This is a genomic window from Calditrichota bacterium (genome assembly GCA_020637445.1).
Taxonomy (GTDB): domain Bacteria; phylum Electryoneota; class RPQS01; order RPQS01; family RPQS01; genus JABWCQ01.
Genome location: JACJVZ010000002.1, coordinates 57,672 through 173,014 on the forward strand (window position 1 = coordinate 57,672; position 115,343 = coordinate 173,014).

Annotated in this window: 97 protein-coding genes and 1 tRNA gene (2 of these 98 cut by a window edge); 42 read left to right on the forward strand and 56 right to left on the reverse strand. The window is 53.7% G+C overall.

The genetic code is table 11. The features are described 5' to 3' along the window. Positions 1–1,450, forward strand: the 3' portion of a protein-coding gene (locus H6507_08065) for a deoxyribodipyrimidine photolyase (protein MCB9369042.1). 20 nt of this gene lie to the left of the window's left edge; only the last 1,450 of its 1,470 coding nucleotides appear in the window; the start codon falls outside the window, past its left edge; the stop codon is at positions 1,448–1,450. Positions 1,451–1,519: 69 nt separating this feature from the next. Here the strand turns inward: H6507_08065 and H6507_08070 are convergent, their stop codons facing one another. Both H6507_08070 and H6507_08075 read right to left on the reverse strand, forming a co-directional pair. Then, the gene (locus tag H6507_08070) at positions 1,520–2,587 is read right to left on the reverse strand and encodes a T9SS type A sorting domain-containing protein (protein MCB9369043.1); all 1,068 of its coding nucleotides are present in this window, start codon (positions 2,585–2,587) and stop codon (positions 1,520–1,522) included. Positions 2,588–2,783: 196 nt separating this feature from the next. Then, on the reverse strand, positions 2,784–3,773 hold the full coding sequence (locus tag H6507_08075; protein ID MCB9369044.1) for a hypothetical protein: 990 nt from the start codon (positions 3,771–3,773) through the stop codon (positions 2,784–2,786). 231 nt (positions 3,774–4,004) lie between these two features. Here H6507_08075 and H6507_08080 point away from each other — a divergent pair, with 231 nt between their 5' ends. The 4 genes from H6507_08080 to H6507_08095 all read left to right on the forward strand — a co-directional run bounded on the left by H6507_08080 (position 4,005) and on the right by H6507_08095 (position 14,739). Further along, positions 4,005–9,815: a glycosyltransferase gene (locus tag H6507_08080; protein ID MCB9369045.1), complete on the forward strand. Its 5,811-nt coding sequence runs from the start codon at positions 4,005–4,007 to the stop codon at positions 9,813–9,815. A gap of 133 nt (positions 9,816–9,948) precedes the next feature. Beyond that, positions 9,949–10,344 (forward strand): methylglyoxal synthase, encoded by a 396-nt coding sequence (locus H6507_08085; GenBank protein MCB9369046.1) that lies wholly within the window; start codon positions 9,949–9,951, stop codon positions 10,342–10,344. A gap of 103 nt (positions 10,345–10,447) precedes the next feature. Then, positions 10,448–11,881 carry an OmpA family protein gene (locus tag H6507_08090; protein MCB9369047.1) on the forward strand — a complete coding sequence of 478 codons (1,434 nt, stop codon included), beginning with the start codon at positions 10,448–10,450 and terminating at the stop codon, positions 11,879–11,881. Positions 11,882–12,150: 269 nt separating this feature from the next. Continuing rightward, complete coding sequence (locus tag H6507_08095; GenBank protein MCB9369048.1) at positions 12,151–14,739, forward strand: hypothetical protein; 2,589 nt, start codon at positions 12,151–12,153, stop codon at positions 14,737–14,739. Between the two features lie 90 nt (positions 14,740–14,829). On the opposite strand, the gene H6507_08100 is transcribed toward H6507_08095, so the two are convergent. From H6507_08100 to H6507_08110, 3 genes are all read right to left on the reverse strand, one after another. Next, a complete protein-coding gene (locus H6507_08100) occupies positions 14,830–16,299 on the reverse strand; it encodes a DUF438 domain-containing protein (protein MCB9369049.1) in 1,470 nt (489 codons plus the stop codon). A 19-nt stretch (positions 16,300–16,318) separates the two neighbouring features. Then, the gene (locus H6507_08105) at positions 16,319–17,551 is read right to left on the reverse strand and encodes a cytochrome C (GenBank protein ID MCB9369050.1); all 1,233 of its coding nucleotides are present in this window, start codon (positions 17,549–17,551) and stop codon (positions 16,319–16,321) included. Positions 17,552–17,668: 117 nt separating this feature from the next. Then, complete coding sequence (locus H6507_08110; GenBank protein MCB9369051.1) at positions 17,669–18,250, reverse strand: helix-turn-helix transcriptional regulator; 582 nt, start codon at positions 18,248–18,250, stop codon at positions 17,669–17,671. A gap of 276 nt (positions 18,251–18,526) precedes the next feature. On the opposite strand from H6507_08110, the gene H6507_08115 reads away from it, so the two are divergent. From H6507_08115 to H6507_08135, 5 genes are all read left to right on the forward strand, one after another. Continuing rightward, positions 18,527–19,933, forward strand: a complete 1,407-nt coding sequence (locus H6507_08115; GenBank protein ID MCB9369052.1) for an MBL fold metallo-hydrolase — start codon at positions 18,527–18,529, stop codon at positions 19,931–19,933. An 82-nt stretch (positions 19,934–20,015) separates the two neighbouring features. Further along, positions 20,016–20,513, forward strand: coding sequence for a phosphohistidine phosphatase SixA (gene sixA, locus H6507_08120; protein MCB9369053.1), 498 nt, complete (start codon positions 20,016–20,018; stop codon positions 20,511–20,513). After that, a complete protein-coding gene (locus H6507_08125) occupies positions 20,510–21,226 on the forward strand; it encodes a thymidylate kinase (protein ID MCB9369054.1) in 717 nt (238 codons plus the stop codon). Before sixA ends, H6507_08125 begins: the two co-directional genes overlap by 4 nt. Beyond that, entirely contained in the window at positions 21,219–21,962 is a 744-nt protein-coding gene (locus tag H6507_08130) for a thymidylate kinase (GenBank protein ID MCB9369055.1), read from the forward strand. Before H6507_08125 ends, H6507_08130 begins: the two co-directional genes overlap by 8 nt. Then, complete coding sequence (locus tag H6507_08135; protein ID MCB9369056.1) at positions 21,943–23,517, forward strand: Ppx/GppA family phosphatase; 1,575 nt, start codon at positions 21,943–21,945, stop codon at positions 23,515–23,517. Before H6507_08130 ends, H6507_08135 begins: the two co-directional genes overlap by 20 nt. A 76-nt stretch (positions 23,518–23,593) precedes the next feature. On the opposite strand, the gene H6507_08140 is transcribed toward H6507_08135, so the two are convergent. The 7 genes from H6507_08140 to H6507_08170 form a co-directional block, all read right to left on the reverse strand. Next, positions 23,594–28,810: a carboxypeptidase regulatory-like domain-containing protein gene (locus tag H6507_08140; protein MCB9369057.1), complete on the reverse strand. Its 5,217-nt coding sequence runs from the start codon at positions 28,808–28,810 to the stop codon at positions 23,594–23,596. Between the two features lie 374 nt (positions 28,811–29,184). After that, entirely contained in the window at positions 29,185–30,537 is a 1,353-nt protein-coding gene (locus H6507_08145) for a vanadium-dependent haloperoxidase (protein MCB9369058.1), read from the reverse strand. A 74-nt stretch (positions 30,538–30,611) separates the two neighbouring features. Further along, on the reverse strand, positions 30,612–31,136 hold the full coding sequence (locus tag H6507_08150; protein MCB9369059.1) for a dCMP deaminase family protein: 525 nt from the start codon (positions 31,134–31,136) through the stop codon (positions 30,612–30,614). Positions 31,137–31,156: 20 nt separating this feature from the next. Beyond that, positions 31,157–32,320, reverse strand: coding sequence for a glycosyltransferase (locus H6507_08155; protein MCB9369060.1), 1,164 nt, complete (start codon positions 32,318–32,320; stop codon positions 31,157–31,159). A 58-nt stretch (positions 32,321–32,378) separates the two neighbouring features. Next, on the reverse strand, positions 32,379–32,963 hold the full coding sequence (locus H6507_08160) for a hypothetical protein (protein ID MCB9369061.1): 585 nt from the start codon (positions 32,961–32,963) through the stop codon (positions 32,379–32,381). An 11-nt stretch (positions 32,964–32,974) separates the two neighbouring features. After that, a complete protein-coding gene (locus H6507_08165; GenBank protein ID MCB9369062.1) occupies positions 32,975–33,580 on the reverse strand; it encodes a hypothetical protein in 606 nt (201 codons plus the stop codon). Beyond that, positions 33,577–34,002, reverse strand: coding sequence for a hypothetical protein (locus H6507_08170; protein ID MCB9369063.1), 426 nt, complete (start codon positions 34,000–34,002; stop codon positions 33,577–33,579). The genes H6507_08165 and H6507_08170 overlap by 4 nt, the downstream gene beginning before the upstream one ends. 175 nt (positions 34,003–34,177) lie before the next feature. On the opposite strand from H6507_08170, the gene H6507_08175 reads away from it, so the two are divergent. From H6507_08175 to H6507_08190, 4 genes are all read left to right on the forward strand, one after another. Continuing rightward, on the forward strand, positions 34,178–34,723 hold the full coding sequence (locus H6507_08175; GenBank protein ID MCB9369064.1) for a hypothetical protein: 546 nt from the start codon (positions 34,178–34,180) through the stop codon (positions 34,721–34,723). A gap of 52 nt (positions 34,724–34,775) precedes the next feature. Next, positions 34,776–35,858, forward strand: coding sequence for an A/G-specific adenine glycosylase (mutY, locus tag H6507_08180; GenBank protein MCB9369065.1), 1,083 nt, complete (start codon positions 34,776–34,778; stop codon positions 35,856–35,858). Between the two features lie 248 nt (positions 35,859–36,106). Then, a complete protein-coding gene (locus tag H6507_08185) occupies positions 36,107–36,763 on the forward strand; it encodes a GyrI-like domain-containing protein (GenBank protein ID MCB9369066.1) in 657 nt (218 codons plus the stop codon). 177 nt (positions 36,764–36,940) lie between these two features. Next, positions 36,941–37,840, forward strand: coding sequence for a hypothetical protein (locus tag H6507_08190; protein ID MCB9369067.1), 900 nt, complete (start codon positions 36,941–36,943; stop codon positions 37,838–37,840). 59 nt (positions 37,841–37,899) lie between these two features. Here the strand turns inward: H6507_08190 and H6507_08195 are convergent, their stop codons facing one another. Beyond that, positions 37,900–39,324: a fibronectin type III domain-containing protein gene (locus H6507_08195; GenBank protein MCB9369068.1), complete on the reverse strand. Its 1,425-nt coding sequence runs from the start codon at positions 39,322–39,324 to the stop codon at positions 37,900–37,902. A gap of 50 nt (positions 39,325–39,374) precedes the next feature. Then, positions 39,375–39,701: a DUF3467 domain-containing protein gene (locus tag H6507_08200; GenBank protein ID MCB9369069.1), complete on the reverse strand. Its 327-nt coding sequence runs from the start codon at positions 39,699–39,701 to the stop codon at positions 39,375–39,377. Between the two features lie 95 nt (positions 39,702–39,796). Between H6507_08200 and polA the strand changes: the two genes are divergently transcribed. From polA to H6507_08235, 7 genes are all read left to right on the forward strand, one after another. Beyond that, complete coding sequence (polA, locus tag H6507_08205) at positions 39,797–42,550, forward strand: DNA polymerase I (GenBank protein MCB9369070.1); 2,754 nt, start codon at positions 39,797–39,799, stop codon at positions 42,548–42,550. A gap of 72 nt (positions 42,551–42,622) precedes the next feature. Continuing rightward, complete coding sequence (locus H6507_08210) at positions 42,623–43,057, forward strand: hypothetical protein (protein ID MCB9369071.1); 435 nt, start codon at positions 42,623–42,625, stop codon at positions 43,055–43,057. Continuing rightward, positions 43,054–43,416: a hypothetical protein gene (locus tag H6507_08215; protein ID MCB9369072.1), complete on the forward strand. Its 363-nt coding sequence runs from the start codon at positions 43,054–43,056 to the stop codon at positions 43,414–43,416. Before H6507_08210 ends, H6507_08215 begins: the two co-directional genes overlap by 4 nt. 522 nt (positions 43,417–43,938) lie before the next feature. Beyond that, positions 43,939–44,292: a hypothetical protein gene (locus H6507_08220; protein ID MCB9369073.1), complete on the forward strand. Its 354-nt coding sequence runs from the start codon at positions 43,939–43,941 to the stop codon at positions 44,290–44,292. A gap of 121 nt (positions 44,293–44,413) precedes the next feature. Then, positions 44,414–46,066 (forward strand): hypothetical protein, encoded by a 1,653-nt coding sequence (locus tag H6507_08225; GenBank protein MCB9369074.1) that lies wholly within the window; start codon positions 44,414–44,416, stop codon positions 46,064–46,066. After that, on the forward strand, positions 46,063–47,277 hold the full coding sequence (locus H6507_08230; protein MCB9369075.1) for an MFS transporter: 1,215 nt from the start codon (positions 46,063–46,065) through the stop codon (positions 47,275–47,277). Before H6507_08225 ends, H6507_08230 begins: the two co-directional genes overlap by 4 nt. Then, a complete protein-coding gene (locus H6507_08235; protein MCB9369076.1) occupies positions 47,277–47,927 on the forward strand; it encodes a DUF4433 domain-containing protein in 651 nt (216 codons plus the stop codon). Before H6507_08230 ends, H6507_08235 begins: the two co-directional genes overlap by 1 nt. Positions 47,928–47,973: 46 nt before the next feature. Here H6507_08235 and H6507_08240 read toward each other — a convergent pair whose 3' ends face one another. The 6 genes from H6507_08240 to H6507_08265 form a co-directional block, all read right to left on the reverse strand. Then, on the reverse strand, positions 47,974–48,969 hold the full coding sequence (locus H6507_08240) for a T9SS type A sorting domain-containing protein (protein MCB9369077.1): 996 nt from the start codon (positions 48,967–48,969) through the stop codon (positions 47,974–47,976). Between the two features lie 713 nt (positions 48,970–49,682). After that, positions 49,683–50,099, reverse strand: a complete 417-nt coding sequence (locus tag H6507_08245) for a hypothetical protein (GenBank protein ID MCB9369078.1) — start codon at positions 50,097–50,099, stop codon at positions 49,683–49,685. A gap of 141 nt (positions 50,100–50,240) precedes the next feature. After that, on the reverse strand, positions 50,241–50,693 hold the full coding sequence (locus tag H6507_08250; GenBank protein MCB9369079.1) for a methylated-DNA--[protein]-cysteine S-methyltransferase: 453 nt from the start codon (positions 50,691–50,693) through the stop codon (positions 50,241–50,243). A gap of 32 nt (positions 50,694–50,725) precedes the next feature. Beyond that, a complete protein-coding gene (locus H6507_08255) occupies positions 50,726–51,616 on the reverse strand; it encodes a DNA-3-methyladenine glycosylase 2 family protein (GenBank protein MCB9369080.1) in 891 nt (296 codons plus the stop codon). Continuing rightward, positions 51,613–52,467, reverse strand: a complete 855-nt coding sequence (locus tag H6507_08260; GenBank protein MCB9369081.1) for an ion transporter — start codon at positions 52,465–52,467, stop codon at positions 51,613–51,615. Before H6507_08260 ends, H6507_08255 begins: the two co-directional genes overlap by 4 nt. 89 nt (positions 52,468–52,556) lie before the next feature. Continuing rightward, positions 52,557–54,056, reverse strand: coding sequence for a Do family serine endopeptidase (locus H6507_08265; GenBank protein MCB9369082.1), 1,500 nt, complete (start codon positions 54,054–54,056; stop codon positions 52,557–52,559). Positions 54,057–54,548: 492 nt separating this feature from the next. On the opposite strand from H6507_08265, the gene H6507_08270 reads away from it, so the two are divergent. The 3 genes from H6507_08270 (at position 54,549) to H6507_08280 (ending at position 60,344) form a co-directional block, all read left to right on the forward strand. Continuing rightward, a complete protein-coding gene (locus H6507_08270; protein ID MCB9369083.1) occupies positions 54,549–56,225 on the forward strand; it encodes a T9SS type A sorting domain-containing protein in 1,677 nt (558 codons plus the stop codon). 559 nt (positions 56,226–56,784) lie between these two features. Then, positions 56,785–57,963 carry an MFS transporter gene (locus H6507_08275; GenBank protein MCB9369084.1) on the forward strand — a complete coding sequence of 393 codons (1,179 nt, stop codon included), beginning with the start codon at positions 56,785–56,787 and terminating at the stop codon, positions 57,961–57,963. Between the two features lie 194 nt (positions 57,964–58,157). Then, positions 58,158–60,344, forward strand: a complete 2,187-nt coding sequence (locus H6507_08280) for a T9SS type A sorting domain-containing protein (protein ID MCB9369085.1) — start codon at positions 58,158–58,160, stop codon at positions 60,342–60,344. A 172-nt stretch (positions 60,345–60,516) separates the two neighbouring features. On the opposite strand, the gene H6507_08285 is transcribed toward H6507_08280, so the two are convergent. The 4 genes from H6507_08285 to H6507_08300 form a co-directional block, all read right to left on the reverse strand. Further along, a complete protein-coding gene (locus H6507_08285; protein MCB9369086.1) occupies positions 60,517–62,274 on the reverse strand; it encodes a T9SS type A sorting domain-containing protein in 1,758 nt (585 codons plus the stop codon). Between the two features lie 459 nt (positions 62,275–62,733). After that, a complete protein-coding gene (locus tag H6507_08290) occupies positions 62,734–63,237 on the reverse strand; it encodes a DUF1579 family protein (GenBank protein ID MCB9369087.1) in 504 nt (167 codons plus the stop codon). Positions 63,238–63,355: 118 nt separating this feature from the next. Next, entirely contained in the window at positions 63,356–63,943 is a 588-nt protein-coding gene (locus tag H6507_08295; protein ID MCB9369088.1) for a DUF1579 domain-containing protein, read from the reverse strand. 19 nt (positions 63,944–63,962) lie between these two features. After that, positions 63,963–64,553 (reverse strand): DUF1579 domain-containing protein, encoded by a 591-nt coding sequence (locus tag H6507_08300; protein ID MCB9369089.1) that lies wholly within the window; start codon positions 64,551–64,553, stop codon positions 63,963–63,965. Between the two features lie 236 nt (positions 64,554–64,789). Between H6507_08300 and H6507_08305 the strand changes: the two genes are divergently transcribed. Then, complete coding sequence (locus H6507_08305; GenBank protein MCB9369090.1) at positions 64,790–65,608, forward strand: hypothetical protein; 819 nt, start codon at positions 64,790–64,792, stop codon at positions 65,606–65,608. A 187-nt stretch (positions 65,609–65,795) separates the two neighbouring features. Here the strand turns inward: H6507_08305 and groL are convergent, their stop codons facing one another. Then, on the reverse strand, positions 65,796–67,439 hold the full coding sequence (gene groL, locus H6507_08310) for a chaperonin GroEL (GenBank protein MCB9369091.1): 1,644 nt from the start codon (positions 67,437–67,439) through the stop codon (positions 65,796–65,798). A 182-nt stretch (positions 67,440–67,621) separates the two neighbouring features. Then, on the reverse strand, positions 67,622–67,921 hold the full coding sequence (locus H6507_08315) for a co-chaperone GroES (protein MCB9369092.1): 300 nt from the start codon (positions 67,919–67,921) through the stop codon (positions 67,622–67,624). A gap of 341 nt (positions 67,922–68,262) precedes the next feature. Between H6507_08315 and H6507_08320 the strand changes: the two genes are divergently transcribed. Then, complete coding sequence (locus H6507_08320) at positions 68,263–69,771, forward strand: AIPR family protein (GenBank protein ID MCB9369093.1); 1,509 nt, start codon at positions 68,263–68,265, stop codon at positions 69,769–69,771. A 70-nt stretch (positions 69,772–69,841) separates the two neighbouring features. Here H6507_08320 and H6507_08325 read toward each other — a convergent pair whose 3' ends face one another. The 6 genes from H6507_08325 to H6507_08350 form a co-directional block, all read right to left on the reverse strand. Next, positions 69,842–72,064 (reverse strand): hypothetical protein, encoded by a 2,223-nt coding sequence (locus H6507_08325; GenBank protein MCB9369094.1) that lies wholly within the window; start codon positions 72,062–72,064, stop codon positions 69,842–69,844. Between the two features lie 171 nt (positions 72,065–72,235). Further along, positions 72,236–73,174 (reverse strand): threo-3-hydroxy-L-aspartate ammonia-lyase, encoded by a 939-nt coding sequence (locus H6507_08330; GenBank protein ID MCB9369095.1) that lies wholly within the window; start codon positions 73,172–73,174, stop codon positions 72,236–72,238. Between the two features lie 413 nt (positions 73,175–73,587). After that, positions 73,588–75,060, reverse strand: coding sequence for a T9SS type A sorting domain-containing protein (locus H6507_08335; GenBank protein ID MCB9369096.1), 1,473 nt, complete (start codon positions 75,058–75,060; stop codon positions 73,588–73,590). 23 nt (positions 75,061–75,083) lie between these two features. Further along, the gene (locus tag H6507_08340) at positions 75,084–76,088 is read right to left on the reverse strand and encodes a T9SS type A sorting domain-containing protein (protein MCB9369097.1); all 1,005 of its coding nucleotides are present in this window, start codon (positions 76,086–76,088) and stop codon (positions 75,084–75,086) included. Positions 76,089–76,115: 27 nt separating this feature from the next. Continuing rightward, positions 76,116–76,298, reverse strand: coding sequence for a redoxin domain-containing protein (locus H6507_08345; GenBank protein ID MCB9369098.1), 183 nt, complete (start codon positions 76,296–76,298; stop codon positions 76,116–76,118). 84 nt (positions 76,299–76,382) lie between these two features. Next, positions 76,383–77,531: a 2-isopropylmalate synthase gene (locus H6507_08350; GenBank protein ID MCB9369099.1), complete on the reverse strand. Its 1,149-nt coding sequence runs from the start codon at positions 77,529–77,531 to the stop codon at positions 76,383–76,385. Between the two features lie 115 nt (positions 77,532–77,646). Between H6507_08350 and H6507_08355 the strand changes: the two genes are divergently transcribed. The 7 genes from H6507_08355 to H6507_08385 are packed head-to-tail and all read left to right on the forward strand — an operon-like array spanning position 77,647 to position 85,271. Then, positions 77,647–78,783 carry a chorismate-binding protein gene (locus H6507_08355; protein ID MCB9369100.1) on the forward strand — a complete coding sequence of 379 codons (1,137 nt, stop codon included), beginning with the start codon at positions 77,647–77,649 and terminating at the stop codon, positions 78,781–78,783. Next, a complete protein-coding gene (menD, locus tag H6507_08360; protein ID MCB9369101.1) occupies positions 78,732–80,489 on the forward strand; it encodes a 2-succinyl-5-enolpyruvyl-6-hydroxy-3-cyclohexene-1-carboxylic-acid synthase in 1,758 nt (585 codons plus the stop codon). Before H6507_08355 ends, menD begins: the two co-directional genes overlap by 52 nt. Next, the gene (gene menH / locus H6507_08365; GenBank protein ID MCB9369102.1) at positions 80,489–81,325 is read left to right on the forward strand and encodes a 2-succinyl-6-hydroxy-2,4-cyclohexadiene-1-carboxylate synthase; all 837 of its coding nucleotides are present in this window, start codon (positions 80,489–80,491) and stop codon (positions 81,323–81,325) included. The genes menD and menH overlap by 1 nt, the downstream gene beginning before the upstream one ends. Further along, positions 81,318–82,139 carry a 1,4-dihydroxy-2-naphthoyl-CoA synthase gene (gene menB, locus H6507_08370; protein ID MCB9369103.1) on the forward strand — a complete coding sequence of 274 codons (822 nt, stop codon included), beginning with the start codon at positions 81,318–81,320 and terminating at the stop codon, positions 82,137–82,139. Before menH ends, menB begins: the two co-directional genes overlap by 8 nt. Before the next feature lie 5 nt (positions 82,140–82,144). Next, positions 82,145–83,014: a 1,4-dihydroxy-2-naphthoate polyprenyltransferase gene (locus tag H6507_08375; GenBank protein MCB9369104.1), complete on the forward strand. Its 870-nt coding sequence runs from the start codon at positions 82,145–82,147 to the stop codon at positions 83,012–83,014. After that, positions 83,011–84,000 carry an o-succinylbenzoate synthase gene (gene menC / locus H6507_08380; GenBank protein ID MCB9369105.1) on the forward strand — a complete coding sequence of 330 codons (990 nt, stop codon included), beginning with the start codon at positions 83,011–83,013 and terminating at the stop codon, positions 83,998–84,000. Before H6507_08375 ends, menC begins: the two co-directional genes overlap by 4 nt. Then, positions 83,997–85,271: a long-chain fatty acid--CoA ligase gene (locus tag H6507_08385; GenBank protein MCB9369106.1), complete on the forward strand. Its 1,275-nt coding sequence runs from the start codon at positions 83,997–83,999 to the stop codon at positions 85,269–85,271. Before menC ends, H6507_08385 begins: the two co-directional genes overlap by 4 nt. On the opposite strand, the gene H6507_08390 is transcribed toward H6507_08385, so the two are convergent. The 4 genes from H6507_08390 to H6507_08405 all read right to left on the reverse strand — a co-directional run bounded on the left by H6507_08390 (position 85,260) and on the right by H6507_08405 (position 90,461). Beyond that, complete coding sequence (locus tag H6507_08390; protein ID MCB9369107.1) at positions 85,260–85,682, reverse strand: acyl-CoA thioesterase; 423 nt, start codon at positions 85,680–85,682, stop codon at positions 85,260–85,262. The genes H6507_08385 and H6507_08390 overlap by 12 nt on opposite strands. Before the next feature lie 107 nt (positions 85,683–85,789). Continuing rightward, on the reverse strand, positions 85,790–88,147 hold the full coding sequence (locus H6507_08395; GenBank protein MCB9369108.1) for a carboxypeptidase regulatory-like domain-containing protein: 2,358 nt from the start codon (positions 88,145–88,147) through the stop codon (positions 85,790–85,792). A 194-nt stretch (positions 88,148–88,341) separates the two neighbouring features. Continuing rightward, a complete protein-coding gene (locus H6507_08400) occupies positions 88,342–89,517 on the reverse strand; it encodes a glycosyltransferase family 4 protein (GenBank protein ID MCB9369109.1) in 1,176 nt (391 codons plus the stop codon). Next, positions 89,514–90,461: a glycosyltransferase family 2 protein gene (locus H6507_08405; GenBank protein MCB9369110.1), complete on the reverse strand. Its 948-nt coding sequence runs from the start codon at positions 90,459–90,461 to the stop codon at positions 89,514–89,516. The genes H6507_08400 and H6507_08405 overlap by 4 nt, the downstream gene beginning before the upstream one ends. A gap of 280 nt (positions 90,462–90,741) precedes the next feature. Here H6507_08405 and H6507_08410 point away from each other — a divergent pair, with 280 nt between their 5' ends. From H6507_08410 to H6507_08450, 9 genes are all read left to right on the forward strand, one after another. After that, entirely contained in the window at positions 90,742–92,535 is a 1,794-nt protein-coding gene (locus H6507_08410) for a response regulator (protein MCB9369111.1), read from the forward strand. Between the two features lie 36 nt (positions 92,536–92,571). Continuing rightward, entirely contained in the window at positions 92,572–95,139 is a 2,568-nt protein-coding gene (locus tag H6507_08415; GenBank protein MCB9369112.1) for a chemotaxis protein CheA, read from the forward strand. Continuing rightward, on the forward strand, positions 95,136–95,987 hold the full coding sequence (locus H6507_08420; GenBank protein ID MCB9369113.1) for a protein-glutamate O-methyltransferase: 852 nt from the start codon (positions 95,136–95,138) through the stop codon (positions 95,985–95,987). The genes H6507_08415 and H6507_08420 overlap by 4 nt, the downstream gene beginning before the upstream one ends. A gap of 50 nt (positions 95,988–96,037) precedes the next feature. Then, entirely contained in the window at positions 96,038–96,487 is a 450-nt protein-coding gene (locus tag H6507_08425) for a chemotaxis protein CheD (protein ID MCB9369114.1), read from the forward strand. After that, complete coding sequence (locus H6507_08430) at positions 96,484–97,344, forward strand: HDOD domain-containing protein (GenBank protein ID MCB9369115.1); 861 nt, start codon at positions 96,484–96,486, stop codon at positions 97,342–97,344. The genes H6507_08425 and H6507_08430 overlap by 4 nt, the downstream gene beginning before the upstream one ends. Then, positions 97,334–97,723 carry a response regulator gene (locus H6507_08435; protein ID MCB9369116.1) on the forward strand — a complete coding sequence of 130 codons (390 nt, stop codon included), beginning with the start codon at positions 97,334–97,336 and terminating at the stop codon, positions 97,721–97,723. Before H6507_08430 ends, H6507_08435 begins: the two co-directional genes overlap by 11 nt. Further along, positions 97,713–98,177, forward strand: a complete 465-nt coding sequence (locus H6507_08440; GenBank protein ID MCB9369117.1) for a chemotaxis protein CheX — start codon at positions 97,713–97,715, stop codon at positions 98,175–98,177. The genes H6507_08435 and H6507_08440 overlap by 11 nt, the downstream gene beginning before the upstream one ends. A gap of 3 nt (positions 98,178–98,180) precedes the next feature. Next, the gene (locus H6507_08445) at positions 98,181–99,197 is read left to right on the forward strand and encodes a chemotaxis response regulator protein-glutamate methylesterase (GenBank protein MCB9369118.1); all 1,017 of its coding nucleotides are present in this window, start codon (positions 98,181–98,183) and stop codon (positions 99,195–99,197) included. A gap of 168 nt (positions 99,198–99,365) precedes the next feature. Further along, entirely contained in the window at positions 99,366–99,899 is a 534-nt protein-coding gene (locus tag H6507_08450) for a hypothetical protein (protein MCB9369119.1), read from the forward strand. Between the two features lie 132 nt (positions 99,900–100,031). Here the strand turns inward: H6507_08450 and H6507_08455 are convergent, their stop codons facing one another. The 20 genes from H6507_08455 to gap form a co-directional block, all read right to left on the reverse strand. Further along, positions 100,032–100,472: a CBS domain-containing protein gene (locus tag H6507_08455; protein MCB9369120.1), complete on the reverse strand. Its 441-nt coding sequence runs from the start codon at positions 100,470–100,472 to the stop codon at positions 100,032–100,034. Between the two features lie 395 nt (positions 100,473–100,867). Next, positions 100,868–103,249 (reverse strand): carboxypeptidase regulatory-like domain-containing protein, encoded by a 2,382-nt coding sequence (locus H6507_08460; GenBank protein ID MCB9369121.1) that lies wholly within the window; start codon positions 103,247–103,249, stop codon positions 100,868–100,870. Positions 103,250–103,319: 70 nt separating this feature from the next. Continuing rightward, positions 103,320–104,183, reverse strand: a complete 864-nt coding sequence (locus H6507_08465) for a DMT family transporter (protein ID MCB9369122.1) — start codon at positions 104,181–104,183, stop codon at positions 103,320–103,322. A 260-nt stretch (positions 104,184–104,443) separates the two neighbouring features. Continuing rightward, positions 104,444–104,806: a VOC family protein gene (locus H6507_08470; GenBank protein ID MCB9369123.1), complete on the reverse strand. Its 363-nt coding sequence runs from the start codon at positions 104,804–104,806 to the stop codon at positions 104,444–104,446. Positions 104,807–104,842: 36 nt separating this feature from the next. Continuing rightward, positions 104,843–105,199 (reverse strand): hypothetical protein, encoded by a 357-nt coding sequence (locus H6507_08475; GenBank protein ID MCB9369124.1) that lies wholly within the window; start codon positions 105,197–105,199, stop codon positions 104,843–104,845. A gap of 69 nt (positions 105,200–105,268) precedes the next feature. Next, on the reverse strand, positions 105,269–106,204 hold the full coding sequence (locus tag H6507_08480; protein MCB9369125.1) for a serine/threonine protein kinase: 936 nt from the start codon (positions 106,202–106,204) through the stop codon (positions 105,269–105,271). Beyond that, positions 106,201–106,929, reverse strand: a complete 729-nt coding sequence (locus H6507_08485; protein MCB9369126.1) for a sigma-70 family RNA polymerase sigma factor — start codon at positions 106,927–106,929, stop codon at positions 106,201–106,203. Before H6507_08485 ends, H6507_08480 begins: the two co-directional genes overlap by 4 nt. Positions 106,930–106,933: 4 nt before the next feature. After that, positions 106,934–108,166, reverse strand: a complete 1,233-nt coding sequence (locus H6507_08490) for an amidohydrolase (GenBank protein ID MCB9369127.1) — start codon at positions 108,164–108,166, stop codon at positions 106,934–106,936. Positions 108,167–108,326: 160 nt separating this feature from the next. Further along, positions 108,327–109,217 (reverse strand): DUF1801 domain-containing protein, encoded by an 891-nt coding sequence (locus H6507_08495; protein ID MCB9369128.1) that lies wholly within the window; start codon positions 109,215–109,217, stop codon positions 108,327–108,329. Between the two features lie 35 nt (positions 109,218–109,252). After that, positions 109,253–109,337 (reverse strand) — tRNA-Leu (locus H6507_08500). Between the two features lie 88 nt (positions 109,338–109,425). Next, complete coding sequence (secG, locus tag H6507_08505) at positions 109,426–109,839, reverse strand: preprotein translocase subunit SecG (protein ID MCB9369129.1); 414 nt, start codon at positions 109,837–109,839, stop codon at positions 109,426–109,428. A gap of 36 nt (positions 109,840–109,875) precedes the next feature. Continuing rightward, positions 109,876–110,655, reverse strand: coding sequence for a triose-phosphate isomerase (locus H6507_08510; GenBank protein ID MCB9369130.1), 780 nt, complete (start codon positions 110,653–110,655; stop codon positions 109,876–109,878). A gap of 6 nt (positions 110,656–110,661) precedes the next feature. Further along, a complete protein-coding gene (locus H6507_08515) occupies positions 110,662–111,855 on the reverse strand; it encodes a phosphoglycerate kinase (GenBank protein ID MCB9369131.1) in 1,194 nt (397 codons plus the stop codon). 62 nt (positions 111,856–111,917) lie between these two features. Next, positions 111,918–112,451, reverse strand: a complete 534-nt coding sequence (locus tag H6507_08520; GenBank protein ID MCB9369132.1) for an energy transducer TonB — start codon at positions 112,449–112,451, stop codon at positions 111,918–111,920. Positions 112,452–112,606: 155 nt separating this feature from the next. Then, positions 112,607–112,822 (reverse strand): type II toxin-antitoxin system HicA family toxin, encoded by a 216-nt coding sequence (locus H6507_08525; protein MCB9369133.1) that lies wholly within the window; start codon positions 112,820–112,822, stop codon positions 112,607–112,609. Positions 112,823–112,836: 14 nt separating this feature from the next. Further along, the gene (locus tag H6507_08530) at positions 112,837–113,070 is read right to left on the reverse strand and encodes a type II toxin-antitoxin system HicB family antitoxin (GenBank protein MCB9369134.1); all 234 of its coding nucleotides are present in this window, start codon (positions 113,068–113,070) and stop codon (positions 112,837–112,839) included. A 195-nt stretch (positions 113,071–113,265) separates the two neighbouring features. Beyond that, a complete protein-coding gene (locus tag H6507_08535; GenBank protein MCB9369135.1) occupies positions 113,266–113,766 on the reverse strand; it encodes a hypothetical protein in 501 nt (166 codons plus the stop codon). A 184-nt stretch (positions 113,767–113,950) separates the two neighbouring features. Continuing rightward, positions 113,951–114,394, reverse strand: coding sequence for a DUF4920 domain-containing protein (locus H6507_08540; protein MCB9369136.1), 444 nt, complete (start codon positions 114,392–114,394; stop codon positions 113,951–113,953). A gap of 39 nt (positions 114,395–114,433) precedes the next feature. Beyond that, positions 114,434–114,787, reverse strand: a complete 354-nt coding sequence (locus H6507_08545; protein ID MCB9369137.1) for a DUF1232 domain-containing protein — start codon at positions 114,785–114,787, stop codon at positions 114,434–114,436. A gap of 41 nt (positions 114,788–114,828) precedes the next feature. Beyond that, positions 114,829–115,343, reverse strand: partial view of a type I glyceraldehyde-3-phosphate dehydrogenase gene (gene gap / locus H6507_08550; protein ID MCB9369138.1) — the 3' portion only. Its footprint extends 490 nt past the window's final position; 515 of the gene's 1,005 nt are visible here — the last part of the coding sequence; its start codon lies beyond the right edge, outside the window; its stop codon occupies positions 114,829–114,831.

Here is a 115,343-nt window from a genome sequence, read left to right on the forward strand (position 1 = left end):
AAAAGCACTTAGACTTAGGTCACTGAATACTCTGCAAATTCAAGCAGGATCATTCGTGTTGTATTGGATGCTGGCTCAACGGCGCGTTTCACACAACTTCGCGCTTGAGCGGGCCGTACAGTGGGCGGAACATCTTGGCTTGCCGCTGGTCATTTTGGAATCTCTCACGCTTGTCTATGAGTATGCGAGCCCAAGGCAGCACGTTTTCCTGCTGGAGGGGATGTTCGAGAACAAGAAGCGGTTATCTAAGAAGAACGTTCTTTACTATCCGTTTGTGGAGAGAATACCCGGTGAGCGCGGAGATCTGTTGCGCGCTCTGGCATCGCAGGCGGCCGTGGTCGTGGTCGATGAATTTCCGATGGCAATGCATCAAGACTTGGTCAACGAAGCCGCGAGCGAATTCACCTGCAAATTTGAAGCGGTGGATTCGTGCGGGCTGCTTCCATTGCGCGCGACGGAGGTGACCTATCCGACGGCGTTTGCGTTTCGCAGATATATGCAGCGCACGTTGCGTGAACATATTGACATATTTCCCAAAGCTGATCCGCTCGCAAGAGTGTCTTTGCCTGTTGCGACGATCGATGAGCGCATCACAGCACAGTGGCCGGTTGCCGATCCTGAAAAGTTGCTTGCCAATCAGAGTTGGATGAACGAACTTCCGCTGTTGCACGAGGTCACCCCTGTTGAAACAATTGGTGGAACATCGGCTGCGGAAAAACTGCTGCGAGAGTTTTTGGATCACAAACTTTCACACTATGCTGACGACCGCAATCAACCTGAGCAGGATTTTTCGAGTGGCTTGAGTCCCTACTTGCATTTCGGACAGATTTCTGTGCATCAGATTTTTTCGGAGCTTGCGAAGCGGGAGAATTGGTCGCCCGATAAACTTGCAGATAACGTCGCAGGCAAGAAGGAGGGCTGGTGGGGGATTGAGCGGAATGCCGAGAGTTTTCTCGATGAGTTGATTACTTGGCGGGAACTTGGCTACAACTTTACTCATCTGCGCGAGGATTACAAAGAGTTTTCGTCGCTGCCGCCGTGGGCTTTGAAGACACTGAACGAACATCGCAAAGACAAACGAAAGTGGACTTACTCGAAGGAAGAATTTGAAAACTCGGCGACGCATGATCCGCTCTGGAATGCGGCGCAGACTCAATTGCGGCGCGAGGGGAAAATCCACAACTATCTGAGGATGTTATGGGGCAAGAAGATTCTGGAATGGTCGGAGTCGCCGGAGGCTGCGCTGGAAATCATGATCGAACAGAACGACAAATGGGCGCTCGACGGACGCGATCCGAATTCTTACAGTGGGATTTTGTGGTGTCTGGGACGCTACGACCGTCCGTGGTTTCCCGAGCGCGAGATCTTCGGGCAAATCAGGTACATGAGCAGCGAGAACACCGCGCGCAAAGTGAAAGTGAAGAACTACATTGCGAAGTTCTCCGAATAGTGGGAGTAGATTGAAATGAAAAGAGCCGCGAGTGATCGCGGCTCCTTTTTGATTTCTGAAATGATGAAACTACTTCAACAAGATCATCTTCATGTCATTCTGATAGCTGCCCGCTTCGATGCGGCAGATGTATGTTCCCGACGCGACGTTGGCTCCCGAGTTGCTCGTGCCGTTCCACGAAACTACATGCGACCCAACCGACATTTGTTCATTGCCGATCAACGTATTGACTTCGCGACCCATGATATCGTAGACCCGCAATTGCACCTGCGAAGTCGCGGGCAAATCAAACCGAATCTGTGTCGTGCTATTGAACGGGTTGGGGTAGTTTTGGAGAAGAGAGAAATTTGTGATGATGTTAGGTTGACTGGGGACGTCAACATATTGAATGAAGTCCGTGACATTAACACCCGCAATCCCTGCCGTATCGAGTCCCTGGTAGCCAAAACTCCCAATTTGAATGCCGTGCTCTTCTTTCCATCTGAAGTAAGAATAGACCGTAGTGTCTGGCGTCTCGCCCGCAAACCACGACGCACCCCACGACTCTTCATATGTCCTGAGGACTTCGTAGCTGCCACTATCCGTCAGCACTGTCCCCCATCCGTCCACGACTGTTACCGTGCTATCCCACAGAAAGAGTGTAACTCCTGGAAGTATTTCCGCCGATGAGTGCGTGACGTTTATCGTTGCAGGTGATCCATAGACAAATGGCAGTGTCATTAACAATAGAGGTGGTTCGTAAATTAGAATCGATGGATCAAATCCTTCTTGAAAAAGGACTCCTCCTAGACTCTCATAGTGATCGCCTTGAAGCCTGCGGTAAAGCTCTGTCACCGTGCCGTCACTTGAAGTGTACCTTACACAAATCGTGCTTGTGGGAAATGTGCTCGAGTACTCCGTTGTTGCAGGATCAACATACTCCTCCGTAGTCATGCTGGGGCACTCATATCCGCGTAAGTCCCATAGTTGATTCTCACCTGGAAGATCGGGATCGACGGTAAGGCGCTCTGTGGAAGACCGTTTGTGTACAACCGTCCCAATCCCTGCAAGACTTGATGACGTAATCGTGATTTGCGCGGAGACAGTTGTCGAAAGTGCGAACAAAATTAGTAAGCCAAGGCCGGGAATGCTGCGCATGTGTGCCTCGAAAATATTTGGTGGTCAATAACTGCAAGATAGCGAAGTACAAAAAAAAATCAAGTTCCAGATGTGAAAGCGAACATGGTGCTGACTCGGGAGGAAACGTTGCGCCTTTATGTTTGCCCCCCCCTAGCCCACCCGGAAGACCGGGGGGGAATTTCAAACCCCCGGAAGACCGGGGGGGGAATCGGAATTACCAATTCTGCCAGAGCAGCGGCGTCTTCTTCCAGCCTGCCACATACGCCGAAACTTTCCAGACGCCGTAATGGTTGTTCTCGTCTTTGGGGCGCATGTTTTCGATTTTAATCGAGACATTTTGTTGGCCTTTTTGCATGACGTCCGTCGCGTCGATTTGATGCGGCAGGACGATGTCGCCCGGACACCAACCACTGCGCGAAAAATCCGATGACCACCAGCCGTTCGTCCAGCGCGCGCAATACGGATTGTATTGCCGCATTTTTTTGCAGTCGTCGCGCCACGGATGAAAGCGTTCGATGACGTGATCGTTGACGGAGATGACATTCGGCTTGGAAACGAATTCGTCTTCGTCGCGACCGTCGGTGCAATGGCCGGTGGAGGTGTAATAGATCACCGCATAGGCGAACGAATCAGGAATTACAATGTCCGTCGAAACTCCGGCGGGCATTTTTTCTTGCGTGAAGGAATCCTGATAATAAATCGGCGCGACGTAGTCGGGCATCTGCGCGGTACTGTCGGGCACATATTCGAGCGCGAAATCGAGTTCCCAACCGGGACTCACCCACGTGTCAATCGAGGCGCGAAACGTTTGCATTCCTTGCAGCACGGGCGCGAGTTGCGTCACGTCGGCTTCGTGCGAGGTCTCGCCGCCGAACGACGTGATAAACCGCAGCACTTCGAGTTCGAGCGAATCGGCGAGCAGTAGCCGCACATTTCCGCCGCGATCATAACGGTCGGCGACTTTGATTTCATCGACGGGAATTGGATGCAGCCAGAGTTTGGCCGTGATCCGCGTCGGCTGCGTGAGCTTGGGGAGTGTCACCTGTTTTTCGACGATGCGCCCATTGTCGAGCGCGACTTCGCCCGGATGCAGGTATTTTCCCGAACTGTCCGGCGAAAAATGCAGTGCCGCTCGGTCGAAGATGTTGATGGTTTGAGCAAACGAAACCTGTGCGAGCAATAGAAAAGAAAGGAGCAGTTTCATAGTGAATGCGAGGTGGTGGTTGGGTTCTTTTATGATACGGGAATCCGCCGTGAAAGGAAAGCCAAAACCGCCCGGCAAAACCCTGCGGAACAATCTGCCGTGACCTGTTTTGTTATATCTCGTAAGCTCCGTATTTTCAACATGAAAAAGTGTGAGTTTTGCTGGTATAGTCCTTGCTGAATGTTATACCACATTACTCCAATCCCAGAACTTTCGCCCAAAGGCACGGCCATGGCCACTCCGTCCGACTTCCGCAAATCCCCGTTTGACATCCTGAAGCAGCGCCGCGATGAACTATTCGCCGCGCGCCCCAACCGCACCAACGCCTATCTCGGGCTGACCGCCGAAATCCCTTCGGGGTTGGTCGAGCAGGTTCTGAAACACACCAAGAAAAATAGCCGCCTGCTTGTGATCGGCAACGGTCGCAGTGACGCTCTGAAAAAATTTGTCGAACAGGGTTTCGCCGTTAAGCTCATTGACTGGTCGCCACTTGCACTCGCGGCCACGGAAGACGTGCGCCGCACACTTACTCGCACCGACGCCGAAAAAATTAAAGCGCAGCTCATCGAAGGCTCAAAGCTCACCTGCGCGGATGGAAGCTGTGACGGTATCGTGCTGACGGGAATTTTATCTGAGCTTGCGCATCCGCTGCCGCTTTTGAAAGAGTGCTCGCGTGTTTTGTCCGACGGCGGAAGTTTGACCGTGTGTGTGCCGAACAACTTGGCGAGCTATCATTCCGAACATGCGACGTTGTGGACCGAAGAGACCTTGCGCGAGATGTTCACACTGCTGTTTGACTCGGTGACAATTTCTGCGCAGGGTGATTCGCTGTGCGTCTATGCATCCAACAAAGTGACCGTGAAGCATCCGGTGATTTTTGCAATGATGAACATTCGCAATGAAGATCGCTGGCTGCGCGACGTGCTCGATAGCAGCGCGACGATTTGCGACGGCATCATCGTCTACGACGACGGTTCGACCGACAAAACTCCGGAAATCTGTATGGTGCATCCTGCCGTCGTGGCCTATCAGCGCCGCGAAGAAACGCAAACCGACAAGGCGCGTGACAAGAATCGCATGTGGGAAATGGCGCTCGACTACAAGTTCGATTGGATGCTGGCAATCGACGGTGACGAACTCTTGGAACCGACCGCGCCGAATAGAATCCTTGATGAAATCAAGAAGTGTCCCAAGCACGTCACTCAGATCGATTTTGAGTTCCTGTATCTTTGGAACGACTACACGCACTATCGCACCGACGGGATTTACACGGGCATCTACCATCCGTGTCTGTTTCGTCCGACGACGCAGAAATGGACCGAACTTCAATTTCAGGCGACGGCGCATGCGGGAAATCTGCATTGCGAACGCGTGCCGCAAAACATCGCGGGCGACAGAATGCGCGCCGATATCAAAATCGAGCATCTCGGTTACATGTTTGCCGAAGACCGTCTGCGGAAATATCACTGGAACAAAAATAAAGACGTCAAACACGCGAACGAAGGCTACTACGAGCACCTGCTCGACCAGCCGCACATGACACTCGCGCCGTGGGACAGACGACCGAACAGCATACAACGCGGGAACACCAACGTGGAAAAACAGACGCTCAAGCCCGACTACTACTACGCAAATGCGCGCCGCAATTTGGCCGAACGTGTGCCGAAGGATGCGCGTGAAGTGCTCGACGTCGGCTGCGGCAACGGCGCGACCGGCAAACTCATTCAGCAGTTAACCGGCGCACGCGTCACGGGAATTGAAATTCATCCCGAAGTCGCCAAAGTCGCAAGGCAAGTGCTCGCCGACGTGCACGTTCTCGACGTGGAAGCCGATGAATTGCCATTTTCGCAAAAGCAGTTCGATTGTATTTTGTGCGGAGACGTGCTCGAGCATCTCATCGATCCGTGGAAGGCGCTGCAAAAACTCGTGTCGCATCTGAAACCCACGGGATGCTTAATCGTTAGTCTGCCGAACGTGCGAAATCTCGGCGTGATCGGCCAACTGCTCGAAGGATCGTGGAACTATCAGGAATACGGAATTCTCGACAGCACGCATCTGCGTTTCTTTGCCAAGAGCGATATGGAGAAATTGTTCGCGTCGGCGGGATTGCGCGCGGAGCTTGTGGAGACGGTGCGCGATCCGCTGTATGAAGGACAGGTGAAGAGCTTGCCAACGGAACCACTGACCTTAGATTTGGGCGGACTGGTTTTGCGCGACGTTTCACCGCAAGATTTCAACGAACTGACGGCGCAGCAGTTTATTTTCATGGCCAAACCCGACGCGAGTGTTTTGCCGAAGCAAAAACCTGTCGCGTCCGTCGTGATTCCGGTGTTCAACAACTTGAGTTACACGAAGGCGTGCTTAACGTCGCTGTTTAACACGAAAGAAGAGACTCCGTTCGAGATTATCGTCGTCGATGACGGTTCAACCGATGGCACGAAAGAGTATCTGGCTTCGCTCGGCAACAAAATCAACGTTGTCACACACGAGCAGAACTACGGCTTCGCGCGTTCCTGCAACGACGGCGCGCGCGCTTCGACCGGACAGCTTGTGGTATTCTTGAACAATGACACTGAAGTCACGCCGAACTGGCTCGACGCGATGGTTAAGGCCGTTTCTGAAGACCGCTCAATCGGCATCGTCGGGAATATGCAGATCTATCCTAACTCGAATACGATTCAGCAGGCCGGTATCGTGTGCGACGCGAACGCGACGGTGCATAGCATCTATAACAACCAGCTTGCGATTGACCATCCGGCGGTGAACAAGCCGCGCGCGTTTCAATTTATCGCGGGAAGCTGTCTGATGATTTGGCGGCAACTGTTCATGGAGGTCGGAGGTTTCGACGAAGCCTATGTTAATTCTTGCGAAGATATCGATCTGTGTATGAAGGTGACGCAAACCCGGCGCAAGGTTTGGTATTGTCCGGAAAGCAAAATCTACCACCACGAATCGAAAACCGTCAATGGACATAACAAAAGCGGCGCGAATTACCAGCGGCTGCTTTCACGCTGGAAAGACCTGATGCTCGACGACGCGGACAGCTATTATCTTGAAGACGGATTCATGCGGCTCGCGGACGGGCGCGTGGTACCTTTGGATAAACCGGAAGAGAACCGATCTATGACAACTGACACGCGCATTGCGCTCTTGACCACTTATCATCAGCGCTGCGGACTGGCAACTTATGCCGAAAAGCTGTGTGACGCGATGACCGACCTCGGTGAAACCGTTTTGGTTTTGGCCGAAAAGTCGACGGACCTAACGGCGGCGGACCTGCCGAATGTGATACGCTGCTGGACGCGCGAAACAGACGGCGGAAAAGACATTGTGCCGACGCTGCTGGCGAACAAGATTCAGGTTCTGCACATCAACCACGGCGGAATATTTCCGCTCGGAGGCTGGCTGCTTGACGTTGTCAAACAAGCGCGCGCGCACAACATTCGCATCGTAACGATGTTCCATACGACGGAAACGATTGACGAGACGCTTGGAGAAATTGCGCGCCACAGCGATGCGTGCCGCGTGCACCATCCGCAGAACGCGGTCGAGTTGGTTGCGCTGGGCGCGCCGCCGGATCGCGTGAAGGTTATGCCGCATCCCGTGCCGACGCCGGAGTTCACGGACCTTGCCGAGGCGAAGCTCGCACTCGAATGGGATCCCGCTCAGAAAGTGGTGGCCACGTTTGGCATGGTCGATCCGCACAAGGGGCTTCTGGAACTCATTGAGGCCATGCCCGCAATTCACGAGCACACGCAAGCCAAACTTTTGATCATGGGCGCGCCGCACCCCGCGAGTAAAACGGGCCGCGAGTATCTCGTGCAGTGCATGAATCGTGTGAATGAACTTAACATGCAGAATCAGATTAAGTTTCTGTCGGAGTTTGTTCCCGACAGAGAGATGATGGCAACTCTGCAGGCGTGCGACGTGATTGTGCTGAATCATCAAAGCATGCGTTTTGAGAGCTCCGGCTGCATGGCGCACGCGATAGCAAGCGGACGACCGACGGTGACATCGAGCTCGCCTGCGTTCGACGTGGCGCTTCCTGTGACCATGCGAGTAACGAAGGATTTTGATCTCGTGCAATCGATCGTCCGCGCGCTGCGCAATCCGTTTTTGGCGAGAATGCTGAAGGACGCGACGATTGAGTATGCTGAGGAAAATTGCTGGCTAAACGCGGCGGAGAGCTATTTGAGTTGCTACGAAGCCGTGCTCAGCACGGAGCCCGCGTGCACGACCGACCTCATGAAATTCTACGCGACGCATCCTGACGATATCTACACGGAACGTCTTCAGCGCGAACGCGTTCGCTGGCTGGCGGAGAAGAGCGCAGGAGCCGGAAGAATTCTGGAAGTCGGCCCGGCAAACGGCTACGTTATCAACTTCTGCAAGGGTCATGAGGCCGTCGATATCTATAGAGAGCGGATCGACGTCGCGCGCGCGCTGCGTCCGGGTATTACGTTCAGATTCGCGAACGTGACGAAAGGTCTACCGCAAGGCGACAAGAGTTTCGACATCGTCATGTCGCCGGAAATTTTCGAGCACGTCGAATGGGAAATGGCGGTTACCGCGCTGAAAGAGTGCATGCGCGTCGGCAAGCGCGTGTTGATCACGATTCCGAACGCGGACAAGCCGAACTATAACCCCGATCTCGTGCACAACCCCGAGCACCGTTGGCTGGTAACGAGACAACTGGTTGACGGTTGGCTGAAAGCCGCGGGTGCGATCGACTATGAACTGGACTGCTCGGACGAATTGGATTTCTATTTGATCGATATCAACAGCGAAGCAACGAGCGCAAACATCCGCGTTACGCCGCGCGCTGAAAAGCTGCCGCACTTCGTCGTGACGCCGGGACCGCGCATGACGGTTGCGATTGACGCGGAAATGCTCACGCACGATCATTTGCTTGCCAGTGACGCCGGCAGATATTTTCTCGAACTGCTGAACAACTTGCGCGAGGTGCGTCCCGAATGGACTATTCAGCTTGTCACGTCGCGTACAGACGTTTTGAAGCAAAAACTTGCCGCGGCGGGAGTCGCGGACGCGTATCACTTAACCGCGTGGCGGGAGTTGGCGCGTTCGGGTGCGCAGGCTTTGTTCGTGCCGAATCCTCATGCCGAACATGCCGCGGACTCTATGCGTGCGGCACGTGAAGCGGGGATGATCGTGACGTGCGCGATGAACGATCTGATTCCGTTGGCTTATCCGCAATTTTATTTGACGCACGACCCCATGGTGCGCGAACGCTACGTCGGATCACTGAACGCAATCAAGGAATACTGCGATATTTCCTATTGCTCGACTCAGGCGACGCTGCAGGAGATGCAAATTCGTTTGGGAACGCAGTTGAAGAATCTGCGCGTGATTCACGGCGGACCAACCTTGTCGAAGGAGCTCGCCGGAGCGAACTATGAGAACGTGGAGCTGCAAAAGTTGGCGAACGAACAAGCGCCGTTCTTCCTGCATACCGGCGAATTGGCGCCCGTGAAGAACCTGCGGACGATTTTGTTTGCGGTTGAAGAATTGCGCAAGACGGTCAATTCTGCAATCAAAATCGTGCTGGCTTGCAACCTGAACGAGAAGGCCGCGGAACAAATTCGCTCGGCCGTAACGCGTGACGGACTTGATCCGAGCATGATGGTGATTCCGATGAATCTTTCGGAAGCGGATTTGACAAAGCTGTATGTCGATACGGTCGCGTTTCTGAATCCGTCATTGATGGAAGGACTTTCGCTCTCGCTTGTGAATGCCATGTCATTGGGCACGCCGGTCATCGCTTCAAAGCAGCTTGCTCAAGAAGAAACTTGCGGCGACGCGGCGGTTTATGTAAAAGCCGAGAATTCACAGAAACTTGCCGCGGCGGCAAAGGATATATTGTTGAATCCCGAACGCCGGCACGAACTCTCACAAGCGTCACTTGCCGAAGCGCGCAAGTTTGATTGGCGCAGATCCGCAGAAAAGCTGGCAGTGTACTTGACCGAACAGATTGTCAAAACAGACCGTAAACCTTCTCACACGATGTCCAAGCAGTTTGCATAGACGAAACTGCAACCAAATAGAACGGGCGAGCCGCGAGGGTCGCCCGTTTTGTTTTCGATTGATTTTGAACGGAGAGAGCCGTATCTTTTGCCGTGCTTAGACGACGGGTACACTTACACCATCGAGGTGGCAAATGAACATTGCGTTGATTGCGCACGACGCAAAAAAATCCGATATGGCCGAATGGGCCGATTACAATAGACTCACACTGAGCGAACATTCGCTCTACGCGACGGGAACGACGGGCGAAGTCGTGTCCAATGCGACCGGACTTCTCATTCATCGAATGCGGAGCGGGCCACTTGGCGGAGACCAGCAAATCGGTGCCATGATCGCGGAAGGCAAGGTGGACGTGCTGATATTTTTTTGGGACCCGATGGATACGCATCCGCACGATCCGGACGTCAAGGCACTTCTGCGGTTGTCTGTCTTGTATGACATTCCAACAGCGTGCAATAAGCGTACGGCGGACTTTTTGATCTCGTCCCTGCTTTGGCATCAACTGGGTGATCAAGGCGGCATAAATTAGGAGCTGCGAGTCGAAAAGGGCTTGAAGTTCGTGAGGTAATGTTATATATTGTTGAGACTTGGCTCAAGGTCAGCCATACGAAATCAGGCAATTGAGGTGTCTTATGCGTAAAATTATGAATTTGTTTGTTTTAACCTTGGTTCTGGTGCCGCTGATCGCTTCGGCGCAATTCAGAGCACTGGGCTTGGAAGGTTACTTGGGTGCCGGTATCGCGATGCCGACGAATGAGTCTGACGGCGCCGAAATGGGTCTGAAAGTTCGTTATAGTATGGCATATCCGATCGCCGATCCGCTGCAGGTTGAGTTGGGAATCGCTTTCGCCCGTCTGCGTGCCGATCAGTATTCCGCGGAGATTCTGCCGGTAGATTTGCGCGCGAGGTTTGCGCCGTTTCACCAGGAAAAATGGTTTCCGTTTGTCTATGCGGGAATCGGAATGCTGCACCACGACGTTTCGGACGTGCCGGACATGGCCGACCCAAGCGCCAAGATTGACGGCTGGAACGCAGTTGTGCCCTTCGGACTCGGCGTGCAGTATCATATCGACGAGTTTTTGTCGTTCGATTTGCACGGCGGTTACAATATGATTATGTCGGACGAAGTAAATCCGATTAACGACGGCTCGAACGACGCGTACATGAATGTCCTGGCAGGTTTGCGCGTGCATCGCGGCAACCCGAATAAGGATACGGACGGAGACGGCATTCCCGACCGCGAAGAACGTAAGCTGGGAACCGATCCGAAGAATCCCGACACCGACGGTGACGGGCTTTCCGACGGTGACGAATATTTCACCCACAAGACCGATCCGCTCAACCCCGATACGGATGGCGACGGCTTGATCGACGGTTCGGAAATCATGACGCACAAAACGGATCCATTGAAGATGGATACGGACGGCGACGGACTGTCTGATGGCGATGAAGTTAACGTGCACATGACCAATCCGACCATGAAGGATACGGACGGCGACGGCTTGGACGACGGAGCAGAGGTCAACGAATACAAGACCGATCCGAACAACAAGGATACGGACGGTGACCAGTTGACCGACGGTTCGGAGGTCTTGACGCACAAGACCAATCCGCTCGACAAAGACACCGACAAGGGCAGTGTGGAAGACGGCGTCGAGGTGAATCGCGGTGACAATCCGCTGAATCCGGAAGACGACGTCGAGAAGCTGGTCGTGACGGAAGTCGGCCAAGCGATTACGCTCGAAGGTATTGTGTTCGAAACGTCAAAGGCTGACATTAAGCCGGAATCCGAAGAGATTTTGATGAAGGCTTACAATACGTTGAAACTCAATCCGGATCTCGAAGTTGAAATTCAAGGTCACACAGACAGCCGCGGCGCAAAGGCTTACAACCAGCGTTTGTCGCAGCAGCGCGCAGATGCCGTGAAGGCATGGCTGGTGGCGAAGGGAATCGACGCCGGTCGCATGACGACGAAGGGCTTCGGTCCGGACAAGCCGATTGGTGACAATGCGACTGAAGAAGGACGTCAGAAGAACCGCCGCATCGATTTCGTGCGTACCAAGTAGGTGCGTGGTGCTTGCTAAGCACTTTTTGCGCTGACGCAGGCGCTTGAAATTTTGCGACCCACTCGTTATGAGTGGGTCGCTTTGTTTTGTTGATTTGATTTGTAATATTCTTCACGCAGAGTTCATACGTCAAGATAGATGCGATTGGGCACAAAAGCGCGGATTTGGTTTTCGATTGTCGTGTTTTGAGTTTGTTTTCTATTGCAATTCCTCGCATCTGAGAGTATTTTGACAACATTCGTAGTAACGACGATATAAGAGGCTCGTTTATGCTTAAGGATATATGTGTCTATGCCATGGCGTTGCTCTTGGTTTTGAGCACTTTGGGTTCAGTTGCCAGATCGCAGGGCGACTTGCAGAGTGACGCCAATTCACTTCAAGTTTTGTCTGCGTCTTCGGTAACTGCTCAAGTTGGCAATCGGGAAGGTAGAAATCCCCTCGATCAAGGCGCGGATGGCTGTCCCGCCACTGTTATCTCCAGTTTACCCTATAGTGACACAGGAAGTACCGTCGGCAGATTTAACAATTGGAACAGCGCAGGGAATTGTGCCGGAGGCGGTGGAAGCAGCAATGCTCCAGACGTCATTTATCGTTACGATTCTCCACCTGGCGGAGTGAATGTCATCATCTCAACGTGCGGCTCCTCTTTCAATACGTTGCTGGAAATACGAACGGGCGGATCTTGCCCTGGAAGTGTGCAGAATGCCTGCGCGGATGCCGGATGCGCGGGTGATGCCGAGCTAAGAGTTTCTCTTCCGCCTTCCACGACGATATATATCATTGTTGATGGCTACGGAACGGAATCGGGCGATTACGTTCTGGAAGTCCGTGAAATGTGCGATGTGGTGATGCAGCAGGGAGACTTGATCGAGTGTGCTGAGGCAGTGGACAGCACAAACGCACAGTTGGATTGTAACGGAGGTCCGTGCAATGCAGTATTTGGAGGCACCCCCAGCTACACACAGATTGAGTGCGGACAAACGTACTTTGCGCGAGCGTTTACATACACACGCGGCGGTGTTCCGTACAGCGACACGGATTGGTATCGATTCAGCATTGCTGAACGCAGCGCAGTGTTGATTACAGTTGAAGCTGAATTTCCGACTCTTGTCACCGCCGGAAACGAACTGGCGGCATGCGCTGACCACTCATTGGGTGAACTGGGATATACTTGCGAAAGCTACTCTCTGCAGGCACTGAACACCCCGCCGGGCAACTATGAGTTTACAATCCGCCCGCAGGACGGAGCGGGCATTCCCACGGCGCTTGACTACCGTGTGTCACTCATGTGCGTTCCGATCGGTGACTGCGTAGCCGACGGCGTCCTATTCGCTCCCGGATCATTCTCCGGGGACACAGAAGGTGCGGGAGACGATTGCCTACTTGAACCGTCGGAAGATCAAACAGTTATCATAAACATTCCGTGGGACGGAGCTTGGGACATATCATTGTGCGAGCTTCCATCAGATTGGGCACCGAGAATTTACTTGACTTCCACATGCTGCGTAGAATCTTACGATGACATCATCGATGCGCGCAGTACAGGTTGTGTTCCACTTTCTTACAGACCGCGCATAGAGTGTGTTTACTTGGAAGCCGGAAACTACTTCGTGAATATTGAGGGAGATTGGATTGAATTCACTTCGGGGCCCTATGTATTGGAGGTTGAATCGTGCGAGGGTTGCATCATTCACAATAATCTTTTTGCGCCGGGGTCGATTACAGGTAACACGTGTGGAGCGGGAGTGAATTGTTCTCTCACATGGAACACCTCAGATGACAACATAGTTCGCATTACGGTCTGGGAGGAAGATGATTGGACGTTTGAGGTAGTTCCTGAGGGCAATTGGTTGCCGCGCGCCAGTCTAATGGGTGGTTGCTGCGCAGATCAAATCGCGGTGAGTCTAAATGGATCTATATACTGCGAAGCACTTCAACCTGGGACTTTCTATCTTCAGATTGAGGGCCGCGATGCGGAGGATTGCGGAGCATATACACTAAATGTATTTAAATGCAGGACGCGCTGCTGCTACGGTGAGGAGTATTTGTCGTGCGTGGACACCACCCAAACGGCATGCGTGGCAATGGGAGGAATATGTGACTTCGATCGCACTTGCGCCGAAAGCCCGTGTTTGCCTGTTCATTTGTGTCCGGATAATTCAGTCGCGGGCCAAGTACCTTTGGCGAGTGACGGATTCACGTGGGTCCTGCGAGAGAGCAACGTGGACGGCGATCAAGTGCACTTTGAGGATTTTGATGGCGTGTTCGAGCCAATTGCTCACGTAACTTTTTGGGGATTCAATAGGCCATGTGTCGAAAACCCAATGCCTTTCGTAGTAGAGATTCTTGATACTTCTTATTCGGTTGTAGCATCATATTCTGATACACTCGTTGGAATTGCAGTTGAGTCGTATGATATTGGAGATTTGTTCGAATACAACATGGTTCTCAACCCGCCTTTGATGCTTAGCGAGGGATGGGTTGGAGTTGCGGGCGCAGGAGATCCTGACTGCGATTTCTACTGGATGCGGTCAGGAACGGGCGACAATTTGGAACTAGTGCGGCTGGATGATGGGACGTATGTTGTTGAATTTGGGAAACTGGCTTATTGCTTGGGAGGGTGCGTTCCCGCGGACAGTGTGTCCATTCAATACAACGGAGGCACCAGCTTTACGCTCGGATTTTGGGCGCCGCTTGACGGCGAGTACAAATTCCACTTTACTTCCTCGCCTGTCGGCGTTTTTCCTGCGGATTTCTCCGTGGCAGGAAGTCAAGTCGTTACTTCGGGACATCACGAGTTCAGCTTCAACGCAGGCTCTGATTTTCAAAGGTGGGTGGTCGTAACTAACTGCGAATGACTTAGGTTTTCAGAATGAAAAGCGGCCCGCTCTTTGGAGCGGGCCGCTTCTGTTTTGCTAGTCTGCGCGCGGGCGGAATGTCTTCCGCCCCTACTCCTCTGCGAGCAAGCGTCTTTCACCTTCGAGCGCGCGGATACCGGAGACGTCCTGTACGACTTCCAGTGACCCGCGGTACTTTCCGTCTTTGTCACGAATCGCAAAGTAGCGGATGTGGACAAACATTTCGTTGAACGGAATCCAAAATTCGGCGACGTCCCTGCGGCCCGTGCGGAAATCGGATAGAATTTTGTTCACAAGATGCACGCTCTTCGGTGGATGACAGTTTTGGACTTTGCGGCCGATAGCATCGGGCGTGCGCGCGAAAATCTTATGCTTCTGATTCGAGTAGTAGCGCACGGTGTCGTTTTCGTCGACGTAAGAAAGTTCGACCGGAAGATTTGTCAGAAGCAGATTGACTTGCTCGAGTGTTAACGCGCCGACGTCCATGTTGAGCAGGCCGTCACTTGCTTTGGTGACGGGTGCACCTGAAACACCGGCGTGCTTCCACTCGCTGCCCGGACTGTAGGCTTCCATGTAGCCGATTTCGGATTCGGCTTTCTTGATCGCGATCCAATCCTCTTCTGAAAGCAGCTTCATTGCCGTGGGAAGAAGAATCGATTCTTCTTTTTGAATCATCATGAGAATCGCATTCAACACGGGCGGAAGATTGGCCGCGACAAAGTCTGTGTCTTGGGCTTTGCAGGCCTCGCGCACGGCCTTCAAGTGCGCGCGAATGTCGTCGTGCGTGGCCCACATGACGGTCGAAGGTCCGGTAAATCCGTAGCGCTCTAAGTATGAGAAGATCTGATGCTCTTTTCGCAAATAGTGCTTGTCGATTTCGCCAAGTTTGTCGAGATAGGTGACGAGTTCTTTCCACGCTTCGGGGTTAGCCGTCGGCGTCGGAGCGTTGTTGGCCGCTTCCATGATAGCTTTGACGTGCGAAACCGCCAATTCGATCAAACGGTTCTCCGACATGAACGTGTGCACCGGATGACCCGAAGGCACGTCTATCGCCACTTTTTCCAAAGTTGGGTTGACGACTTGCAGATGCACGTCGCACATATGCTTGATGTCCGAAACCGGAACTCCTTCTTTGATCAGATATTGCTCCATCTCGGCGATTTCGCCGGGTGCAGATTGCCGGACGAGCAATGCAAAATCGCGCTGCGCTTCCGCCAGCGTTCCTCCGGCGTGGAGTTTTTTCATGATCTGACGAAACGCATCGAGTCGTTCTTGACTAACCGTTTGTGTGAATGCTCCGTCGATAATCAGCGTACGGCCCGTGTGTTGCTGCACCGCTCCGGCGATGAATTGCATCATCGCATCGACGGTTACGCCGCCGCGCATCGACGCCATCTCAAGCGTGGCTTGCGACGCATTCAGTTTGCGCTGTTCGGGATCCTGTAAGGCGCGATAGTGCGGATTGAATCTCCCCAGTTCTTCGATCAAGAAGGGAAAGGCTTCAATCAGATTGCCAACGATTGTTTGGGGAGTTAGTCTGTAAATGGGTTCTGCTGCCATATGAGAGTGCTTGATATGTCTAATGTTTAGCGCGCAACTCCGCCGCGCGTTCCTTGATCTCTTGCAGGTCCCGCTGCATTTCGCTCCAGCCGTACCACAGCGCGTAATCAGGATTCGCGTGGAATGTTCCTTGGAACGTGCGCATTCTGTGTTCGAGGAACATCACGAACAATGTTTGCTCGATGACGGACGGCGCGTCGTGGAAGGTCAGGAGATCGGGGAAGTTATTGGCGTAGTTGGACGGTTTGGGAATGATGTTGTCTTGATAGAGATCTGCGATGATGCGAATCGCTTCGGCCATCAGGTGATCGGCATTCTTAATCATGTCGTCGCCTTTGGCGAGCTCGCCCTTTGCCCACGTTTTCGCGTGACACTGCGAACAAGTTTCGGTCATCTTGTTGCGCTCGCGGTCGAAATCTTCCTGCGTCAAGCGCGCGATGTCGGCAGCTTTGACGGCGTCGAGACGGCCTGTAGGTTGACCGGAGGGATCCAAAACTCCGAGCGCTTGTAGAATCGTCACACGGTCCGCTGTCCACTGCGAATCTTCGGGCATCGGGAGTCTGACGGCCAAGAAACCCCATGCGGTGCGAACTTCGTGATTGCCGTTTTGCATGTGGCAATCCTGACAGGTCGGCGCGGACGCGGACTCCGGTAATATACCCATTTGTTTTAATCCGTGCCGGACTCCGTGCTTCGACGAAGAGTACATCTCCCACTGCGGGTGATCAAAGCCCATGTGGCAAGTCTGGCAGGCTTGCGGCTGGCGCGCTTCTTCAACGGAGAAGGTGTGGCGAGTGTGACAGGCGTCGCATGAGGCATTGCCGTGGCCGCCGTACTCTTCGTTCAATTTCTTGACTTCATCGTCACTCTTCAAGCCAATCTTGTGGCAGGCGCCGCAGCCTTTCATGCCGTCAATTAGGCTCATCGGCTGCCAGTGAATCGTGGGCATGGCGTTTTGGGCGGCCCAAGCCATCGCGTGTTTGCCTTTGCTGAATTGCGCGACTTGATCTTCGTGGCATTCGTTGCAGGTTTGCGGAGTCGGCAGCTTGGCCAATCGGTAGTTATCGGCTGCATTGTGCGCAGAACCGTGGCAATCTTCGCAAGAAATCCCGTTTTCGGCGTGTTTGGAGAGCTGCCAGTCTGCCACTACACCGGGCGAGCTTTCGCTGTGGCAAGCAATACAGGCTTTGGACTGTGCCTGCGCAGACAGAGCGAATGTGAAGATAACTAAAAGTAAATAGATAGCTTTCATCGGTACACCTGTGAAAATGGTACAATAATGGAAAAATGGATTAATTTCTCCAAAATTTAGTGAAAAGTTTCACATTCCGCAAGTGAGAATGTCACCGTCATGCGGCAACATTCTACGCTACGGTACGGTCACGACGATTGCACGGCACATTTCCTTCCCAATCTTTCTGTAGCTGTGCGGAAGGCTGCCATCAAAATGGGCGCTGTCGCCTGCTTCGAGCTGCACGATTTCTCCGTCCACGTCAATTTCGAGGGCACCGCTTTCAAGATAAATGAACTCCGTGCCGACGTGCGAGTGCATAGCCACGGGCCCCTCGGAAACATCGTTGAATAATGCCAAGTATGAGCTGGACTTACGGTCATTGGCTGGATAGTCGAGGCATTGAAAACGGTAGACGACGCTTTTTCCTTCCAACTTCTCCTCGAGCTCCATGCGTTCTTTCGCGCGAGTAACTTGAATGTTCTTGTGAAGCGCGGGGTCCATGAAGAAGTGATCTAGCCCGACGGAGAAGACCATTGCGATTCGTGAAAGGGTCTGCAAGGTCGGAATTACGTGGTTGTTCTCGAGCTTCGAGAGCATCGCTGCGGATAGGCCGGTGTGCTTTCCCAATTCGACTAAACCCATGCTTTTCTTGAGTCTAAGCCTGCGAATTTTCTCTCCGAAAGCATATTGAGATAGGTAGCGGGTCAGAGTATCCATCTCGGAGGAGTTTCGTTTGTCGCGGTTGGGAAGCCTGTTAGACATGATGGTCTGGATTTCCTGAATATAAATGACAGTAAAATGTGTTTTAATGTAGGTTACATCACTGTAAAAGTCAAGACGTCTGGCTCCATGTTGTAAATTGCCTGCCGTACTTTTACTATGTGTTAAGTTCTTTTATTTTTTTACGCTTGAAGAGCCCGGTTCTTTTGCCTATCTTCAAGAGTTGAATAGTATGATGCACACTCCTCAAACGAGTGAAGGACAAATTTGGCGATGAAGATTACGTTTCACGGAGCAGCCGGTGGAGTTACCGGATCGAAGCACCTGATCGAAGCAGGCGGAAAACGTGTGTTGTTGGACTGCGGGATGTTTCAAGGCCGCCGCAAGGAGGCTTTGGAACTGAACTGGGGAATGAGTGAAGAACTTTCACATGTAGACGCTGTGATTTTGTCGCACGCGCACTTGGACCACTGCGGACTCTTGCCGCTGTTGGTCAACCGCGGCTACAAGGGAAGAATCTTCTCGACGGCGGCCACGCGTGACATCACTGAGTTTATTCTCAAGGATAGCGCAAACATTCAGGAACATGACACGAGGTGGTTTCGCAAAGAAAAGATCGAACTGAGCGAGCCGTCTCAACCGCTTTATGAATCGGATGACATACCGGGGACAATGAGCGCGTTTCGCGAGGTGCCGTTTGCGAACCACGGTTCTAAGTGGCACACTGTGATTCCGGGTGTTAGACTGAAGTTTTATCAAGCCGGACATATTTTAGGTTCGGCGTGGATGATGCTTGAATTCGACGGTGAGAACGGACCGGAACGGCTGGCCTTTTCAGGTGACTTGGGGAGGTTTCACACGCCGCTCTTGAAAGACCCGATGTACTCCGACGAAGAGTGTCCGGTACTTCTGCTCGAATCGACCTACGGCAACCGCGAACACAAACCGCGCGAACTGGCCTATGAAAAACTGAAGAATGCCATCATTCGCGCCACGGACCGCAAAGGCAAAGTTGTGATTCCGTCGTTTGCTCTGGGAAGAACGCAGGAGCTGATTTATGTCTTGCACCGGATGCACGACGCCGGTACGATTCCCGACATTCCAATTTACATCGACAGTCCGCTGGGAATCAACATGACGGACGTTTACCGGAGTCACCGGGACCAATACGATATTGAGTCGAAGAAAGACTTCCCCGATCCGGGCGACTATCCGTTGGTCGACGAGCGAATTCGGTATACGCGAAGCGTGCGCGAATCGATGCAGCTTAACGACAAGAAAGGGCCGTTTGTCGTTATCGCATCCTCGGGAATGATGGAAGGCGGCCGCATCCGGCACCATTTGCGGCATACCATCAGCCACAAAGAAAACATCATTCTGATCATCGGCTATCAGGCTGAATATACGCTGGGACGCAGATTGGTCGAGCACGAACCGCAGGTGAGATTGTTCAACGATTGGTACGACGTGAACGCCGAAGTCTTGACTCTCAATGAATTCAGCGCGCACGCAGATGCCAAGGAACTGCACGCGTTTGCGGACAACCTGACCGGAGTCAAGAAGATATTCCTCGTGCATGGCGAACATGAACAGGCGTCTGCGTTGCGCGACCGGTTGCTCTATGGCAATGACCAATTGAGCGTGACGATACCTCAGAAAGGTGACAGCGTCAAATTATAGCGACCGTTGCACCTCGCGCCGTGAGTCAGTATATTGTGTCGTGACAGAACTTGATTGTTAGTAAATTGTTAGCGAGACTCACGTGTATATCTATTTAGTTCGTCACGCCATTGCCGTTGAACACGGCACACCCGGTTACAAAGATTCGGACCGGCCCTTGACCGAAGAGGGCATCGAACGAATGCAGAAGGCCGCACGCGGCTTGGCGCATTTCATTGACCCACCGGACTTGATCGTTTCAAGTCCTTACTTGAGAGCCAAGCAGACGGCCGAAATTCTCGCGGTTGCATTGCAGTCGCGGGACGGGATTACGGAGTGGCCGATGCTGACTCCCGCTTCCGCGCCAACAGGCGTGTTTGCCAATTTGAACGAAAACAGCTCAACGACCAACTCCGTGATGCTCGTGGGACACGAGCCGCACATTTCCCGCTTGACCGCGTTGCTTCTGGGAACGAAGTCCGACGCCATCCGCTTCAAGAAGGGAGCCGTGTGTGCTCTGGAATGTCCTGCCCATCTTGTTCCCGGCTGCGCGGAGCTGCAGTGGTTTTTGACTCCCAAACAACTTCGACGACTTGCATGAACAGACAATTTGACCAACCTCACCCCTACCCCGGCAAGCTGATTATCGTCGAAGGCATTGACGGCTCAGGCAAATCGACTCAATTGCAGCTATTGCACCGCTGGCTGGAAGGCATGGACCGCCGCGTGTTCTTCACGGAGTGGAATTCTTCGCGTCTGGTCAACGACGCGATCAAGCGCGGCAAGAAAAAGAACTTGTTGACGCCGATGACGTTCAGCGTGCTGCATGCGACCGACTTCGCAGACCGGCTGGCGCATTTGATTATTCCGCCGCTCAAGGCAGGGATGATCGTTTGCGCGGACAGATATATTTATACGGCGTTCAGCCGCGACGTGGTGCGCGGCGTTGACCGTGATTGGGTGCGCGATCTGTACGGGTTTTCGGTGAGGCCGGACATTGCGATGTATTTCCGCGTCCCGATTGAAGTCTCGCTTAATCGAATTTTGAGCGGCAGGCCGCAACTCAAGTTTCACGAAGCGGGTATGGATTTGGGCCTCAGCGACGACCCGGTCGAAAGTTTCAAGATTTTCCAAACGAGAATTTTGAACGAATACGATTTGATTGCCGAAGAGTACGGATTGACCGTCATGGACGCGACTTTGCCGATTACGAAGCAACAAGAGATTTTCCGCAAGGTGGTCACGGAGAATCTGGATGCGTACACAGCGAGACCGATTACTCGCACGAAAAAGAAGAAGGCCGCCAATGTCTGAACCACGTTATTTTCACGGAAACGGGCAGCCGTATCTGAAGCCCGGAGATCTTTCGGGAAAGCTCATCGTTATCGAAGGCACGGACGGTGTGGGACGCTCCACGCAGATCGCGGAGATCCGGCAATGGCTGGAGATGAATGGATACGGCGTGGTGACGACTGGATTATCACGCTCCGCGCTTTTGACCAAGACGATCGATCAAGCAAAAGCCGGACACACGCTCAACGTGTACACATATTGCCTTTTGTATGTGGCGGACTTCGCGGACCGACTTGAACACGAAATTATTCCGGCTCTGCGCGCAGGGTTCGTCGTGATCGCGGACCGTTATATTTACACTCTAATTGCGCGCGCAATCGTGCGCGGCGCCGACCCGGATTGGATTCGCCACGTGCTCGGATTTGCGCTGCAGCCGGACGCGGTTTTCTATTTGAAGATCAGTCTCGAAAATCTCGTGCCGCGCGTGATCAATAGCGAGCGGTTATATGAACATTATTGGGTGGAAGACTCGCCCGAAGGTCTCGACTATTGGGAATCGGGCATGGACCTTCGACTCGGCGAAGATTTTTACGACAGTTTTCTCGAATATCAACGCCGGAAAATGACCGCACTCGACGCGATGGCGAAGGACTATGACTTCACCATTTTGCCTGCGTCACGCGGATTTAATCAGGTAAGCAGACTTCTGAAACAAGGCTTTATGCGCGTACTAAACGGTGAGCACGAAACGGCCTGATCGCATCGCCGCTATCGATATCGGCACAAATTCCATCCATCTTGTTGTCGCGAGAGTGATCAAAGAGACGGGCGGCTTTGAAGTGCTTGACCACGACAAGGACATGGTGCGCTTGGGTGCCGGTATTGGGCCGAACGGCGAGTTGACCGACAAGGCGATCGACAAAGCACTGTTTGCCATTAGGAAATTTCAGGCGAGATCAAAAGCCTCCGGCGCGTCGCTGCGAATCGTGGCAACGAGCGCGGTGCGTGAAGCAACAAACCGCGACTATTTTTTGGAACGCGCACGGCAGGAGCTGGGCGATTCGATTGAAGTGGTGTCGGGATTCGAAGAAGCACGACTGACGTATCTGGCCGTGCGCAAAGCTGTCGACACCGGTTTGCGTTCGACACTGATGATCGACATCGGTGGCGGAAGCACGGAGTTCGTGGTCGGTTACGGCGACGACATCGTGTACGACGACAGCTTGAAGCTCGGAGCGGTACGATTGACGACGCAGTTTTTTCCAAACGGAAAAACTGACTCGAAGTCCGTCGCGGAATGCAGGAAGTTTTGCACACTAAGTCTGGCGCCCGTGAGACGCAGCGTCGCGCAGGAAAAGATCGACTGGGTGGTGGGCAGCAGCGGCACAATTCAGTGCATGGGCAGAATGGCCATGCACGCGCGCGGCGAGCAGCCGAACGGACGGCTCAACAGAATTACTTTTACCGCCGCCGAGCTGCGCGACAACGTCGAACGAATATTGTCCGCGAAAAATACCGAAGGCCGCGCCAAACTCAAAGGCGTTGACGACGGCCGTGCGGACGTCATTCCGGCGGGCGCACTGCTCTTGGAATCCATATTCAACGACTTGAACATTCCTTCGATGACGATATCTGAGTATTCGATCCGCGAAGGAATTTTGTTTGATACGATTGCAAGGTCGTACCAACTCAAGGATTTTCTGTCGCACGAAGGTCAGAGGTTCCGCAGCGTGATGCATTTGGCGAAACGGCTTAACTTCGAGCAGACTCACGCCGAGCACGTCACGATGCTTGCGCTCTCAATTTTTGACCAGACCCGCGATCTGCATAAGCTCGGTGAAATTGAGCGGGAGCTGCTTGAGGCCGCGGCGCTTTTGCACGACGTGGGACTGTTCGTGGCACACTCTGCGCACCACAAGCATTCGTACTATCTGATCCGCAATTCTCAGATACTGGGATTCGCGGACTACGAACAGCAGATCGTTGCGCACGTTGCCCGCTACCACCGCAAATCTCCACCGCGCAAGAGCCATCTCGATTTCATGAGTTTGCCCGCATCGTATCAATCACTGGTCAGCAAACTGGCGGGAATTCTGCGCATCGCGGACGGGCTGGACCGCACGCATGCTTCGACTGTGCGCGACGTGGACGTGCGGTTCAATGCCGATGAAGTTACGTTCTCGCTGATTCCGAACGGCAAACGTTCACTGGAATATTCGATGTGGGGCGCGGAACGCAAACGTGACATGTTTGAGGCGGCATTCAACCGCCGCGCAGTGTTTGTGCCCGCATTGGAAACTGTTACGCTTTAGAATTTCTGCGGACTTTGAATAAGAAAAGCCCCCGCTCGTATGAGCGGGGGCTTTTGCTTATCTATGTTTTACTGAATTACTTCAGCAGAACAATCTTCTGAACGGCATTGAAGCTGCCCGCGGACATTCTGACGAGGTACATACCCGTCGGCAGATTGTCAGCCGTGAACAGGACGCGGTGGCTTCCCGCCGCCATGACCTGATTCACCGGACGGGCGACTTCCTGACCGGTCACGTTGTAAAGCACGATCTGCACGAGCGATTCGTTCGGCACGTCGAAGCTCAAGGCCGTCGTCGCGTTGAACGGATTCGGATAGCTCGCGTTCAGTGCGAACTCAGTCGGAATCTGATTGACGTCGTCGACCGCCGTGGCCATCGTGATCGTCACCGGAATCACGTAAGGACTGCCGTTGTCGTTGTGAGTAACGGTCACTTCCGCCGTGTAGTCACCCGGTTCAAACGTCTCAGTGGCGCCGGTGATCGTGATGACCGCCGTTTCGTTCGGCATCACCACGCTGCTGGCCGGGTTCGCCGTCAGCCACGTTTGATTCGTGGTGATGGAATAGACCACTTCACACTGACCGCCGGGATTCGTGATTTCAAACGAGATCGCCGATTCTTCGCCGATCAACGTGTACATGTTCAGCGAGCTTGAGCTAAAGGTCGCATTCGGCTGCTCCATGTTCCAGCTGCGCGTGGTGGAAACACCGTCTTCCACAACTACATCTTCCCAGACGTGGTCGCAGTAGCCCTGCTTGTGCACGCGCACCGTATAGGTACCCGGCTCAAGACCAAGCTCGTAGTTGCCTTGCACATCCGTAAAGGCGATTTCGCCCGGAGCTTCGTCCGCGGTTACTTCCGCGCCTTCGATCGGGAAGTTCGTCTGATCTTCACGAATCAAACCGGACACCGAACCCGACGGGCCTGCCCAGAAGGCGATGGCCGAATTGGTGGTCGGAAGGAAAGCGCCCGTGCCATTGTAGCAAATCTGAATGGCGTTGGTGCTGGTTTCGTCTTCAACACCCACGGTGCAAGACTGGTTGCCGTACGTGCCTTCTTCAGTCATGCTGTCGTAATTGAAGTAGATACCGCCGCTGGCTTCGAGAATGATCTGGAATGTGTATACTTCCGTGTTGACGCCGATGTGCGGAGCATTGATCCAGCTCATGATGAAGCGGTTATTGGCAACATCTTGATAGACATAATACTCGCCACCCGCCGGCGGATAGAGGTCGTCCCAGAACGGATACAGCGCCGCGTGCGGCTCAAACTCGTCAGGGAGTTCGACGTTGAAATATTCACCGAACGTTCCGGGAATAAATGCGGCCCAACCATTCGAGCACATCGAAATCTGAGTGTAGGTCTGTCCGTAGTATTCGAACGAGAATCCGAGATCAAACGGACCGGCAATCTGGTCGTCGCTCGAAATACCTGCGGGAGTACCAACGGCCGAAATATCCACCCAGTCATTGTCCACGACTTCCCACGGCGACTGCACGGCGGCAATCACGCCTTCCGACTGCTCGGAAACGTTGGGAACTTCGTCGATCGCGGACACTGTCCACGTATAGAAGAAGTCGTTTTCCGGCGGAGTGTCCGCATACGTGGTGACGCCTGCGGCGGTCGTGCCGACCTGCGTGCCGTCACGATAGATGCGGAAGCCCGCGAGATCGACGAGATTCGTGCCGTCGGCATTGGTCGACGGAGCCACCCAAGCCAAGGCCATTTGGTTGCTGCCCAACGGGTTGGCTACCAGTCCGGTTGGTGCTGCGGGTTCCATGTTGCACATGGCAGTAATCGTCGGCGTCGCTGCGGATTCGGAACCGTCATCATAAATTGCCGTCACGTGGTATTGGTACGGTGTATTCTCGACGCGATTCAGATCAGTATAGGTCAATACGTTGAATGCAACTTGAGCAATCTGCGTGTTGCCGCGATAGACACGGTAGTTGGTCACGTCGTCCAGCGAACGGCCGTCTCTGCGCGACTCGTCATTGTTCGTGACCGTCCTGTGCATCGAAGGTCTGCTGTTCTCGGGATTCGGAGCACGACGCACGAACTGGGTGTTCGCATGACGCTTGGATTCCTTGGATTGCTCGCTTTTGGCTTGCACGCCCTTAGCCGAAGCGGTTGCCTTTTCGTCAACTGTAGTATTGAAGAAGTTCGCGGAAACCGGCAGGATGCTCTCGCTGCCGTTCGTTGAAACATCCGTACGTGTGATTCTCGTCGGAGTCGGGCTCAGTTCCATTTCACCGGCGGTGAAGTCACCAATGGCGAATGCACGAATACAAAGCACTTGCGTGAAGCCAAAGTCAGCGATGTCATCCCAAGGACCGGTGTTAGCGGTCGTCGCGAAGAACGTACTCGTCTGCTCTGCGGCACAGAAGTCCATACCGATGTCGACACGCTGAGCGGTAACCTGACGAATACCAATGAAGAACGAACTGCCAACATTTACGGGGTCGGTCAGTTCAACGTCCTGCCAAGCCAGCGGATCGGTAATCGTCCAATCCGTGACGCCCAGCGGCGTGAAGGTCGGCAAGCCAGTGCCGTCGTCTTCAAACACACCCATCTGCACTTGGCAGCCGGGCGCAGAACTCGGCCAATGGCGAGTCTTAACACGCGTGATCGTAGCGGGGCCATTGGCCTCGTAGTGAGCAACAAACCAACCAAACGGGAATTCACCGTTGAAACCGAGTCCGTCTTCGACGCAAGTCGGATCAACGTCTACGCTGTCGTAGCTGATTTCAAATTCAGGCGGCGTGCCGGGGGCAAACCAACTGAGGACGATGCGGTCATCAAAGTTGCCATTGGCGGAAAGACCCGTCGGCGGCAAACTGCCGTACAAGAGAGTGATTTGACCTGTCAAATCCGATTCCACCGGAGTGGAAACGTCGTTGTCCCGAGCGGAGATTGCGTATTCGTAAATTCCTGCCGTCGACAATGTCTGCGTAAACGGAGATGCTGTCGGCGAACCTTGCAGCACCCAGTCGTCTTCGCCTTGCAGTCTGCGATAAACAGGATAGACGTCCACCAGCGGATCGGTCGAAGCCGTCCACGTCAACTCGACGTTACCCGTGGCGCTTTCGACGCTGCCTTCGAGGTTCTGCGGAACAGGAGGATCGAGGCGGACCAACGTCATGTCGATGCCCGTCGCGCCTGCATCCGTAAGCGTGAAGTCATTCATCGCATCGTGATAGCCCGCAAGCGTGGCCACGACACGGCGATTGCCGACGAGGACGTTCGGGAACGTATAGGTTCCATCCGCTGCCGGATTGGTCGTGGGACTGCCGATACCGTTCATCTGAAGATTTACGGCCGTCATTGCACCCGCGCCGCCATCCAGCGTCACGGTTCCGGACACCGGAGCAAACTCGGGTTCGCCAAAGCCCCACAGGGTCAAGTCGTCCACATAGAAACCGGGATATTGAACCGATGCGTCTGAACCGAAGCTCAAACGAATAACCGGCGTCGTACCTACGTAGGCACCGAGGTTGACAACGTAGTATTGCCACGTGTTCTGACCATGTCCGGTCCAGCCGACTTCGCTCGGTACACAAGCATTGCCGGTATAGAACGCGTCTTCGTCATAGGCCGGAGTAACGTCTGTTACAACTTCCCACGTCGCGCCGCCGTCCGTGCTAACCTTGACATTCATGCCGTCAAAGAATGACTCGCAATCGCGCCACATCCAGAACTCAAGCGTTGCAGCGTCCGAGCCAACTGTCAATTGCTGATCAATATCGAGATTGTAGCAAGCGCTGTTTTCGTAGTTTGCAGTCAGGAGGGTTCCCCAGCAGTTTGTACCGCTGTGAGCCGCACCCGGTCCGTTGGTCGGCGCTCCCCACTCCCAACCAATGTCGGAAATGAGATCACCGTTGTCCGTTTCAAAATCCGAGAAATAGGACGGGTTGCCCACGACCACCGTAACGCTGGTCGCAGCACCTGTGAACACATGCGACAACGCGCGCACATTGAATGTGTAGTTGCCGCTCATCAGGCCCGTCACATTGAAGGTTTCAACGCCGCCATTAACCGTTCCAGCCAGCGTACCGGTTCCAGCAGGACCAACCCAAACTTCGACGGAGGTAACAATCGCCGTTCCGCCTTGATTATCCAGAGTAGGATCATCCCAGCTAATCACGACATTGTTTGCGCCGGGAGTACCAGACACGTTAGCCGGAGCGACAGCAACCGGAACAACGGCCAAGGCAGAAGCGCCGCAGAATTGCGGGCTGCACGAACGCACATAGTAGCTGCGCAGAGCATCCGTGGGAGCAATATCCGTATAGGTCGTGGCGGCTCCGCCAAGCGTGGCCAACAATTCAGTCGGAGACGTATTGCCGCGCCAAACTTCGACGTGGTCCGGTGTAACGGGGTTGCCGTTTGTGTCCATGGTCGGATTCACCCAGTTCAGGACTACGCCGCCAGCGGTATTTGCCAGAGTCAGGCCAGTCGGTGCGGTAGGCACACCGTCAGGCTGAGAAATCAAAATCGAAGATTCGCTAACCGGAAGCGTACCCGCACCGTTGAAGCAAACTTGCAACGCTTCAGTACCACCCGCATTCTCGAGACCAACCGTGCAAGTCGTATTGCCGTACGTGCCGCCAACCGCTATCGTCTGGTAGTTGTATTGAACGTTGCCGTTTTCATACAGCACGATTTGGAATGTGTACGTTTCTGTCGTTGATCCAATGTGCGGAACATCAATCCAGCTCATGATAAAGCGATCGTTCGCCGTGTCTGAGTAGTAGTAAAACGTCCCGCCCGAAGGGGGATAGAGGTCATCCCAAAACGGATACAGAGCATTGTTCGGCTCCGCCGTCGCGGGAATCGCCGCATTCGTGTAGGTGGCTACGGTCGAAGTGAAAGATGCCCAGCCGTTCGAGCACATACGGACCGAAGTAAACGTCTGATCGAAGAGCGGGAATGCGAAACCCAGATCAAACGGTCCAACGTTGTGATCGTCGTTCGCGATGCCTGCGTCCGTTCCGACGCCCGTGATGTCGATCCATTCATAGTCAACTGTTGCAAACTGGTATTCGTCCAGAGGATTTCGCGGATCTCTTGTCATAGCCGAGGGGGTTTCCTGCGGCTGCAAAATTTGACTGCCGAACAATCCTTCTGCTTTGATCGCCATGTGCTGTTCGTCTTCCGTCAGCGCCTGGCCATTTGCAACCTTGTCTTTCAAGCGGACAACGTCCGCTTCCGTCACGGCAAACACGCTCGTGACTGAGACTATCAACGCGGCAACCGCCAATAGCCCTTTCAAATACATATTGCGGTGAATCATGCTTTCTGCTCCTTGATGCTGCTTTATTCCCAAGGCAATTTACCTAAAGTACCGGAATCGCTCAAAATTGTCAATCATTTACCTCATTTTTTTCATCTTGTTGGCGGGCTGGAATTTGTGGCTCTGAAGGGACAAAATCACCTAATTGTTCGTTAACGCTCTAACTTGTCAATTTCTAACCTATATATAATATGAACATAAGATTGGTGGCTGGTTGGCTGGTTGGGACTAAATATGAGCACTATTCGTGATTTAATCTTCGTTTACGTTTTTTTGAATTTGGTGAAATCCTCCTTTCAGAATTTGGGACTCCAACTGAAAAGAAAAAGCCGCGAAAATCGCGGCTTTTTTCGTGAGGCAGGTCGGTGAGCAAGTTACGAATTGGCGCGGAATTGCAGTGCCGCCACCTTTTCGCCAACACAGCGGCCTTGCGCAAGACCGTTGTCAATCGCCGCGCGGAAGTGAATTCCACCGTAGAGACGGGAGATTCCGGCTTCATCTGCAGCGGTGCTGAAATCCACAAAGCTGCGAGCGGGCAGACCCATGTCGTCATGCGTGTGATCCGTAAAGGCCACCACGCCAAGGAAATCCTGCAAGACGTACGAAGCCGCACCGCTCTGAACAGAGTGACCCGAGGTGTACTCGGGGAACGGCGGAGTTGAAACCGGCGGCAGCCAGTCCGCGTTACCCATCATACGCACGCAGGTCACCGGGCGGATCAGATCGTATTCGTACTTCGATTCCCAGCACACGGTGAAGGCATCAGCCTGAGAAATTCCCAAGCGGGCAAGCGCTTCAACGACCTTGGCGAGGTCATAGCTATTCGCCGCGGAAACCTGCTTCAGAATCGACACCCAATGTCCCGGAGGAGTCGCCGTCGCGCCTGGATTGTCCGCCCAGAAATTTGCAATGGCGACCATATCGTCCGTACCGTTCACACATGCATTATAGCATTCGTCAACTTCTGCGCGGAACTGCGTACCTTCTTCAAGGCTAAAAGCAGGCGGCGGACCGGGTTCGCATTCCGTGGAAATATCGTCCATCAAGAAGTGGCGCATTTCGCCCCAGCACGGCAGTAAAGCGGGAGCAAAAGCCGGTGGAGTCGGTTCCCAATGTCCAGCCAATCCGGTCGGCTCATAGTTCGTGCAATTGGTCGAGGCCACCGAGTAATTGTCACCTGCAATCCACGCGATGACCGCCGTGGCAACGGAAGCACCGTAATTTTCCGAGCGCGTTAGCACTTCGGCATCCACGGTTGCCGCATATTGCGCATGAAGCTCGTCGCGCTTGGCGTTGATCGCATCGACGGAATTCGGCTTTGCGGCAAACAAATTCAGGAGCACCGCAGACGCAGCCGAATTGACCACAGCGGGCCAATCGTACTCCGTGTTCGCTTGTGCCGCCGGAAGTCCGCCGAGGTCCGTCAATTGTCCCGTCAGCGAAATGTTGTTGGGCATGCCGCCCAAACACGATTCATACATCGTCACGCCGGTGTATCCGATAATACGTGAAGCAAACGGCGGGTTCAACGACTCTGCTTGAACACGGTCAAGCAAAAGTCCCATCCATTCTTGCGGCGTTTCCGATCCGTATTCGGAGGCTTGCGGCGGCGCAGGTGTCGGATTGTCGTTGTCATCGTCTTTATCACAGCCTACAATTAATGAAAAGGCCGTGATCATCATGCCGAATACAATCCAGCGTAACACTCGTGTCTTGCGACTGTCCATACTGTTCTCCCCAGTTCTGGTTGGTTGTTGTTGTGCGAGATATCGTGGCGCGAGTCTCGCTCTAAGAGGTGCTTCTATTTTGTTTCGGTTTCTGTCTCCCAACCTTCGGGACCGGAGAGTGGACTGCGAAATCCGCTCACGTCCAAAAGTTCCGTCTGTATTCCGACGGCTTCCAACATCTTGCGGCTCCTATCCTCCCCAGGATAGCTGCCGAAGACTTTTACCTTCTTAATACCCGAATTGGCAATCATGCGCGCACAAATCGGACACGGAAAAACCGTGACATAGATTTCCGCGCCTTCTACCGAAACCCCGTTGCGCGCGCATTGCAAGAGCGCATTTTGTTCGGCGTGAAGACAGATGCACAATTCGAGCCGTTCTCCCGACTTGATCCCTTCAATGTCGCGTTCGCAGCCGCCGAGTTCTTCGGGGTGCGGATGACCTGCGGGCGGACCGTTATAGCCCGACGCGAGAATTTGATGATTGCGAACAATCAGCGCGCCTACCGCGCGCCGCAAACAGGCGGAACGCATCGACACGAGGTTGACAATATTATAAAAATATTCGTCCCACGAGATGCGGTCAACTTTCTTTTTCATAACTTCGTTAATCCGATTGTTTATTCGCGGGCCGTGGGTTCCCATACAAAGCGGCGGTTGCCTTGCTTGAGATAGCGGAAGAAACCCAAAAACAGCGCGACATTCATGGCTACGAAATGAAACAGCGACGTGACAGGTGGAATTCGCATGCCCAACATCACCGCAATTCCTCCGAAGAGTGCCGCGGAATAGAGCACGAATTGTCCGATCAGCGTCAGCTCATAGAGCGGGGTCCGCCACAGCGCGAGATTCGCGATCATGGCCAAAATCATCAAGAACGGAAAGACCCAGCGAATAACCTTGTGCGAAAAAAACGTATATGCCGCCACGCCGTAACGCGGACTTAGAACGGCCGCATACCGAAACAGTGTTTGAAAATTCCCAGCACCGATGCGAATGCGGCGGCGAAACTCTTCACGGAAAGACTGTCCTGATCGTTCGTAGGCTTTCGACTCCATTTCCCACACGTTGCGGCAGCCGCGCAGAGTGGCCCATATCATGGGAGTCGTGTCGTCATTCGCCGATCCGGGAACAAACGGTTGATAAAGATCGCGCCTGATCGCCAAGAGCATTCCCAGTCCGCCGGACATGCCGCCGATTTGAGTCTCGCGGACTTTGAGTGCGTTCTCGTGCGACGTATAGAACTGTTCTTCGGAAGCGAGCTCGTCGGATTTGTCGGTCAGCGCATATCTTCCGGCGGAAACGACGCCCACATTGTGATCCGCAAAATGGCGGCAAGCCATCTTGAGAGCTTGTTTGTCCCAGACGATGTTGGCATCGCTGATTACGACGACGGCGGCGTCGCCGGAATTTTCGACCAACTGATTCAGCACGAGCGGTTTGCCGTTGCGTCCGCCCAAGCGAACCAACTTGACGCGCGGGTCCTTGATCGACTCGACAATTTCGTCCGTGCGGTCTTGCGAACCGTCCGACCCAACCAATATCTGTAATCTGTCCGCCGGATAATCCTGCTCGAGACAGTTGCGAACTTTTTCGCCGATGACTTTCTCTTCGTTGTAGGCGGGAATCATCACGGCCACTTTGGGCCATTCGCCGTCCGGCATTGCCGGAGCGTGCGAATACTTCTTAGGAAACAACCCAAGCGTGCGCGGATACAACAGAAACGTGTGCAGCATCAACACAGCACATGTCCAGAAGAGAATTGCCCAAAGAATATCGATCAAAATGGTTCTACAAAAAAGGGTCAGGCTCGCACCCGACCCTTGCTGAGCATACCTGTTTTCAAGCCCGCTCGAGCTTATCGAAGTAGCGTTTGCCGCCGCGCACTTGCGGACGCAGGCGCTGCGCGGCGTCTTGGACGGACATGCCGCCCTGCACGTCGAGAAACGCTTTGCGGAAGGCTTCGGGAGCCTTCAACTCCGGATCATTCATGTCGTACACGCGAATCAGAGCTTGCAGTCCGTACATGAACAACTCGGTGGAAAGTCCGCCCGTCTGAAAGCTCGACGTTTGATAGGACCACGTATCGCGGTTGACTTCGGCAAACGTGGCCGGAAGTTTCTTGCTCTCGATCAACTCCACCGGAGACATGCCGTTGCACAGCGCGTCGCAGGCTTCGGAAAACGCCAAGCGCAAATCTGGCCGGCATTCGCATTTCAGCAAATAGTCAGAGAGAAAATCGCTGTGGCGGGGCGAAAAACTCTTTCCGCCGGTTTCAATAGTCAAGCGATACTCGGGCCGCGGAGAAAGATAGTGGTGCCGCGAGCCGACATTCTGGATGATAACTCGACCGGAAGAAAGCTCGTTGATGACGTGCCTTCCGAGCGAAAGGTCTTTGGTCTGTTCGACTAAATCTAAGTAACGCACGGGTGGGAGTGCTATTTGGGGGTTTCAACTACAAGATTCGCGCCCTGACGATTCAATTCGAAAATCGTCAGATCCAGCAAATCGGAAAACAGTTTGAGTTGGTCGGCGGAGAGAGTGCGGATAATTTCTCCGTCGGAAAGCGGGTCGGGCATCACAATATTGATCTGCTGCTGCGTGCCAATTTGAATGAACTCCAAACTCAAGTTGGCGCGTGTGCGGAAAGTGATGCGGGTTTCCGAGCGTTCCGTGCTCGCGATATTGACCGCGGTTTCGGCGATATACTTTGCCGCGCCGATCAATTCGGGAAGCTCTTCGGCGTCGGCGATGACTTCGGAATAGACGCGTTCGCCTTCAAAGATACGAAAGGCCGCCGCAAAATGACGCAGGCTGTCGCCGGGAATGAAAGCAATATCCGTCAAGACTTGCAGCAACTCGCCGGTGAGCTTTTCCTTCCGGCCCTCGACCAACGCTATCTGCCCAACCGGGAGCCGGTCGCGAAACATCGTCCGGCCCGGCTCGGAAAGCTGCCATTCGTAGTCGGTGAGAATCTTCGTCTGTGATAACGCAGGGAAAACACTCGCCGCAAACAATGCTATAAACAAGATCGCTGTTTTCAATTCGAATGCTGCCAGCATTTATTCGTGCCGGGCACGGCCTTGCGCTTGCAGCGTTCACCCTTCAATGTTGTGACGATGCACTGAGTGCGTTCTTTCTTGGCCTTGGTTTTCTTGGCCTGCTGCGGCTGCTCCACGAGAACGGGAGTCTCCGAAGTCATTCTGGGTAGGACATATTCGACCGGAACCCAGCCCTCAACGAGAACTTTGGCCCATCCGGCCACCGTGTCAACGACCTGCAATCGGCTGGATTCGGTGAAACTCCCCGCTTCGGGTCCCGCCGGAATCACGTAAGTTATTACAGGAGCTTTGCTTAAGGAATCTAATGGAGCTTTCGCGCCAAGCGAGTCAGCGGTTTCTTGAGCAAAAAGCCCCGACGCCAGCAACATCAGACAACTCCAAACCACCCACAGTGCCGTACGCACGACCTCTCCTTTTGGAATCTTATTTCCCTAAGTTGAGTTAAATATAGTGTTTTCCCCCTCCTCCCGCAACCGATTTTGCTGAAAATGTAGTTCAGCGCGGCGTTCTGTTGTTGATTGAGGAGCCTTCCTTTATTATATTATGAAACAACAGGATGAGTCCTGATTTGTCGATATTGTGAAGACCATAGACCTCGATACACTCAAGCGCTATTCGCGCGGCGAACTTGGCCACAAGACGTTCATGGCCGTCCATCAAGAGGCGGGTGAACTGCTTGATCTATTGTTCCGCAACCTGACGAAGGCGGAACATGTGGTCTCGATTCAGGATTGGCCGCTGCCGCGCAGGCAGAAACGGTTGGGACAGTTTTTTGTCTTAAAGACGATGATGCTGTTCACGCCGTTCGTTCTGATTGTCGGAATCGCGGTGATGCGCACCGTGCCCACGACCGGACTGAGTTTGATGATGGGTTGGCTCGCGCTGTGTCTTTTGGGCGGTGGATTCTTGCTTTATGACCGCTATCGTGTCTTGAAATCGAAGGACGGAAAGTCCGTTTTGGTGATTACCAACCGCCGGATGATGCGCATCTGGCTGGATGGCTCAGAAACCGTGCAGGCGTGGTGGCTCACCGACGATCCGAATAAAAAAAAACCTCTTGAACCAGTCTCTTCGACCATAAAGCTCTTGCTCGAGCTTGATCTTGGCGACCCTTCCTTAAATTAATATCTGAACCGCTTGTGACGATTAGTTGCAGGCGGTTTGCCTTTATACCACTTTGCCTAAGTCTGCAGCGACTCTCCGCAGTCTGATTGATTGGTTCGAAGCGAACAAACGCGATATGCCGTGGCGGAAAACGCGTGATCCCTACAAAATTTGGATCAGCGAAATTCTGCTGCAGCAAACTCAAGTCGCGACGGTCGAACCCTATTACAATCACTTTGTCAAGACGTTTCCCACGGTGCAGACGCTTGCGAAAGCTCCGCTGGACAGAGTTCTGAAAGCGTGGGAAGGCTGCGGTTATTATGCCCGCGCGCGCAATTTGCACAAAGCCGCGAAACAGATCGTGGCGATGGGCGGAAAGCTGCCGCGAACGGCCAAAGAGCTTAGGGATCTGTCCGGAATCGGGCCATATACCTCGGCGGCAATTGCCTCGATTGCATTCGGTGAAGCGGTGCCTGTGCTGGACGGCAATGTCGAGCGGGTGATTGCCCGTGTGACGGGTGAAGAAGGAATCATTTCCGAGCGCGAGGTACATTCACGGCTGCGCAGTCACGCTGAGCAGTGGATGCAAATCGCCGTTAATGCCGAGCTTTCTCCGGGTGATTTGAATGAATCGCTGATGGAACTTGGGGCTACGGTATGCAAGCCGCGCGAAGCCTTGTGCGCTCAATGTCCGCTCAAACGTGTGTGTGTGGCGAAGAAGACGCTGCAAGACGTCACTGTCCTGCCGCGCAAGCCCCTAAAACCGCGCACTCCGCACTATGACATCGGCGCGGCGATTGTCCGCAAGAACGGAAGGATTCTCATTACGAAGCGGCCCGAGCATGGAATGCTGGGCGGACTGTGGGAGTTTCCCGGGGGAAAACAGGAGAGCGGAGAGAGTTTGAAAGAGTGTGTGCAGCGCGAGATGCGCGAAGAGCTTGCGATGGAGGTCGAAGTTGGAGAACAAATCGCGAGCGTGAAACATGCTTACACGCACTTCAAGATTACGCTGCACTGTTTTGAATGCAAGCACGTCGGCGGAGAGTTGCAGCTTATTCACGCCGCCGACGCGAAGTGGGTGAAGCCCGCCGAGCTTGCGAACTACGCGTTTCCGAAGGCGGACCGTGTGGTGTTGCAGATGTTGATGAAGTCGTAACCGCCGTTGTCGGTCTCCAGACCGGCAATGGCATGTACCGAGTCGCCATTGCGGGTGAAGACACCCACAACGGCGAAAAGATTACATTTGATCCCGGCGGGGAACCGTTGGTGAACACAGCGTCCAGTTCAATGCCGCGGGATTCGCTTCGGGAATTTACATCGTCCGGCTCGAATCCGCCGGAGAATTTGCTTCACAGAAAATTACACTGCTTAAATAGACGAGAAAAAAGTTCACACGAGGAGAACATGAAAACCCTGAGTTTCGCAATCGTTACGTTGTCCCTTTTGTTCGGGACGCTCAGTTTCGCCGAAGACAACGGCAACATGGACATGATGACCGGCAGCGTGAAGATCACCAAAGCTCCGGCGATTGAAACCGAGCCAGCGCAGATTGTCGCGGCGGCCTATGTCGAAGCGGCGGACGTCGCACCGGAAGGCGGCTTTGGCGACAAAGACTATTCAAAGGCGTTTCAAGCTATGGGCATGGAGGGTGGACACCGCATTTCAGATTTTCTGAAAGAATACAACGTCGAAACAACGGGCCCGATGTTCGCCGTGTGGTATGACGACCCGTCGGAAACTAAACCGCAGGACATGACTTCGAAATGGTGTGTGCCCCTGAAAGCCGAAACCGATCCGGTGCCGGGAATCGCCATTGAAAATATGCCGGAAACCATGGCCGTGACTTGCACGTATATGGGTGCATACGACGCTTCGATGAACGCGTGGCAGGCCGTTATGAAGTACGCCGAGGACAACAACCTCGAATGGACGAGCTCGCCGATGGAAGTCTATCACAAGAGTATGATGGAAGTCGAAAACCCCGATGACCTGATTACCGAAATCGTGTGGCCGTGCAAGAAAAAAGAGATGACGGACGACAGCGAAGAGAAGGGCGAGTAAGGACGCCGTTTGCTGTCATTCTAATCAAAGTCCTGCAAAGTGAAGTGTTCTTCTTTTTCCGGAGAGATCCTTCACTATGTTCAGGATGACAGTCTTAGTATAGAAAATGAGGGCCGGAGCTGAAATGCTCCGGCCCTTTGAGTTGCATATATAGAGGAAAGGCTTAACTTATCTTTTATGGCAAATTACTTTATTGTGGACGGCGGCGGAACAACCACGAGAGGATGGCTCGTGGATCAGGACGGCAAGGTGCTGGCACAAGCACAAGCCGGACCTTCCAATGTGGCAAGATTCGGCGCGGACGGGTTGCGCAGCGCCCTGCAAGAGCTGTGCGATACTTGTAAGGGCGCGGCCTCTGCCGAACGAGTCGTTTGCGGGCTTGCCGGAGTGGGCCGGGATCGTGAGCGCGGAATGGCCGAAGAGGTCGCGAAAATAATATGGCCCGCCGCATCCGTGAAGATTGTCACCGACGCGCATCTAATGTACGCGGGTGCTTTTTGCAACGGCGAGCACGGTATTCTGCTAATTATCGGCACTGGTTCAATTGCGATGTATCAGAATCCGCACGGTCATGAGTTTTTCCGGGCCGGAGGCTGGGGTCCGCTCTTGGGTGACGAAGGCAGCGGCGCGTGGATTGGCCGCGAAGCCCTCAGGCTATGTTTGCGCGAAAGCGAGCGCGCGGAGCTGTCGCCGTTCCATGCGGCGGTTCTGGAAAAACTTGAGATCGACTCCACTCAAGACATTATCACGAAAGTCTACCGCGAAAACTTCGGACCGACACGTTGGGCCGAGCTTGCGCCTTTGGTTTTCGACTTTGCCGACAAACAACAAGAAGTTGTGGACATTCTCGAGCGGGCGGTGCTGGAGTTGATCGATCAGGTGGAACGGCTGCTGGACGACATGACTCAGCATGAAGCCTCTTTGCCGCTCGTATGCGCCGGAGGATTGTGGGAACGCCGCGACATTCTCGAATCCCTGTTCAACGAAGAAATTCTCTTGCGCAACTTGCCTTTGAAAATCGTCGAGCCTGACGGCGGGGCGATTGAAGGCGGTTTGGCGATCTTGAAATCAAACTAAAATGAAAGACCTCCGCCACATGTGACGGAGGTCTTCGTTTCGGTCCGGATCGCCGCTTTTCAGCGCAGATGATATCCCGTTAGTTCGCGCGTGGTTTGCAAACTTGAGTTGATGTACTCTTCTTCTTTGATAATCCCGATGGTATTCGGTTTCAGGTAATACTTGATGCTGGCATTGGACACGCGGCTGAAGCGCTGGTAAATGGTCACTCCGGTGTAGACCGTGCCCTGAACCGTGACGGTGACACTGGCGCTTGTGACAATCACGCTGTCGCCGAAGAAATTCCAGAACCCGGAAGATGCCGGAGTGCGCAAAAGCAACTGGCCCGGATCCGGGTCGATCGGATAGCTGTCCTGATAGAGTCCGTTGTCGAAATTCCTCCAATAAAACAGCGTGTCCATCTCCTCCCCGTTGATTTCCACGAGCAGATAATAGTCGACGCCGTTGGGATAGGCGACTCCACGCACCTGACGGCGTACATTATATATGGAGCCGGTCGGCGGGTCGACTTCGTAATCCCAATAGTTTTCAAGACAAATCGGCACCGCGCCTGCGCTGCAGTAGTCGTAGCGAGCCGTCGCGATATTTGACCAGCCGGACGCGCCAAAGCTGTTGGCTGAGCGCACTTGATAATTGTACTCGCCAATATTATCGCCGAGTGAGTCGATGTAGCTGACAGAATTGGCGGCGACGGTGTCGATAATTTCAAAGAACTGTCCCGACACATTCCGGCGAATGTGAAACTCTGTTTCGTCGAGCGAATTGTCGGTCCAATGCAAACTCACGCCCGTTCCGAGCTGCACGACGGCGGTCAGATCAGACGGTTGGTGCGGAGTCCCGATGGCGGGAGTGGCAACCATGGCGGAATCGACGGAGAATGTCGTGAGGCCGTTGGCTGTGGCGCCGACTCTAAAGTAATAGGTGGTCGCGGCTGCACAAGTCGAGTCTACGAAGACCTCCATGTTGTCGCCGACCTGCCCCACGCGGTTCCAATCGGTCACGTCTGTTTTTCTGTCGATGACGAAAACGACCGCCATTGGTGCGGTGTCCAACCAATTCACTTGCACCACGGTCGGCGCCAATGCAAAAGCCGTCACGCTTCCGGGCGCGGGCGGAGGGTTAAACGCTTGAGTCGTGGCCTCAGCTTCATTGGAGGCGTCACTGCGGCCGGCATTGTTAAATGCAAAAACGCGGAACGTGTACGGCGTGTTTTGCGTCAGGTTCTGCACCGTGAACTGCGTGACGTCGGCATTGACACTGCCGACGATGTTCCAGTTCGCACCGTCTTGCATCTCGATTTCGAATCCTTCTTCGGTCGTCGAAAGATCGTTCCAATTCAAAGTTATCGAATTGTACGTGATATTGATGACAGATAGAAGGTTTGGCGCCGTCGGCGGAACGGGTTTAGGATCTTTGCCTTTGTCGCAGGACCAAAGTGAAAGAGCCAAGATTAGAAGCAGTGCAATGATGCGAGTCGTGGACATTTTCCCTCCAGTGAGAAGACTGCCTGCGCGTGAATGACGATGTTTGTGAGTTACTTGGGTTCGCCGTCGGTGCGGAAACCGAACTGTCCGGCCTGATTTTGCGGGCCGCCGTGAGCTTTGATTTCGCCGAATTGTTTTTCAAAGCGCTCAATATTTTCTTTCAGCGCATTGAGCAGGAACTTGCAGTGTGACGGCGTCATGATGATGCGCGCGTGAACGTTCGCTTTGGGGGTTCCCGGAACCATGCGCGCAAAATCGATGAAGAACTCGGCGGGGCTATGTGAAATCAGCGCGAGGTTGGAATAGATTCCCTCGGCGACCTTTTCGTCCAGACTGACGTTGATTTGATGCGGGCGCTGCTGCTGCGGCTCTGACATCTGCGTATCCTCTTGTAGTATAAGTTGTTCTGTGAGCTTCCGAACTCATAATGAGGGGCTTTGTCAGCAAAAAGTCAAGCCCATTCCCCACTCCCATGCCATCTGATCCCAACACCTTGTTTCTGATTGACGGCTCGGCACTTATGTTCCGGTCGCATTTCGCGTTTCTGCGCAATCCGCTGGTGAATTCGCGCGGCGAAATTACCTCGGCGATCTTCGGATTTTTGAATACGTTGATTTCGCTGATCGAGAAAGAACAGCCGACCCATCTGGCGATTGTTTTCGATACCGCCGAGCCGACGTTTCGGCATAAACAATATAAAGAGTATAAGGCTACCCGCCAGAAAATGCCCGAAGAGTTGGTCGACCAATTGGGAAGACTTGACCAAGTGCTGGCCGCGACGGGTCTCAAGATATTGGCTTTGCCGGGTTGGGAAGCCGACGACGTGATCGGGACTTTGGCCAAACGTGCCGAGAAACAGGGCTACACCGTATATATGGTTACGGGAGACAAGGACTATCAGCAGCTTGTCACCGACAAAGTAATTCTCTACAACCCGAAATCCGACGGCACGTTGATTTGGAAACCCGCCGAAGTCGAAGAAAATTTCGGTGTGCCGCCAGCGCGTGTGATCGACGTGTTGGCACTGATGGGTGACTCATCTGACAATGTGCCCGGCATCGCGGGAATCGGTCCGAAAACGGCCGTCAAACTGGTTCAAGAATACGGAAAACTCGAAGACGTGCTGGCTGCCGCGCCGGACATGAAGAAATCCAAGCTGCGCGACTCGCTGATTGAACAAGCGGAGTCCGCACGCATGTCGCTTGAATTGGTAACCATTGATTGTGACGCGCCGATCGAAGTCGATCTTGACGCCCTTGACGTGAAGCCGCTTTACAATCCTGAAATCGAACGGCTCTTGACCGAACTCGAACTCTTTCGGCTGCTCGAAAGACTGCGCGGCAGTTCCGCTGTCGGAGTCTCGGACGAAGGGATGAAACCCGCGGCGAAACGTGACTACAAGATCATCAAGACCGCCGCCGAGTTTAAGAAACTTATCACAAAGTGGCGTAAAGAAAAACCGCTGCTTTCTTTTGACGTTGAAACCACTGCGGCCGATCCGATGCTTGCCGAATTGGTCGGTGCAAGCTATTCAATTGAAGAAGGCGACGCCTATTATGTTTCCATTGCGCACTTTGACGGCAAGCCGACAGGCAATCGTCAATTTGTCCGGTTTGGACAAGAGGCGGAAGGCGCGCTTGCCGCATATCTTGAACTCGCGGCGGAATTATTAGAGGACAAAAACGTTCCGAAAGCCGGACAGAATATCAAGTACGATGCGCTGGTTTACCTCTCTTATGGCATCGAGGTGGCCTCTCTTTCGTTCGATACGATGATCGCGGCATACCTTTTAAATCCGGGAACACGCACGCTCGGCATCGATGAATTGAGCCGCGATTTTCTGCAGCTTCCCAAAATTCCAACGTCGGAATTGATCGGATCAGGCAAGAATCAAGGTTCGATGCTCGACGTCGATCTGGAAAAAATTGCCGAGTATGCGTGTGAGGATGCGGACTACGCGCTCAGATTAGTCAACGTGCTCGAACCAAAGCTCGATACACAAAAAAAGCTCTTGGACGATCTTGAAATGCCGCTCGTTTCCGTGCTGCGGGACATGGAGTTCATGGGAGTCCGGCTCGATCTCGACCTGCTCGCGGACATGTCCAAAGAGCTCGACCGCGACCTGACCAGACTCGAAAAAGAGTGCCACGAAGCGGCGGGTGAGAGCTTCAATTTGAACTCGCCGAAGCAGCTTGGAGTGATCCTGTTTGAGAAGCTCAAGCTGCCCGTTCAGAAAAAAACCAAGACCGGACCGTCCACCGACGTGGACACGCTGACAACGCTTGCGCCGATGCATGAACTGCCCGCCAAGCTGCTCGATTTTCGCACGCTGTCGAAGCTCAAAGGAACGTACGTCGACGCGCTGCCGCAGCTCGTGCATCCGTTCACCGGACGCGTGCACACGACGTTCAGTCAAACCATCGCTGCGACGGGAAGACTCTCGTCGAATAATCCGAATTTGCAGAACATTCCCATTCGTACGGAAGTGGGAAGACGGATACGTGAAGCGTTCGTCGCGGGTGAATCCGGATGGAAAATTTTGTCGGCCGACTACGGACAAATCGAGCTGCGGATCATGGCTCATTTGTCGAACGATGCGACTCTTTTGGAGGCCTTCAACAGCGGAGGAGATATCCACAAAGAGACCGCCGCGAAAATTTACGGAGTCGCGCTTGAAGACGTCAACTCGGACATGCGGCGGGCAGCCAAAACGGTCAATTTCGGGATCATCTACGGCCAGACGGATTTCGGACTATCCGAGCAATTGGGCATTCCGCGAGCGGAGGCCAAGGAGTTCCGCGAGCAGTACTTCAGGCTCTATCCCGGAGTCCGCGAATTCATGAGTTCGACCGTGGCGAGCTGTCGCGAAAACGGCTTCGTCGAAACCCTGATGGGCCGCCGCCGACAGATCCCCGATATCAACAACAAGAACCGCCAAGTCCGCGAGTTTGCCGAACGAATTGCCATCAATACTCCGGTTCAAGGCAGTGCCGCGGACATGATCAAGGTCGCGATGATCCGCATCGCAAACCAACTCAAACGGGAAAAGTTTGCCGCTCGCATGCTGCTGCAAGTCCACGACGAATTGGTATTCGAAGCTCCGGAATCTGAGCTGATGAAACTCGAAATGATGGTCCGCGACGAGATGTCGAGCGCAATCAAATTGCGTGTTCCGATCGAAGTCGACGTCGGTTTTGGTACAAATTGGCTTCAAGCACATTCGTAACTTTTTTCTTGCAAGCACTTGCGTTTTCAATTCTCATGTTATATATTTGGCGCGATAAGGGTCATTTAAGCAATGTCCCGAGATAATCGTGTGATCTTTGAATGGGCCGTGCATCCGCCGCGTAAACGTGGCTATCGTCGCATTCTGTTTATTGCGACACTGGTCGTTGTGCCGTTGGGGTTGATGAAGTCGCTAGAGAGTCCGGTATGGGCATTCTTTGCCACTATCTTTTTACTCGGTTCGACGACTGCATATTGGCTGCCGACGACATTCACCATTACTGAAGACGCCATCGAAATGAAGCGCTGGTTCTGGAAACGCCGCAAGGAATTCCGCGAACTCAAGCGCGTCGAGCGCGATCCCAACGGACTGTTCGTCTCGCCGTTTGCTGAACCTTCGAGACTCGACGGACATCGCGGCATCCTGCTGATGGAACCTCCCGAGCGTGATATCGTAGAAAAGTATATCCGGGAGCGTATTCAGACGAACAACGGAGTGCGGGCGTGACCAATATCACCAAACCCGATCACCTCTCGGACGAACAGGTTGAATTGTTCGGACGATTGGCAGAGAAAGTGGTGAAGCTCGGGTTCGCCTTGCCGGCCATTCTGTTCTTGGAAACCATGCGGCCCATGAACTTCGTCGGTTCGCAGGTGATGCTGTTCTTTCAACCGATGATCAGAACGTGGTTCACGATACGCGAGTATGACTTGTTTCAGAAAGCTCTCGAGAACCGCGAGACACTCGGTTACTTGACCGATCTCATTGAAGATCGAGATATCGCGCAAAAAGCAATTGAGAAAGAGCTGAAGGCCAAACTCAAAGCTGAAAAACGCGCGAAAAAAGAAGCGAAACGGAAATCATAGCCGCTTTCATGCTCGCTTCGGAGTTTTTTGACAACCGTGAACTACAAAATCGACCCGCATTTTCGAGCGAGTCGTGAATTTGTGCTTCACCATGATCGCAAAATCGTAATTGTTCTAATTTTTTACACTTACGAATAAGCGATCCGAGCTTCTGCCAAGCTCAAAGTGCACATGGAACGACCTTCGGGTCCGCCATCTGCTTATCTTTCCTGAAAATCGGCCCGCTTGTTGCTATAGATAGCCGAGTGTTTTGCCGATAACCTATGTAGCACGGCCCATTAAGGGGTACGAGTTACTTTGGACACGATGAACGTCCCGCTTTTGAGGACGCGATCATAAATACTGTGCGACTCATCTTTCGAGAAGCCGCCGGTACAATCCTTGAGACTCGCCGCACGAGTCTTACGGGTTGCACAGTAGGGAAGCATGCGAATCTCGGGCAGCGCAACCGCTTCCTGTCTGGACAAACATCCTGTTCTCGAACGAGTCTCTGCCCGATCATTCAGTGAAGGAGAAATCCGCATGGCAGTCAAGAGGAAAAAGAAAGCCACCAAGAAGAAGGCTACCGCCAAGAAGGCCACCAAGAAGAAAGCGACCAAGAAGAAAGCCGCTAAGAAGGCCACGGCGAAGAAGGCTACGAAGAAGAAAGCCACCAAGAAGAAAGCCGCCAAGAAGGCTACGAAGAAGAAAGCCACTAAGAAGAAAGCTACCAAGAAGAAAGCGGCGAAGAAGGCTACGAAGAAGAAAGCCACCAAGAAGAAAGCTACTAAGAAGAAAGCTACCAAGAAGAAAGCCACCAAGAAGAAAGCTACGGCGAAGAAGGCGACCAAGCGCAAAGCTCGTCGTCGCAAGAAAGCATCTCCGATGCCGATGTAATCGGTTTTCTGATTGGCTATGATATGCAAACGGTCTGGTTTCCCTAGACCGTTTGTTTTTTGTTTATACCCCTGCTATATTCAAGGAAAGTCCCACGTCTTCCCTCAAGGAGCCGTTCCCTATGTCCGCAAACTCCCTACTTAAGAAATTATCCCTTCGCCCCGCCCCTGAAGAGACTCTCAAGCTCCTGCGCGCACTGGCAGGGGAAAAACACTCGGCGAAATCACTGCTCGCGTATCATGACCAGTTGTTGTTCTACAAGGCCTATCCCGTGTCCGTGAGCGTGCGGCAATTTGCGGATTTGGAGCTTGCGAAATTCCATAAACGGGTAACGGAAAAACTCTCCTATGAACTCACACAGTCGGGTCTTGTGGGAACGAAACTCTACTACGCGTTCGATTTCAAGAACGCGAAGTTCATGCACGAAAGACTGGGTGAGCTGGTCGATCTTGATTGGGAAGACTATGAGCTGAATGAAAAAGACCCATTAGCCGGATTGTTGTGGCTGCTTTTGGAAACCGCGGAAGCGGATGCGTGCGACTCGGAGTCCTTGACCACACGTGAAATCTTGACACGTGCAGCTGGCTCACACACGGTATTTTCACTGCTCTTGGACCGCTTCACACAAGTTTTTCCAGACCAGATTGGCGACCATCTGTATAATGACGCAAGTCTGATGCTGGGGATGACTCTGGCACCGCAGGGTCCGTCCCGAACACTCACCGCACTCCCGTCGCCGAAAAATCTGTGGCTTTGGTCACCGGAACTGACACGCGGGAAGTTTGATTTCGCTGATGAGATTGAGAAACCGCTGGAAGTTCCCCCTCCCTGTTCAATAAGGCGCGGACAGGAACTCTTGAACATCGTGCACGGTACTCTGACTGTCCGGTCGCGAGAATATTTCGGTGCCGCGCACGGGAATCCTGCCGAAGTTTATGAGATTCCCCTGGATCGCGGTGGTGTGTTGTTGGTGTGGTTCTTTCAACCGGAATGGCGGCTGCCGCAGGAGGCCGGATGGGGATTCTTGATGTTGAAGAACGGCGTGCCGATCAGCTACGGCGGCGGCGGCATGCACCCGGCGAGGCTCGAAATTGCGCTCAATTTGTTCGAAACCTTCAGAGGCGGCGAAGCGGCGTGGATCTATGCTTCGCTCGTCCGCGCGGCACGCTCATTTTGCCCCGCGCCGTGGGTGATTGCGCGCCGCTATCAAATCGGTTACGAAAATGACGAAGCTCTTGCCAGCGGCGCCTATTGGTTTTATGACAAATTGGGAATGCGCTCAACTTCCACTCTCGGGCGAAGGGTCGCCGAAACGGAACGCAAGAAAATTGCCGCGAAAAAAGGCTATCGATCTCCGGTGTCTTCATTGAAGAAAATCGCCGATGCCGACGTCGTGTTAGGGCTTTCAGGGCAGGACCCCGCGCTTTACAGCGAATATCCTTTGGAGGAGGTTGGATTGCTTGCATCCGACGTATTGTCCAAATATGCTCCGCGTGACGAACATTTTCAGAAAAGAATGCTGATTGCCATCGAAGAAAGACTGGGCTACCGTTTGCCGAAAATGACCACGATGGAAAGAACGTGGGTCGTCCAGCACGGAGCTTGGCTGCTGGCGCTGCCCGCAACGAAAAACTGGTCGGTGCAGCAGCGCGAAACCTGGCTGGCGATGGCGCGCGGAAAAGGCGGCGCACATGAGGCGGACTATCTCAAACATGCCGTACAGCTCAAAAGCTACTTCGATGCACTTGCCAAAGAGGCCGTGAAGAGATCGTGAGTTCGCTGAAACAGACTTTTCACGCTTTCCGGCATCGCAACTACCGGCTGTTTTGGAGTGGTTTCGCGCTCTCGATCGTCGGAACGTGGATGCAGACTCTCGCACAGGGATGGCTGATTTGGAGATTGACAGAATCGGCGCTTTGGCTCGGTGTGATTGGAGCGATGTCGCAGTTGCCGTCGCTCGTTTTGGGTTCGATCGGCGGAGTTCTCGTCGACCGCGCGCCCAAAAGAACAGTGCTCTTTATCACACAAACCGGGCAAGCCATCGCCGCGCTACTTCTTGCCATTCTGACTTTTACACATGCCGTCAACGAATGGCACGTGTTGATTCTATCCACGATTTCCGGAATCTTCTTGGCCGTAGATGCTCCGGCACGGCTGGCCTTTGTCGGAGATTTGGTCGGCAAAGAGGACATCGGGAATGCGGTCGCGCTGAATTCCTCGACTTTCAATGCCGCGCGACTCGTGGGTCCTTCGCTCGCGGGTATTCTCGTGCCGCTGTTTGGCGAAGGCGTGTGTTTCCTCGTGAATGCACTCTCATACCTGTCGCTCATCATTACGCTTTCGATGATGAGCAATCTGCCGCCCCCAGCCGGTGACCCGCGCGAGCCAATCATCAAGCAACTGCGGGAAGCATACGCGTACATCGTGCGTTCTCCCGTCCAGCGGGTGCTGATTCGCAATGTCGTGATCTTCGCGATCTTCGGTTTTTCGTATACGACTCTTCTGCCGATGGTGGCCGACCACGTACTCAACACGGGCGCGGAAGGACTTGGTATTTTGATGTCGGCGGGAGGAATCGGCGCGCTGCTCGGCGGCTTGTGGCAGGCCTCGATGGGACGCGAGAATAAGCGCGGCTGGGTGGTGATGCTGGGTATGACCGGGCTTGGCCTCGGGCTTTTGATCTTTGCGCTGTCCAAGCAATTCGAAATTTCCGTGATTGCGATGGCGATGACGGGATTTTCGGGAATTTCGATGCTCGCTTCGACGAACACGCTCCTGCAAAATCTCACACCGGATCACTTGCGCGGGCGCGTGCTGGGATTTTACACATCAAGTTTTTTGGGCTTCGGTCCAATTGGAGCATTCCTGCTCGGTGCGCTCGCGGATTTTTCTGACGCACGAGTTGCATTGGCGTCAACCGCCGCAATGTGTTTGATCGTCGCAGTTTATACCGTTGTCCATTACCGGCGGCTGCGCGCGGTGTGATGCGGCTGTTCCGCAAAGAAGACGTTGCCGGTGACGTGCGCAGGCGAAAGGTCGAAATTCTTTTGCACAGCACACATTTGACGATCAATTTGCCGCGAATCTTGGAAGACGGCTATGTCGATACGGCCAGAGGATTGCGCGGGCGGTTGGGTGAACATGCGGAGAGATTGTTGCATGATCCGCGAAGGCTTGAAAAGTTTGCCGTCGGATTGGATTATATCAATTGCTCGCTCACGGATCCGAATTATGAGTTGCTCTACGCGCGTTCAAAGTCCGCGTGGCAAGCCGAGTGGGTGCATTTCAAATTGAGTCTTGAGCTGTTGTCGCATCCTGACACAATGTTCTGCCCGGTTTCAGCGGCACAGGACCACGGACAGCACGTGACAACAGGACTTGAGGGATTTCGCACGATGTTTGCTGAACAAGTGGACACCTATTCGCGTGACGGATTATCCAAGAATGAGCCGACACATCCGCAAGCGGAAGTCTTGATCAATGGCAAACTTCCGCTCGAATTGGTACAAGAGATCATCACTCCCGACGCGCAAGCCATGAATGAGGTGCAGCGGTTGCTGGAGTTCTACCATCAAAAGATACCGGTCACAGTCGAGCCGAAGTTTTTTCTTTGGCCGAAGAGACTCAAAAAGTAAACGGCGACCTGATGGTCGCCGTTTGTGTTGTCGCGGCGGTGTTTTGCTATTTCAGGAATACAACTTTTCGAGTTTGCACAGTTGTTGCATCGGAAGCGCGTAGGAAATAGACACCTGTCGCGAGATCGGGCGGCGCAGTGTAGTTAATCATCGTGCCGTGGCCATGTCCTTCGGAAAGTATCGCCACCTCGCGCCCGAGCAGGTCGTACAATCTCAGCGAAAACGCCGGACTCATGATCCCCGCAATCGCTATCGAGAGCTCGCTGTTGAACGGATTCGGATAGAGACTGACTATTTGCCATGTGGACGGCTGCGCAACGTGCGGCGGATTCGTAGAACTGGTTGTATCCGGCGGCGACAACAGCCACGGATCAAACAACACACTATCCGAGAGAATCGTATCCCCCTGCCCAAACGGATTCCGCGTCGGATGATAAGGCCCCGTATCGCTTCCCCACCAGTTGTTGCGTGCATCGATGGTTTGAGGAAACTCGGGGATATAGCCGATTGTTTCACCCATGTTTTCGACAACTTGGTTGTTTATAAACTCCGCTGTTCCACCGGTTGCAGTACAAAGAACGGTTGGGCGGTCAGGTCGACGGGGAGTGTTTTCTTGGAATAGATTGTTGTGAATATTCGCTCTGCCATCGCAGAAAACATAAACTTGACCCAGCCCGCTTCGATTGTATCTGAAAACGTTGCCTGAAACATTTGCGATTACTCCACAGATTGCAAGGTTTCCTGTCAGTATGCTACCATTGTTCTGGTTATGTTCAAGTGTATTGTCTGTGAAAGTCACGGTGTCGCTGTGATCACAACATGTGTTAACCGCCTTTGCATTTGATCCCAATTCTCCGAAATAACAACCTGTCACAATGTGACGGCCCAGACCAACAGAGAGGTGAGCCGCCCAAGCCTGAATATCGCTCGCTGAATTGCCCATGAAAAACGAGTTGATTACTGAACCACGTGCTCCTGATAGAAATGCTCCGCCAGTAACTCCGCTATTTTCAAGAAAACTGGATTCCTCAATTTCTGTCATGCAATCAAGAGCAATTAGCCCCCCGCCGTCTTGAAAAGCGTGGTTTCGCAGAAAAGTTGAACCTTGTACATGAAGGCTGCAATCATCGGCATAGATGCCACCACCCCATTGACCCGAGGAGCAACTGTCTATTTTGCAGTCGACGACCGACAATTTCGTAACAGGACCTAAGTTGATATTTCCAATTGAAAGTATCGCACCGCCGAAAAATCCCGCGGAACAATTAGTAATTCGCGCGTTGCTTACTGCAAGCTTGCTGTTTATTGAGTAGATGGCTCCGCCTGAAATCCCTGGCCCTTCTTCCCAGTTCGTGCCTTCGCCTGCTCGTAAGGTTAATCCTTCAACTCTTGTGTACTCGTCATGGAGGTTTAGTACTATTAAACAGCTTGCTGTGTCAATACCGCTATCTGCCGGATGCCAGACAACTGTTGCGATCTCATTTGTGTCTCTAGAGAAAACGAAATTGCTCCCAATGGTGAGATTATGCTGCCTAAGCACAATAGACTCAAAGAACTCGCCGCCGTGTAGCAAAATAGTGTCGCCAGGTGAACTAGCATTTACGAATTGTTGGATACTCTGCTCGGGTGAGACCTCCAGAACTGCGCCCTTGAGACAGACGACGCAGGCGAGAATACTTAAGACTACGCGCATAAGAATTCCTTTTAAGAAACATGCCCGCGCAGCGCTGCGCGGGCATGTCATCTTCGTATTTTTTAGCTTCCCGACCCCGGAGGACAGCAGTTCACTTCAACATCGGAGTAAACGCATGCGGATGCCGTACCAGATGTAATGTTCGCTATTGACCTTAAGCAATAGCTGTTCGAGACTTCAAGGTTTACGTTTGTAACTCCACACGCTCCGTTATGTCGAGTTATCTGGACAATTTCCTGCAAGTACTCACCATCGACCTTCAATACGACTCCCGTAATATTGCCTGATGAAGGTGCTTTTACCTGAAGATTGTAGTCGTCCGTTGAAGCGACGGTAAAGACATTCTCCAATGTTCCGGATGCCGAGTGATTGTTAACAACTCGTGCGATAGCGGCTGTTGTCAGCGAAAGAACTATTGCCAACGCAGGCAAAAGTACTAAGTATCGCCCCCCCTTAAACTTACGAAGCTCCATCTTCATAGCGCACCTCATTTGTTTGGTTTCGCCGCACTTTGTGTGCGGGTCACCTTCAATATATGACCAAAAGAGTCTGCTTGTCAATACGAAGAATTCTTCGCACTTTTTAAGGGGCAACTGTTTTCTCTACTTGCAGTTAATTGCTCACACCAGCGTGCTGCACTCATGTCTCAGCAGCCATGCTTTTCTGTCCACTCCTCCGGCGTAGCCGGTTAGGTGATTGTTTTGGCCCAAGACTCTGTGACAGGGGACAATGACGGCGATGGGATTTTGACCGTTGGCTAAACCTACCGCGCGGGAGCCGTTGGTCAACAACAACCGTTTGGCAATTTCGCCGTAGGTGATCGTCGTGCCGAACGGAATCAATTGCAGCTCGCGCCAGACTTCGATCTGAAATTCGGTGCCGCGCAAGTCGAGCGGAGTTTCAAAGTGTGTCCTGTAGCCCGCGAAATATTCGGTCAACTCTTTGCGAGCGTGCTGCAGGATCTTCGTTTCGATGCACACCCCCTCGGCTTCTTTCGGATCGTCCATAAACTCCGCACGCAGGAGCCCGACTCCACTGGCCGTCAAACGCATGCGGCCAAGCTGAGTCTTCATGTCGATCCAAAAGACTTCTTCCGCAGTCTGGACTACGGAGTGTTCAGCAGTGTGAACCATATGTAGAATGTTGCATAGCTGCGAAAGGGCCGCCAGCTTTCGGTGATTTGTCGAGTTTCTTCGATGCTCGCCTGTCTGCCCAAATCGTATTCACGCGCAAGCGCATTTCTCAAACCGATATCCTCATACGGACACGCGTCGGCGTCGCCGTGCACGCGCATCATCGCATACTCCACCGACCACGGGCCGATGCCGCGAATTTCAATCAAGCGGTCTCGAATCTCTTGAGGGTCAGGAGCCATGAGCAGCGATTCACTAAGATACTCCGAGATGAGTTCCTGTGCAAGACCCTGAAGATATTCTCCCTTTTGTCTGGAAAGTCCGCAGCCGAGCAGCTCGTCTTGGGTTAAACTAAGCACGGCTTCAGGAGTCGGAAATCCCTCATAAATCTTGTCTTGCCACTCCACCGTCGCGCCGCAATACAACGCCAATCGTGAGCGCGTTGAAAACGCAGATGCTACAGACACCTGCTGGCCGATGATTGACCACGAGAGGCACTCCCACAGACTGTAAATTCCTACAAGCCTCAATCCTTTGTAGGCACTCGTCCATTTCTTCAGATTGCGATCACTCTCTGAGAACTCGTAAAACCTCGATAATTCCTCATCGCTCCCAAAAGACCGGCGCAAGTAATGGCTTATTTGCTCCATACGCGAGCTCGACTCTTTGCCGACGACGACTTTTGCCTCCACCGAGTTCGCGCCGCCGGGAGTGACTTCGACTAAGTAGTAGCCTTGTTCATCGGCCAAGACTTGACAGAATTGCTTGTCCGAAACGGCGTGCGCTTGCGCGTTTTCGTAGCGGCCGATGTAACGTGCGGTGAGTGTGAAATCGAAGGGCGCGAAGAAATGATGGGTAATCATCGATGCAAGTGCGTGCCGCAGCGTTTGCAAAATTCAGCGTCTTTGTCGTGACCTTCGCACAGACACGACGGGCAAACTTGAGTCGTTATCAATTCGAAATTCTTGCGCGTCATCTCCGCCGTCACGATTCCCGTCGGTACGGCGATAATGGCGTAGCCCAAAATCATAATCGCCGAAGCCAAGAATCTTCCGAGTGTCGTCATTGGCGCAATGTCGCCGTAACCTACCGTCGTCAAAGTTACAATCGCCCAATACACCGCCGCGGGGATACTCGTAAAGCCGCTGGTTTCGCCTTCGATCAGATACATCAGCGATCCCATCAATGTCACTAAGATTAAGACCGCAAACAGAAATACAGCGATCTTTCTGCCGCTCGCTCGCAATGAACTCAATACCATCTGACCTTCGCTGAGATAGAGCGCGAGTTTCAAGACTCGGAAAATGCGCAGGATGCGGAGGATGCGAATCACAATCAGATATTGCGCGCCGGGCAGGAACAGGCTGACATAGGTGGGCAGAATCGCGAGTAGGTCGATGATACCGTAGAAGCTCGACATATATGTCCACGGCTTGCGCACACACACGATACGCAGTAAATACTCAATCGTGAACGCGACCGTAAAGAACCACTCGGCGACGCGGATTTCGTTTTGCCATTTCGCGCGAAATGAGGGCTCACTGTCGAGCATTACGGCAATCGTCGAAAGCAAGATCGTGACAATCAGACCGATGTCAAACCACTTGCCCATCGGCGTGTCGGCTTCGTAGATGATCTCGTGAACTTTTCGGCGCCAGCCCAAAAGCGGTTCTTCGTCAAACTTCGGGTGCGATTGTCGCAGTGGAGGACTCATATTGACTCCAATTTTTCAGATCGTCCCATAAAGTAACAAACCCCGGTCTCACTCACAAGACCGGGGCTTGTTCAAACTTACGAAGAGCCTTAGTTCACTTCAACCGCTTCGAAGGTCTTCACGCCTTCGCGGACGATGCGGAAGAGGACTGCGCGGTCACTGTGGCGCAAGTCGGCTGCGATTTCTTTGAAGCTCTTGACGTCGTCGACCGGCTTACGGTCGATTTCGATGATGACGTCGCCTTCGCGGAGCTTATCCTGCGCGGGGCTGTCTTCGTCGATTTCATTGATGATCACTCCGAACGTGCCGTCGAGTTTCAGCGCGCGTGCCATGGACTCGTTGATTTGTCCGACGTCGATGCCGAGCCAATTGGTGGACGGTTCCGGTTCGGGTTTGCTTTGCCCCATAAAGGTGGCAAGCTGCGCGCGGTCTCCGAGCACGAATTCGAGATTCTTGGTTTTTCCTTCACGGAGAATTTTAGCTTGCACGGGTTTTCCGGGCGGCACATCGGCGACGCGCATGCGGAAATGCTGGACGTCATTGACAGGATTGCCGTTGAATTCGGTGATCACGTCGCCCGCTTCGAGTCCGCCTTCTTCGGCCGGAGTGTTGGGATCGACGCGCTCGACGAAAACGCCGTTTTGGTCATCTTTCATTCCAGTCGCGGAGCGCAAATCCGCCGTCAATTCGCGCGGCAGCATACCCAAGTATCCGCGCGCGACTTTTCCGTTTTCGCGCAGCTGATCTACGACCTTCATGGCCATGTTGATCGGAATTGCGAAACCGATGCCTTGACCGCTCGGGTTAATCGCGGTGTTTACGCCGATGACTTCGCCGTGAATATTGCAAAGCGGGCCGCCGCTGTTGCCGAAGTTAATCGAGGCATCCGTCTGAATGAAATCCTGATAGGCCGGGCCGCCTCCCGCAATCGCGAGATTGCTTCTGCCGCGCGCGGAAACGATACCCACCGTCAAGGTCCAATCGAGACCCAAGGGATTTCCCATGGCGATGGCCCAATCGCCGACGTGCAACTGGTCCGAGTTGCCGATCAGCGCGACTTCATTCGGCGCAAAGTTGTGATCTATCTTAATCACGGCGACGTCGGTTTCGGGATCCGCGCCGATGATGCGAGCTTCGTATTCCGTACCGTCTTGAGTTTTGACGGTCACTTTGTCGGCATCCTCAACGACGTGATTGTTGGTGAGAATGAAGCCGTCGCGGCTGATGATCATGCCGGAGCCGGTCGCGGGCGAATGGAATTTCCGCGGCTGCTGCTGGTTTCCGTCACGCTTGTGGAAGAATTCAAAGAACGGTGAATCATTGAACATGTCGTTCATCGAATTGCCGCTCACGACCTTGTCCGACGAGATGTTCACGACCGTCGGGCCGACACGCTCGGCGACCGCCACGAACGGGCTTTCGCCGTTGTCGTTGATCATCTGATTGTATTGAGCGAACTCCACATTAACCGGAGGCGCGACGTTCTGTGCGACAGCTGTGGTGTCGCGATTCATGTTGGCCGTGAACAGCACTCCGGCGACCGCGCCGACGAGTACAAAGCCAAGTCCAATCCAACCGAGTTTTCTCATAGTCATTCGTGTATTTTCGTGATGTGTTGTAATATTGGAGCCGCGAGGGCTGTGTTGTGTTTCGTACTCAAATATACGAATTGATTTTGAGAGGGTTCCCAAGTTCCCAGCGTGGACGCTGGATCCAGTGCTCTGACGCAAATGCCTTGCCTGCGTAATGTCTTGTTTCTTGGTTTGGTCCCAACAATTGTCGGAGCGGATAGTGTTGTTTTTTATGGCTCTTGGGTTTTGGGCTTGTGATGCAGAGTGCGAAGAAAAGTATGAAATATGAAGTCAGAAGTCAGAAAGGAGAGTGGAACGGAGGGCTAATAATATATGAACATTTGGGCAGTAAGTCAAGAGGGGGCAGGGGAAGTATGAAGGCGGAAAAGGTATGAGGTCAGAGGTAAGAGGTATGAACCGAGAACAGACCCCATCCCCTAACCCCTTCCCCGTGAACGGAGTAGGGAGACAGTAATTGCGGATTCTGATTTTTGGGAGTAGATTGGGGGTATGAAAGGGACCTTGTTTACACCGCGAATTCTATCTGCATTCAATCTTCTGAAGCGGGTGGGGTTCGCGGTTTTGGTGTGGGGGGGATACTTGACCACGCAAGCCCAGCCCTACGAACTGCAGTTTCTCTATGATGAAGTGTCGGATGAGCCGTGGCCGTATGGACAAAGGGTGTTGGCGCCATTAGGTGATCAAGATGGAGATGGGTTTGATGATATCCTAACCTGCGAGTGGGACGGGACGGGTTATAGCTACCATTTGAAAATCATCTATGGCGCGGCAGAACCCCCGTACGAATATCTAGCATTTGCTCACACCATGTTAGATACGTCAGCGCAGCAGTACTTCTGGCAACAACTTGAACCATACACTTCGTGTGGAGACTATAATGGGGATGGTCACACAGATATTATGGTCGAGTTAAGGCGTCATCCAGACGCACAATCTCGAATGTATCTCTATCTTGGCGGTCCGGCACTGTTTGACACGCTTTGGGATTGGGCGGCTTCGGATTTCACGGGACTAAAATCATTTGGAAACTATGGCGACTATAACGCAGACGGATACGACGACTTCATTTGCTCCACAGTCTCGGGGAGCACGAACCGCCGGTTCAGGTTTTACGAGAGTTTTTGGTTAACGCAGTCTCAGGAACCGACGTGGACGTACGGCTATGGCGAAACGATTGATGAGCCGTATCCAAGCGGACCGGGGAACTACGGCGACATCAATGGCGATGGCGATCCGGACTTTACTTTCACGGGTACAGTGGATCTTGTCCCCAATGATCCGGTGGTGACGGATTCGATCTATCAGGATTTTTGGTTTGGTGGACCGGACGCCGACTCCATTCCAGGAATTCATTTGCGTTATTCAGGCCAGAGCAGTTGCGTTGCCGGGTTTGAGCCCATCGGCGATGTGAATGGAGATGGTATTGATGATTTGATAGGTCACACGCTTGTGCCGGGGCTTCACGGACCAATTGCCACGGACAACCGCGTTTATTACGGCGGTGATCCACTTGATTTGGTGGGTGTGGACGTCATGTGGGAAACGCCGACTTTATATTTCATAGCCAGTGGTGCGCAGCTTCTTGGAGACATCAACGGCGACGGCTACGAAGACGTGGCCTTCAATCAAGGCAATCCACCGGACGGCGGTGGGATTCTGTATGTGTTCTTAGGTGGAAATCTGCCGCCAACCCGAGCTGCTTTCATCTTAGAAGGATACTGGGAAGGATTTCGCCTTGCACTGAATTTGTCCCGTGCCGGAGACTTCAACGGCGATGGACTCGATGATTGGATGTTTACGAGCTCCCAAGATGCACCGCCGCCTGAAGGGTCTTACATGCGCCTTTCCATCGTCTCCGGCGATCCGGACTTCGGATTGGATGTTCCCACAGATCGTCCGTCCATTGCTCGGGAAATTGCTCTCTCCATCTTCCCCAACCCCTTTAATTCAACGCTTCGCATTTCTCTTGACGCGCCGCTGCATGCTGATGTTTCGGTTTCGTTGTACGATTTGTTGGGGCGGGAGGTGGATGTGATTTACCGGGGTCGGCTCTCGTCTTCGACGATTTCTTATGTTGCGCCTGCTGGGCTTGCGAGTGGGGTTTATTTTGTGAGGGCGGAGAGTGGGGCGCAGGCGAGTTTGGTAAAGGTGGTGCTGCTGAAGTAGGGGATGGTTGCGGAACTCAGCCCCCCCTTAGAGCCTATCCCAAAACAAGGAAAAGACTCGCCGAGCGGAGATTTAGCGTAGCGGTTCCCCGCCGGAATCTAAAAAATCTCGATTTGCGGGGCAGGTGAAGACACCTGCCGCCGCAATTCTTGAATCTCTCGCTATTTCAAGATAGGTTCTTAATCCCCACGTGAACGGGGGGAGACCAGAGAGGTCCTTCACTTTGTTCAGGATGACGACGATCTTGGGCATCTCGATTTACCAATGCGGGCGGATTGCCATCCGCCCCTACGACATTTGTGGTGTGCGGGGCGGGTGAGTGTTTGTTAAACACTCGACACCCGCCGCCGCGATTGCAGTTTGACCCCCTTTTATCCCCCCGGAGGACCGGGGGGAAATGTTTGTTGAAACTGTGAGCTGAAATTTGTTTCTTGCGGGTTGCCATTGCGGGTCTGGAGACCCACAACGGCGAGCAACGGCGATTTTAGACCCACAACGGCGAGGTTTTTTTTCGGAACGGCGAGGGTTTTTGTAACATCAACATTTCTTTTGGCCTGATTTGACGCGACGATTGCGGATTGAGCCGCTGCTTATCTTTTTGACCATGCTGCCGGTGACGGGAGTGGTGCCGATATTGAAGACGTTCGTGATGGACGGATTCGGAGTGTCGGAGTTTTGGACGCATGTGTTTTTGGCGGCGAATATGCTCGCGGCATTTTTGTTTGCCCCGATTGCCGGAAGTCTTGCGGACAAGTTCGGCATGCCGCGCGCGTTTATCTCGATTGCCGCGCTGCTCGACGGATTGTGTTTTGTGATTATGCCGCACGTGCCGGACTTTACGTCTTTGATGACTCTGCGGTTTATCGAAGGTGTGTTTCATATCGGGACGCTCTCGCTGCTGCTTGCAGTGGCCGGAGGTCGCAGTGGGAAACACGGGTCGTCGATGGGAGTGGTCGGTGCGGCGATCACGTTTGGCGTGGCACTGGGGTCGCCGATTGGAGGATGGCTCGGATCACATTCTCCGATGTATTCTTTGACACTCGGGGGAATTTTGTTGTTCGTGGTGGCCATCGGAACTTTGTTTTTGGATGTGCCGCATGAAGGACTGGCCCAACGGCAGCCGATTGGAAAAATTCTTAAGTTACTCACAGGCGAACCTAAATTGCGATTGCCGTATGTGTTCGCATTTCTGGACCGGTTTACGGTGGGATTTTTTGTGGCGTCGTTTCCGATTTTGGCGGCGACGAAATTTGAGTTTTCACCGGGACAGATCGGCGGACATATCGCGGCGTTTATGCTTACGATGGGACTTCTGTGTCCATTTGTGGTGAAACTCTCGAAGAAATTCTCGCAGACTCAATTGTTGTTGTGGGGATCGCTGACTTACGGAGTTTTCTTTGCGTCGGTGGGATTTGTGGAGCCGCCGCTCTTGATTGTGTGGATGTTCCTGCTCGGCGCGGCGTCGGCGGTGATGTTTATTCCGACTTTGCAGCTTTCGGCGGGATCGGCACCCTCGGGAAACATGGCTACGGCGATGGGTGGGTTTACCTCGGCGGGAGCATTCGGGTTTTTGATGGGGCCGATCATTTCGGGGGCTTTGCTGGCCGTGCTTGCCCGGACTTACGAAATCACCGTTTCCTACGGATTTGTCTTGTTTTTCGGGGGATTTTTGGAGGTTGTGGTGGCAGGTTTTCTTTTGATTAGAGGACTCGTGACCGTCAGATCGACGGCCAGATAGGCTTGCAGGTGTTGCCAGTCGGCAACTTAGGTCACACAAACTCTGCTAACTCACTATGTTTACGGGCTGTCATGGCCCGTCTTTTTTTATGGCTAACTTCAGGAATTTGAGTAGCTAAGAGTTGACTTTTCAGATGATATGTTCTAAATTAGCGCATTATCCTCATAGCATGTTTTGTCAAACAGGAGTTCGAGATGCGTCTAAGATTTGCTTTGTTAATAGTTTGCATGGTGCTGGTGGCGACGGCTGCGAAGGCGCAGTTTCAGGCCATTTTGATCAATGAAACCCAGCCCCTGCTTCAGTCCTGCGTGGACGGCACCCCGATTCCCGACGGTGCGACCATCCAAATTTTCTGGGACTCGCTGGGCAACGGTGTCACCGATGACGACCGCCAGCCGATTGAAGGCCCGGGCTTTCACCAAGTAAGTTTCAATCAGTTTGCTCTCAACGGCGTTGAACTCGGCATTGGACCGGGCTTGTTTGGCACAGACCCTGAGTTTGCAATGTTCAACGGCATTCCCAGTCCCGATGACAACACTGGCCATCCGCTTTACTGGTTGCGTGTTTGTGTGGATGATTCCGGAATTTTCTGGCGCAGCGATACATTCCGCGTTCACAGCGGACTCGACCAGTATTTCTTCGGTACGGGTCCGGGACAAATTCCGTTCACGTGTGAAACCGGCGTGTGCGGCGGCTGTCAATCTCCGAGCGATGTCACCAACCTTGCGGCGTCCACGACTTACTGCGACTCAATCGTGGTAACGTGGAGTCACGATATGGATAACATCTCCGGCTATCGTATTTTGATCGACGGAACGGGACAGTATGTTTGGGTGCAAAACCCGGCCACGCCGCGGTATGTCGACCTGACCAGCATTGGCGGTCAGGACCATACGTACCGTCTGCGGGCTTATCGTATCTGTGATACGGATACCGCATACTCGGCGACTCCGATTACCACAACGGGCCGCAAGCTGGTGTCTCCGCCGATGGCTTTGAACATGACCGCGTCGGATACGCTGTGCAACGTCGTGAATGTTCGCTGGACGGACAACACGGTACAGGGACTCGACTCGTTCCGTGTCTATCGTGACGGTGTTCGAATCGGCGCGGACAGCCGTCATACGACCGGCTACAACTTCCTGTTCCTTGACACGACCGTCGTGCCGGGCGTCACCTACCAGTACTGCGTGCGCGGCTATTCCGTCGCTTGCAGCACCGGTGCGGCGTCTTGCGACAACGGTATTGCGACGAGTTCCCCGGTGTGCACCGTCAGCAACGTGACGGTTGAAGGCACGTGCGACTCGGTTTGCATTTCGTGGTCGGCAGACTGCGACGAAGCGACGGGTTACCGTGTGCTCCGTAACGGCGCACTGGTGGGAACGGTCACCAATAACAACACGGAATTTTCATTCTGCCACCAACCGGGCGCGGGTTCGGTGGGTGTGTACCAGATTCAGCCGGTGAACGCGTGCGGCAACGGCACGGCTCAACCTGATCCAGGTGTTTCCGGTTCGAGACTTTCGGCTCCGAATTCGGTGCAGGGCATCGTTGCTTCAGATACGTTGTGCGACATGGTTTGCATTACGTGGAACAGAATGTCGAATATTGACTCGTTCCAGATTCGTCAAGAAACGACCCGTATCGGTGTCGTGATCACGACGGGCAACGACACGACGTTCTGCTTTGACGGTGCTGTTGCCGGAGAAACGCACACGTACACCGTGGTTGCTTACAACGAATGCGGCGCGGGCGCCGTGGCCGCGGGCAACCCGGGAACTCGCCGTGCACCGGGAACGGGCACAGCGTCGTTTGCGTTGGTGACTGCCGGTCCGCCGGATTGGACTTACTCAATGACCGTGAACAGCGGCTGTTTGAACACTGTTGTCATTCGTGACTTCTGCGAAAATACGACGGCGACGGCTCCGACCGGCTGGACGGTCAACGTTACCGACGATTCGATTATCTTCACGTCGACGGAAGCCTATGGCGCCATGGAAACCGTGAGCGGATTCCAACTGCACCACCCGACTTGTGACGGTGACGGTCGTTGGTCAAGCGGTCAGTCGGACGGCACGATTCGCGGACCGCTGCCGGTTGGAAACAACGCTCTGCTGCCGACGGAATACAGCGTGAACGTGTATCCGAATCCGTTCAACCCGCTGACGAACTTCAAGATTGCCGTTCCGCAAGCCGCGGAGACGCGAATTGTGGTGTTCAACGTGATGGGTCAGGTCGTGCGTGATATGAATCTCGGTCGTTTGCAAGCCGGATATCACACGGTGCAATTCGGCGGCGCCGAACTGCCTTCGGGTATGTACTTCGCTCGTATTCAGGCCGGAAACTTCCATTCGACACACAAGTTGATGTTGCTGAAGTAACCAGCGTAGACGCTGGACCCAATGTGCCAGCAGCCATTGAGGGTCTGGAGACCCGCAACGGCGATGTAAGCACCTCTTGCGCTGACGCAGGGGCCAAGTCGGTTGGTAAATATGAAGCGGGGCGAATCATTTGGTTCGCCCCGCTTTTTTGTGTTTAATACTGTAGCGCGTTTTACTTTATCAGGATCAATTTCTGCGTTATTGTGCGGCCGGGCGAATCGAGTCTTGCGATGTACACACCGGATGGATAGGCACTGCCGTCAAAGGAGACGGCATGAGTGCCGGCAGGATAGTATTGACTCACAAGAGTTGACAGTCTTTGTCCAATCAGAGTGTAAATGGAGAGTTTGATCTCTGCGGCCTTAGGCAAATCAAACGCGATGGTCGCCTCGGGATTGAACGGGTTAGGATAAATGCTAAGTGTGAAATTGGCAGGTGCGATGTTATGCGAATCGCCGGCATCGCCGGGGATTTCCATCGTGAACGAGCCTTGGCCGTTGCTGGACTCAACAGTATCTCCCATTGCAGCTGCTTTTACTGACCAGAAGAATTCGTGAGAATCGTCCAGCGAATTTAGTGGAATAGAAATTTCTACGGTGATCGTGGTGTCAGTGACGACTGCGTCTGTTGGATCAATAGCCATATATGTGGGAGATTCCACATGGAAGATGTACGAAATCGCGTCGCCATTCGGATCCGTTGATTGATTCCATACGAATTCAATGGTTGGATTTCCTGGTGACCAGATCAACTCGCTGTTGTCTTCCGGCATGAGTCGCTCAAACGGTTGCGGTGGCGCGGGTGAAGGGTCAGGACTTGTGCGCACCACCCAGACATCATTGTTTCCTGCTCCAAAAGAACTGGTTATGCCAGCGAAAATGAATCCGAAATCATCTGTTTGGTGAATTGCCTCGCCGAAGTCTGCTCCACCTACTCCCCCAAAAGTAAGGCTCCACAGGCTGTCTCCCATTGCACTAACCTTTACCATCCAGAAGTCGAACCCGCCGATCCCAAAACTTGCAGTGTGGCCGCCCAAGACGTAGCCGCCGTCCACCGTCTGAATGAGTGAACGGCATTCATCCCATTGACTGCCACCGAATGTTCTTGTCCAAAGTGTATCGGCATTGCTGTCTGTTCTGATCATTCTAAAGTCACGAATCGTACCGTCCGTATAGTTCCAACCCGCCAACGCGAAACCACCGTCTGCGGTTTGAATGACATCCTTGCACTCTTCTGGTCCCGTGCCGCCGTACGCTCGGCTCCAGAGACTGTCACCAGTCCCATTCGTTTTTACCAGCCAAAAATCCGTGGCGTCTGCAGCGAACGTGGATGTTTTACCCCCTAACGCGAAGCCCCCGTCCGCCGTTTGCTCAACAGCGTAGCAAACTTCCGTCAGACTGCCGCCAAACGTCTTGCTCCACATGCTGTCACCAGTTGAATTAACTTTCACTATCCAAAAGTCCTCTGAGCCAGAACCGAAACTTGCAGATGAACCGCAAAGCAAATAGCCTCCGTCTGTCGTTTGGATCACATCCGTTCCTTCGTCATCGTTTGCTCCACCAAACGTGCGTGACCAGAGGCTGTCGCCATTCTCGTTTGTTTTGACAATCCAGAAGTCGCGGCCGCCCGCCCCATAGGAATCGGTCATGCCTGCTAAGATGACACCGCCATCGGACGTGAGCGCAGCAGACTCAAAGAACTCATCGCCACTTCCGCCGTACGTGCGGCTCCACAGGCTGTCACCGTTCGCGGAAGTTTTGACCAGCCAGAAATCGTAGTTGCCTCCGGCCGAGAAACTTGAAGCGTGTCCGGCAATGAAGTAGCCGCCATCAGGTGATTGCTCGACAAAGCCCGCCGCATCTTGATTTCCGCCTCCAAAAGTGCGGCTCCAGAGGGAGTCCGGTTGTGACCATGCAGTTGAACTCAGCAACAGACAACTGCAAATAAGTAGAGATTTACTATAAAGCATAATACTCTCCGGCAATTTGCTAAAGTTTAGAAACGTGCCAATACTGCGTCATTGAATAACACGAGCGAATCCCCTTGCATTTGAAAGCAGAGAATTCGCTCGAATAAGTTGGCATTCTTGACTTCATGCGCACATGCGCAGCGGAAGTTTATCTCTGCCGTGTAATATCATAACTTGTTAAAGAGTCAAAAGCAAATTGGCTTCTTGCGACATCGCAGTTGTGAAACACGACAGAGTATTATGCTATCATTGCTTAGAATGTGACCTCAGTTATCCGAATGAAGATGAAAATTATTTTTGACTCCGACTTGTCCTCTTGCAACGCAATCGGGGCGAACCAGGTGGTTCGCCCCGCTTTTTGTTCTGCAATCGACGGCCGGAGGCCGACGGTAGTATTATTACGCACAACGGCAGTATCTATTACTTGCGCTTGTAGTGCATTTCCATGGTTTTCTTTTCTTGCGCGGTGCCGGGGAATATCCATGCCTGATACATGAACTCGTTTTCGTTCAAGTATGTGTACATGTGGCGAGTCGGAACATCGCGCATATTCATTCCGGGGCTGTCCATCGCGCCTTCGAAAACTATTTTCTTTCCGCCGTCCTGCTCTTTTCCCCAAAGTGTGAAAAGTCCCGTGGACATGTTGTCATTCCACGTGAACCAATAACGCTGGGTGAAGTTGTCGTAGCCCATCATGCCCGCGCCTTCGAAGGGCATACCTTGATAGTCCATGGTGAAACGCTGCAGTTGTACGCGGCCGCCGAGAATCATTTCCATCTTAACGTCGCCTGACATAGTCTTGCCGCCTTCGTCCATGGCAACGGAATACTCGCCGCATTCTTTTGCCATTCTTTCATGCTGCGCACCGGGCGTGGCATTCTTCATCCAGTTTTCCATCATCTCTTGCTGAGTCATTTCTGCCATCGTTCTTTCTCCTATTTGAAGATATGTTCAGATTGTGTTGAAAAAGAACGGCAGTTTGTGCTGCCGCTCTATTCGTGCTACTCGCGGGCGGATTGCCATCCGCCCCTACAACGTACGGCTACTGCTTGCGCGTATAGGTGATTTCCATCATTTTGTATTCTTTTGGAGTCCCTACATCGTGCCAGCTTTCCAAAATATGCTTGTCGTCGTCTACCCAGCGATACACAAACTTCACAGGCTGATCCTTTTCTCCGATCATGGGATCATCCATTGTGGTGTTGTAGGTAATGGTCTTGCCGTCGTCATCGCTGGTGCCTTCCATGTACATCATCGAGGTCGCCATGTTGTCGGTCCACGTTGACCAGTACTTCTTTCTGAAGTTGTCATAGCCCGTCATGCCGTGGCCTTCGAACGGCATGCCCATCATTTCGCTGTGACTTATTTCGTTGATGACTCTGCCGCCGTTGATTACTTCGCACGTTTGCATGCCGTTGCTAACCATCGGATCGGCGCCGGGCTCCAGCCAGAATTTGATCTCGGTGTTCCACTCACCCGCGGTTTTCGCGAGCAGTTCATGCTGCGGACCGGGTGAAGAAATTTCCATCCACTTCTTCATCATCTCATCTTCGGACATGCCGTTGTCCTGCGCGTACAACGGGGTCAGCGCAAGCAATGCAGCGGCAATAAAGATCAGGAGTTTTTTCATCTTGTTTTTCCCTTGCGATCTATTTCTTGCGTGTGTAGGAAATTTCCATTGACTTGTACTCTTGCGGAGTCTTGGCGTTGTCCCAGCTTTCGAAGATGAAGTGGTCGTCATCTATACGCTTCATGATTTGCTTGATGGTTTTGTCCATGACATGACTGGCAGGATCATCCATGGTGCCGAAGAAAGTGACTGTTTTGCCGTCATCACTGGAAGTGCCTTCGGAGTACATTAGTGCGGTGCTCATGTCATCGATCCAAGTTCCCCACCACACCTTGGCAAAGTTTGAGTATCCTGTCATGCTCTGGCCGTGGAAGGGCATGCCCATGAAATCGCCGGTGAAGTGACCGACTTGGATGCGGCCACCGAAGATCATCTCGATCGTTTCGGTGCCTTTCGATTCCATAGGCGGCTGCGACGGATCCATCCACATTTTGACTACGCAGTCCCATTCGCCGACGTGCTTGGCCAATTCTGCATGCTGCGGCCCGGGCGTACCGGCATCCATCCAAGCCTTCATCGCGGCTTGTCCTTCCATGTCTCCGTCTTGCGCAAAGGCGACATTAAAGAGGGCCACAAGTGCGGCCAAAACAATGAGATTGAGTTTCTTCATTTTTCCCTCAGTTCAGGTGATTTTTGGTGAATTTTGGGAAATATAACATTTGTTCAAATGAGAGTCAAGGCGGACTTGAATGGTTAGAAAATATTATATGTTAGGAGAATGTTGCCGGAGGCGACGGTTGATGGTCTTGCGCGTGCGAACAAATTTCAGTTCAGTCGTGTTAAACGCTTGACGAACTCGGTTGTCCAACCAGTGTTACCACTCACACCCTTCAGCTTTTCCCACCGATGAATCACCAAATTTCAACTCGTACACGCGGTGCGCTGTTTGCCGCTCTGCTTGGTTTTGCTTTAATGATCGTTAGCTGCAACTCAGAGCCAATTCAGTCCGAATGGCATGACAAGGCTATGGACTTGAACGGGAAGCCGGATCTCTCGGAATTCAAGGGGCTGCGCATCAAGGACGTGCAGGCGCGGTTCGTGATTGCGAATGACGCGGACGAAATTTTGCTTGCGGTGCAGACGGGGAACGAAGCGGTACGGCGGCAGATTGAAATGGGAGGTGTGACGCTGTGGCTGACGAATCCGAAAAATAAAAAGGAATCGGTGGGTGTGCGCTATCCGGCGCGGCTGGGGCCGAAGGATCAACGGAGAGAGTTTGCGCCGGAGGAATTTTCACCGGATCGGACGAAGGTGAAATTTGATCGTCCGTCGGCGAATGTGGAAGTGCTCGCGAAGAAATCTGCGAGCAGGATGTTGTCGGAAGCTGATGCGAAGGATGCGGGGATTTTTGCCGAGTCGAAATATGAAACGGCGACTTCGGCTTACACGCTGGCGATCAATTTTGCGGCGGCGGCGCCGTGGTTAGCGGCGGGAGATGAAGTGGAGCTGCGAGTGGAAGTGCCGAAAATGAAAATGAAACGGCCTGACGGGGAGTTTGGTGAAGGGCAGCGTCGCGGTCCGCCGATGGGGGGTGATGATTTCGGCGGTGGTGGTGGTGGTATGCGCGGCGGAAAGCGTGGTGGGTCGCCGAGTGGTATAGCGAATCGCTCAGCGGGGAAGGCGATTAAGATTGTGCAGAGGGTGGTGCTGGCTGCGGGGGGATGATTTGGGGATGGGGAAGAAATGAAAGCGGCGCAGGATTTCTCCTGCGCCGCTTTTGTTTTTCGGATTCCGGCAGGGAACCGCGCTGACGCGCTTAATCCCTGCTCGGCGAACCTTGCGGGCGGATTGCCATCCGCCCCTACAACGTCTGCCATTGCGGGTCTGGAGACCCACAACGGCGACTACTTTTTTAGTAATCCATGCCGCCCATGCCGCCCATGCCGCCGCCGGGCATTGCGGGTGCTGGGGGATTCTTTTCCTTCTTTTCGTGGATCGCGCAATCGGTGGTCAGCAAGAGACCGCCGACGGACGCCGCGTTTTCTAATGCAACGCGCACAACCTTGGTCGGGTCGATCACGCCTTCATCCAGCAAGTCGCCGTAGACTTCGCTCGACGCATTCAGACCGAAGCTGTAATCCTTGTGCTCGCGAATCTTGTTCACAACCACGCTGCCTTCTAAGCCTGCGTTTTGCGAAATCATGCGAATCGGTTCTTCCAACGCGCGACGAATGATGTTCACGCCGAGCTGCTCGTCGCCGTCAAGCTTGAAGTTCTCAAGCACTCTTTGCGCACGCAGCAGAGCCACGCCGCCGCCGGGGACGATACCTTCTTCGACCGCCGCGCGGGTCGCATGCAGAGCATCTTCCACGCGAGCTTTCTTTTCCTTCATCTCGACTTCGGTCGCGGCGCCAACCTTCAACACCGCAACACCGCCGGCGAGCTTGGCCAGACGCTCTTGCAGTTTTTCACGGTCGTAATCCGACGTCGTGCTTTCGATCTGCTTCTTGATCTGCGAAATGCGGCCCTTGATTTCTTCACCCTTGCCAGCGCCTTCGACGATGGTGGTGTTGTCCTTATCAATGATGATCTTCTTGGCTGTGCCGAGATCGCTCATGACGGCGTTCTCAAGTTTGAAGCCCGCTTCTTCGGAAATCACACGACCGCCCGTGAGCGTGGCGATGTCTTCGAGCATGGCTTTGCGACGATCACCGAAACCGGGAGCCTTGACGGCCGCAACCTTGAGCGTGCCGCGCAGCTTGTTGACGACCAACGTCGCCAGCGCTTCGCCTTCGACGTCTTCGGCAATGATCACGAACGCGCGACCGGCCTGAGCGACCTTCTCCAGAATCGGGAGCAGGTCCTTCATCGCGGAAACTTTCTTGTCGTAGATCAAGAGATACGGATTCTCGAGATCGACTTCCATTTCGTCGGGATTGGTGACGAAATACGGCGACAGGTAACCGCGGTCGAACTGCATACCTTCGACGACGTCGAGCGACGTTTCCATCGACTTGGCTTCTTCGACGGTGATGACGCCGTCCTTGCCAACCTTGTCCATCGCGTCGGCAATCAGATCGCCGATAGTCTTGTCGTTGTTGGCGGAAATCGTACCGACGGCGGCGATGTCCTTCTTGCCGTTCACGCCCTTGCCGTTCTTCTTGAGATCTTTCACGACTTCGGCGACGGCCTTGTCGATACCGCGCTTGAGGCTCATCGGATCGGCACCGGCGGTGACGTTCTTCAAACCTTCGTGAATGATTGCTTGCGCGAGCACGGTCGCGGTGGTCGTTCCGTCACCGGCGATATCGCTGGTCTTGGAGGCGACTTCGCGAACCATTTGCGCGCCCATATTTTCGACGGCATCTTCGAGTTCGATTTCCTTGGCCACGGTGACACCATCCTTGGTGACGGTCGGGGCGCCCCACTTCTTTTCGATCACGACGTTGCGGCCCTTGGGTCCGAGCGTGACCTTCACGGAATTCGCGAGCGTATCGACGCCTTTCTTCAGCGACGAACGTGCTTCGACATCGAAGTCAATGAGTTTGCTTGCCATGTTTTATTGTTCCTTTGGAAATGATTTTGTGTGTTTCAGATTCCGGCGGGGAACCGTGCTGACGCACTTAATCCCCGCTCGGCGAGTTACTTGAGAAGTAACCAGCGTTGTGCTGTCGCGTTCTAACTCATCATGAGAATTTTGAGCGCATGCGAAGCGCAACTGCGGTGCTTAACAAGCACCTACTTAACAACAACAGCGAGGATATCGCTGCGGCTGATGAGCATGTATTCCTTGTCATCGAGCTTGACTTCGGTGCCGCCGTAGCGCGCGTACACGATGGTGTCGCCAACTTTGAGCATCTCGGACATTTTCTTTTGCTTGCGATCGGCGATTTCAACGTCATCGCCCATGGCCACGATCTCGCCCATTTGCGGACGGTCCTTCGACGCGGTATCCGGAATGATAATCCCACCAACGGTTTTCTCTTCCTTCTCGAGCGGGTGAATCAGGACGCGCTCATCAATCGGCTTGATTTTCATGGTTTTAGGACTCCCTAAAGAGGTTATGGTTTGGAAAGTTGTGTGTTATTAAGCTGTTAGCACTCTTTCGTGGTGACTGCTAACAGAACTGGCAATATACGCTCAAAGTTCCCGGGAAGCAAACTCTTGGGTTATGTGTTAGTCAAGAAAAAACAAACCCCTGATGGGTGGTCAGGGGTTGGGGGGAGGAGAGGCGGAGGCGGGGTGGGTAATTGCTGTTGACTTTTCACGTTTTTGATCTTATATTCAATTGTTGCCGCTTGGAGCGGCGCAACTCTGCAACAATACTTGGCCGATTGCAGAGTAAATAATTAGGCCAAGAAATCTCATAGGAGGCCAACATGGCCATTTTTCGAATACCTGCTCTTGCAGGCTTAGTTCGTCATCTCGACGATCCCACCGATCCTGAGCGTTCCTCCCACCACGCGCTCATCCGCTTGGCAGACCTGCCACCTGACATCCCCAAAGACGTAAATCCCCGAGACCAGAATCTGAATTCGCGCGTGTCTAATGACATACGCGAAGGACTTCGTGAGCATTCTGTCTTCTTCCATTTGCTGAATCGTGGAATCACAATTATTGCAAGTAGTGCGTTCTATGACACGAAGCGTGCAGAATTTGTGATTGACGTTCCAAGTAACGGTGACGTGTTTTCTGATTCTGCGTTGGAAAATAGTGCTTTGGTTGACGACAAAAGTCCACATCACGGAGGAAGCTCGGACTCCAGTGACGATGAAAAGATCATTGACATGGATGAATGGATTGGAGATGCAACTTTTGGCATTGTTGACGGTGGGCACACTTATGCGGTGATTCAACAAGCGAAAGCGAATGCAGAGTTGGACACAAACTTGGCGCGTTCTCTCAAGAACGCGTTCGTCCGGCTTGAGGTGCTAGTTGGCGTTGATCGCGTTCAGTTGGACGAAATGAGGCGTTTGACAACAGCCATTGCGCGTGCGCGAAATACTTCGGCGCAAGTTAGACCACAGGCGATCGCAAATCTCGACAGACAGTTTGACTGGCTTAAGGACTTGTTGAACGAGAGGAACCGGCCATATCGCAACATTATTGCTTACAGAGAGAACCAAGGCAAGGCAGAAGCCGATGCGCGTGGTGTCAAGATGATCGACATTCGTGATGTCGTCCAACTTCTCACGATCTTTCATCCCAAGTTTCTGACAGATGAGTCACAGCCGGTAATCGCGTATTCAAGCGCGGAACGATGCTTGATGAACTATATCAACGAGCAGAAGCAACCTAACCAGAACTCTCTTGGTGATGTACTGAGTGCGCCGGGTTACAAGCAACTGGCACCGATTGCTTCAGAGATTCTAGAGTTCTACGCTTTTCTCCTTGATACATTTAAGGACAATTATCGGCTGGCCGGAGGCAAAAAGGCGTTGTTAGAGGACGAAGATGAAGATGAAGATCTCAACCCGCCAAAGAAACAAGGACCTGGTAAGGCCAACCGTGTTCCCGCCCTGACAAGCAAATCCAAACTTCACCATTTGTATTTCTTGGAGAAATACTCGGGGTACGACATGAGCAAGTTGAAGAAGCATAGCAAGGGAATTCCACACCAAGGCCTTGTTCTTCCATTGTTGGGTGGATTTCGGGCTCTAGCTGAAGTCCAAGCTGATGGCAATGTTGGGTGGAAGGTGACGGTACCAGAACTGATAGAAATTTACCAAGAAAACGCGCAGAAGTATGTGAAGACAGTTTTCACATTGATGGCTAGGGAAAAAGACAATCCCCAGCAGATTGGTAAGGATGCGTCGTCTTGGCAACTCTTTTACGCGCTTGTTAACTCAGACTATTCGAATTTCATTCGCAATAAAGAAGCCAAGTAGGCCGTGTGAATTGATAAAAGCCCCGCTCGGTTGAGCGGGGCTTTTATTCTTCCCAGTCTTTCGTTTGGGATTAGGTTGTGATTTCGAGGGCAAAGGCGGCTTGGTCGCGGCGGTCGTACTCGTAGATGAAGCGCGAACCGTTGGTGTGTTTGGCGTAGCACCAAAGATTGACCGCGAAGGTGCATTTCGCTCCAATCGTATTCTTGCCGAGCATTGTGCTGAAGGCAAGCTCGGTGGATTGCTGCGAATTTCCGGCATCGAGTGAAGTGGGTGCGTTCGAGTTGCCGGTTTGGAATGTCACCGTCGGGCCGTTCAGTCCGCGATGCCAATCGAGTGAGTAGTAGCGCATGAAGGTTATTGGCGCAACCAGCGAATTGACCGTACGATGAAACGCGCGAAAGCCAACGGAGAATTTAGTGCTTGCAGGTCCGGTCATAAATTGACATTCGTCGCCGGACGCGTGACCGTTTTTGCGCAGGTCTTCGATGTCCGCATAGACCGGACGATTGTCCACCCAGAAAACATGCGCAAGTTTTCCGAACTGAACTTTCGCCGTGCTGCCCGGACCGCTGATCGCAAGTCTGCGCAGGAAATCGAAACCCGCGGTATTCGGCATCAGGCGGTTGCCGTTGACATCGAAGACTTCGACGTAAAGCAAATACTTGTCATTGCTCGAACCGGTGTTCCAATATCCGTGATACTGTCCACCAAGCCAGATGCCGTCGGTGTAATACGGAATTTTGTACAGACCGTTGACGGTGTTGCCTGCGACGACTTTCGAATCGGGACCAAGACCTTCGGTGGTCACTTCCCAGCTTCCGCCGAGGAATTCCATCTTGCTCCACGCGAGCGGCTGCGAGAGCGGAGTCGGAGTTTCGCCCGGCAGCGGATCGCCGTTGTCACCGGCTCTCACCGTGCTGATGCGATAGTAGTGCGCACCGAGCGCTTTCATGTCGGGATGGAAAAGCAGTCGCAGTGCGAGTGATTTCGCCCACGGACAGTTGCTTGCGCCGCCGAACGTTTGCGCGAGTCCTCCGGTTGTGGGAAGATTGGCCAGATTGTTTTCGCTCGTCTGCGTGAGATCCATGTTCGCGAGATTCTTGCCGAGCCAGTGGCTGTTCAAGACGGAACTTGACGTGCCGCCGATCTCTTGTAGCATCACGAACGGACGGTCGTTGTCGAAGTCGCTGTCATCCTGACCGCACGTACGACCGAGGAAGGTTTTCAGATCGGCGAAATCCGATTGTTTGAAATACTCATGGCGCGAAGATCCGTCGTAGACATAGACCCATTGGCCGTCCTGCCATTGACGAACTTTGTAGTAGTAGCTTCTGTAGCAATGTGCGAGTGTATACAGCGGGAAGGTTCGCCAGCAATACGTGAACGAACCGTCGGGACGCAGCACCGCTTCGCCTAATTTGTGTGAAGAGCAGTGACAAATCAGGTGCCACAGATAGGGACGGAGTTCGACAAACTTTTCGACATCGGCCTGCGCCAGCGTTTGCAATGCTCTTACGTCTTCGCGCAATTTCGCTTGCATGTCGAGATTGATTTCATCCAATCCCGCAGACTCGAGACGTTTGAACGCGCGCTGTGCGACGCGATCTTCGTAAAATGCCGGAGGTTCGGGCTGCGGATTGAAGGCGATTTCATCGCCGAAGCTCAGTCTGCCCACGAAAGAGATTGGTGACGGATCAGGACCGACTCCCGGCAGATGCAGCGGACCCGGATCAGGATCGGGAATGGGAATCGGAATCAGCTCTTCGTGAATGCGGCGCAGGAGGTCTTTGATATTGATGTGCAGCCAATGACAGCAGCACGTGCGCTCATAAACTTCGACGACTCCGTTGCAAATCGGCCAGCAGCGCTCCACGAAATGCGGCAAGTATGGAATACCGAGGTTCGGAAGCACAGGCCCAAGAATCGGCAGACACTTGCGCACGCGGCCGGAGACGCAGCGCAGTGGGAACAACCAGCCGCGCCACCATTCCGGCGCGAGCTGCAGCACGGTACCGCGGCGCCACTCGGCAAATACATCCGCGACGCGATATTTGATCAGCGTTTCCGAATTGAGAGTCGAAAGATCTTCAACATCCGGTCCGATGCCGATCGTGGCACCGGGAGTCTTCTCCCATTTGGGATCCGCGACAAATTTATCGTTTTCAATTTTCGAGATCTTGCGAGGCGATCCACCTTGCTCGATCAAGTACAGCGCGAGGTGTGGAGTTTCCTCTTTGCCTTCGCGCGCGTAGAACTGCAGTTCTACGAAGTTCTTTCGGCTTTGCTGTTCCATCGTGATTCTCCCATATCATCATTTGGTCCGGTCACGCTGCTCTCGCGGCAGCCGCACATCCGGGCTTATTCATTGCACTCAAAGAACTCTGCATATCTCTCTTACCTCATGAACAACAAAAAAGCTCCACGAATTTCGCGGAGCTTTCAGAGAGTAATGAGTAGCTTGAGTTTAGAGCAGCAAGACTTTGGGATCAAGGTTGCCGCCGCTGATGATTACTCCAATTCGTTCACCTTTGATGTTGCCATTCAGCAACGCCGCAATGCCTAATGCACCACTCGGCTCGACGACGAGTTTCATTCTTTCGAAAAGAAACTTTGTGGCATCGATGATATTAGTTTCGGATACGTTGACAAAATCATCGACGTGTGTTCTCACTAACGGAAACGTCAATTTACCTAATGATGGTGTGCGAGTGCCGTCTGCGATTGTAGGTGGATTTTTCACCGTGTGCAATTCGCCGGTTCGCCACGAGAGTGTCGCGTCGTTGGCAAGTTCGGGTTCTACTCCGATGACTTTGATGTTGGGAATGACGTGTTTGGCAGCTAACGCACTTCCGGATAGCAATCCTCCTCCGCCGCAGGGAACCAACAGAGCATCAAGATCGGGATAGTCGTTTACGAGTTCAAGCGCGGCTGTGCCTTGTCCGGCGATGATGTGCGGATGATCGTAGGGCGGAATCAAAACATAACCGTGCTGCTCTTTTAGCTCGGCGGAGATTTCTTCGCGCGTGCGCTCATTGGGATCATACAACACCACATTCGCGCCATAGCTGCGAGTGGCGGCTAACTTGATCGGCGGAGCATCCTGCGGCATGACGATGGTTGTTTTGATGTCGAGCAACGCTCCGACCAATGCTACGGCCTGCGCATGATTGCCAGACGAGTGCGTGATGACGCCGCGGCGTTTTTCCTCGAAAGTCAGTTGCGACATCGCATTGTACGCGCCGCGAAATTTGAACGCGCCGACACGCTGAAAGTTTTCGCACTTCAGATAGACGTTCGCGTTGCTTTTTGCGTCGAGTGTGCGCGAAGTATGCACGGGAGTTTTGTGTGCGATGCCCTTAAGAGTTTTGGCGGCGTCGAGGACGTCGTAGGCGGTGGGAAGCATGGCAGAAAATATGAAATATGAAGTATGAAATATGAAAGCGGAGCGGGTACCCGCAGCGGGTGCCGCCGCGAGAAGTCAGAAGTCAGATGCGGAGCGAGAATAGAAAATGGCAAATAGAAAATAGAAAAGATACTGCAACTACGACTGTCGGCCTCTGGCCGTCGCTCTTGGAGTTTTGTTTTGCTCTTTCAGCCGGAGGCTGGGAGGTCGTTGGTTTATTGAATTGGGAGTGAAAACAGGGTGCGTGATTGCACCCTGTTTGTTTTTCCGATTCCGGCGGGGAACCGCGCTGACGCGCTTAATCCCCGCTCGGCGCGTAACTTTGTTACCTACTCGCTTCGCTGCATTCGAGGGCAGGTCACGCTCGCAAATACGCGGGCGGAATGCCTTCCGCCCCTACACCTTCTGAACCCTTATCTCACGAGCATGACTTTGTGGACTGCACGTTGACCGGCGTTGTTCAACTCGACGATGTATGTTCCTGAAGCGAGCGGAGCTCCCTTTGAGTTGATAGCAGACCAAGTTGTATTGTGCGTTCCGAGTGAACTTCCATACCCGCTCAAGAGTGTCGCGACTTCTTGACCGACGATGTTATATACTTTCAGTTCGGTTTTGCCGATTCGATCAATGGTGTAGGCAATTTGAATCGTGCCGTTAAATGGATTGGGATATGCCGTCAATCCAAACGTCGTGGGAAGCAGAACTGTTTCCGGAGTGTCTAACGTGGAGTCGAATCCTGTCTTCACCAGCAAAATGTCAGAAAATCCATCGCCGTTCAGGTCTTCGGAGCCTGCGAGGTAGTAGTTGCCTCCGATTACGGTCGCGCCTCTGCAATCTTCGAATGCCGAGGTACCAAAGGTCTTGCTCCACAAACTGTCGCCATTGAGCGCAATACGGAGAGCCCACATGTCGTAGCCGCCGGAGCCAAACGACGCTGTTCGTCCGGCTAAGAGATAACCGTCGGAAGACATCGGAATCATATCGTAGCACCATTCGTCCATGGCGCCGCCGTAAGTGCGATGCCAGAGCTCATTGCCGGACTCATCCGTTACGACGAAGTAGAAATCTGACGCACCCGCGCCCATCGAGTTCGTATATCCCGCAATGGCATAGCCGCCCGTTGGAGTTTGAGCGATGGCCCACGGAGCATCATACTGATTTCCTCCAAACGTATGCGCCCACAAACTGTCGCCACTTGCGGAAAGTTTCTGGAGAATGACGTCTCCGTTAGGCTCACCCTGCGACCCCGTTATGCCCGTGAAAAGCAGACTGCCGTCACCGGATTCCGTGACGGCAATCGCAACGTCTTGTCCAGTTCCTCCAAACTTACGGCTCCAAAGGCTGTCGCCGGTGTCTGACACTTTCAGTATCCATATGTCCGAGCTATGTGCACCGAAGGACTGAGTCAATCCCGCCATGACATAGCCGCCGTCACTCGTTCTTATGGCATCAAAACATCGATCTGCGCTTGATCCACCGTACGTTCGGCTCCAAAGCTGACTGCCTTGCGAATCAATTTTCAGCAGCCAATAGTCAAAATCTCCGGCACCGTACGAGCCTGTATGCCCAGCGAGAATGAACCCGCCGTCTTCAAGCGGAATCGCCTTGTAGCACGCTTCGACGTTGATTCCGCCGTACGTGTGACTCCAGATGTGGTTGCCACCACTGTCCACGCGCTCCAGCCAAACATCAAAACTGCCGGCACCAAATGACGTCGTGAATCCCACCAAAAGCAGGCCGCCGTCCAGTGTTTTGACAATGGCATCGCACTCTTCGTCCACGTTGCCGCCATACGTCCTACTCCAGAGGCTGTCAGGCGGCTGGGCCATTGCTGATATGCCTACGGCAACAACAACGATGCAAAGGAGTCTCGCGAACGCGGTCATTTGGTTCTCCAGCGAATGGAGTTTTATCTCACGAGCATGACTTTGTGAACCGCACGTTGCCCGGCGTTGTTCAACTCGACGATGTAGTTGCCGCTGGGAAGGGGCACTCCTTGCGCGTTGACGGCGCGCCAGTGCGCGGAATAGGTGCCGGTAGACATAAACGGCGTGTTCACGAGCGACGCGACGTTTTGTCCGAGCACGTTGAAGACATTGAGATCCACCGCACCGGGGTTGCTGACGACAAATTCAATCGTCGTTTCCGGATTAAACGGATTCGGATAGCTGCGAAGCAACGCGGCAGACTTGGGAACCGGAACAATTCGCGGCGTGACGCTGGAGACTTGATCGAGGTAGAGGTCATATGAGATCGATTCCTCGGGATCGTCGGGATTGGACGCCGTGAAGCGAATCACATAGTCCCCTGTGATCGTCGACGTGTCGACAAATCCCGTTTCGGGATTGATAGCCAAATTGTACATGTGCACGCTGATCGCCGTATCGTGCGCCATCGGCTCGAAAGATTCGAGAATGTCGACTGTCGCCGAATCGGGCGGATAGCACGTGATGTGCGTACACACGGAATAGGCACGCAACGGATCGGGAACGTCCACCGCGGAAATCGACAACAACACCTGCAGCGAATCGTTCGTCAGATTGTCGACTGTGCCGTAGAAGACATATTCAACTTCGTCGCCGCCATTGGCATAGGTCAGCAACGTATCCTGCATGGTGAAGCTGAAGGTCGGCTCATCGAGCGGCAGCCAATCGTCTACGGCAGATCGAATCGCATTGATGTTCAACTCGTAGGCTCCCGATACGTAGCGGACGATGCCGTCGGGATCGATGACCACTTTGCGGTAGTTGCCGTTGTTCGCGGTCGAATAGGCCGCACCCTGAACAAGCAGCGGGAACGTCACTCCCGTGGCGGTGCGAAAGGCTTCGACCGCGGCAGGCGAACCATTATAGATATCCAAACCGAGCGTCACGACGGGCTGTCCTTCGTAATACGTGTTCACACCTGCTTCCATTTGACCATCCTGGCCACGACAGATCGTTCAGGTGTTTCCGAAGAACATCAGGACCACGACATTGCCCTGATATTCGCTCAGCGTGTGACTGTTTCCCCAGGAATCGGTCAAGGTAAAATCGGGCGCGGGTTGTCCAACGGTAAATGCTTGCGCACTTCCGAAGGCCAAGAGCAGCGCACAAATCGGCGCGAGCCAAATTCTGTGCTTCATGTTGTGGGTCTCCAAGTTGTTGTATGGCTCGGTCTGTTCAATTCTATCTAATAAGATAACATCTGACATTCGAGGATGCAAGAGTCAGCGGCTTCTTGCCCACTCCAACATTTTGCGGCGGGACACGGTTTCGCGGCGTTCGATAGCCGCCCGAATCCGACCCACGAGGGCCTCAAGTTCATTGTCTGAAAGCTCCACGCCATCAAGCGAGAGCAGCTTTTTTAAGCCATTTTTTCCTAAGAACTTACCAAATATTATGCGGTCTTCGAGGGCGGCTTCTCCTCCGACCATTTCGGGGCCAAAAGGCTCAAAAGTCAATGGATCGGCCAGCATGGCTTGTTGGTGCATTCCAGCGGCGTGGAGGAAAGCATTCTGACCCACCAGCGCTTTGTTGGGCTGAACCACTACTCCTGAAACCTCACGGACAAGGTGCGAGGTTTCAATAATGCGGCCCAGTTTGATGTTGGTGGCGAGATTCAAGGAGGATTCATGATATTTCAGGATCATTGCGACCTCTTCAAGCGCGGTATTGCCGGCTCGTTCGCCGAGGCCGTTGATGGTGCCTTCGACCTGGTCTGCGCCGCCCTCCAGTGCCGCAACCGAATTGGCCGTCGCCAGTCCGAAGTCGTTGTGGCAATGAATGCCGAGCTTGACTTCTTTGGGGAATTTTGACCTGATCCTCTCGAAGAGTGACTTTATCTCAGCAGGACGACCGCACCCGACGGTATCGGCGACGACCAATGTGGTCGCACCGGACTGAACGGCAGAATTTAGGGCGGATATTAGGTCAGATTCGGCTGTGCGCGTGGCATCGGTAGCGATGAATTCGACATCATCGAGGTATTTCTTGGCATGAGCTACGGCTGTTGCGATGCTTTCCTCGGCTTGCGGCCGGGTCATGCGAAGTGAAGCCGAAAGGTGCCGATCAGAAACCGGCAAGACTATGGAAATTCTTGCTTTGTCGGCAGCTTCGAGGGCCTTGGCGGTGATGTCCACGTCACCGGTCCGGCAGCGGGCAAGCCCTGCGATTACCGAGGATTTTACTTCTTGCGCAACTTTGCGAACGGCCTCTTGTTCGGACTCTGAGGCTGCTGGAAAGCCGACTTCGATGATGTCCACTCCCATTTCGGCTATGGCGCGGGCGAGAGTCAGCTTTTGTTCGACCGAGAAGACAACGAACGGGGTTTGTTCTCCGTCGCGCAGAGTGGTATCGTAAAATTGGATGGTGCGCATGAATCTCTTGGAATCAAATTGTAGTTGATGAATATACGTGCTCTGGGCTTGGCGTGCAAGCCGGTTTCGTTTGAAAACTGAGCCCGGAATAGCTATATTATGGGTTATGCGATTAATGGACGAATCCCAATTGGAACAGTTTGCGCAGTTGCGGGAACTTGCCCGCTATGCGGTGGCCGACGAAGCGACGCTCTTGATGCGCGTGCGCGGCGACTCCTATTCATGGTGCGCAGGGGGCGTGCGTGCGTTCGGGAAGTCGATCAAGGACTTGCTGTCCGAACGTGACGGAAGCTCGGTGATTCCGGTCTGTTTCAGATTGGATTTCGATCGCAATGAAACTTTCTATTGGCATCCGGATTGGCTGGTTGAAGCGCGCAACGAACGGCTGCTCTATTTCGGAACCGTACCACACGGTTCCATCGGCGAAGAAATTGAATTCAATCCGGATGAAACGGAAGCGATTGAATCGGAAAGTCATACTCCCGGTCAATGGACAGCGGCAGTGCAGCGCATTCAAGCGGAGATTCGCGAGCAGAAACTTCAGAAAGCCGTGCTCAGCAGGCAAATGAGTCTATATAATCCGCAGCCGTGGCAGGTTGACCTCGTGCTGGCTAAACTGCTGCACCAGTCGACGGGAACGTCCGTTTTCGCTCATCAGCTTTACGACAACAAAGTTTGGATCGGCGCAACACCGGAAATTTTGTTTCAGCGTGAGGGTCGTCAAGTAACGGTCGACAGTCTGGCGGGAACACGGCAGACTCTGCTCGACGATACGGCATTTTCGAACAAAGACCACGTCGAGCAGAAAGTCGTCACGGATTTTTTATGCGAGACGCTTTCGCCTTTGTGTTCGCACGTTTCGGTTTCACCGTTGACCGTTCGCCGCGCGGATGATCTGGAACATGTTTACAGTCAAGTGCAGGGAGTGCTGCGGGACGGCGTAAACGACGACGACGTGCTCGAAGCGCTGCATCCGACTCCGGCCGTGTGCGGCTCTCCGCGAAACGAGGCCGCACTGTTATTGAACGAACTTGAACCTGCTCCGCGTGATCTTTATGGCGGAGTTTTGGGATTCACAAACGGACATCAAACGACGGCGGTCGTCGTGCTGCGCTGCGCACAAGTGCAAACGAGAACGGCACGGCTGTTCGGCGGAGCGGGAATCGTGCTCGATTCGGATCCGGAAATGGAATATTCCGAATGCGGTTGGAAGATGGAAGTTATGCAGCGCGCACTGACGGATTTGATATGAACGCAATGAACCCAAACTATTTGCAGGCTGAGTTGCTGTGGATGCAGATTCGCGCGGCCGGGGTCGAGCACGTCGTGATTTCACCCGGTTCGCGTTCGACGCCGCTTGCGAGAACGGCTCATTCGTCGGAGCTATTCACGACTCACGTTGTTATTGACGAACGCTCAGCGGCGTTTTTCGCTTTGGGTTTGGCGAAGGGAAATCACAAACCCGTTGCGCTGGTGTGCACGTCGGGTTCCGCCGCTGCGCACTACTATCCCGCGATCATCGAAGCGGCACAAAGCGGCGTACCACTTGTGATTTTATCGGCGGACCGACCGCAGCGGCTGCGCAACAAGGGTGCAATGCAGACGATTGATCAAACTGCATTGTTCGGAAAGTATGCGCGAATGAGTTTGGATTTACCGGAACCCAAAGCCGACGCGAGTGTACTGCGTGAAACTCTGTCTTGGGTAAAACGCGCTCTGCACGTGATGGTTTCCGCTCCGCAAGGGCCGGTTCAAATAAATGTGCCGATGGATGAACCTCTCGCTCCACTCGAGCTTGAGGCGAGTCATTGCTCGGCTTTGCTGATTGAACTCAAATCCGAAATCGAGGAAATTGAACCAAGCGCGCAAGCCGTGTGCGACGTCGGCGCAAACGTGAAGCATTTGGTTGAGTCATGCTATTGCGGATTGATCGTTTGCGGTCCGGACGCCGCTCGCACGCCGCCGGAACGAATTGCCATTCACGAACTCGCACGAAATTTGGGTTGGCCGCTGTTAGCTGACGCGGCTTCGGGATTGAGATTTTCGGGCGAACCGAACATGCCGTACTACGATATTTTCTTGCGGCACGAATCACTTGCGCACATCGCGCCGGACCTCGTGCTGGAGTTTGGCATGACGCCAACCAGCAAGACGCTGTCTCAGTATTTGAACCGCCACCATTCCAAAACAATCCGCGTTCAACGGGACCGTTTGCCGCGCGATCCGGATGAACGCGCGAACGAGACGATTGTCACCGACGTCGCGAAATATGTAAATGATTTGCGTGGGATGGTGAAGGTGTCTCGCGATTCGCTTTTGCTCGATCCGTTTTGGAAAGCGGTCGGCGTGGTGCGATCGCTTCTGGCTAAATTTCACATTCCGCGGGAGAGCGAATTGGCTTTCGTACGCGCGGCTCTCGACGGAATGCCGGATCATTCGAACCTCGTGCTCGCATCCAGCATGGCGATTCGCTACGCCGACATGATCGCGGCGCCCGCCGGAAAAAACATTCACGCGTACGCGCAGCGCGGAACGAACGGAATTGACGGTGTGATTTCGCACGCAGTCGGCATCGCGGAGTGCAGCGGACGACAGACGCTGTTGGTTTGCGGCGATCTTGCTTTTTGGCATGACTTGCAAGGAGTGCGGCTGGCGCGGGACTGCGACTTGCTGACGATTCTGCTGCTCAACAACAATGGCGGCGGGATTTTCAACTTTCTTCCTGTTGCGGAACATAAAGATTCTTTCGAGGAGCTTCACGGTACGCCGTTGAACGTGAAGCTCGGCGAGACCGCGCGGGAAATGGGCATGGCGTGCTACTCCTTGAAGACTGTAGACGAATGCCGCGAGCATTTTGAAAAGATGCTGCCGTGCATCTATGAAGTCGAAACAGGCCGCACGGAAAATTCCGCGGCGCATCGATACTTTGTCGACAGTTTGCTGCGCGAGTTCGATTGATGCTGATTCAGTCCTCCGACATCGTTTGGCATGCTCGATCGGACGGAGATGAAAATGCGCCGCCGCTTGTGCTGCTGCACGGGTTTGCGCAGTCACTGCATAGTTTTGCGCCGATTGAGACGGAGCTTTCCAAAAGATTTCGCGTATTGAGAGTCGACCTACCATTTCACGGACAGACTTTTGTTGAGAAGCACGTAGAGCTGGACTGGCCCAAGCTGTGCGCGAATTTGCATCAGGCGATTGCGAAGCTGGAGCTGCGGCCCGCGCATTGGTTTGGCTATAGCCAAGGCGGACGAGTTGCTTTGATGTGTGCGCTGGCGTCACCGGGGCGAGTCAAGAGTCTTGCGCTGTTGGGTGCGAGTCCGGGATATGCGAATGAAGCGGAACGTGAGTTGCGACGTCAGAGTGACAAGCTGCTCGGCGACAATATCGTCGGACGCGGCATGGAGTGGTTTGCATCCTATTGGGAAGCTCTGCCGATTTTTGCAACGCAGAAACTTCTGCCGGAAGAAGCCCGACGTTTGATTCGCAGTGAACGTATGGCCAGCACGCCGCAAGGACTCCGACTCGCGCTGCTCACCTATGGCACGGGTACGATGCCGGATTGCAGCGGCGAGCTTTCCGCGTGGACGAAGCCGCTGTTTCTTGCGGCGGGTGAATTGGACAAGAAGTTCGTCGAGTCAAATGCGCGACTCGCAAAGGCGTCACGTTCCGAGCTGCTGCGCCAACACGTCGTGCGCGGCGCGGGACACGCGGCGCATCTCGAACAGCCCGCCGAGTTCGCAAAATTGCTAATTGAGTTTTACAAATCACAAAGAGACCTTTCGCATGAGTAAATTTCCGTGGCAGTCCGCCGGAGAATATTCTGACATTTTATACGAAAAGTGGAACGGTATTGCCAAGATTACGATTAACCGTCCCGAGGTACGAAACGCATTTCGTCCGCAGACGCTGTTTGACTTGCAGCACGCGTTTCTCGACGCACGCGAAGACGAAAACATCGGCGCAATTGTTCTGACCGGAGCGGGAGATCTTGCGTTTTGCTCGGGCGGCGACCAGCGGATTCGCGGCGATCAAGGTTACGTCGGAGCAGATAAAGTTCCGCGCTTGAACGTACTCGATTTGCAAAAGCAGATTCGTTCGCTGCCCAAACCGGTTGTCGCGATGGTCGCGGGCTATGCGATTGGCGGGGGGCATGTGCTGCACGTCGTGTGCGATTTGACGATTGCCGCGGACAACGCGCGTTTTGGTCAAACTGGGCCGCGTGTGGGATCGTTTGACGGAGGATTCGGAGCGGGTTATCTGGCGCGAATCGTCGGCCACAAAAAGGCGAAGGAGATTTGGTTTTTGTGCAGGCAGTACGATGCGCAGCAGGCGCTCGAGATGGGACTTGTGAATACCGTCGTACCGCTTGACAAACTTGAAGAAGAAACCGTTGCGTGGTGTCAAGAAATGCTTAAGATGTCTCCGATGGCGCTGCGCTGTTTGAAAGCTGCATTTAATGCCGAAACCGACGGCGAAGCAGGCATACAGGAGCTTGCGGGAAATGCGACGCTGCTTTACTACATGAGCGAAGAAGCGCAAGAAGGCCGCAACGCGTACAAGGAAAAACGCAAACCGGATTTTTCGAAATTTAAGAGGCTGCCGTAGCTCGCATGAGCGCACTTTCCGCATGGATTCTCGCTTCACGACCGAAAACACTGGTGGCGGCGCTGCTGCCTGTGATTATCGGCTGTGCGTACGCGTATTCCAAATCGGGTTTTGATTGGTTTACGGCGACCCTAATATTGCTCTCGGCGACGTGCATTCAGATCGGTACAAACCTCGCTAACGATTACAGCGATTACAAAAAAGGTGCGGACACGCACGAGCGGCTCGGCCCGACGCGCGTGACGCAAGCGGGGTTGCTGCGTCCTAAAGTCGTGCTTGCGGGAACGATTGTTTCGTTTGCTTTGGCCGTGCTTTTGGCCGTTCCACTTATCGTGCGCGGAGGTTGGCCGATACTCGCAATTGGAGCGACGGGAATTTTGTTCGGATGGATGTACACGGGCGGGCCGTATCCCCTCGGATATAACGGACTGGCGGAATTTTTCGTGTTGTTGTACTTCGGCGTGTTGGCCGTCGCGGGCACGGTTTACTTGTTTATTCTGGAATGGCCGAATGACGCGCTGGTGTTGGGTCTGATTCCCGGGATTCTTGCGTGCGGGTTGTTGGCCGTGAATAACGTGCGTGACGAGCACACGGATCGAAAAGCGGGAAAACGCACGCCGGTCGTGCGGTTCGGGCGAGAGTTCGGCAAAGTCGAATTCGCGCTCAGCGTTTTTCTGCCGTATTTGATTGTGGCGTGGATGAGTTTACCTTTGTGGTCTAAGCTGCTGCCGATGTTCGCGATTGTGTTGGCGTTCGGGCCGGTTCAGGTTGTGTGGAACAAAACCGACGGGCCGTCCCTGAATAGAGCGCTTGCCGGAACGGCACGGCATATGCTTGTTTTTGGAGTTTTATTGTCCATCGGACTCGTGCTGTGAGCGAAATTCTCCACACTCCCATTTCCGTTGATTTGCGCGAGCCTTTAGTCACCGCGCATGCGACGATATTTCGCCGGCGCGGATTTCTTTTGGGAATACGGCACAACGGTAAGAAGTACGTGTCCGAAGTGACGCTTTTGCCGGAATTCGGGACGGAACACTTTGAACACGCGGAACGGATTCTCGAAGGTGAATCAATGATGCTTCTGTCCGCACCCGCGTGCGTATTCGGGCTTGATATGCTGCACCGCGCGATGGAGCAGAGAGACGACAAAGAGCTGCGCGTGCCCATCACAAAACTTCTGCCGTCCGGATCGAACAAAGAGATTATCACGGCCGCGCGGCAAGCAGCACTTGAAAGTTTCGACACGGTGAAACTCAAAGTCGGTTTTCGAAAACTCGAAGAAGACATTGCACTGGTCAATACGCTGGCGCTTGAGCTCCCCGAGCTTGTGATCAGACTCGACGCAAACATGGGCTGGTCACCCGACGACGTGATCGCGTTCGCGAAAGAACTTCCCCGGGAAGCCGTCGAATGGATCGAAGATCCTTGCCGTGTGTCGATGGAGCTTTGGCATGCGTTGCAGGAAGAAGTCGGTATTCCCTTCGCTTGCGACGAAGCATTCGGCGAAAAGGAAATTCTGGAGCATGAAGGCGATCCGGGATTTAAGGCATTGGTGATCAAACCCGCTCGAATGGGACCGCTTACCGAACGCAAGCCGTTGTTGGAGAAAATGCGCAAATACGAAATTCCCGTGATCATGTCATCGATGTTCGATACGAGCGTGGGGCTGGCGCACCTCGCTCATCTCGCGTCACATTGGAGCAGTCTTGAAATTGCGCAGGGACTTGGTACTTTGCATATGCTGAAGACAGATACTCTTGAACCCGGGCTTGCAGTCGAGGCGGGGCACCTGGTCGTGCCGCCGCTTGCCGAACTTGCGGACAAGCTCATGCCCGACTACACGCGCGCGCTCGACTTATGATGCCACCGCTTTTGGATTCGGTCGATTTGTCCAACGAACCGCGTGTCGCGTGCGGTTCTGAAAATATGTCTTGGCATGAGATCGTTTCGCGCGTCAAGCACGTCGAACGCCGCACACATTTTTTGGAGGGTGCAAACTCACTTGAAAGCGCGGTCGTACTGCTGGCCGCGGCGAGCGGGCTTTGCGGCGCGGTACCGATCAATCCGAAATGGACGGAAGAAGAACGCGAAACCGTTAAACGCGAATTCGAGTCCCTGCATGTTCCGGCGGGCGTTTTTATTGCGACTTCGGGTTCACAGGGAACACCAAAACTTGTGCACCTTTCGCCGGAAGCCTTGGTATATCATGCGCTAAGCGTGAACCTGCATTTGCAAATATCGGAGCGCGACACATGGCTTGCCTGTTTGCCGTTCTTTCACGTCGGAGGCATGGCTATCGAGCTGCGCTGCGCGCTTGCGCGAGCGGGACTTGTGATTGCGCCTTCGGCGGAAACCGAAAAGATATCCGAACTGCTTGAGCGAGACGTAACGGTCGTGTCGTTTGTGCCGACGATGCTGCGGCGGGTATTGGAGCTGCGCGACGACAAGCTGCCGAAAAAACTGCGCGCGGTGGTCTTAGGAGGAGGCCCCGTTCCAAAAGACTTGGTTGAACGCTGTCCGGTGGTTTATCCGACGTACGGATTGACTGAAGCTGGTTCCATGGTCACGTGCGCACGACCCGGTCATGCCGAACACGAGCGTACGACGGCAGGTGTTGCAATTTCCGCGGCGAGTATTAGGATCGTAGACGAGGTCGGCGACGTTTTGACGAACAACACGACCGGCAGAATTCTCGTGCGTTCGACCGGCGCCGCAGACGGATACTGGAAGAATGAAAAAGAAACAGCCCTCACATTTCGCGAAGGCTGGATCGTCACGGAAGATTTCGGTTTCGTGGACCGCTACGGCTGCCTGCACGTGCAGGGCCGCAAAGACCGCATTGCGGTGAGCGGCGGAGAGAACATCTCACTTGCGGAAGTGGAAACGGCATTGAGAACTTTGCCGGAAGTGCGCGACGCGATTTGCTGCGCACTCGAGGACGCGGAATGGGGACAAATTGTAGGCGCGGTGATTGAATCAGAGACCGCACAGACGCTGGACCTCATTCGGGAGAAACTACGCGGGAAAATGTCTTCACACAAATTTCCACGAAAGGTGTTGGTTGTCACGCAGCTTCCGCTGCTGCCGAACGGAAAACCGGACTACATCGGCGCAAAAGAACTACTCGGGTAGATAGTGCCGCGAGAGAGCTTCGCGAAAGTCTTCCGGAATCGGAATAGACTTGTAGCCTTTGGTTTCTACCGCGACATGCACGGTGGCGGCACGAGCACAAGTTGAGCCGTCGGGATTCTTGAGCGTATATTCGACGCGATAAGAGCTGCGGTTCATTTCGACGACGCGCACCTCGATTGTGATGTGATCGCCGACTCGCGAACGTTGAATGAAGTCGCCGTCCAGATGCACAAGCGGCAAACCGAACGGGCGTTCCTTGAGCAGACGACCGATGCTGTAGCCAAGCTCGGCCATCATCGCTTCATAGGCTTCATGACAAATGCGAAAGAGATTGGCCGAGAAAATGATCCCGGCAGCGTCGCTGTCGTGGAGTGCAATCGTATAAGGAAAGAGAAAAGGTTCCGCGGGCATTTTGTTGTCCGTTATGAATGAGTCTTCTAAAGTAGTTACTTCCCACCGAAAATGCAACGGGCCGCAAGAAAACTTGCGGCCCGTTTTTTATCAGGACTTGCGCAGGTTTAGCGCGCCAGCACCATCTTGCTGACGAAATCACGTCCGCCCATGTTCACGCGGAGGAAATAGAGACCGGTGGTAAGCTCCTGTCCCGTATCCGTGCGCGCGTTCCAACTGATTTTGTGGAAGCCCGCAGCGCGAGTTTCATTTAGCAGCGTCGCTACTTGTTGGCCGAGCAGATTGTGTACCGTGATATTCACGGGTCCCGCCGTCGGCAGATCAAATGCGATATCCGTGTAGCCGTTGAACGGATTCGGATAATTTCCGTGCAGTGCAAATTCTTGCGGAAGCGAACGCCCGGGGTCGGCAGCCGTGGCGACGTCGAGCGTCACCGGAATCGTGATGCGACCGTCCGTACCGTTGTGGCTGATTTCCAATTCGCCGGTATAGACGCCGCCTTGCATGCCGGTCGTATTAAAGATGACATTCACTTCCTGCGACTGATCCGGCCAAATCAAACCAGTTGCTGGCGAAACCGCCAACCAGTTTCCGGCCAACACTTCAATCGAGTAGTCCCACGCGCAACCGCCGTCGGACATCAATTCAATCTGCTGCGTAAAGGTGCCTTGACCGACAACTTCTTGAATAATACTTTCGACGGAAGCCGAGCCGTGCGGCGAGCCGAGTACGACGTCGACTTGCACGTCTGCCTGATCGGCAACCGCGATGCCGCTTTCCGTGTACTCGCAGTAGCTTTCGGCGAAGAAATCGAGACTCCAATTTCCGACCGGGAGCCACATTTCCCACATACCGTTTTCATCCGTGGTCACCGTGGTATTCGCCGGCTCAAACCAGACGTCACAGTTCTCGACCGGCAGCGAATTTTCATTCGTCACCTGTCCCCAAACGTGACCTTCGAGGAACTGAGTCCCCGTGAAGTAGAGCGACCAATCGTGCAGCGTGCCGTGATCTTGATTGGCTGCATCATACATGACCAGTTTCCACGTGCCGCGGCAGGGATTGCCAGAGAAGCTCGAAAGCGGTTGTTCCGGCCAGTAGTGTCCGTCGAACGGAGCAATGCCGTTGGCAATCGACTGTCCGGCCTGATCGTCAAACTGACAAGAGATCATGTTGTCGCCGCTGCCGCCGTTGCGACTGCTCAATAGGACACGTTGTGCCCACGGGCTTTCAAGCCAAATCATCATGTCGCCGACATAGGTGTGCGTCAGATTGTCAATGCGCACCGCCATTGTGGAAATGTCCACGTTGTCTTCCACGTACAACTCGGCATATACCGTGTCACGGTCCGGAATGTTCATGTTGACGTCTTCGGCCATCGCGTCGAAAACCGGAATTGACGTTAAGGTGTAGTTTTGGGACGTATGCTGGCCGGTCGAGATCGTCACGTCGTTCACCGTGACCGGAGTGTATCCGAACATTCGGGCCGTGACGTCAAACGTGCCGACGGGAGCGACTGGATAGTAGTAGTTGCCGTTTCCGTCCGTGCTGGAATAGAGTTCTTCATTTTCAATCACAACCGTCGCCTGATAAAGAGGCTGACCGGACGAAGTCACGCTGCCGCCGAAGGTTCCGAAGCCGCTGCGATACATCCAGACTGCGCGGCCGCCCATCGGGCTTCCACCGTTGCAAGTATATTCGAGCGCCGTGCCGCCGTTTCCCTGCTGAATGCCGATTGTCTGCGAATTCGGATACTCATTGTAGTTCATATCCTGATATTGCAGCTTGATCTTTCCATTCGCGTAGAGGATGCACTCGAACGTATAGTTGTCCGTCGGAGGATTGGGAAAACCGTAGTGGCCAATCTGATCGAACTGAATGACGACGTAGTTTCCGAAGTCGCGGTAGACTACCGTGTTGTCGTTCTGTTGATTGCCTCCGTAATGCAAGTGGAGGTCATCCCAGAACATCGCGATGGCCGGACCGCCGAGATTCGCGGACGGCAAGCACTGATTCGACGAAACGAATCGATCGTCATCGAAAGTGATGAAGCCGTTCGTGCAGATACTCAGGGCTTGATAAGGCACGCCGTAAAACGGAAACTCGAATGAAAGCCAAATCTGCTGCGCATCGTCGTCCGCGTTTTCAAAGTTGATCCACGAGGCATTTTCATCGCCGCGAAGTTCAATCCACGAGTAGGTCGTGGTGTCGCCGTCCTGATTGTCGACGTAGAAATACCCGTAGCTGTCCGGGCCGCCTATCGCATCAATCGTTTGCGGATTGTGGCGCTCGGTCTCTAACAGATAGGGAGCTAATTCGGCTTTTTCTGCCGCGGTCAGCAATTCGCCTTGTTCGGAGCGCTGCCACAGTTCTTTGATTGTGGCGTCGGTTGCCGCTTGGGCCAGCGTGACGGTCAGCAATACCGTCCACAGTGCTGCGCGTAAAAAAATGGTTGCGATCTTCAAAACATCCTCCTGGTCTTAACAGGCTATCGGGTAAACACCCTAATTACTTGTTCCTGTGTAGATCTCCGCAAAATGTGCGGAGCGGTGCCTAAATAGACACTCTCGCTACGTTATCGGCAGATTACTGCCCCAACTTAAACGAGAGCAGACCCTCGCACCGGCCAGTGTGAATGCAACTATCTCTCCAATCGGTTTTACGCCTTTTCCGCCAGCACCTCCTTATATATGCTAATGTGATCCCGGGCGCAACGATCCAAAGTAAACTCGGTTTTGGCTCGCGTAGCTGCCGCATTTCCAAGCCTCGAGGCCAGATCAGGATTGCTTAACAGCCGTTCGAGTTTGGCCGCAAGATCGGGGATGTTGCAGGATTGAAACACCAAAGATTCCTGACCATCCCGGCAAACATCTTTGCATCCCCCGGCAGAAGTCACCACACTTGGCTTGCCAAACTGCATGGCCTCCACCACGACGAGCGAGAAGGCCTCCTCTATGGACGGGATGGCGCAGATGTCCGCATTGTACATAAAGGCGTCGCCGGATTTTTGCTCTCGCAGAATATGAATGCGATTCGCATGTTTTGAGCCGTCCCGCAATTTGAAAAGCATTTGCCGGAATTGTGTGTCACCCCACAAATCTCCTCCGGCGACGACGACGTGAACATCGGGAAATCGATCGGCAAACAACAAGAACGCTTGAATGAGCAGGTCAAAACCCTTGCGCGGGTCAAAATAGCCCAATCCCGCGATCACACGATGATCCTTGGGAATTCCCCACTCTGCTCTGAGATCGGGCTGAGTATTCGGATCGGCGAGAATAATTCCGCTGTATACGTTTGTGACGCGGTGCTTGCCCATTCCGACTTTCAGGCAATCCTGCCGCACAGCTTCCGACACAGTCGTAATCCTGTTTGCCTTGCGGGTCATCCAAGCATCCCCCAAGCCGTGCCGCATCATGAGATAGTGTTTCTTCCACGGCTTTTTCATGACGTCGTGGCTGAATCCGTATTGTTTCCACGACTGGTGGATCAACGCGACCCACTTGGGAGTAAGTTTGCGGCGATAGAGACGGTTTGTCAAGAGATGTGAAAGCGAAAGATGAGAATTGATCAAATCCGGCTGCCACTCTGTTACGATTTTTTCGTAGCCCTTTTCAAGATCGGCCCACCGCTCACGTTTTGACGAATAAGTTCTATCGGGATCGTAGGCGAGAACCGGCGCGCCTAATTGCACAACGCGATCTTTGGATGGTCCGCCTTCAAGATAACACACGACCGCATCGACACCCTGTGCACGCTGACGCTCGCACAACTGCGACACGAAGCGGTATGAACCTCCCCAGTTGGGCCCGTTCATGACGTGAAGAACTTTCATCGGTCAAGCCCCTTCCGGTAAGCCCGGCGCTCGGCCAATGTGCCGGAAAATCGCTTGCGCGCGTTGCCCGCGTTAAGCAAGGCCGGAAGCGCAAGAATACACGCACGAAGCATCAGCGCGCGAAGCATCGTACTGCGAAGTTTGACATATCCCGTTTCGCCGTGGTGTTTTTGAAAATACTTCATGGCACTTTGCGCGTGAATCTCCCGCGTGCGTTCGTAGTATCTTCCCATCGTCGTGGAAATCTTATGCACGACCTCGGCATCACGGACGACATGACATTCGAATTCTGCTTCCCGCACGCGTTTGCACCAATCCACTTCTTCGAAAAAGATGAAGAAACGTTCGTCCAAACCGCCGACCTTTGCGCGCGCATCTTCCGATATCATCAGGCAACTGCCTTCGATTTGCTCGACCTCGGAAAGATCTTCGATTTCTTGCTCGCCGTAGAGGTATCCGTTGAAGCGACGTGAGTGCGGAAAGAGCCGGGCAAGCCCCGTGGTTTGCGAAGCGAGATCGCGAGCCGCGGGAAATCTGCGGGCGGCGCGATAGGGACGGCTATTCTTATCCAGCATCTTGGCACCGACGATGCCCCAGTTGGGATTCGCGATTAGTGCCGAGTGCATTTTTGCTATTGCATCTTCCCGCACTTCCGTATCCGGGTTCAGCAGCAATATCGCGCGTCCCTGGGCTGCCTTCATGCCTTCGTTGCAGGCCGCCGCGAAGCCGCGATTCTCACCTAATTCGAGAAGTTTGACTGAAGAAAACTGCGCACGAATTTGCACAAGAGAGTTGTCCGTTGAGCCATTGTCCACCACCAAAACTTCAAACTCTGCTTCACTTTTTCCGTGAAAAATAGAGTTTAGGCAAGCGAGAATATCCTCGCCGCCATTGAAGTTTACAACAATGATAGTAATCTGTGGTTTTCCGGAATTTTCGGGCACGATGCGATGATTGTGTGCTGTTTAGCAAAGACTTGAAGTGACACAAGGTAGACAATTTAGCTGCAGACTGCAAGTTGGCTGGTGGTGTGTAAACTCGCGCTCAGCAAGTGGAGCGTCTATTGCGCTTGTGGTGCGATGTAATTAGCCCAAACATGTGATTCCTACATCACAAGTGTAGTAATTACATATAGAACGGTGGCAGAAATCTTGCTGTCGAGTTGAAGACAACGGAGTTGAGACTCCTGTTTTTTCCTCTTCAACGGTTAAGGATTTCCTGCTCATGGGCCGAAGTGTCTTGCTTTGCGATGATGACCGCCTGTTTACTCTTTGGCTCACGAGACTCCTACGGGAGTGGGGCTGGTCCGTTCAAGCAACACAAAATGTCGCGGACGGATTAAGCGCGTTCGAGTCGTGCAGGCCCGACGTGCTTGTAGTTGATCTTTACATCGGTGATGAGACTGCGGCTGATCTGCTGCAAAAGCTAAATATTTGCGACAGCAGCAGCCTTCCCATATTGCTGGTCAGCGCGGCCTCGTCCGCGGAGATGCAATCGGTCATGTGCGGGACGGAGATGACGATGCTTTCCAAGCCCGTCGACCCCGCACGCTTGAAGGCAATTCTTTCAGAATTGACACCGACGCTGGGAAACGGCAACGAAAAGACGCTCTCGTTTCTCATCTTAGACAACGGTGGAATTCAGGCGAAGGTTTTGGGCAGGATGGTTGAGGACGCGGGCGCATTTGTTATTTTCGCATCGAGTATCGAGAATGCGAAGACTCTGATTCGCAATGTTCGTCCGGACGCCGTTCTAATCGAGTCAGACGGCTCCGCGCAAGATGCGGAAGCTCTATCGGCTTATTGCGTTGCGACTCGTTTGAGTCTGCCGCCGATGATCGTGCTCTTGTCGGTCATCAATCAGAGTCTGGTCGAGAAGTTATTGCGCGCAGGTGTTGTGGACATTCTGCTCAAGCCGATTTCGGTGAATAGACTGCAAGAGTCTATTCGAAGAGTCGGTGGCAGAGTTGAAAAAGAGTTGCCGGGACGCGCGGAAGGCCGCCGGAATATCATGGTCGTGGAAGACTTCACGATTACGGCCAAGATGCTGGAGCGACTATTGAGCCGCGAAGGATACCAAGTATACGTCGTGCGCAGCGCGGAAATGGCGTACGAGATGATCAGGCGGATTCGCCCTGATCTGATGCTCTTGGATTTGAATTTGCCCGGAATGTCGGGTCTTGATCTTTTGCAGTCATTGAATGCCACGGGACAGGCCGTGCCGACGGTGATCACCACCGGGGACCGTGATCCAAGAAAGCTCCGCGAGATTCGAAAACTTGGAACTCTCAGGCTTTTCAATAAGCCGATTGTGCCGGACGAGTTGATCTCGTATATACGAGGGTTCTTTTCAGAGTCCGGAAACTTTATTTCGGGACGCGCGGACTATGACGTTTTACTTGCCATGGCCGACGATGTCGCCGGAAGTGTGCTGGCCGGCGCTCTCGAAGTGGAAGGACTGAAATGCAAGGTCGTTAATGACGGCTATCAGACTGTCCACGAGATCATGACTCGGCCGAGAGTGGCTGTACTTGACGTAGTCATCAGCGGACTTGACGGCACGGAAGTGATGCGAAGAACACGCGCCGCACTGTCCACAGGCAAGACGAAGTTATTGGCGATTGCCGAGGATTTGGACAACGAAATCGCTGACGAACTCAGAGAAATGGGAGCACACGATTGCCTCGGCAAGCCGTACAGTTTGGCGGCGATGAAGGAGAAGATTCATACCTTACTTGCCGAATCGGCTCCGAGGATCTCTGTACAAGACGTGGCACATGAAATTCTTCCGGAGATCAGGCGCGCTATGACATTGCCGGATGAAGACCTGTTCATAGCGGCAGCGAGACTTGGTCATAATCTGAAAGGTACCGCAGAATTAGCCGGAATTCCGTCGATTGTGACACTCGCCCGCGCACTCGAAGATGCCGCGAGAACCCGCTACCGCGGATCCTGCGAAGATATCTTGAAGGACATGCGGCAAGAGATTGACCGTGCTTTGACTTCTGCGACTACTTAACTTGACAAAACAACTTTTATACTTTTCGTTCATCTTATGCAAAACCTGACGCAAATTGCTGAAGAAGTCCTGCTCTTAAACCCCGGTGACGCCGCGGCTAAGAACATCGCATCGATGCTCGATTCTTTCTCCAAACAAGATGGAATCGCCGACTCGGTGCGAAAGAGCGCGCAGGAGGCCTGCAAACTTGCCAAAAAGCTCGCGACGAAGAAAGCAACGCCCGAAGATTTACAAGCGTTGCTGACTCTTTTGACCAAGATGGAGCAGCAAGAATCGGAGGCGGAGGCTGGCAGCACGGTCACGACTCAGCTCGTGGCGGAGTATCTGATTTCGCAGGACTCCGTGCTGGAAGAATTCGAAGAGATGGCGATGGAGCTTGCCGCAAAAGGCGAGGACGGGTTACGATCGCTGCGCCGCCAAGTGCATACTTGGAAAGGCGAAATGGGAATCATCGGGGCTGAGCATCTTGTCAAGGTGCTGCATGCGATTGAAGATGCGCTGGATGAAATTTCTCCTGAACATTATCAGAGTGTCAGTGACGCGATGCTCGACTTGAAAGACGGCATGAGCGAGTGCTTCCGGGCGCTGCGTGAACAACGCAAACCGGAACTTGACGGCGACAAGATCATGTCGTTGCTAAAAGCAGAAGCGGCTCCCGCTCCGGCTCCTGCGTCACCCGCGGCGCATATGGTTACGTTTGAGGACCCGCCTTTAACTCCGGTTTCTTCGGCGGAAGGAGAGAACCGCCGGCTGCCGTTTGAGCGCCGCAAAGCGGTGCTTCCCGACACTGTCGACGGATATTTTGTGATTCAGGAGGGTGTGGATACTGAATTGGTAGGAGAATTCGCGGCGGAAGCTGACGAACATTTTCAGAATATCGAAACGGGATTGATGACGCTTGAAACCGAACCTGACGATCTGGATTCGGTCAACAACGTGTTCCGCGCTTTTCATACGGTGAAAGGCGTTGCCAGTTTCGTGGGTGTAAATTACATCACGGAACTTGCACACAAAGCCGAGAATCTACTCGACAGAGTTCGCAAGGGAACGCTTACGCTCGAAGGTCCTTTTGTCGACATGGCGTTTGAGTCGATGGATTTGCTTCGAAAGATGATTCAGTCGCTCAGCGGTGCCATATCCGAAGGGAAGTACCCGGTGCCGGGCAACTATGCCGGACTACTGTACAGGCTTGAGCACCCGGAAGAAGTGATGGAAGATTTTCGCGCAAAAGGCGGAGTCTCCAAGCCCGTGGTGATTGACGATGACGACAGTTTGAGTGCGGAACAAGCTGATTCTGCTGCGAATGACCCAACAGAGAATTCTCAGGAAGAGCAAACTTCGTCATCCGAACAGAAAAGTGTGCAATCATCGGGAGCGGGAACACCTCCGCCGACCGCCGATGCGACGGTTAAGGTTAATATGTCGCGTCTCGATTCACTGATCAATATGGTCGGCGAGTTGGTGATTGCTCAGGCGATGGTCGGTCAGGACCCGGACATCGCCTTGTCCAACAACCGTAAGCTGGTTCAGAACGTCGCACAACTTGCGAAGATCACGCGCAGCCTGCAAGAGCTGGCGCTGTCGATGCGCATGGTGTCGGTAAAGCCAACGTTCCAGAAAATGGCCAGACTGGTTCGCGACGTTGCGCGCAAGTCGGGCAAGAATGTCGAATTTGAAATGGCTGGGGAAGACACCGAACTTGACCGCAATATGGTTGAAGCCATTGCCGATCCGCTGGTGCACATGGTGAGAAATGCCGTGGATCACGGAGTTGAACCGTCGGAAGATCGCGCCAAAGCAGGAAAATCTTCGCAAGGTTTGGTTCACCTGTCCGCCGCGCATGAAGGCGGATCCGTGCTCATCACTTTGCGCGACGACGGTCGCGGACTTAACCGGGAGCGCATTCTTGCCAAGGCTATCGAGCGAGGTATTGTCGACCAGAACCAACAGTTGTCAGACAAGGAAATATATAATCTTATTTTCCTGCCGGGCTTCTCCACCGCTGAGAAGATCACCGACGTATCGGGCCGCGGTGTCGGTATGGACGTCGTGCGCACGAATATCGAAAAGCTGCGCGGCTCCGTTGAAATTGACTCGACTCCCGGAAAAGGCAGCGTGTTTCGCATTCGCTTGCCGTTGACGCTTGCAATCATCGACGGCATGGTTATTAAGACCGGATCACAAAAGTTCATTATTCCGACCATTGCCATAACCGAATCCTTCCGGCCTTTGCCGCAGGACATCGTCACCGTACATGGCCGCGGAGAGATGGTGCAACTGCGCGGCACACTGCTGCCCGTCTGCAGACTGCATTCGGCATTCCAAGTCAACGACGCCGGCACCGCGCTCGCCGATAGCATTCTCGTCGTCGCTGAGGCGAAGAACAAACGTGTCGCAATTATGGCGGACGGACTTTTGGGACAACAACAAGTCGTTATCAAAGCGCTGGGCAAACTCTTCGACGGCATGGAAGGAGTCGCCGGATGTGCAATTCTCGGCGACGGTCATATCAGTTTGATTCTCGACGTTGAGGGTGTCATGAATGTGTGTCAGAATTCGCACTCCGACTGCTATTCCGTCGTCGAAGACGAGGTGACCGCATGAGAAATCACGCGGACATCGTTCCGGCACCGCAAGGCTTGAAAATCTCGGACGCTGAGTTTCGAAAAGCCTCGGAGCTTGTAAAGTCGCTGGCAGGAATTCATCTTACGGACGGCAAACGCGAATTGGTGAGTGCCAGACTTGCGAAACGACTTCGCGCGCTGGGTTTGAGTACGATGAACGATTATCTCGACGTCGTACGCGAGGACAAAACTCAGGCCGAGTTGGTGATGATGCTCGACGCGATTTCTACGAATCTTACGAGCTTTTGGCGAGAATCGGACCACTTTGATTATGTTGTCGAAAAACTCCTGCCCAGTCTTGAAGCCAGCGGTCAACAGGAAATACGAATTTGGTCAGCAGGTTGTTCGAGCGGCGAAGAGCCGTACGGGTTGGCCATGTTGATCTTAGGCAAACTGCGCAACCCAAACCGAGTCAAATTGAAAATCCTCGCAACTGATCTCTCCACGCGTGTGCTGGATATCGCCAAGCGCGGTCAATACGGCGAAGAGCGCGTCAAGAATATTCCGCCCGAATTGCGAAACAAGTTTGTGACTCAACAGAAAAGCGAGACCGGAGTAATCTACTCGGTGACTCCCGCCATTCGTTCCGCGATCACATTCGCGCGGCTCAATCTCATGGAACCGTGGCCGATGAAAGGTCCGTTCGATATGATATTTTGCCGCAACGTTATGATCTATTTCGACAAACCGACTCAGGCGACACTCGTCGAGCGGTTCGGCAAACTGCTTAAGTCCGGAGGGATGCTATTTGTCGGACACTCCGAAAGTCTTGCCGGAGTTCAACATTCATTCCGTTACGTCAGACCCACCATATACGAGAAACCGTGAGCTCAATAACATCAACAGGAACTCGCCGTGTGATCGTGGGTGTCGCCGACATGAAAATCGCCAAAGGTGCGGGACAGACTATTGTCACACATGCCTTGGGTTCTTGCATTGGAGTCACCGTGCATGATGCCGTCGCCCAAGTCGGCGGAATGCTGCATTTCATGCTGCCGGATTCCACGGTAAATCCATCCCGCGCGGATGGGAATCCGTACATGTTCGCCGACACGGGAATTCCGCTCTTTCTGCAAAAGCTCTATGCTCAAGGCGCAGTGAAGTCGCGGCTCGTCGTAAAAGTCGCGGGCGGCGCGCAATTCGTCGACAGCAAAGATTTCTTCGCGATCGGCAAACGCAATTACACGGCGATGCGCAAGATATTCTGGAAAGAAGGTATTCTTTCCAAAGGCGAACACGTCGGCGGCACTATTTCACGCACGCTCTATCTTGAAATCGGGAGCGGCCGCGTGTGGTTTACAAACTCCGGTCAGGAGGTGGAACTATGATTTCCATAGCCGCCATTTCACTTGATATCGAAAGACTTGAACCCGTTTCGGCAACTGTGCCGCGGCTTGCAAAAGTCGTCGCGGATGAAAATTCAAGCGTCGACGACATTTGCAACGTCATCGAATATGATCCCGCGCTGACGGCAAATGCGATCAAGCTGGCAAACTCGGCTTACTTCGCATCACCCGGAGAAGTTCAAACGGTGCGCGAAGCGATTCACAAGATCGGCGCGGGGCGCATCCTGCAAGACGCCGTAGGGCGAGAGCTCGGTCCGCGATTCTTGGTTGCCGTACCCGCCTACGAGCTTGACGAGCTCGAATTATGGCAACATTCGATTGCCGCGGCGACCGCAGCTTCGCTTTTGCCGCGATATTCCAAAGTCGCAATCCCTCCAGTTGCCTTCACGGCCGCATTGCTGCACGATTTCGGCAAACTGGTCATCGGCAGACATTTGGATGATGAGTCTCGTGCCGACATCATGCGCGCAACCGACGAGGGCATGACCTACGTTCAGGCGGAGCGCTATGTGCTGGGACTGGACCATGCACAAGTTGGAGGCCTGGTCGCCCGCCGTTGGAAATTCCCCGAAGAATTGGCGAACTGCATCGCGTGGCACCATCATCCGCTGCGCGACAACTTGAACAATCCGGCTCTGGATGCCGTCCACATCGCCAATGCCGTCGCGAAGACGATTGGCCTCGGTCTCGGAGTGGAAGGTATGAATATGAAGGTCGACACGGACGCCGTGCGCTCGTTGGGATTGACCATGGAGTCAATCGAAACTTTATGCGCACAAACAATGCTTGAGTTACCTAAAACCTTAGAACTATTCGAGGATGTCCATCGTGGCGTATAACATTCTCATCGTTGACGATTCAGCGTTGACTCGCACTGTCATGGAACGCACCGTGCGGATGTGTGGGGTCGAAATCAATGAAATTCGAACCGCGGAACACGGCAAAGCCGCTCTACAAGCTCTTGAAGAGTTCTGGCCGGATATTGTCTTTTGCGATATCAATATGCCCGTAATGGACGGACTGAAGTTCGTGGAAGAAGTGCAAAGGAGCGATGAATGGCGGGACCTGCCCGTTGTTATCGTATCCACGGAGGGCAGCGAGACGCGAATTGAAGAGCTTCGTCGGAACGGTGTGCAGGGTTACATTCGGAAACCGTTCGCGCCGGAAGACGTCGCGGCTATGATTCAGCAAGTTCTGGGAGTGAACAATGCAAGTTAAATCAGAACAAGCCGTGCTCGAAGCGGCGAGCAGAGTTTTTGAGACGTCCGCGTTTCTGAGCGTCTATCCGCTTGATCCGGAGAGCGATCTGCCACAGCCTGAACAGGCCGCGACCATGACGTTTAAGGGCGCGGTTTCGGGCCGCGTATCGATGCGCGTCGCCGCTGACGTACTTGATATGATCGTGGACAACTTGCTTGACATTCAAAACGATCCGGACGAACTCGCGCAGCGACGCGGTGACGTGCTTAAAGAAATGCTCAATATGCTGTGCGGAAATCTTCTGACAGAGTATTTCGGCGCGGAGCCGGTATTCGATCTGAGTCCTCCGGAACTGTTAGGTGAAACCGAGTTGCCCGCTCCGTCGTCCGAAGACGTGCATAAAGTACTTTTTAACGTCGAGAACACGCTCGCGGAAGTGATGTTCGAGATTCAGGACCGACAAAATTCATAGCGCATACCCATGGTAAAAGTTCTCGTCGTCGACGATTCGGCGCTCGTGCGCCGCGTATTGAGCGAGGAGCTCGCCCGCGATCCGGACATCGAAGTCATCGGCACTGCACCGGATCCGTACGTCGCGCGCGACAAAATTCTGAAACTCGCGCCGGACGTATTGACTCTCGATATTGAAATGCCGCGCATGGACGGTCTGTCTTTCTTGCGCAAACTGATGAAGCATAAACCGATGCCGGTGGTCGTGGTGTCTTCATTGACTCCCAAAGGAAGCGAAATGGCCATGGACGCACTTTCGCTGGGAGCCGTTGACGTGTTATGCAAACCCGGTGAAGCCTACTCAATCGGAGATTTGTCCAAGGAATTGACCGCACGGGTGAAAGCCGCGGCGCGTGCGCGGATGACCGCGCGTTCGATTGACGTTCCTGTCAAACCAATGGAAGCTCTTAAAGCCACGACATTGAAGATCATCGCAATCGGCGCTTCGACCGGCGGCACGGAAGCGCTGCGCGAAGTCTTGCAGAGATTTCCGGTGAATTCACCGCCGACGGTGGTCGTGCAGCACATGCCGGAGAAATTTACAAAAGCATTCGCCGATCGCTTGAACGGTATTTGTGCCATCGAAGTTCGCGAAGCTCAAGACGGCGATACACTCAGGCCGGGATTAGCCTTGATTGCGCCGGGCAACAAGCACATGATGCTGCAGCGCAGCGGCGCGGTGTACTCCGTGGCAGTCAAAGACGGGCCGCGGGTACACCACCAACGGCCTGCAGTAGATGTTTTGTTTAAGTCTGTCGCGCGCGTAGCCGGCAAGAACGCCGTCGGCGCGATTCTCACCGGAATGGGCGCGGACGGCGCGGATGGTCTCCTCGAAATGAAAGAAGCTGGCGCAAAAACCATCGCCCAGGATGAAAAATCATGCGTAGTCTTCGGAATGCCGAAGGAAGCGATCGCTCGCGGGGGTGTAGATTCCATCATGCCGCTCGAACAAGTTGCGCAGGGAATCATGAGCAAGCTGTAGATTACTTGCGATTGTGCTTCAAATCCGTTATGTTAGCCCTCGTCACTTAAAGATGAGGGTTTTCTTATGTTTCGCGTTTTGTTGGGTTTGTGTTGTATAGTTTGGGCGGTTGGCTGCGTACCCCAAAAGCCTGAGAAGAAGGCGGAAAAAGCTCCGATGGAGCGGCCGATGGGCGAACAACCAGCCAATCCGCATGCAAATATGAATAATGGCCCGGGTCTGGATATCAACACTTTGCTGGCGAATCTGCCGGAAGGATGGACCAAGTCGACACCGTCTTCGAGCATGAGGTTGGGACAGATTGCGATGGCCAAGGCTGGCGGCGATCCGGCGGATGCCGAAATGGCAATTTTCCACTTCCCGGGAACGGGCGGCAGCTCGATGGCGAATCTTGAGCGCTGGGAAGGCCAGATGCAGGGTCCCAACGGCGAGCCGGGCGCTTCGGTTTCGAAAATCGACTCCATGAAGCTCGACAACGGAATTATGGTCATCACCGTGGATATTACGGGCACGATGCTGCCGTCGACGATGGGTACTGGTCCCGCTACGGAGCAAAAGGACTACCGGATGGTCGCTTCCGTTCTGGAAACTCCGGCAGGCAACTATTTTCTTAAGGTCACCGGACCGAAGAACACGGTCGCCGCGCACTATGACAAGTATCGCGCGTTCTTGAAAAGTGCAAAACTGGGCGGCTCGGCCTAAGCAGTCGCGGAATTTTTTCAAAATGAAACGCCTGACAAACTGTCCGGCGTTTTGTTCTCTGGTCGCGCGGAGTCCGGTGCCCAACTAAGGCCGGACTTCTTCCCAGCGCCAGAAATACTCTATGTCCAAATCTTACGCGGGATATTTCCCGAGAACAACATTCTCCATTTGTTGCTTGTGGTGCTCCGTTTCCTCGAGCTGTGCCTTAACCAAGTCGCCAATCGAGATCATGCCGATCAGTTTCTCGTGATGCAGAATCGGCAGATGGCGGATGCGCCGCTCCGTCATCTTGGACATCGCATGGTCGACCGTATCTTCGGGAAGCCCGGTGACGACGTCGCGTGTCATGAACTCACCGACGGTGAGCTTGGCAAGTTGACCGGCATTCTTGGAGATCAGCCTGAGCATATCGCGCTCGGAAAAAATCCCCGTCAATTCACCGCTTGCATTCAGGATTGCCAACGCGCCAATGTTATTGGACACCAGCGTTTCAACCGCGGACAAGACCGGTTCGATTTCGTGGGCCGTGTAGACTCGAGTTCCCTTCTCGAACAAGACCTCCGATAGCTTCATAAGTCCTCCCCTGTTTGAGACTCTGTCACAATATAGCCTTATGGCCTCCCGAAAGTCAAGATTTTTCGAGGCACGCGAAATTTTGTTCTTGCAAGGGGTTATGCTCTTGCAATTCAAAATGTTAGCATTGTGTTTGTGAAAAATAACGCAAAGAATTTCTTCCGTGTATTATTTAGGATAGGTTGCGCCCCGGCGAAACCGAGGCTAAATAGGCAAACGTGTTCGCTTTGGGCCCAAACAAGGTGGTGCATGATGCGCCCGCATTTGTTCGGATTACTGCTGACTTTCTTTTTCCACTGCGCGCCCGTTTCGTGACATTCAAATGGTGCTTGTCGACACAAACAAAAGCGGCGACCCATTCGGGTCGCCGCTTCTTTGTCGTGCAAATTCGCAGGCTATGGTTGGTAGCCGACGACCGTGTAGTAACGCATTTCGTCGTTGATCACGCCGTCCACGATCGTGTAGGTATTTTGATCGGTTGTATCGACAAGCGTCTGCAAAAGATTGTCGGGGTCGAGCGACGTGTAGACTCTGTACATCGGATTCGCGTCGGCATTCCAACGCAACACGACGTCGTTGCCGTCGATGAAAATCGTAAGATCCTCGGGAGTCGTGACGACCACGGGTTCGCCGACTGCGACGATCGAGACATCATCAACATACCAGCCTTCGCGCTGCACGCTGTTGTCCGAACCGAAACGGAAACGCAGTTGAATGTTCGAGCCTGCATAAGGTGAAAGATCCATCGTCTTTTCGGTCCACGTGGTCACCGTTCCCGACCAGCAAGGCTGGCCAAGCATCGGGCCCGTCGCCGGTGTGCCGCCGCCGACGGTGTAACGGAAGGTCTCGGTATAGCCTTCGGCCGGAGTGACTTGAGTGAACGCGCCGCCGTTTTCGGAAATTTCCAGAATACCGCCGTCATATGCTGAGTCGGAATAAACGCCGGACACTTCGCCTTCGATTTGCATCCAGAACGAAAGCTGCGCGCCGTCGGGAATGTTGTTCAGGACGGGTGAAATCAAACGCGCGTCGTTGAATGCGCTATAAGTACCCGTTCCGGTCGAACCGCATTTGTAACTATGCGATGACGAGAGCGAACGTTCGGTCGAGAGATGCCATTCGTCCACCCAAGTTCCACCAGGCGTTTCGTGCGTCCAGCCCGTCGCGCCGGATTCGAAATCTTCGTAGAGCACGGTGATGATCGGCAGAGCGGTCAAGGACATATTCACGGTGGTGGTGTCACCAAAGGTGATGTTGATGCCGGTGGCAGTGTCCGACACGTAAGCGAATTTGCTGAAAGCCAAGTCATAGGTCGCGCCATCAGGCAACGCCATGAAATAGTATCCCGCCGCGTTCGTCGTGGTCGAGCGGGAGCCTCCGACTTCCTGGACGGTCGCACCTTCAATCGGGTTCAACGTCGTCGCATCGATCACGGTGCCGCGCGCGAAACCGCCAGCTTGCGGATCGAATCCGTCGAGCGCCATCACGCCGGTGTTGCCCGGATCCAAATTCGCACGCAAACCGTTAAGCATTGAGATTGAGACCTTTCCGAAATAGTCGTCGATGTTATTCGAGCAACTTGCCGTGCCGCCGTGCAATTGACCTGTGATGCGGTGATTTTGATCGAACAGAGGCGAACCCGACGAGCCGGGTTCCGTGGTGCCGTCTTCCCAGTTCAGGATATGCCAGTGGGTGTTGTCACCGGGAGTGCTCGAGCCGCCGTAGCTGGACGCTTGCGGAGCCTGATAGTCAAAGGAAATCTTCTTGATGTCGCCGCTGGGGTGGTGAATACAAACGGAATTTGTCGCGGCCACGTCGTTGGCATTCCAACCGTTGAAATAGGGATTGTAGGAAAGCGGAACGTTGCTGTTCAAACGCACAAGGTAGAAATCAGAATTGCTGTAGTGTGAAATCAACTGGCAGCCCTGCACAGTTTGATTGGTCGGTCCGTCAATGTTCGCGCACGAAGGACTTTCGTAGTTGAACATGAAAATGTCGTTCGTCGACGGGCTGCAGTGGTTGGCCGTCAAAATGTACGGCGCCGCATCGTTGGCCGTGGTGTTAATCAGCGAGCCTGAGCAATAGCGGAAATTGCCCGACGTCAAGAGCATCACGACGCCGCGCTTTTGGTCCTGCCAATCCGCGCCTTCGGGACAATTTACGTTGTTGTTGCAAGAACCGCTCGAACCGAAGCTGTCCAACGGATTGTCGTCGCCGCGACCAAACAGATTGCGGTAAGCATGTACCACGCGCATCACGGAAATCGCACTTTGGCCCTGGGCTTCGAACGGCTCAATGTATTCGAGCGTGATCGCGTCGCCGGGAACGGGCTGCGTGGCAAACTTGCGGTCGGGATTTTCGTTCTCTTGCGTGAACGCGCCGATTACGTATTCGTGATTGTCGTTGTAGAGAAAGAGTTGTCCGCCGACGGGCACATCAAATTCGTCGAACACGAGGTTGATCGAGTAGGCTCCGCGCGATTCGATGCGCAGTCTCCAGACGCGGCCGTCTTTCGTATCTTCCCAGGTCCCGCTGTTGTTCAAGTTGAAATTCACTTCGTGCGGATAGCCGAAACGCAGAGGGACGTCTTTGCTTTCCGTTTCGTCTTCAGCCAGCAGCGTCGCATGATCGACACTGGGCAGACTTTGCGACTGCACCACCGAGAGCATCGCGCCGTGCAAACTCGCGGGCGATCCGCCGTGCGAGATCTGCGCGAAGCTGTTCGCAGCTATCACGAACACCGACAGCAGTGACAAAATGATATGGGACCGTTTCATCGTATTGTCTCCGAAAAAATTGAACTATGTAATCAGAAATAAGAATTCTTGTTAGTGTAGAAGGCGGCGACTACAACATTCTCAGATTCACCAGCGCGATGCCCGCTATGATCAGTCCGCCGCCCGCCACGATATCCCACGAAAGCGGTTCGCCGAGAAAAACCACGCCCAGCAGCACAGCAGTCGGAGGAAACACAAACGTGACCAAAGACGTTTTCGTCGCGCCCCAGTTGTTGATCAGATAGAAATAGCCCACCGTCGCCAGCCCCATTCCCAAAACACCCATCCATCCCGTAGCAAGCCACGTCATCGGCTGCGTCGGAAATTTGAACGGCGCTTCAAAGACCGCCGCGGCAATTGTGATGAAAACCAAGCCGCCGACCAAGAGCGGAAGGCTTGATTGAAACGGATGCACCCCGCGCAAGTATTTTCTTTGCGCGACCGTCGTGGCCGCATAAAAGAGCGTCGCCGAAATCATGGCCACTTGCCCGATCATGTCCCGCTCCTTGCCGAAGTCGGGATTCATCAATATGTAAATTCCCGCGACGGCCGAGAGCATTCCGGCTAATTTCGGGAACGTGAAGCTCTCGTCATGCAGTGCGAAGTGCGCGATCGCCATCGTCCAAATCGGCATCGTCGCATTCAGCACGCCTGCCAAACCTGAATCAATGCGCGTTTCGCTGTAACAGATCAAGCTAATGGGAATTGCAACTCCGGTGACACCCATCAGCATCGGGAGCCAGAATTCGCGGCCGGAAAATTTTACTCGATATCGACTCACCGCGAGTACGATTGCCGCCGTGACCACGCCGAACATCAACCGGTAGCTGACAATCGTCATCGGTCCGATTTCGCGCAGGGCATACTTGATCCAAAGAAACGACGTCCCCCAAGCTATGCAGCCGAGGTACAAAAATACCAGCCACGCTCTCAATGCTTCTCCCCTTTTGCCCGCGCGAGCGGTCATATTCCCCAGACGTAAACTATAAGATAATATCCTGCGGCGCGGTTTGCAACTCCCGACCGCAAAAATCTTTACGCACCCCACGAACGGGGCTGTTCTGTTGAAAAACGGGAACATCGTGCACAACTTCACATGAAATTCTTGCGCCCTCCGCCAACTTCCGTGCAATCCGCAATAAAAAACGACCCCGCAATTTCTTGCGGGGTCGTTCCATTCAAAAGATGCCACGTTTATGCAGGCGGCATTTCGTTTTCGACCAAGCCAATTATATTGCCCGCGGGGTCAGCAAAAAGAGCCATCGTGACCATGCCGGGCAGCACGGTACGCGGCAAGACTGTCTTCGCCCCGAGCTTTTCGGCCTCGGCCAGAGCCGGGTCGATCTTGTCCACGGCCATGTAAATCGTGACACGCGGCGATCCGCCCGGTTCTACTCCTGAAATTCCGCCGCCGATGCTCTTCTCTTCGGGTGCGACCAATCCGTATTGCATCGGATTGTTCGCGTCGATCTTCCAACCGAAAAGTTTGCTGTAGAACGCTTGCAACGCCTTACCGTCAGGGCCGGTGATCTCAAAGTGTACGACAGGTTGTCCCATGGTGTTCTCCTCGTTGTATAAGTCTTCGTGTTGCTGTTATTTCGCCACGGCAGGTTTGCCGTACTTTTGTGTTGCCCAACCCAGTATCAATCCGACAATCGTTCCCGGAATCATGATTTCTATCCAGTAATGCTCGCCGCCTTCGCCGGGCATGGACGCCACCAACAGGGCTAATGCAAGTCCGATGATCCCGCCGAAAATTATTCCCTTGGTCATGTCGCTGACTTTGCGCGAGAAGAATCCGATGATTAGTCCTGCGAGCAGACCTTTAATTGACGAACCAATCATAATTCCAGTCATCATGTCGCGCACGGCAGGAGTAAACCACGACGTCATTCCGTCAATTGCGCCAAGTACGATTCCAAGTATGATGCCTAACACTGGTTTGGACATTATAACCTCCGATTGGGTTGCGGAAAATTTGTGCTGTTGTCCAATTATACAGCTAATTCTGATAAGTCTTTAGCGGCGCAGGGCGAGATAAAAAATTAGCCTTATCACTATGTATGTCAAGAGGATAATGATGATAAACCGATGACGGCTGACCTGTCGCCCGATTTTTTCGAGAAGCGATTCTCGATATGCCTCCACGGGATCTCCGTCCAGAAAATGCAAGACGTCGGACGAAAACTCGCTTACGCTTGTGTACCGATTCACTTTGTCGGCCGCCGTCGCTTTCCGAATGATTGCGGTCAGAGGATTAGGCAATCCACGCAAATGCTCCCGCAAGATTCCGTGCGCGGGGTCGCTGCGGGTCAACAGATGAAAAAGTGTTGCGCCAAGCGCAAAGACGTCCGCGCGGCTGTCGATTGCCGCTCCACTTTGTTGCTCCGGCGGCATATATCCCATCGTCCCGTGCGCCGACGTGTACGGGGAATCATCATGAGCTTCACGCGCCGTTCCCCAGTCGAGAATCAGCACTTCGCCGAATCCACCGACCATGATGTTCGCGGGCTTCAAGTCGCGGTGCAGAACATCTTTGCTGTGCGCATATGCGACCGCGTCGCACACTTTCAAAAATACGCGCAGGCGTTCGGCCACCGGCTCGGTCTTTGCCGCGAACTCGTCCAACCTCATACCTTGCACAAATTTCGTAACATAAAAAACACGACCGTCAGGCAACGTGCCAAGGTCGTGGACGGGAATGATTCCGGGATGTTCGAGCTTCGCCGCAATCTGCGCTTCTTCGTTCATGCGCCGCACGAACTCACCTTGCTTGTCGTGTACGCGCAGAACTTTGAGCGCGACGTTGCGTTTCAGCACCGTGTCCTCCGCGACAAACACGCTGCCCATTCCGCCTTGTCCGAGCGGCGTGACCAATCTATATTTAGTCTGCGACAGATCGGGCTCGTCGATGACTTCCTGCAGCCGGCTCAAGGCGTCGTCGTCAAGTTTCATTTTGCGCGACGGCTCCGTGCGCCCAACAGAGCTTGCGACTCTTCCAAGAATTCTCTCTCTGTCGCCGTGACTTGTCGCAATCTGTCGAGCAAAGCAAGCCTAACTTTCGTACGCATGGCATGCAGGTGGTTGGTCACAGTGGCAATCGTCACTCCAAATTCGGCGGCCAAATCTTCGTAGGTCAATTTCTCCGCAGAACCGCGCTCGATGTCGTATCTCTTGAAAAGCTGTAACTGAAGTTTTGCCGTGTCCGTCGTGGCAAGTTCTTCCACGTCTTTGATGGCTGCTTCAAACAAACTGCGCCGCCACTCTTGCTCGAACAACTCATCAAGCGATTCAGGATCGGCCGGATCAAGTACGCCTCCGTCCGCACCTGAAGTTTCCAATGACCCGACTTGGCCGCCGCCGCGTTTTTGCGCGCGGCTCGCCCTGTGTTCGTTGATCAAAAACCGGTCGAGACAGACCCGCAAAAAGTAGCGAAAACGCGATTTGCTCGCGTCAAACGCCGCAAAAGTGTTGCGCTCTAAAACATAAGCAAAGAAATTTTGTGCGGCGTCATTCGCATCGTTGTCGTTCACGTTCCATTTGACGCGCACATAGCACTGCACAGGATGCCAGTAGAGTCTGGACACGACGTCCCAGCCCAACTTGCGCGAGGCTTCGTCGTCGCTTGTTAGAGCGCGAATCGCCGTCCAACGCGTTTCCGGGAAGGGCGTGTAGTTCATGTTACTAACGGTTCGTGCTCCACTCAGCGAGCCAGACCAAAAAGTTTGTCCCCACTTCGAGCGCATCGGGATGAATCGTAAACTCGCTCGTGTGCAGGCCTGCTTCGCCGAGCCCATCTTTGGCGATTCCTAAGCTGAAGTACAAGCTCGGAAACACTTGCGTGTAGTAGGCGAAATCCTCCGCGGTCATGCGCTTGATGCTCTGTCCATCGGCATGGAGCGCGGGGAATCTGTCGCTTGCATTCAACACGTCGCTGCACAACTTCGGATCATTCACGGTCACAGGCGCGCCGCGACGCAGTCTTAATTCCGCCGTGCAGCCGAAGGCTTCCGCAGTTTTTGTGATGTACGTTTCCATCAGGGATTCAATCGTGCCGCCGTTTTGCAGCGTGTCCGCAATGTCGACGTAGGCGCGCACCGTCCCGCCGAATGATCCTGCATCCGGCAGCGCGTTGTAGACTTTCGCGGTGTCGCATTCGATCCAACCGACACTCATGATGCACGGCTCTTCAAGCACGTTCATCTTGCGCGCAGGTAAACCAGTAAGTCCCGCGACGATGTTCGCCAAACACGTAGGCACGTCGTCGCCTTGATGCGGATAGGCCGCATGCGAACCGCGACCGTTGACGGTTACGCTGTAGTAGTTGCTTCCCGCGAGCACGGGACCCGGCGCGATGCGCACCACGCCGACCGGCAAACCCGGAAAAACATGCTGGCCGAAAACGGCTTCGACGCCGAGCTTTTGCAGCACGGAGTCGGCGATAACATCATCTGCGCCGCCCTTAACCTCTTCGGCAGGCTGCCACAAGAATACAATCGTGCCGCTGACGTTGGGATCGTTTTTCAGTTCAAGCGCAGCACCCAAAAGCATCGCCGAGTGCGCGTCATGTCCGCAAGCATGCATGCGACCCGGCACGCTTGACACACACGAGAGTCCACTCCGTTCATCGATCGGCAACGCATCCAAATCCGCACGCAAACAAATCGTCTTCCCTGCTCTTCCTGTGCGCAGCACCGTGATGATTTCGGTCTTGAGTGACGGCGCATCGACAAACTCCGAGTAACCAGCTTCCTCAAGTTCGCTTCGGATCAGTTTGGACGTTTCAAACTCTTTGTTGCCGAGTTCGGGGTGCGCGTGAAGTTGCTCGTAGATTGCGCGGACTGTGGTGGGGACGTCGGCAAATGCCTGCGAGAACAAGGCGACCAATGTGAACAGAATAATGGAGGACTTTGACATTGCTACCATGCGAAAGTAGATCCTAACAGAGGATAACACAAGGAGGTTCTGCTTGGTTTTGCTTCTTGACCAAAAAAGCCCCACGCATTTTTGCGCAGGGCTTCAATATCGTATTTGAGAGTCATCTTGCTGTGGCTGAGTAGGTGTTTTTTTTCGTTTCTCAATTTCCGCCCCAGCCCGGCAGCTTGCTGGCTTGCTTAATCCACGCCGCGAGTTGCTTTTCATTCAGCTTCTCGCCTTCGTGAATGTTAATCCAACGAGCTTCTTGAGCGTCGCCGCCCGAGGGTGCCGGTTTCAGTGACGTGCCTTTGAAAAACGTCAGCTTCACATACTTCGTGAACACATGAAACGACGCGAACCAGCCCTGTCCCTCCATGCCGTAAAACGGTGAATTCCATTTCACGGCCATACATACTTTGGGGACGTTTTTCTTAATCAGCGCATCGAGATCTGCTGAAACCTTGCGTTTCCATCCCGCAGGTATCGCCTTGATGTAGGCTTGCACCGGAGCATTGCCATCGGCCTTCGCAACTTGCGGATTTCCGCCCGCGAGCAATTTCGGCTTGGAAGCTGCTTTCGGTTTCTTCACCGACGCGCTGTTCAATGCAGCCGCCGCTTTCACCAATGCCTTCAATGCGCGCGTGTTGATTTTCTCGCCTTCGCGGATGTCGATCGCGCGACGGACGTTGCCGTCCAAACTGGAATTGAAGAGCTTAGCGGGATCCGGAAGCTGCGCTCCTTTTGCAAAGGTGAGTTTCACGACTTCTTTATAGGTCTCGCCGGTGCAAACAATACCATTCGACGACCACACTGGCACGCCGCGCCACTTCCACTCTTCCGTTACATCCGGCACGGTCTCCAAAACCAGTGCGCGAACCTTGGCCAGCGTTTCGCCGCGCCAATCACCTAAATCTCTAATGCGAGAGTCAATGAGCTGAGAAGCCGACTTACTCTGGTCGGCTCCTTTCAAACGTTCGGCGGCTTTCGCCGTCACTCCCTTCGTCGTCTTCGTGACGACCTTCGAGGGCTTCTTGGATATGTCTTTGGCCATGCCGTTCTTTCCACGCCTCGCAATAAATAACAACTTGGTGCCCGAACTCGGATTCGAACCGAGATGCCTTGCGGCGCTACCCCCTCAAGATAGTGTGTCTACCAATTTCACCATTCGGGCTGCTTGTTAAGCAGTCTTTGACGCTGGCGCCTGCTTATAAAGCAAGTGCTTTTGCGTTAACGCGAAACGTCAAAAATCTCGGTCTTGCTTAATTTCCTTCAGCAGGCTGATCACCGGACGCAGGCTGTTCGCCGCCGGCCGGAGCTTGATCCGCCGCACCTTGCGAGGGCTGCACCGGACTCACCTGCTGTCCGCCGGGAATCGAAGGAACAGGGCTAACGGTTTCGGTGGCTTGTACGGCCTGTTGAGTCACGGACGTCTGTTGAGTCGAGCCGCCGGAAATCAACGCGAGAATTAGGCACAGGGCCAAGAATGCCGTTGCGAGTACCGTTGTCGCTTTTTGCAAAAAGTTCGCGGCTGCGCGTCCGCCGAATACTGTTGACGAAGCCATTCCACCGGCGACGCCTGCAAGTCCGCCGCCCTTCGCATTCTGCAGAAGAATCGCAATCACGAGCAGAATCGAGACGATGACCAATAGTGCGGTTAAGAGTCCAGAAATCATGTCAGAAAATATGAAATAGGAAATATGAAATAGGAATCAGCGCATCGCGCGCGTACATTCCTTGTGCAATTCGATCAGACTGTCTACTTTCAAACTTGCTCCGCCGACTAACGCGCCGTCAATATCCGGCTGCGACATCAGCTCAAAGCAATTGTCGGGCTTCACGCTGCCGCCGTACAAAATGTTCATCTTTTCGGCAGCCTGGGCATTTTTCTTGGCAAGCAGCGTGCGCACAAATTTGTGAGCGTCCTGCGCCTGTTCGGGCGTCGCAACCACTCCCGTGCCGATTGCCCACACAGGTTCGTAGGCGACCACCACCTTGTGCAAATCGTCTACGCCGACGTCGGCAAGTCCGGCTTCAACTTGGCGCGTCAACACGCTCTCAAGTCTTCCGCCGTTGCGTTCGTCGAGTGTTTCGCCGATGCAAAAAATCGGAATCAATCCGGCTTTCAAACTCGCCGCGACTTTCTTGCCGATCAGTTCGTCACTTTCGCCAAATATCTGACGGCGTTCGCTGTGGCCCAAAACCACATAGGAACATCCGAGGTCCAGAAGCATCTCCGGCGACACCTCGCCCGTGAAAGCACCGGAACTTTGAAAGTAACAATTCTGAGCTCCAAATGCAAGCTGAGACGGGCTCTTACCACTCTCTTTACAAGCACTTGCGACCGCATGTAATGCGGTATTTGTTGGCAGAAGGACGGTGGGTACTGCCGAATCTGCCAATTTGGCGGCATAGTCCCGCACAAACTCCCCGGCTTCACCCGAGAGCTTGTTCATTTTCCAGTTGGCTGCAAGTAAAATGGTTCTGTTCATTATAAATTATGCATTTGTCAAAGCCGCAACGCCCGGGAGGACCTTGCCTTCGAGGAACTCAAGGCTCGCTCCACCGCCGGTCGAGACATGCGAGACTTCTTTGGCCAGACCGAATTTCTCCATGGCCGCCGCAGAATCTCCGCCGCCGACGACTGTGATGGCTCCGGCCTTTGTGGCCTTGACAAGAGCTTCGGCCACAGCTTTCGTTCCCGACGCAAATTCATCAATTTCAAAGACTCCCATCGGACCATTCCACACCACGGTCTTGGCTCCAAGGATCGTATCGGCATAGAGCTTCTCGGTTTCGGGGCCGATGTCCGCCGCGAGTTTGTCTTCGGGAATCTGATCCGACTTGGCCACGGCGGTCGCTTCGCCGGATTTCAGCTCATCCGCCACCCGCGAATCGGGAGGCAGCACAAGCTTTGTCGTTGACCCGGAGGCCTTCTTTATGAGCTCAAGCGCGAGGTCCATCTTGTCGGACTCGAGGATCGAGTTGCCGATTTCGCCGCCCTGCGCCTTATAAAAGGTATAGGCCATTCCGCCGCCGACCAAAATCGTATCCACCTTGCCGATCAGATTCTCAATCACGTCGATCTTGCCGGAAATTTTCGAGCCACCCAACACCGCTACGAACGGGCGCTTGGGTTCGGCCAGCGCCTTGCCCAAATAGTCGAGTTCTTTCTGCATCAGATAGCCCGCGACACACGGCTTGATGAACTGCGTCACACCTTCCGTCGAAGCATGTGCGCGGTGCGCCGAGCCGAACGCGTCGTTGACATACAGATCGCCGAGCTTGGCAAGCTGTTTGGCAAATTCGGGATCGTTCTTCTCTTCTTCATTATAGAAGCGCAGATTTTCGAGCAGCACCACCTGACCCGGCTGCATCGCGGCGACGGTCTTTTCAACCTCTTCGCCGATGCAATCCATCGCCATCGTGACGGGTTTGCCGAGCAGTTCAGCAAGTCTCACGGCCGCAGGCGCGAGCGACATGTCGGGATTCTTCTTGCCTTTCGGTCGTCCCAGGTGGCTCATCAAAATCGCCTTGCCGCCGGACGCCATAATTTTCTTAATCGTGGGCAGCGACTCGCGGATGCGCGTGTCGTCGGTCACCTTGCCCTCGTCAAGCGGCACATTGAAATCCACGCGCACCAAAACGCGCTTGCCGCTTAAGTCAACCTGATCAATCGTGAGTTTGTTCATCTCCGGAAAATATGAAGTATGAAATAGGAAATGTGAAATTTGTCAGCAAACGAAAGCGTTAACTAATCTTTCTTTGGCAGCCTAAATTTGAACGGAATTGTAATCCATGTTGAAGTTGGTTTGTTGCCTTGCAGAGCCGGTTCAAACTGCCATGTTGGAAGGACATCCTCGACCGCCTTCGCAAAACCATAACCTTTCGGTTCCTCTTGGAGTATTTTCCATTCCGCCACATGCCCGGACGAATCAACGTGAATTCCAACCAGAACGAAGCCCTTAATTCCGTTCTTGAGTGCTTCGGGTGGATGCTGAGGTTGCGGACACTTGTCCTTAACAAGTTCGGGGCCAGACCCTACATCAGAAAACCCATCCCATGCAGGCGGTGCAAATAGAGAATCGGGCACCAAGAGTGAATCGACAAGATTCTCGCCATAGCCGGAACTGCTGATAAGCAGTATGAAAAAAATGATGGACAGATTTCTCATGGAACGTTTTGTCCTGCAAGATGTGGCGCTAAACAAACCGGCAAACCCCAAGCACTGCCGCGGCAGGTGTCTTCCTCGCGGCGGCACCCGCTGCGGGTGCCCCGCTTCTGTCATCCTTTGTAAGGATCTATTCAAGGCCGACTGAGTTGTGATGTGCGCACAATGCTCTCGATCACGCAACAAGATTCTTACAGAGAATGACAGAAGAGGGAATCGTGCGTTTGAGCATTTCGACTCCGCTCGGAGGATTTTGCCCAGCAAGCTGGGCGCTACACCTTCCCAAGCGCATCAAGGTAGTCCTCAATGGACATCTTGATCTGCCGCAACATGCTCCGCATCAAAGGCCGGTTCAAATCTTCGCCCGGATGATTGGGAACCGCTATCGAACGACCATCTTTGTGCTCAAAGATAACGTGACTTCCCTTTTGTCTGACGGCTTCAAATCCCCATAATTTGAGAATCTTGGAGAATGTGCGAAAGTCAATAACCGGGAGTTTTGTCACACCGCTACCGAAATTTGCTGGAGTCCGATGAAGTGAGTTTGTTCGTCGTACTCAATCCCGCGATGTTCCAAGCACAACTCAATAACTTCCTTCAGCCGCACATTCAGTTCATCCAAGGACGGAGCCTGCGTGTGCGCTTCGGGGAGCGCCGGTACGGTCCCGATGTACATCTTGCTTTCGGGATCATATTCGACCACGGCGGTGAAGGTGCGAGTGTTGCCGTTTGGCATGGTTGCTCCGTTTCGCAGATTCCGGTCGGGTTGCGGCGGACCTTAACCCGCCTCGGCGATTTTTCACAGCGGCACTCGTTACGCGTGCACGCGACTTTCGGCAAACTGTCTTGTGTACTCAATGCGTTTGAACTTGTTGCGCTGGCGCAGATTTTTCGATCCGCGCCAGCGACAATCAGTCCAGCGGCACGCTGGCTACTCTTCCCCGAAAACCTCATCGAGCTGATTCTCAATCAGCGTGATGCGCTTCGTGAGATCTTTTAGCGAGGCTTCGATGCGGCCCAGCGCTTCCATCACTTCGGCATTGCCGCCACCCGCTGCGCGCGGAGGTCTGTCGCCAAAGTCGCGGCGCGGACCACGCGGGCCATCCCCAAACTCACGACGCGGCGGACGATCACTCCATTCGCGTTTCGGACCTGCCGAGCGGCCGCGCGGAGCATCGCCAAATTCACGGCGCGGCGGACGGTCGCTCCACTCTTTCTTCGGTCCGCGAGCGGGACGGTCATCATCAAATTTCTTGCGCGGCGGCGGACGGTCGTCGCTGTCAAACCGCTTGCGCGGCGGACGATCCGAATCACCTTCCCATTTCGGCTTGGCCGAGCGGCCTGTGCCACCCGAGCTGCTGGCGCGCGGCGGCTTGGCCTTGACGTGTTTCTTTTCTTTGTCTTTCAGACGATAGCGAGTTGCGGTCGGCACGGAGTGCTCCATTCGTGAAAAAATATGCGGCTCGAAAAATAACCGCAGCGTTGCTTCACGAGCCCGAAGCACTGCGTAGCAGATTCCGGCGGCGCGACGATGCACCGCTCGGCGAAATTGGAGAGCCGGAAGCCCCCCTTAATCCCCCCAAAACCACTTCGTGGATTTTGGGGGGAGACCGGAATTACAGGCCTTTGACTTTCGCGCCTTTGATTGCGACCATGATTGCAGGAGCCGGACAGGCGTGCGCTTCTTCGCCTTCACCTTTTTCTTCGACGTAGCCGGGCGCGTTTTCGTCGTACATCAACTTGCCTTGCAACTCGATTTCTTTGCCAAGTGTCTCTTGCGGAAAAGTCACTGATTCGTCAAGACTCTTGCAGAGAATCTTGGAATTGTCTGCTTGCTCGATTTCGACCCAACAGCCCATGTGCATGCACATATCCACAACTTTGCCCGATATCAACACGTCCTGATCGACATAGGCCGCTGGATTTGCGTTCAATTCGGTGACGTTGGCGCTGTGCTTGAGCGTCGGAGCCTCGCCAAAGGTTTGCATTTGCTTGGAAGATGAGCAGGCAGTCAGAATAATAGCGGAAATCGCGAGCAGAAGAATAGCTTTGGTTTTCATTTTTTGTTTCACTTTTTTGTTTATGAGTAATCCAACAGGTTAATCTTGCAAATCAAACGGCTTGGGATCGATCTCGCGCTGCTTCAAGAATCTCCGCAGATCGACTTTGATCAACGAGAACAGTTTCAGAACAATAAACGCGTCATCGAGCCAGCCAAAGAACAGTAAGAAATCGGGAATCAAATCGAACGGCATCGCGACGTAGATCACAATCGCGACGACGGCGATAATGGTTCCCCACGGAGTTTTGGCTTTGCCGTGAACAAACTCCGTGATCATGCTCCGAAAGAGCGAAGCTCTGCGGAACACAAACTGCCACCCCTGCTTGGTGCGCGGCAACACCGCGAACCAAGACAGGAATCCAGCGAAACCGATTTTCCGTTTGCGTGTCATGGCCCCCGCCCCGGGCGGCACGCCTGCCGCCCCTACATCTTTTATTTGCCCATCATCGCCAAGAGGTCGACGCAGCGCATCGAGTAGCCCCACTCGTTGTCGTACCAACCGAAGATCTTGACCATGTGGTCGCCCATCACCATCGTCGACTTCGCGTCGAAGATGCAGGAATGCGGATTGCCGATGATATCGACGGACACGAGTTCTTCTTCGGTGTATTGAAGCACACCCTTCATCGGACCCTCGGCGGCTTTCTTGAAGGCGGCGTTCACGGCTTCGACGGTTACGGGCTTGGTTGTGTTCACGACCAAGTCTGTGATCGAGCCGGTCGGAGTCGGGACACGCAGCGCGGTGCCGTCGATCTTGCCTTTGAGTTCCTTGATGATTTTGCCTACGGTGCGCGCAGCGCCGGTTGTCGTGGGGATGATGCTCACGGCGGCGGAACGAGCACGGCGCAAATCGCTGTGCGGCGCGTCAAGGATGTTCTGGTCGTTCGTGTAGCTGTGAATAGTGGTCATGAATGCGTGTTCGATGCCGAAGCTGTCCAACAACACTT

Coding starts and splice junctions, on each gene's coding strand:
- H6507_08070 (MCB9369043.1), bottom strand. CDS start 2,587: ATGCGCAGCATTCCCGGCCTTGGCTTACTAATTTTGTTCGCACTTTCG.
- H6507_08075 (MCB9369044.1), bottom strand. CDS start 3,773: ATGAAACTGCTCCTTTCTTTTCTATTGCTCGCACAGGTTTCGTTTGCT.
- H6507_08080 (MCB9369045.1), top strand. CDS start 4,005: ATGGCCACTCCGTCCGACTTCCGCAAATCCCCGTTTGACATCCTGAAG.
- H6507_08085 (MCB9369046.1), top strand. CDS start 9,949: ATGAACATTGCGTTGATTGCGCACGACGCAAAAAAATCCGATATGGCC.
- H6507_08090 (MCB9369047.1), top strand. CDS start 10,448: ATGCGTAAAATTATGAATTTGTTTGTTTTAACCTTGGTTCTGGTGCCG.
- H6507_08095 (MCB9369048.1), top strand. CDS start 12,151: ATGCTTAAGGATATATGTGTCTATGCCATGGCGTTGCTCTTGGTTTTG.
- H6507_08100 (MCB9369049.1), bottom strand. CDS start 16,299: ATGGCAGCAGAACCCATTTACAGACTAACTCCCCAAACAATCGTTGGC.
- H6507_08105 (MCB9369050.1), bottom strand. CDS start 17,551: ATGAAAGCTATCTATTTACTTTTAGTTATCTTCACATTCGCTCTGTCT.
- H6507_08110 (MCB9369051.1), bottom strand. CDS start 18,250: ATGGATACTCTGACCCGCTACCTATCTCAATATGCTTTCGGAGAGAAA.
- H6507_08115 (MCB9369052.1), top strand. CDS start 18,527: ATGAAGATTACGTTTCACGGAGCAGCCGGTGGAGTTACCGGATCGAAG.
- H6507_08125 (MCB9369054.1), top strand. CDS start 20,510: ATGAACAGACAATTTGACCAACCTCACCCCTACCCCGGCAAGCTGATT.
- H6507_08130 (MCB9369055.1), top strand. CDS start 21,219: ATGTCTGAACCACGTTATTTTCACGGAAACGGGCAGCCGTATCTGAAG.
- H6507_08140 (MCB9369057.1), bottom strand. CDS start 28,810: ATGATTCACCGCAATATGTATTTGAAAGGGCTATTGGCGGTTGCCGCG.
- H6507_08145 (MCB9369058.1), bottom strand. CDS start 30,537: ATGGACAGTCGCAAGACACGAGTGTTACGCTGGATTGTATTCGGCATG.
- H6507_08150 (MCB9369059.1), bottom strand. CDS start 31,136: ATGAAAAAGAAAGTTGACCGCATCTCGTGGGACGAATATTTTTATAAT.
- H6507_08185 (MCB9369066.1), top strand. CDS start 36,107: ATGAAAACCCTGAGTTTCGCAATCGTTACGTTGTCCCTTTTGTTCGGG.
- H6507_08190 (MCB9369067.1), top strand. CDS start 36,941: ATGGCAAATTACTTTATTGTGGACGGCGGCGGAACAACCACGAGAGGA.
- H6507_08195 (MCB9369068.1), bottom strand. CDS start 39,324: ATGTCCACGACTCGCATCATTGCACTGCTTCTAATCTTGGCTCTTTCA.
- H6507_08200 (MCB9369069.1), bottom strand. CDS start 39,701: ATGTCAGAGCCGCAGCAGCAGCGCCCGCATCAAATCAACGTCAGTCTG.
- polA (MCB9369070.1), top strand. CDS start 39,797: ATGCCATCTGATCCCAACACCTTGTTTCTGATTGACGGCTCGGCACTT.
- H6507_08210 (MCB9369071.1), top strand. CDS start 42,623: ATGTCCCGAGATAATCGTGTGATCTTTGAATGGGCCGTGCATCCGCCG.
- H6507_08220 (MCB9369073.1), top strand. CDS start 43,939: ATGGCAGTCAAGAGGAAAAAGAAAGCCACCAAGAAGAAGGCTACCGCC.
- H6507_08225 (MCB9369074.1), top strand. CDS start 44,414: ATGTCCGCAAACTCCCTACTTAAGAAATTATCCCTTCGCCCCGCCCCT.
- H6507_08235 (MCB9369076.1), top strand. CDS start 47,277: ATGCGGCTGTTCCGCAAAGAAGACGTTGCCGGTGACGTGCGCAGGCGA.
- H6507_08240 (MCB9369077.1), bottom strand. CDS start 48,969: ATGACAGAAATTGAGGAATCCAGTTTTCTTGAAAATAGCGGAGTTACT.
- H6507_08245 (MCB9369078.1), bottom strand. CDS start 50,099: ATGAAGATGGAGCTTCGTAAGTTTAAGGGGGGGCGATACTTAGTACTT.
- H6507_08250 (MCB9369079.1), bottom strand. CDS start 50,693: ATGAAGACTCAGCTTGGCCGCATGCGTTTGACGGCCAGTGGAGTCGGG.
- H6507_08255 (MCB9369080.1), bottom strand. CDS start 51,616: ATGATTACCCATCATTTCTTCGCGCCCTTCGATTTCACACTCACCGCA.
- H6507_08260 (MCB9369081.1), bottom strand. CDS start 52,467: ATGAGTCCTCCACTGCGACAATCGCACCCGAAGTTTGACGAAGAACCG.
- H6507_08265 (MCB9369082.1), bottom strand. CDS start 54,056: ATGAGAAAACTCGGTTGGATTGGACTTGGCTTTGTACTCGTCGGCGCG.
- H6507_08270 (MCB9369083.1), top strand. CDS start 54,549: ATGAAAGGGACCTTGTTTACACCGCGAATTCTATCTGCATTCAATCTT.
- H6507_08280 (MCB9369085.1), top strand. CDS start 58,158: ATGCGTCTAAGATTTGCTTTGTTAATAGTTTGCATGGTGCTGGTGGCG.
- H6507_08290 (MCB9369087.1), bottom strand. CDS start 63,237: ATGGCAGAAATGACTCAGCAAGAGATGATGGAAAACTGGATGAAGAAT.
- H6507_08295 (MCB9369088.1), bottom strand. CDS start 63,943: ATGAAAAAACTCCTGATCTTTATTGCCGCTGCATTGCTTGCGCTGACC.
- H6507_08300 (MCB9369089.1), bottom strand. CDS start 64,553: ATGAAGAAACTCAATCTCATTGTTTTGGCCGCACTTGTGGCCCTCTTT.
- H6507_08305 (MCB9369090.1), top strand. CDS start 64,790: ATGAATCACCAAATTTCAACTCGTACACGCGGTGCGCTGTTTGCCGCT.
- groL (MCB9369091.1), bottom strand. CDS start 67,439: ATGGCAAGCAAACTCATTGACTTCGATGTCGAAGCACGTTCGTCGCTG.
- H6507_08315 (MCB9369092.1), bottom strand. CDS start 67,921: ATGAAAATCAAGCCGATTGATGAGCGCGTCCTGATTCACCCGCTCGAG.
- H6507_08320 (MCB9369093.1), top strand. CDS start 68,263: ATGGCCATTTTTCGAATACCTGCTCTTGCAGGCTTAGTTCGTCATCTC.
- H6507_08325 (MCB9369094.1), bottom strand. CDS start 72,064: ATGGAACAGCAAAGCCGAAAGAACTTCGTAGAACTGCAGTTCTACGCG.
- H6507_08330 (MCB9369095.1), bottom strand. CDS start 73,174: ATGCTTCCCACCGCCTACGACGTCCTCGACGCCGCCAAAACTCTTAAG.
- H6507_08335 (MCB9369096.1), bottom strand. CDS start 75,060: ATGACCGCGTTCGCGAGACTCCTTTGCATCGTTGTTGTTGCCGTAGGC.
- H6507_08340 (MCB9369097.1), bottom strand. CDS start 76,088: ATGGAAGCAGGTGTGAACACGTATTACGAAGGACAGCCCGTCGTGACG.
- H6507_08345 (MCB9369098.1), bottom strand. CDS start 76,298: ATGAAGCACAGAATTTGGCTCGCGCCGATTTGTGCGCTGCTCTTGGCC.
- H6507_08350 (MCB9369099.1), bottom strand. CDS start 77,531: ATGCGCACCATCCAATTTTACGATACCACTCTGCGCGACGGAGAACAA.
- H6507_08355 (MCB9369100.1), top strand. CDS start 77,647: ATGGACGAATCCCAATTGGAACAGTTTGCGCAGTTGCGGGAACTTGCC.
- menD (MCB9369101.1), top strand. CDS start 78,732: ATGCGGTTGGAAGATGGAAGTTATGCAGCGCGCACTGACGGATTTGAT.
- menH (MCB9369102.1), top strand. CDS start 80,489: ATGCTGATTCAGTCCTCCGACATCGTTTGGCATGCTCGATCGGACGGA.
- menB (MCB9369103.1), top strand. CDS start 81,318: ATGAGTAAATTTCCGTGGCAGTCCGCCGGAGAATATTCTGACATTTTA.
- H6507_08375 (MCB9369104.1), top strand. CDS start 82,145: ATGAGCGCACTTTCCGCATGGATTCTCGCTTCACGACCGAAAACACTG.
- H6507_08385 (MCB9369106.1), top strand. CDS start 83,997: ATGATGCCACCGCTTTTGGATTCGGTCGATTTGTCCAACGAACCGCGT.
- H6507_08390 (MCB9369107.1), bottom strand. CDS start 85,682: ATGCCCGCGGAACCTTTTCTCTTTCCTTATACGATTGCACTCCACGAC.
- H6507_08400 (MCB9369109.1), bottom strand. CDS start 89,517: ATGAAAGTTCTTCACGTCATGAACGGGCCCAACTGGGGAGGTTCATAC.
- H6507_08410 (MCB9369111.1), top strand. CDS start 90,742: ATGGGCCGAAGTGTCTTGCTTTGCGATGATGACCGCCTGTTTACTCTT.
- H6507_08415 (MCB9369112.1), top strand. CDS start 92,572: ATGCAAAACCTGACGCAAATTGCTGAAGAAGTCCTGCTCTTAAACCCC.
- H6507_08420 (MCB9369113.1), top strand. CDS start 95,136: ATGAGAAATCACGCGGACATCGTTCCGGCACCGCAAGGCTTGAAAATC.
- H6507_08425 (MCB9369114.1), top strand. CDS start 96,038: ATGAAAATCGCCAAAGGTGCGGGACAGACTATTGTCACACATGCCTTG.
- H6507_08430 (MCB9369115.1), top strand. CDS start 96,484: ATGATTTCCATAGCCGCCATTTCACTTGATATCGAAAGACTTGAACCC.
- H6507_08440 (MCB9369117.1), top strand. CDS start 97,713: ATGCAAGTTAAATCAGAACAAGCCGTGCTCGAAGCGGCGAGCAGAGTT.
- H6507_08450 (MCB9369119.1), top strand. CDS start 99,366: ATGGGCGAACAACCAGCCAATCCGCATGCAAATATGAATAATGGCCCG.
- H6507_08455 (MCB9369120.1), bottom strand. CDS start 100,472: ATGAAGCTATCGGAGGTCTTGTTCGAGAAGGGAACTCGAGTCTACACG.
- H6507_08460 (MCB9369121.1), bottom strand. CDS start 103,249: ATGAAACGGTCCCATATCATTTTGTCACTGCTGTCGGTGTTCGTGATA.
- H6507_08470 (MCB9369123.1), bottom strand. CDS start 104,806: ATGGGACAACCTGTCGTACACTTTGAGATCACCGGCCCTGACGGTAAG.
- H6507_08475 (MCB9369124.1), bottom strand. CDS start 105,199: ATGTCCAAACCAGTGTTAGGCATCATACTTGGAATCGTACTTGGCGCA.
- H6507_08480 (MCB9369125.1), bottom strand. CDS start 106,204: ATGAAACTTGACGACGACGCCTTGAGCCGGCTGCAGGAAGTCATCGAC.
- H6507_08485 (MCB9369126.1), bottom strand. CDS start 106,929: ATGAACTACACGCCCTTCCCGGAAACGCGTTGGACGGCGATTCGCGCT.
- H6507_08490 (MCB9369127.1), bottom strand. CDS start 108,166: ATGTCAAAGTCCTCCATTATTCTGTTCACATTGGTCGCCTTGTTCTCG.
- H6507_08495 (MCB9369128.1), bottom strand. CDS start 109,217: ATGGCCAAAGACATATCCAAGAAGCCCTCGAAGGTCGTCACGAAGACG.
- secG (MCB9369129.1), bottom strand. CDS start 109,839: ATGATTTCTGGACTCTTAACCGCACTATTGGTCATCGTCTCGATTCTG.
- H6507_08510 (MCB9369130.1), bottom strand. CDS start 110,655: ATGAACAGAACCATTTTACTTGCAGCCAACTGGAAAATGAACAAGCTC.
- H6507_08515 (MCB9369131.1), bottom strand. CDS start 111,855: ATGAACAAACTCACGATTGATCAGGTTGACTTAAGCGGCAAGCGCGTT.
- H6507_08520 (MCB9369132.1), bottom strand. CDS start 112,451: ATGACAGAAGCGGGGCACCCGCAGCGGGTGCCGCCGCGAGGAAGACAC.
- H6507_08530 (MCB9369134.1), bottom strand. CDS start 113,070: ATGCCAAACGGCAACACTCGCACCTTCACCGCCGTGGTCGAATATGAT.
- H6507_08540 (MCB9369136.1), bottom strand. CDS start 114,394: ATGAAAACCAAAGCTATTCTTCTGCTCGCGATTTCCGCTATTATTCTG.
- H6507_08545 (MCB9369137.1), bottom strand. CDS start 114,787: ATGACACGCAAACGGAAAATCGGTTTCGCTGGATTCCTGTCTTGGTTC.